Annotated in this window: 111 protein-coding genes, 1 tRNA gene and 4 pseudogenes (1 of these 116 cut by a window edge); 77 read left to right on the top strand and 39 right to left on the bottom strand. The window is 59.8% G+C overall.

Translation table 11 applies throughout. From position 1 onward, the window contains the following. Positions 1-59 precede the first annotated feature (59 nt). Positions 60-1238, bottom strand: a complete 1179-nt coding sequence (locus tag BFN10_RS07700; RefSeq protein WP_071489180.1) for a glycosyltransferase family 4 protein — start codon at positions 1236-1238, stop codon at positions 60-62. A gap of 54 nt (positions 1239-1292) precedes the next feature. Next, on the bottom strand, positions 1293-2060 hold the full coding sequence (cysZ, locus tag BFN10_RS07705) for a sulfate transporter CysZ (protein ID WP_071489181.1): 768 nt from the start codon (positions 2058-2060) through the stop codon (positions 1293-1295). A gap of 283 nt (positions 2061-2343) precedes the next feature. Between cysZ and trxB the strand changes: the two genes are divergently transcribed. Further along, the gene (gene trxB / locus BFN10_RS07710) at positions 2344-3306 is read left to right on the top strand and encodes a thioredoxin-disulfide reductase (protein WP_071489182.1); all 963 of its coding nucleotides are present in this window, start codon (positions 2344-2346) and stop codon (positions 3304-3306) included. Between the two features lie 63 nt (positions 3307-3369). Here the strand turns inward: trxB and BFN10_RS07715 are convergent, their stop codons facing one another. From BFN10_RS07715 to BFN10_RS07740, 6 genes are read right to left on the bottom strand one after another with little or no spacing between them, the layout of a single operon-like run. Then, positions 3370-3711 carry a HopJ type III effector protein gene (locus BFN10_RS07715; RefSeq protein WP_071489183.1) on the bottom strand — a complete coding sequence of 114 codons (342 nt, stop codon included), beginning with the start codon at positions 3709-3711 and terminating at the stop codon, positions 3370-3372. Next, a complete protein-coding gene (locus tag BFN10_RS07720) occupies positions 3704-4000 on the bottom strand; it encodes a DUF1244 domain-containing protein (RefSeq protein WP_071489184.1) in 297 nt (98 codons plus the stop codon). The genes BFN10_RS07715 and BFN10_RS07720 overlap by 8 nt, the downstream gene beginning before the upstream one ends. 23 nt (positions 4001-4023) lie before the next feature. Beyond that, positions 4024-4395, bottom strand: coding sequence for a dihydroneopterin triphosphate 2'-epimerase (gene folX, locus BFN10_RS07725; RefSeq protein WP_003194073.1), 372 nt, complete (start codon positions 4393-4395; stop codon positions 4024-4026). A gap of 2 nt (positions 4396-4397) precedes the next feature. Further along, a complete protein-coding gene (gene folE, locus BFN10_RS07730; protein ID WP_024077360.1) occupies positions 4398-4958 on the bottom strand; it encodes a GTP cyclohydrolase I FolE in 561 nt (186 codons plus the stop codon). A gap of 20 nt (positions 4959-4978) precedes the next feature. Beyond that, positions 4979-5689, bottom strand: coding sequence for a dihydromonapterin reductase (gene folM, locus BFN10_RS07735; protein ID WP_071489185.1), 711 nt, complete (start codon positions 5687-5689; stop codon positions 4979-4981). A 57-nt stretch (positions 5690-5746) separates the two neighbouring features. After that, the gene (locus BFN10_RS07740; protein ID WP_071489186.1) at positions 5747-6307 is read right to left on the bottom strand and encodes an antibiotic biosynthesis monooxygenase; all 561 of its coding nucleotides are present in this window, start codon (positions 6305-6307) and stop codon (positions 5747-5749) included. 217 nt (positions 6308-6524) lie between these two features. Between BFN10_RS07740 and BFN10_RS07745 the strand changes: the two genes are divergently transcribed. After that, on the top strand, positions 6525-7475 hold the full coding sequence (locus BFN10_RS07745) for a MerR family transcriptional regulator (RefSeq protein ID WP_071489187.1): 951 nt from the start codon (positions 6525-6527) through the stop codon (positions 7473-7475). A 4-nt stretch (positions 7476-7479) separates the two neighbouring features. Here the strand turns inward: BFN10_RS07745 and BFN10_RS07750 are convergent, their stop codons facing one another. Together BFN10_RS07750 and BFN10_RS07755 are read right to left on the bottom strand one after the other, a co-directional pair. Continuing rightward, positions 7480-8085 (bottom strand): hypothetical protein, encoded by a 606-nt coding sequence (locus tag BFN10_RS07750; protein ID WP_071489188.1) that lies wholly within the window; start codon positions 8083-8085, stop codon positions 7480-7482. Positions 8086-8148: 63 nt separating this feature from the next. After that, positions 8149-8616 (bottom strand): PAS domain-containing protein, encoded by a 468-nt coding sequence (locus tag BFN10_RS07755; protein ID WP_071489189.1) that lies wholly within the window; start codon positions 8614-8616, stop codon positions 8149-8151. Between the two features lie 133 nt (positions 8617-8749). On the opposite strand from BFN10_RS07755, the gene BFN10_RS07760 reads away from it, so the two are divergent. Next, entirely contained in the window at positions 8750-9205 is a 456-nt protein-coding gene (locus BFN10_RS07760) for a flavodoxin (protein WP_071489190.1), read from the top strand. On the opposite strand, the gene BFN10_RS07765 is transcribed toward BFN10_RS07760, so the two are convergent. Beyond that, positions 9186-10082, bottom strand: coding sequence for a LysR family transcriptional regulator (locus BFN10_RS07765; RefSeq protein ID WP_071489191.1), 897 nt, complete (start codon positions 10080-10082; stop codon positions 9186-9188). The genes BFN10_RS07760 and BFN10_RS07765 overlap by 20 nt on opposite strands. A 98-nt stretch (positions 10083-10180) precedes the next feature. Here BFN10_RS07765 and BFN10_RS07770 point away from each other — a divergent pair, with 98 nt between their 5' ends. The 8 genes from BFN10_RS07770 (at position 10181) to BFN10_RS07805 (ending at position 20405) form a co-directional block, all read left to right on the top strand. Further along, positions 10181-10552: a CidA/LrgA family protein gene (locus BFN10_RS07770; RefSeq protein ID WP_071489192.1), complete on the top strand. Its 372-nt coding sequence runs from the start codon at positions 10181-10183 to the stop codon at positions 10550-10552. Continuing rightward, positions 10542-11228, top strand: a complete 687-nt coding sequence (locus BFN10_RS07775) for an LrgB family protein (protein WP_071489193.1) — start codon at positions 10542-10544, stop codon at positions 11226-11228. The genes BFN10_RS07770 and BFN10_RS07775 overlap by 11 nt, the downstream gene beginning before the upstream one ends. 149 nt (positions 11229-11377) lie before the next feature. Further along, positions 11378-12160, top strand: a complete 783-nt coding sequence (locus BFN10_RS07780; RefSeq protein ID WP_071489194.1) for a class II aldolase/adducin family protein — start codon at positions 11378-11380, stop codon at positions 12158-12160. Beyond that, entirely contained in the window at positions 12160-13062 is a 903-nt protein-coding gene (locus tag BFN10_RS07785; protein ID WP_071489195.1) for an alpha/beta fold hydrolase, read from the top strand. Before BFN10_RS07780 ends, BFN10_RS07785 begins: the two co-directional genes overlap by 1 nt. A 117-nt stretch (positions 13063-13179) precedes the next feature. Next, positions 13180-14091 (top strand): SDR family oxidoreductase, encoded by a 912-nt coding sequence (locus BFN10_RS07790; RefSeq protein WP_071489196.1) that lies wholly within the window; start codon positions 13180-13182, stop codon positions 14089-14091. 482 nt (positions 14092-14573) lie between these two features. Next, positions 14574-16364 (top strand): DUF1302 domain-containing protein, encoded by a 1791-nt coding sequence (locus BFN10_RS07795; protein ID WP_058426769.1) that lies wholly within the window; start codon positions 14574-14576, stop codon positions 16362-16364. A 26-nt stretch (positions 16365-16390) separates the two neighbouring features. Then, complete coding sequence (locus tag BFN10_RS07800; RefSeq protein WP_071489197.1) at positions 16391-17749, top strand: DUF1329 domain-containing protein; 1359 nt, start codon at positions 16391-16393, stop codon at positions 17747-17749. A 160-nt stretch (positions 17750-17909) separates the two neighbouring features. Continuing rightward, positions 17910-20405: a LuxR C-terminal-related transcriptional regulator gene (locus BFN10_RS07805; protein WP_071489198.1), complete on the top strand. Its 2496-nt coding sequence runs from the start codon at positions 17910-17912 to the stop codon at positions 20403-20405. Here BFN10_RS07805 and BFN10_RS07810 read toward each other — a convergent pair. After that, positions 20402-21277, bottom strand: coding sequence for a helix-turn-helix domain-containing protein (locus BFN10_RS07810; protein ID WP_071489199.1), 876 nt, complete (start codon positions 21275-21277; stop codon positions 20402-20404). The two genes, BFN10_RS07805 and BFN10_RS07810, sit on opposite strands and share 4 nt — an antisense overlap. A gap of 138 nt (positions 21278-21415) precedes the next feature. On the opposite strand from BFN10_RS07810, the gene BFN10_RS07815 reads away from it, so the two are divergent. After that, entirely contained in the window at positions 21416-22318 is a 903-nt protein-coding gene (locus BFN10_RS07815) for a DMT family transporter (protein WP_071489200.1), read from the top strand. Between the two features lie 20 nt (positions 22319-22338). Here BFN10_RS07815 and norR read toward each other — a convergent pair whose 3' ends face one another. Then, positions 22339-23862: a nitric oxide reductase transcriptional regulator NorR gene (gene norR / locus BFN10_RS07820; protein ID WP_071489201.1), complete on the bottom strand. Its 1524-nt coding sequence runs from the start codon at positions 23860-23862 to the stop codon at positions 22339-22341. 147 nt (positions 23863-24009) lie between these two features. On the opposite strand from norR, the gene hmpA reads away from it, so the two are divergent. The 8 genes from hmpA to ptaA all read left to right on the top strand — a co-directional run bounded on the left by hmpA (position 24010) and on the right by ptaA (position 32763). Continuing rightward, positions 24010-25191 (top strand): NO-inducible flavohemoprotein, encoded by a 1182-nt coding sequence (gene hmpA, locus BFN10_RS07825; RefSeq protein WP_071489202.1) that lies wholly within the window; start codon positions 24010-24012, stop codon positions 25189-25191. Between the two features lie 213 nt (positions 25192-25404). After that, positions 25405-25911 carry a disulfide bond formation protein B gene (locus BFN10_RS07830; RefSeq protein ID WP_058426762.1) on the top strand — a complete coding sequence of 169 codons (507 nt, stop codon included), beginning with the start codon at positions 25405-25407 and terminating at the stop codon, positions 25909-25911. Positions 25912-26702: 791 nt separating this feature from the next. Continuing rightward, positions 26703-27644 carry a ubiquinol oxidase subunit II gene (gene cyoA / locus BFN10_RS07835; RefSeq protein ID WP_071489203.1) on the top strand — a complete coding sequence of 314 codons (942 nt, stop codon included), beginning with the start codon at positions 26703-26705 and terminating at the stop codon, positions 27642-27644. A 3-nt stretch (positions 27645-27647) separates the two neighbouring features. Further along, positions 27648-29666: a cytochrome o ubiquinol oxidase subunit I gene (cyoB, locus tag BFN10_RS07840; protein WP_071489204.1), complete on the top strand. Its 2019-nt coding sequence runs from the start codon at positions 27648-27650 to the stop codon at positions 29664-29666. Between the two features lie 3 nt (positions 29667-29669). Then, the gene (locus tag BFN10_RS07845; protein ID WP_058426759.1) at positions 29670-30296 is read left to right on the top strand and encodes a cytochrome o ubiquinol oxidase subunit III; all 627 of its coding nucleotides are present in this window, start codon (positions 29670-29672) and stop codon (positions 30294-30296) included. Then, positions 30296-30637 carry a cytochrome o ubiquinol oxidase subunit IV gene (gene cyoD, locus BFN10_RS07850; protein WP_016979640.1) on the top strand — a complete coding sequence of 114 codons (342 nt, stop codon included), beginning with the start codon at positions 30296-30298 and terminating at the stop codon, positions 30635-30637. The genes BFN10_RS07845 and cyoD overlap by 1 nt, the downstream gene beginning before the upstream one ends. A gap of 11 nt (positions 30638-30648) precedes the next feature. Beyond that, positions 30649-31536 (top strand): heme o synthase, encoded by an 888-nt coding sequence (gene cyoE, locus BFN10_RS07855; RefSeq protein ID WP_003194050.1) that lies wholly within the window; start codon positions 30649-30651, stop codon positions 31534-31536. 144 nt (positions 31537-31680) lie between these two features. Then, positions 31681-32763, top strand: a complete 1083-nt coding sequence (gene ptaA, locus BFN10_RS07860) for a pyoverdine biosynthesis transaminase PtaA (RefSeq protein ID WP_071489205.1) — start codon at positions 31681-31683, stop codon at positions 32761-32763. An 87-nt stretch (positions 32764-32850) separates the two neighbouring features. On the opposite strand, the gene BFN10_RS07865 is transcribed toward ptaA, so the two are convergent. The 3 genes from BFN10_RS07865 to BFN10_RS07875 all read right to left on the bottom strand — a co-directional run bounded on the left by BFN10_RS07865 (position 32851) and on the right by BFN10_RS07875 (position 36134). After that, positions 32851-33570, bottom strand: a complete 720-nt coding sequence (locus BFN10_RS07865; protein ID WP_071489206.1) for a hypothetical protein — start codon at positions 33568-33570, stop codon at positions 32851-32853. A 333-nt stretch (positions 33571-33903) separates the two neighbouring features. After that, on the bottom strand, positions 33904-35151 hold the full coding sequence (locus tag BFN10_RS07870) for a 2-aminoadipate transaminase (protein ID WP_071489207.1): 1248 nt from the start codon (positions 35149-35151) through the stop codon (positions 33904-33906). A gap of 83 nt (positions 35152-35234) precedes the next feature. Then, positions 35235-36134, bottom strand: a complete 900-nt coding sequence (locus tag BFN10_RS07875) for a LysR substrate-binding domain-containing protein (protein WP_071489208.1) — start codon at positions 36132-36134, stop codon at positions 35235-35237. 144 nt (positions 36135-36278) lie between these two features. Here BFN10_RS07875 and BFN10_RS07880 point away from each other — a divergent pair, with 144 nt between their 5' ends. Next, entirely contained in the window at positions 36279-37307 is a 1029-nt protein-coding gene (locus tag BFN10_RS07880) for an amino acid ABC transporter substrate-binding protein (RefSeq protein ID WP_071489209.1), read from the top strand. An 11-nt stretch (positions 37308-37318) separates the two neighbouring features. Here BFN10_RS07880 and BFN10_RS07885 read toward each other — a convergent pair whose 3' ends face one another. Both BFN10_RS07885 and BFN10_RS07890 read right to left on the bottom strand, forming a co-directional pair. Beyond that, entirely contained in the window at positions 37319-38332 is a 1014-nt protein-coding gene (locus tag BFN10_RS07885) for a diguanylate cyclase domain-containing protein (protein ID WP_071489210.1), read from the bottom strand. A 136-nt stretch (positions 38333-38468) separates the two neighbouring features. After that, a complete protein-coding gene (locus BFN10_RS07890; protein WP_071489211.1) occupies positions 38469-40361 on the bottom strand; it encodes an alkaline phosphatase D family protein in 1893 nt (630 codons plus the stop codon). A 596-nt stretch (positions 40362-40957) separates the two neighbouring features. On the opposite strand from BFN10_RS07890, the pseudogene BFN10_RS07900 reads away from it, so the two are divergent. Next, positions 40958-41398, top strand: a pseudogene (locus BFN10_RS07900) (sensor histidine kinase); the annotation flags it as partial. Positions 41399-41460: 62 nt separating this feature from the next. Here the strand turns inward: BFN10_RS07900 and BFN10_RS07905 are convergent. The 3 genes from BFN10_RS07905 to BFN10_RS07915 all read right to left on the bottom strand — a co-directional run bounded on the left by BFN10_RS07905 (position 41461) and on the right by BFN10_RS07915 (position 44890). Continuing rightward, entirely contained in the window at positions 41461-43704 is a 2244-nt protein-coding gene (locus BFN10_RS07905) for an ATP-binding protein (RefSeq protein ID WP_071489214.1), read from the bottom strand. Beyond that, the gene (locus BFN10_RS07910) at positions 43701-44315 is read right to left on the bottom strand and encodes a biliverdin-producing heme oxygenase (protein ID WP_071489215.1); all 615 of its coding nucleotides are present in this window, start codon (positions 44313-44315) and stop codon (positions 43701-43703) included. The genes BFN10_RS07905 and BFN10_RS07910 overlap by 4 nt, the downstream gene beginning before the upstream one ends. Before the next feature lie 194 nt (positions 44316-44509). Then, positions 44510-44890, bottom strand: coding sequence for a response regulator (locus tag BFN10_RS07915; RefSeq protein WP_071489216.1), 381 nt, complete (start codon positions 44888-44890; stop codon positions 44510-44512). 183 nt (positions 44891-45073) lie between these two features. Here BFN10_RS07915 and BFN10_RS07920 point away from each other — a divergent pair, with 183 nt between their 5' ends. The 3 genes from BFN10_RS07920 to BFN10_RS07930 all read left to right on the top strand — a co-directional run bounded on the left by BFN10_RS07920 (position 45074) and on the right by BFN10_RS07930 (position 48184). Then, the gene (locus BFN10_RS07920; RefSeq protein ID WP_071489217.1) at positions 45074-45448 is read left to right on the top strand and encodes a c-type cytochrome; all 375 of its coding nucleotides are present in this window, start codon (positions 45074-45076) and stop codon (positions 45446-45448) included. A gap of 53 nt (positions 45449-45501) precedes the next feature. Beyond that, complete coding sequence (locus BFN10_RS07925) at positions 45502-47550, top strand: hypothetical protein (RefSeq protein ID WP_071489218.1); 2049 nt, start codon at positions 45502-45504, stop codon at positions 47548-47550. Positions 47551-47617: 67 nt separating this feature from the next. Beyond that, positions 47618-48184 (top strand): hypothetical protein, encoded by a 567-nt coding sequence (locus BFN10_RS07930; protein WP_071489219.1) that lies wholly within the window; start codon positions 47618-47620, stop codon positions 48182-48184. A gap of 3 nt (positions 48185-48187) precedes the next feature. On the opposite strand, the gene BFN10_RS07935 is transcribed toward BFN10_RS07930, so the two are convergent. The 3 genes from BFN10_RS07935 to BFN10_RS07940 all read right to left on the bottom strand — a co-directional run bounded on the left by BFN10_RS07935 (position 48188) and on the right by BFN10_RS07940 (position 50140). Next, on the bottom strand, positions 48188-48529 hold the full coding sequence (locus tag BFN10_RS07935; protein ID WP_331715032.1) for a hypothetical protein: 342 nt from the start codon (positions 48527-48529) through the stop codon (positions 48188-48190). A gap of 145 nt (positions 48530-48674) precedes the next feature. Beyond that, complete coding sequence (locus BFN10_RS28680) at positions 48675-48956, bottom strand: colicin E3-like toxin immunity protein (RefSeq protein ID WP_083351506.1); 282 nt, start codon at positions 48954-48956, stop codon at positions 48675-48677. Between the two features lie 20 nt (positions 48957-48976). Then, positions 48977-50140, bottom strand: a complete 1164-nt coding sequence (locus BFN10_RS07940; RefSeq protein WP_071489221.1) for an S-type pyocin domain-containing protein — start codon at positions 50138-50140, stop codon at positions 48977-48979. A 432-nt stretch (positions 50141-50572) separates the two neighbouring features. Here BFN10_RS07940 and BFN10_RS07945 point away from each other — a divergent pair, with 432 nt between their 5' ends. Beyond that, complete coding sequence (locus BFN10_RS07945; RefSeq protein WP_071489222.1) at positions 50573-52327, top strand: hypothetical protein; 1755 nt, start codon at positions 50573-50575, stop codon at positions 52325-52327. A gap of 88 nt (positions 52328-52415) precedes the next feature. On the opposite strand, the gene BFN10_RS07950 is transcribed toward BFN10_RS07945, so the two are convergent. Further along, complete coding sequence (locus BFN10_RS07950) at positions 52416-52784, bottom strand: PH domain-containing protein (protein ID WP_071489223.1); 369 nt, start codon at positions 52782-52784, stop codon at positions 52416-52418. A 139-nt stretch (positions 52785-52923) separates the two neighbouring features. Here BFN10_RS07950 and BFN10_RS07955 point away from each other — a divergent pair, with 139 nt between their 5' ends. Continuing rightward, positions 52924-53559: a LysE family translocator gene (locus BFN10_RS07955; protein WP_071489224.1), complete on the top strand. Its 636-nt coding sequence runs from the start codon at positions 52924-52926 to the stop codon at positions 53557-53559. An 8-nt stretch (positions 53560-53567) separates the two neighbouring features. Here the strand turns inward: BFN10_RS07955 and BFN10_RS07960 are convergent, their stop codons facing one another. After that, complete coding sequence (locus tag BFN10_RS07960; RefSeq protein WP_071489225.1) at positions 53568-53897, bottom strand: hypothetical protein; 330 nt, start codon at positions 53895-53897, stop codon at positions 53568-53570. Between the two features lie 218 nt (positions 53898-54115). On the opposite strand from BFN10_RS07960, the gene BFN10_RS07965 reads away from it, so the two are divergent. The 15 genes from BFN10_RS07965 to tnpC all read left to right on the top strand — a co-directional run bounded on the left by BFN10_RS07965 (position 54116) and on the right by tnpC (position 67379). Next, positions 54116-55012 (top strand): hypothetical protein, encoded by an 897-nt coding sequence (locus tag BFN10_RS07965; RefSeq protein WP_071489226.1) that lies wholly within the window; start codon positions 54116-54118, stop codon positions 55010-55012. A 27-nt stretch (positions 55013-55039) separates the two neighbouring features. Continuing rightward, the gene (locus tag BFN10_RS07970) at positions 55040-55327 is read left to right on the top strand and encodes a hypothetical protein (protein WP_071489227.1); all 288 of its coding nucleotides are present in this window, start codon (positions 55040-55042) and stop codon (positions 55325-55327) included. Positions 55328-55803: 476 nt separating this feature from the next. Further along, the gene (locus tag BFN10_RS07975) at positions 55804-56715 is read left to right on the top strand and encodes a methyl-accepting chemotaxis protein (RefSeq protein WP_371914395.1); all 912 of its coding nucleotides are present in this window, start codon (positions 55804-55806) and stop codon (positions 56713-56715) included. Positions 56716-56724: 9 nt separating this feature from the next. Then, positions 56725-57093 carry a response regulator gene (locus BFN10_RS07980; protein ID WP_058423391.1) on the top strand — a complete coding sequence of 123 codons (369 nt, stop codon included), beginning with the start codon at positions 56725-56727 and terminating at the stop codon, positions 57091-57093. A 23-nt stretch (positions 57094-57116) separates the two neighbouring features. Beyond that, positions 57117-57404, top strand: coding sequence for an STAS domain-containing protein (locus BFN10_RS07985; RefSeq protein WP_071489229.1), 288 nt, complete (start codon positions 57117-57119; stop codon positions 57402-57404). Positions 57405-57444: 40 nt separating this feature from the next. Then, positions 57445-59484 carry a chemotaxis protein CheA gene (locus BFN10_RS07990; protein WP_071489230.1) on the top strand — a complete coding sequence of 680 codons (2040 nt, stop codon included), beginning with the start codon at positions 57445-57447 and terminating at the stop codon, positions 59482-59484. A gap of 29 nt (positions 59485-59513) precedes the next feature. Beyond that, positions 59514-61172, top strand: a complete 1659-nt coding sequence (locus BFN10_RS07995) for a methyl-accepting chemotaxis protein (RefSeq protein WP_071489231.1) — start codon at positions 59514-59516, stop codon at positions 61170-61172. Between the two features lie 39 nt (positions 61173-61211). Then, positions 61212-61751 carry a chemotaxis protein CheW gene (locus BFN10_RS08000; RefSeq protein ID WP_058423387.1) on the top strand — a complete coding sequence of 180 codons (540 nt, stop codon included), beginning with the start codon at positions 61212-61214 and terminating at the stop codon, positions 61749-61751. A 9-nt stretch (positions 61752-61760) separates the two neighbouring features. Next, positions 61761-62570: a CheR family methyltransferase gene (locus BFN10_RS08005; protein WP_071489232.1), complete on the top strand. Its 810-nt coding sequence runs from the start codon at positions 61761-61763 to the stop codon at positions 62568-62570. Continuing rightward, positions 62567-63100, top strand: a complete 534-nt coding sequence (cheD, locus tag BFN10_RS08010) for a chemoreceptor glutamine deamidase CheD (RefSeq protein WP_071489233.1) — start codon at positions 62567-62569, stop codon at positions 63098-63100. The genes BFN10_RS08005 and cheD overlap by 4 nt, the downstream gene beginning before the upstream one ends. Then, entirely contained in the window at positions 63063-64139 is a 1077-nt protein-coding gene (locus BFN10_RS08015; protein WP_071489234.1) for a protein-glutamate methylesterase/protein-glutamine glutaminase, read from the top strand. Before cheD ends, BFN10_RS08015 begins: the two co-directional genes overlap by 38 nt. A 254-nt stretch (positions 64140-64393) precedes the next feature. Then, on the top strand, positions 64394-65155 hold the full coding sequence (locus tag BFN10_RS29425) for a hypothetical protein (RefSeq protein WP_130898128.1): 762 nt from the start codon (positions 64394-64396) through the stop codon (positions 65153-65155). Further along, complete coding sequence (gene tnpA, locus BFN10_RS30040; RefSeq protein ID WP_083351505.1) at positions 65073-65390, top strand: IS66-like element accessory protein TnpA; 318 nt, start codon at positions 65073-65075, stop codon at positions 65388-65390. Before BFN10_RS29425 ends, tnpA begins: the two co-directional genes overlap by 83 nt. Further along, positions 65387-65722, top strand: coding sequence for an IS66 family insertion sequence element accessory protein TnpB (gene tnpB, locus BFN10_RS29690; RefSeq protein ID WP_071489235.1), 336 nt, complete (start codon positions 65387-65389; stop codon positions 65720-65722). Before tnpA ends, tnpB begins: the two co-directional genes overlap by 4 nt. A gap of 61 nt (positions 65723-65783) precedes the next feature. Further along, positions 65784-67379 carry an IS66 family transposase gene (gene tnpC / locus BFN10_RS08025; RefSeq protein WP_071489236.1) on the top strand — a complete coding sequence of 532 codons (1596 nt, stop codon included), beginning with the start codon at positions 65784-65786 and terminating at the stop codon, positions 67377-67379. A gap of 16 nt (positions 67380-67395) precedes the next feature. Here the strand turns inward: tnpC and BFN10_RS08030 are convergent, their stop codons facing one another. Further along, positions 67396-67845, bottom strand: coding sequence for a GNAT family N-acetyltransferase (locus tag BFN10_RS08030; RefSeq protein ID WP_071489237.1), 450 nt, complete (start codon positions 67843-67845; stop codon positions 67396-67398). A 171-nt stretch (positions 67846-68016) separates the two neighbouring features. On the opposite strand from BFN10_RS08030, the gene BFN10_RS08035 reads away from it, so the two are divergent. Continuing rightward, positions 68017-68316, top strand: coding sequence for a hypothetical protein (locus BFN10_RS08035; protein WP_130898127.1), 300 nt, complete (start codon positions 68017-68019; stop codon positions 68314-68316). A gap of 443 nt (positions 68317-68759) precedes the next feature. Here the strand turns inward: BFN10_RS08035 and BFN10_RS08040 are convergent, their stop codons facing one another. From BFN10_RS08040 to BFN10_RS08045, 3 genes and pseudogenes are all read right to left on the bottom strand, one after another. Further along, positions 68760-69365, bottom strand: a complete 606-nt coding sequence (locus tag BFN10_RS08040; RefSeq protein ID WP_071489239.1) for a hypothetical protein — start codon at positions 69363-69365, stop codon at positions 68760-68762. A gap of 56 nt (positions 69366-69421) precedes the next feature. Continuing rightward, positions 69422-69523 (bottom strand): annotated as a pseudogene (locus tag BFN10_RS30045) (transposase domain-containing protein); the annotation flags it as partial. 144 nt (positions 69524-69667) lie between these two features. Further along, a pseudogene (locus BFN10_RS08045) lies at positions 69668-70396 on the bottom strand (DUF927 domain-containing protein); the annotation flags it as partial. 384 nt (positions 70397-70780) lie between these two features. Between BFN10_RS08045 and BFN10_RS08050 the strand changes: the two are divergent. Further along, positions 70781-71089: a DUF3077 domain-containing protein gene (locus BFN10_RS08050; protein ID WP_071489240.1), complete on the top strand. Its 309-nt coding sequence runs from the start codon at positions 70781-70783 to the stop codon at positions 71087-71089. A gap of 165 nt (positions 71090-71254) precedes the next feature. On the opposite strand, the gene BFN10_RS08055 is transcribed toward BFN10_RS08050, so the two are convergent. Beyond that, positions 71255-71339: transfer RNA gene (locus BFN10_RS08055), tRNA-Leu, on the bottom strand. 108 nt (positions 71340-71447) lie between these two features. On the opposite strand from BFN10_RS08055, the gene queA reads away from it, so the two are divergent. The 6 genes from queA to BFN10_RS08085 all read left to right on the top strand — a co-directional run bounded on the left by queA (position 71448) and on the right by BFN10_RS08085 (position 77524). Further along, a complete protein-coding gene (gene queA / locus BFN10_RS08060) occupies positions 71448-72497 on the top strand; it encodes a tRNA preQ1(34) S-adenosylmethionine ribosyltransferase-isomerase QueA (protein WP_071489241.1) in 1050 nt (349 codons plus the stop codon). A 5-nt stretch (positions 72498-72502) separates the two neighbouring features. Then, the gene (gene tgt, locus BFN10_RS08065) at positions 72503-73618 is read left to right on the top strand and encodes a tRNA guanosine(34) transglycosylase Tgt (RefSeq protein ID WP_162276409.1); all 1116 of its coding nucleotides are present in this window, start codon (positions 72503-72505) and stop codon (positions 73616-73618) included. A 43-nt stretch (positions 73619-73661) separates the two neighbouring features. Further along, positions 73662-74000: a preprotein translocase subunit YajC gene (gene yajC, locus BFN10_RS08070; protein WP_003175975.1), complete on the top strand. Its 339-nt coding sequence runs from the start codon at positions 73662-73664 to the stop codon at positions 73998-74000. A gap of 62 nt (positions 74001-74062) precedes the next feature. Continuing rightward, a complete protein-coding gene (secD, locus tag BFN10_RS08075; RefSeq protein WP_071489243.1) occupies positions 74063-75934 on the top strand; it encodes a protein translocase subunit SecD in 1872 nt (623 codons plus the stop codon). A gap of 9 nt (positions 75935-75943) precedes the next feature. Next, positions 75944-76858 (top strand): protein translocase subunit SecF, encoded by a 915-nt coding sequence (secF, locus tag BFN10_RS08080; protein ID WP_071489244.1) that lies wholly within the window; start codon positions 75944-75946, stop codon positions 76856-76858. 123 nt (positions 76859-76981) lie between these two features. Beyond that, positions 76982-77524, top strand: a complete 543-nt coding sequence (locus tag BFN10_RS08085) for a glycine zipper 2TM domain-containing protein (protein WP_015885750.1) — start codon at positions 76982-76984, stop codon at positions 77522-77524. Between the two features lie 223 nt (positions 77525-77747). Here the strand turns inward: BFN10_RS08085 and suhB are convergent, their stop codons facing one another. Next, positions 77748-78563 (bottom strand): type III secretion system regulator SuhB, encoded by an 816-nt coding sequence (gene suhB / locus BFN10_RS08090; RefSeq protein WP_003175971.1) that lies wholly within the window; start codon positions 78561-78563, stop codon positions 77748-77750. A 145-nt stretch (positions 78564-78708) separates the two neighbouring features. On the opposite strand from suhB, the gene trmJ reads away from it, so the two are divergent. The 21 genes from trmJ (at position 78709) to BFN10_RS08195 (ending at position 97497) form a co-directional block, all read left to right on the top strand. Beyond that, positions 78709-79479 (top strand): tRNA (cytosine(32)/uridine(32)-2'-O)-methyltransferase TrmJ, encoded by a 771-nt coding sequence (gene trmJ, locus BFN10_RS08095; RefSeq protein WP_071489245.1) that lies wholly within the window; start codon positions 78709-78711, stop codon positions 79477-79479. 2 nt (positions 79480-79481) lie between these two features. Beyond that, entirely contained in the window at positions 79482-80264 is a 783-nt protein-coding gene (gene cysE, locus BFN10_RS08100) for a serine O-acetyltransferase (protein WP_058423379.1), read from the top strand. 285 nt (positions 80265-80549) lie between these two features. Beyond that, a complete protein-coding gene (gene iscR / locus BFN10_RS08105; RefSeq protein WP_003194020.1) occupies positions 80550-81041 on the top strand; it encodes a Fe-S cluster assembly transcriptional regulator IscR in 492 nt (163 codons plus the stop codon). 50 nt (positions 81042-81091) lie between these two features. Continuing rightward, complete coding sequence (locus BFN10_RS08110; protein WP_058423378.1) at positions 81092-82306, top strand: IscS subfamily cysteine desulfurase; 1215 nt, start codon at positions 81092-81094, stop codon at positions 82304-82306. Positions 82307-82405: 99 nt separating this feature from the next. Beyond that, positions 82406-82792 carry a Fe-S cluster assembly scaffold IscU gene (iscU, locus tag BFN10_RS08115; RefSeq protein ID WP_028617851.1) on the top strand — a complete coding sequence of 129 codons (387 nt, stop codon included), beginning with the start codon at positions 82406-82408 and terminating at the stop codon, positions 82790-82792. Positions 82793-82820: 28 nt separating this feature from the next. Next, on the top strand, positions 82821-83144 hold the full coding sequence (iscA, locus tag BFN10_RS08120) for an iron-sulfur cluster assembly protein IscA (RefSeq protein ID WP_003175963.1): 324 nt from the start codon (positions 82821-82823) through the stop codon (positions 83142-83144). 8 nt (positions 83145-83152) lie between these two features. Continuing rightward, the gene (hscB, locus tag BFN10_RS08125) at positions 83153-83674 is read left to right on the top strand and encodes a co-chaperone HscB (RefSeq protein WP_028617850.1); all 522 of its coding nucleotides are present in this window, start codon (positions 83153-83155) and stop codon (positions 83672-83674) included. 53 nt (positions 83675-83727) lie between these two features. After that, entirely contained in the window at positions 83728-85590 is a 1863-nt protein-coding gene (gene hscA, locus BFN10_RS08130) for a Fe-S protein assembly chaperone HscA (RefSeq protein ID WP_071489246.1), read from the top strand. Between the two features lie 3 nt (positions 85591-85593). Further along, a complete protein-coding gene (fdx, locus tag BFN10_RS08135; protein WP_003175958.1) occupies positions 85594-85935 on the top strand; it encodes an ISC system 2Fe-2S type ferredoxin in 342 nt (113 codons plus the stop codon). A gap of 14 nt (positions 85936-85949) precedes the next feature. Next, positions 85950-86150: a Fe-S cluster assembly protein IscX gene (gene iscX / locus BFN10_RS08140; RefSeq protein WP_016977667.1), complete on the top strand. Its 201-nt coding sequence runs from the start codon at positions 85950-85952 to the stop codon at positions 86148-86150. Between the two features lie 91 nt (positions 86151-86241). Next, positions 86242-86667: a nucleoside-diphosphate kinase gene (gene ndk, locus BFN10_RS08145; RefSeq protein ID WP_003175956.1), complete on the top strand. Its 426-nt coding sequence runs from the start codon at positions 86242-86244 to the stop codon at positions 86665-86667. Between the two features lie 29 nt (positions 86668-86696). Further along, the gene (gene rlmN, locus BFN10_RS08150; RefSeq protein ID WP_071489247.1) at positions 86697-87845 is read left to right on the top strand and encodes a dual-specificity RNA methyltransferase RlmN; all 1149 of its coding nucleotides are present in this window, start codon (positions 86697-86699) and stop codon (positions 87843-87845) included. Between the two features lie 12 nt (positions 87846-87857). Continuing rightward, positions 87858-88616 (top strand): type IV pilus biogenesis/stability protein PilW, encoded by a 759-nt coding sequence (gene pilW / locus BFN10_RS08155; RefSeq protein ID WP_071489248.1) that lies wholly within the window; start codon positions 87858-87860, stop codon positions 88614-88616. Next, entirely contained in the window at positions 88616-89587 is a 972-nt protein-coding gene (locus tag BFN10_RS08160) for a RodZ domain-containing protein (RefSeq protein ID WP_071489249.1), read from the top strand. The genes pilW and BFN10_RS08160 overlap by 1 nt, the downstream gene beginning before the upstream one ends. A 2-nt stretch (positions 89588-89589) precedes the next feature. Next, complete coding sequence (gene ispG, locus BFN10_RS08165; RefSeq protein WP_071489250.1) at positions 89590-90699, top strand: flavodoxin-dependent (E)-4-hydroxy-3-methylbut-2-enyl-diphosphate synthase; 1110 nt, start codon at positions 89590-89592, stop codon at positions 90697-90699. A gap of 21 nt (positions 90700-90720) precedes the next feature. Continuing rightward, positions 90721-92010 (top strand): histidine--tRNA ligase, encoded by a 1290-nt coding sequence (hisS, locus tag BFN10_RS08170; RefSeq protein WP_071489251.1) that lies wholly within the window; start codon positions 90721-90723, stop codon positions 92008-92010. Between the two features lie 41 nt (positions 92011-92051). Continuing rightward, on the top strand, positions 92052-92693 hold the full coding sequence (locus BFN10_RS08175) for a YfgM family protein (RefSeq protein ID WP_032890712.1): 642 nt from the start codon (positions 92052-92054) through the stop codon (positions 92691-92693). Further along, the gene (gene bamB / locus BFN10_RS08180) at positions 92686-93837 is read left to right on the top strand and encodes an outer membrane protein assembly factor BamB (RefSeq protein ID WP_071489252.1); all 1152 of its coding nucleotides are present in this window, start codon (positions 92686-92688) and stop codon (positions 93835-93837) included. The genes BFN10_RS08175 and bamB overlap by 8 nt, the downstream gene beginning before the upstream one ends. A gap of 134 nt (positions 93838-93971) precedes the next feature. Continuing rightward, positions 93972-95441, top strand: a complete 1470-nt coding sequence (der, locus tag BFN10_RS08185; RefSeq protein ID WP_058423368.1) for a ribosome biogenesis GTPase Der — start codon at positions 93972-93974, stop codon at positions 95439-95441. 128 nt (positions 95442-95569) lie between these two features. Next, positions 95570-96718: a pyridoxal phosphate-dependent aminotransferase gene (locus BFN10_RS08190; RefSeq protein WP_071489253.1), complete on the top strand. Its 1149-nt coding sequence runs from the start codon at positions 95570-95572 to the stop codon at positions 96716-96718. Continuing rightward, on the top strand, positions 96706-97497 hold the full coding sequence (locus tag BFN10_RS08195) for an amidohydrolase (protein ID WP_071489517.1): 792 nt from the start codon (positions 96706-96708) through the stop codon (positions 97495-97497). Before BFN10_RS08190 ends, BFN10_RS08195 begins: the two co-directional genes overlap by 13 nt. Positions 97498-97661: 164 nt before the next feature. On the opposite strand, the gene leuA is transcribed toward BFN10_RS08195, so the two are convergent. The 4 genes from leuA to BFN10_RS08215 all read right to left on the bottom strand — a co-directional run bounded on the left by leuA (position 97662) and on the right by BFN10_RS08215 (position 102771). Then, a complete protein-coding gene (leuA, locus tag BFN10_RS08200; protein ID WP_071489254.1) occupies positions 97662-99341 on the bottom strand; it encodes a 2-isopropylmalate synthase in 1680 nt (559 codons plus the stop codon). Positions 99342-99665: 324 nt separating this feature from the next. Further along, the gene (locus BFN10_RS08205; protein WP_071489255.1) at positions 99666-100487 is read right to left on the bottom strand and encodes a M23 family metallopeptidase; all 822 of its coding nucleotides are present in this window, start codon (positions 100485-100487) and stop codon (positions 99666-99668) included. Positions 100488-100490: 3 nt separating this feature from the next. Continuing rightward, the gene (gene xseA, locus BFN10_RS08210) at positions 100491-101870 is read right to left on the bottom strand and encodes an exodeoxyribonuclease VII large subunit (protein ID WP_071489256.1); all 1380 of its coding nucleotides are present in this window, start codon (positions 101868-101870) and stop codon (positions 100491-100493) included. 10 nt (positions 101871-101880) lie between these two features. Then, the gene (locus BFN10_RS08215) at positions 101881-102771 is read right to left on the bottom strand and encodes a LysR family transcriptional regulator (protein WP_071489257.1); all 891 of its coding nucleotides are present in this window, start codon (positions 102769-102771) and stop codon (positions 101881-101883) included. Between the two features lie 99 nt (positions 102772-102870). Here BFN10_RS08215 and BFN10_RS08220 point away from each other — a divergent pair, with 99 nt between their 5' ends. The 4 genes from BFN10_RS08220 (at position 102871) to guaA (ending at position 107471) form a co-directional block, all read left to right on the top strand. Continuing rightward, positions 102871-103638, top strand: a complete 768-nt coding sequence (locus tag BFN10_RS08220; RefSeq protein WP_071489258.1) for a sulfite exporter TauE/SafE family protein — start codon at positions 102871-102873, stop codon at positions 103636-103638. A gap of 125 nt (positions 103639-103763) precedes the next feature. Further along, positions 103764-104282, top strand: coding sequence for a sugar ABC transporter ATPase (locus tag BFN10_RS08225; protein WP_071489259.1), 519 nt, complete (start codon positions 103764-103766; stop codon positions 104280-104282). 61 nt (positions 104283-104343) lie between these two features. Continuing rightward, positions 104344-105813 carry an IMP dehydrogenase gene (gene guaB / locus BFN10_RS08230; RefSeq protein ID WP_010207937.1) on the top strand — a complete coding sequence of 490 codons (1470 nt, stop codon included), beginning with the start codon at positions 104344-104346 and terminating at the stop codon, positions 105811-105813. A gap of 80 nt (positions 105814-105893) precedes the next feature. Continuing rightward, positions 105894-107471, top strand: coding sequence for a glutamine-hydrolyzing GMP synthase (gene guaA, locus BFN10_RS08235; protein ID WP_071489260.1), 1578 nt, complete (start codon positions 105894-105896; stop codon positions 107469-107471). 63 nt (positions 107472-107534) lie between these two features. On the opposite strand, the gene BFN10_RS08240 is transcribed toward guaA, so the two are convergent. Next, a complete protein-coding gene (locus BFN10_RS08240) occupies positions 107535-109823 on the bottom strand; it encodes an autotransporter family protein (protein WP_071489261.1) in 2289 nt (762 codons plus the stop codon). Positions 109824-110038: 215 nt separating this feature from the next. Continuing rightward, on the bottom strand, positions 110039-110911 hold the full coding sequence (locus tag BFN10_RS08245; RefSeq protein ID WP_071489262.1) for an alpha/beta hydrolase: 873 nt from the start codon (positions 110909-110911) through the stop codon (positions 110039-110041). 216 nt (positions 110912-111127) lie between these two features. Here BFN10_RS08245 and BFN10_RS08250 point away from each other — a divergent pair, with 216 nt between their 5' ends. Continuing rightward, positions 111128-111382 carry a helix-turn-helix domain-containing protein gene (locus BFN10_RS08250; protein WP_071489263.1) on the top strand — a complete coding sequence of 85 codons (255 nt, stop codon included), beginning with the start codon at positions 111128-111130 and terminating at the stop codon, positions 111380-111382. 25 nt (positions 111383-111407) lie between these two features. After that, positions 111408-112022: pseudogene (locus tag BFN10_RS08255) on the top strand (type II toxin-antitoxin system HipA family toxin); the annotation flags it as partial. 16 nt (positions 112023-112038) lie between these two features. Here the strand turns inward: BFN10_RS08255 and treR are convergent. Continuing rightward, positions 112039-112263, bottom strand: the 3' portion of a protein-coding gene (treR, locus tag BFN10_RS08260) for a trehalose operon repressor (RefSeq protein ID WP_071489264.1). Its footprint extends 480 nt past the window's final position; the window shows 225 of its 705 coding nt (coding positions 481-705); the start codon falls outside the window, past its right edge; its stop codon occupies positions 112039-112041.

The raw sequence follows: 112263 nt of genomic DNA on the forward strand, positions 1-112263 counted from the left end.
ATAATTGGTATGCAGCATTAAGCAGTTCCTGATTTAAATATCAGGAAAGACATATTGATTCATCGCACATAAGGCTGTGTAGGAAGCGCAAGACTTTCATCACATGCACCGCGTAACTGATGCTCAAACTGCTCGATAATCGCCGGCCAGCCCTGGCGGCTCGCATGCTGGCGTGCATTCAGACGCATGCGGCGCAGGCTTTCAGCGTCCTCCAGCAGCCAATTGGCGGCCTCGCAAAACGCGTTCTCGTCTCCGGGCATCGCCAGCACGCCGTTGTAGCCGTGGCGGATATGCTGGCTTGCAGCGGCCTGGTCATAAGCCACCACCCCCAATCCTGATGCCATGGCTTCCAACACCACGTTGCCGAAGGTTTCGGTGAGGCTGGGGAAGAGGAACACATCGCCCGATGCGTAATGCCGCGCCAGTTCCTCTCCGCGCAAGGTGCCGCAGAAAATCGCCTCCGGCAATTCCTTCTCCAGCGTCGCCCGCTGCGGGCCATCACCCACGATGATGAGTTTCATCTGGCGCAGTGGATAGGTGTCCTGCAAGGTCTCAAAGCAGCGCTTGAGCAACCCCAGGTTTTTCTCCTGCGCCAGTCTGCCCACATAGAGCACGGCGGTTTGCTCACTGTTCAACGCCCAACTTTCCCGCAGCGCATTGTCGCGTTTGGCGGGATGGAACAGTTGGCTGTCCACTCCGCGCGACAACATCCCCAGACGCTCGAAATGCCGGCGCTCCAGCTCCAGGCGCTGGCTGGCGCTGGGTACCAGGGTCAGCGTCGAACGGTTGTGGAACCAGCGCAGATAGTGCGTGACCATCCGGCTCAGCATGCTTAAGCCGTACTGGTTCGAGTACTGCTGGAAGTTGGTGTGAAAGCCGCTGACCACACTGATCCCCAGGCGCCGGGCCGCACGCAGGGCAGACAAGCCCAGGGGCCCTTCCGTGGCGATGTAGAGCACGTCCGGACGCTGACGGGTCCAGCGCCGCAGCAACTTGTGCATCGACGACTGCCCCCACTGCAGGCCAGGATATCCCGGCAGCGGCCAGCCACGGCATAGCAATAACGCGTCGTCGCTGGGACGGCTCTGGTCGACGCCCTGGCGCGGTCGCACCAGTTCGACTTGATGGCCACGCGCCCGCAAACCCTCGCACAGGCGACCAAGGGTATTGGCCACCCCGTTGATCTCTGGCGGGAAGGTTTCGGTGATGAGGGTGATGTGAAGCGAAGCTGTCGTCATGACCCACAGTGTCTCTGTGGGCCATGTCGTCATTGTGTCATCGAGATGATGGATTTATGACTGGGTCACTTTTTGCTGCGCCGCCATCGCCTCGGCCCCTTGTTCGCGTACCCAGAACAGCGTCGCCCCGGCTACTGCCGCCGGCATCATCAGCAGGTTGACCACCGGCACCAGCAGCACCAGGTAGACGATGCCGCCGAAGCTCATGCTCTGCCAGCGCTTCTGGCGCAGCCAGGCGAGCATTTCGTTCCAGCCCAGCTTGTGGTTGTCGGCCGGGTAGTCGATGTACTGGATCGCCATCATCCACACGCCAAACAGCAACCACAGCGGTGCGGCGACCAGATTGACCACCGGAATAAACGACAGGATAAACAGGCCGATGGCCCGTGGCAGGAAGTAGCCCAGCTTGCGCATCTCCCGGGCGAGGGTGCGCGGTACCATCGCGATCAGCTCGCCCCAACTGAAGGCTGGGAAGTCATCGGTGCCGCGCACCACCACTTCCACCTTCTCCGAGAGAAAGCCGTTGAAGGGGGCGGCGATGATGTTGGCGAGCATGGTGAAGGTGAAAAACACCATCAACACCACCAGCACCACGAACAATGGCCAGAGCAGGTAGTTCAGGAAGCCCAGCCAGCTCGGCAGCGTCGGCATCAGGTGGTCGACCCACAGGCTGAACTGATGACCGGCAAAATAGATCAAGCCGACGAACAGCACCAGGTTGATCGCCAGTGGCAGCAGCACAAACAGGCGCAGGCCTGGGCTCAACACCAGTTTGAGGCCTTCGCGCAGGTATTGCGGGCCGGAAAGAGCAGGGGCGGGCATGGAGAACTCCGAGCAAAAGGGCGAACGCGCCGACCTTACCGGCTTTACATCGCAGGCGAAAGCCGCGACATCAGCCGTAACAAACCTGTCGATCAGTCGGGCCAACTACATAGTGACCGTCTATGAGCTGGATTGTTATTCCGTATTTCCTTAATCTTGCCCCCCTCGATACGCTGCACCCATTATTTTTCAGGGCCTGCGAGTTCAAGCCTTCCCCAAGTGCTTCGTGGTCCCTTTTTTATTCCAGCCGCCTTGTAGTCCGGGCGGTCGACAGGAGTGAGTCATGTCTGATACCCGTCATTCGCGAGTGATTATTCTCGGTTCCGGCCCTGCCGGTTACAGCGCCGCTGTCTACGCTGCCCGGGCCAACCTCAAGCCGCTGCTGATCACCGGCATGCAGGCGGGCGGTCAATTGACCACCACCACCGAAGTCGACAACTGGCCGGGCGACGTCCACGGCCTGACCGGCCCGGTGCTGATGGAGCGCATGAAAGAACACGCCGAACGCTTTGAAACCGAGATCGTGTTTGATCACATCAACAAGGTCGACTTTTCCAAGAAGCCTTACAGCCTGACCGGCGACAGCGGCGTATACACCTGTGACGCACTGATCATCGCTACTGGCGCCAGCGCTCGTTACCTGGGCCTGCCGTCGGAAGAAGCGTTCATGGGCAAGGGCGTTTCCGCCTGCGCGACCTGCGACGGTTTCTTCTACCGCAACAAACCGGTCGCCGTGGTCGGTGGTGGCAACACCGCCGTGGAAGAGGCGCTGTACCTGGCCAACATCGCCAGCACCGTGACCCTGGTCCACCGCCGCGAGACCTTCCGCGCCGAGAAGATCCTGATCGACAAGCTGCATGCCCGTGTCGCCGAAGGCAAGATCATCCTCAAGCTCAACGCCACCCTGGACGAAGTCCTGGGAGACAACATGGGCGTGACCGGTGCCCGCCTGAAGAACAACGATGGCAGCTTCGACGAGCTGAAAGTCGACGGCGTGTTCATCGCCATCGGCCACACCCCGAACACCTCGCTGTTCGAAGGTAAGCTGGAAGCCAAAGACGGCTACCTGGTGGTGCAGGGCGGCCGTGAAGGCAATGCCACCGCGACCAACATTGAAGGTATTTTCGCCGCCGGTGACGTGGCCGACCACGTCTACCGCCAGGCCATCACCTCGGCCGGCGCCGGTTGCATGGCGGCACTGGATGCCGAGCGTTACCTCGACGGCCTGCAGAACGCTTCGTTCTAACCAACGCCGCAAAACAACTGTGGGAGGGGGCAAGCCCCTCCCACATTTTGTTTCAGGTCTGGCTCAGGATTTTCGAGTCAGAGGTTGGGCGGTGAACTTCACACCGGCCAAGCCGTTTGCGATCAATGCACGGATATTGCCGTGGTCACTGCCCTCAGGCGTCGCCACTACCGAACGGTAATGCTCACCAAACGCCAGCAGCGCTTCCTGCTCGCTCAGCCCTTCCAGCACTGCCAGGCCCAGCGTCTTGCACGACCCTTCGTTCTGCCCGGCGGCATTCTCTACCGCGCCATTGGTGAACGCCTGTGGCTGGTACTCATAACCGGCAGCGACAAACGCCAGGGTATCGGCAAAAACGTGTTCGCCGCTGTTGAGGCTGGCGCGCAGGGTATTCAAATCATTCATGGGGTTTTCCTTGGGCGAACGCCGCCTGTTGATCGGCGCTGGCTTCTTTCTGGTATTGGTTTTTCCACTCGGCGTACGGCATGCCGTAGACCACTTCACGGGCGTCATCCAGGCTCAGCTCGATCTGGCGCGCGTCGGCCTCGGCCTTGTACCACTTCGACAAGCAATTGCGGCAGAAACCGGCGAGGTTCATCAGGTCGATGTTCTGCACATCCTTGCGGCTGTCCAGATGCGCCACCAGCCGGCGGAAGGCGGCGGCTTCGAGTTCGAGGCGTTGTTGGTCGTTCATAAGGTTCACGCAAATCTCAGGGGTTAACGGCTGGCCGCCAGGGTAATCGAAACCGACTCGGCAAAACGCAACGCATGGGGCTTGTCCACTTCCACTTCGGCGTACAGCACCGACTCATTGCTCATCACCAGGTCCAGCAACTCCTGGGTCAGACGCTCCAGCAGGGCAAAACGATTGCCTTCGACATGGGCGATGATCGCCTTGGTGATGGTGCGGTAGTTCAGCGCGTGGTCGATGTCGTTGTCGCGCACGGCTTCCTGGGCGGCATACAGGATGGTCAGGTTGATCAACACATCCTGCTTGTTGAGGATTTCGTCCTCGTTGATGCCGATGAAGGTGCGCAGGCACAGGTCCTTGACCCGGATGCGCGCCATGCCTGGTTGAAGTTGTGGCATTGCTACTTGCTCCGTCCGATCAGTTGCAGGAACTCCATGCGCGTGGTGTTCGACTCGCGGAACGCGCCGAGCATCACCGAGGTGTTCATGGTTGAATTCTGTTTTTCCACACCGCGCATCATCATGCACATGTGCTTGGCTTCGATGACCACGGCCACGCCGGCGGCCTGGGTCACTTCCTGGATGGCGTCGGCGATTTGCCGCGTGAGGTTTTCCTGGATCTGCAGGCGGCGGGCGAACATGTCGACGATGCGCGCCAGCTTCGACAGGCCCAGCACCTTGCCGGTCGGGATATAGGCGACGTGGGCCTTGCCGATAAAGGGCAGCAGGTGGTGCTCGCACAGCGAGTACAACTCGATGTCCTTGAGGATCACCATCTCGTCATTGTCAGAGGCAAACAGCGCGCCGTTGACGATTTCTTCCAGGTTCTGCTCGTAGCCATGACACAGGTATTGCATGGCCTTGGCGGCACGCTTGGGGGTATCGAGCAGGCCTTCGCGCTCGGGGTCTTCGCCCAAGCCCTTGAGGATCTCGCGGTAATGGTGGGGCAGGGATAAGGTCATACAACATCCTCAAAAGCGGCTTACTTGATATGCCGCCCGCCGTTGACGGTCAGGGTGGTACCGGTGACATAAGGGTTATCCAGCAGGTAACGCACGCTCTGGTAGATCACCTCGGGCCCGGGCTCGATGCCCAGTGCGGACTTGGCCAGTACCTTGGCGCGGTAGGCGTCGTCGTCGCCGTCGTTGAACATCACCATCGCCGGGGCGATGCCGTTGACCTTGATCAACGGCGCCAATTGCGCGGCAAACGACAACGTCAGGCTGTCGAGCCCGGCCTTGGTGGCGCAATAGGCGATGTGCTGGCGGCTGCCCTTGCGCACCGCGTCGTCGCTGATGTGCACGATGTCGGCCGGTGTCGAGCGTTGCAGCAAGGGTGAACAATGCAGGTTGATCAGGTACGGCGCAAGCATGTGCACGCTGAACATGTCGGTAAACGCGCGACTTTCGTCGTCGGGGGATTCCGCTATCCAGGCCGAGGCGTTATGGATAATCGCACGCAGGCTCTGGGTATGGGTGTTCAGCTCAGCGATAAACGCCAGGATACCGGCCTCGCTGGAGAAGTCGGCAAACACTGCGATCGCCCCACGCTCGCGCAACGCCTGCACGCCGGGCCGTTCGCTGCGATAGCTGAAAATCACCGGGTGGCCGTCGTCAAGCAAACGCTGGGCGCAATGCAGGCCGACACGCTGGCCGGCGCCGGTGATCAGGATCGGGGCGTTCGTTGCAGTCATGGGAGGCTCGAGTCGCTGGCAGGTTGAAACTATACCAGCGACCGAGCACCCCTGTATTCACGCCGCGGCTTCGGTAGCCTTGCGCGGTGTAGGGGCAGGATGCAGCCAGTTTGCCAACAGGTGGGTCGACAGTGGGATGAACCAGTAGACCATCAGTGGCGTCAGCGCCATGGTACTGACCAGCACGCGCGGTGCCAGGTCCAGTTCGCTCAGCAGTGGGTTCAGGACAAAGTTGAACAACAGCGACACCGGGAAAAACGCCAGCCAGATCGCTACAGCCTGCTTCCAGCGAGGTGGGCGCGCGCCCACGGTGCCGAACCAGCCATCGATGCCACGTACGCGATGCTCCGACGGGTCGGCAAACAAGTCGCTGCCACGGCTCAGCCACGCACTGCGCGACGCGGAAAACTCCCAGGCATGCAGGGTCTTCTCATCGGCAAAGCGGAAAATGATCTGGAATTCATCATCGTTGGGCGGCGGTGCCAGGACGCCTGAGCCCAGGTAGCCGGGAAAGTCCGTGGCCAATTGCTCGCCTTCGCGCAGCCAGGCCATCAGTTCTTCATAGCGACCCTTGGCCACGCGACGTGCAACCATCAGGGTGACGGGAGAGGTAGACATTGTGTATCTCCAAATAGTGGGCGCTCGTGACCGGGTAGGTACGACACCAGGTGCAGCTGCGGGGTGATGCGGCTGCGCCTTGAAAAAGCAGGCAAGGATTATTCCTGTTTTGCTGAAATACGCCAGACACTTCTGTCGGTTCGCCCCGTGGCTTGAATCGTTCAACCGAATAAGCGTTAAATAGGATCCAAATCGACACGGATGTTCTTGACCTCTGATGCCCGAAACTATTGCTCCGCAGCGCGAAACGACCCTTGACCGCGTCGCTGTTTCCGATGATCTATTGCCCATTCGAGAAGTCGCTCGGCTGACGGGCGTCAACCCGGTCACCCTGCGTGCCTGGGAAAGACGCTACGGCCTCATCCAGCCGGTCCGCACCGAAAGTGGGCACCGGTTGTATTCGCGCACCGATATCGACACCGTGCACCGTATTCTCGACTGGATCGAACGTGGCGTCGCCGTGAGCAAAGTGGGTAGGCTGCTTGCGCGCGATGAGCGCATCGGCGAACCCGGCCTGGCTGGCGGGGACAGCGTGGAGCGGGCCCAATGGCACGGGCAACTGCGCAGTGCAATCAGCGCGTTCGATGATCGCCAGTTGGATCGGCTGTACGGGCAGATATTTTCCGCCTACCCGCTCGCCGTGGCGTTCCAGGATATTCTCATGCCGCTCTGGCAGGAGCTGTTGCGTCATCAAGGCCGCTTCGGCGAGGCCAGCGAATGGCTGTTCTTCGATAATTTCCTGCGTTCGCGCACGGCGCAACGTCTGCAGGTGATAGCCGCTTCGCCGCTGCCACGGGTGCTGCTGGCGGCCATAGCCGGAGAATGTCGCGAGCTGGAATTGTTGGTCGCAGGCCTGCTGCTGACGGGGGAGAAATTCGCCGTGAAGCTACTGGGAGTAGGCCAGCCACTCGATGAGTTGACCCTGGTCTGTGAAAAGACCCAACCGCAAGCGCTGGTGCTGTTTTCCAACCGCGCCCCCGGCAGCGAACTGCCACTGCGGCTCAAGCGCCTGGCGCTGACCCTGGATTGCCCGCTGCTGCTGGCCGGTGACGCCGCGGACTTCGCCCAGGAAAGCCTGCAAGGCTCGTCAATCGGCTGCCTGGGCAACGAAGCACGATTGATGCAGCGCCGTTTGCTGCAATTCCTGAGCGGTAGCCTGGATACCTGATGTTTCAGGCGTGCACTTCGGGATGGACCAGGCGGTGCTGGTGCAGGATGAACTGGCGCAGGCGCTCGGTTTCATCGACGTCGTCCTGGCTGAGCCGGTAAGCGAACAGGCCGCGTGCGGTTTCCCGTTCGAACGTTCCGCGCAGCGCAATGCGTTCATAGCCGGAAGGGCTGAACCACAGCGAAAAGGTTTTCGGCGGCTTGAGCCGGCCACGGATCTCCACCAGCACCCCTTTGAACGACACTTCATGCACCCACAACGCGCCCGTGCCGCCCTTGATATTCTCCAGGGCCACCGGCGTTTCGAGCGCCAGGCGCCACGGCCGGATCATCGGCCCATCCTCGAAAATACTCGGCACGCCCAGGCGCAGGTGCACGGCATGAAACTCATCTTCCACCAGGTGCAGCGGGAAGGTGAGTTGCTGATTGTCGAACTGTGCCTGGATGGTGACGTGATCGTGGGCCGCCAGGCGCGTGAGAAGATCGCGAATCTGCGCACCGCCGTTGACTGTCAGGCTCGATGACGCATCCCGCAGGTTCAATTGCGGGTTGTGCTGCATAGTCTGGATAAAATCCAGCTCGTCCTGGGTCAGGAGTGCATCACGTTGCATGGGCTTGCTCAACGAATGTGGGAAGGCATTAAAACGCCATTATCCTCTTAATGACCGTTATTTCTAATCTTTGTTAGATCCACTGGTCGCCTTGAGTGCCGCCAGTTCGGCCTTGAGTTCGGCCACTTGCGCCTCCAGTTGAGCCACGCGCTGCTGGGCTTTGACCTGGACGCTCACATCTTTTTGCACGCCGACGCAATAAGTCTGTTTATCCGCCGGGTTGTAGACCGTCGACAGCGACAGCTCATTCCAGAAATGCGTGCCGTTCTTGCGGTAGTTGCGCAGGACTTCACGGCAGTGGGTGCCCGCGGCGAGGGCTTCGCGAATGGCGATCAGGGCGGGTTGGTCGCGGTCACCGGATTGCAGGAAGCGGCAATCCTGGTAGAGGATTTCATCGCGGGTGTAGCCGGTCAGGCGCTCGAAGGCGGGATTGACGTAGATCAGTGGCAAGTCCTTGCCTTCCCGTTCAGCGATGACGATACCGTCATTCGAGGCGTCGATGACCATTTGCATCAAGTGAGCATTAATCATGCGGGGGATCCATCCATTTGGGTGTTGCAAGTCTAAGGCACCGCGCTCCATTTTCCACCCGGTATGGCGATTTTTGTAGCGGCGTTCAAGCTGTTAATATCCCACGCTTTCGCTCAACTACAGGATCAGATTGATGAAAGTCGCCATCCTTTCCGGCTCGGTCTACGGCACCGCTGAAGAAGTCGCTCGTCACGCTGCCGATATCCTCAATGCGGCCGGTTTAGAGGCCTGGCACAACCCTCGCGCCAGTCTGGCCGACGTGCAGGCGTTTGCGCCGGATGCATTTCTGGCGGTGACGTCCACCACCGGCATGGGCGAATTGCCCGACAATCTCCAACCCCTGTACTCGACGATTCGCGACCAACTGCCCGCCGCCTGGCGCGGGCTGCCCGGCGCGGTGATCGGCCTGGGCGACGCCAGCTATGGCGACACCTTCTGCGGCGGCGGCGAGCAGATGCGCGAGCTGTTTGGCGAACTGGGCGTGCGTGAAGTGCTGCCGATGCTGCGCCTGGATGCCAGCGAAAGTGTGACCCCGGAAGCCGACGCCGAGCCGTGGCTGGCTGAACTGGTCACTGCACTGCGCGCTTGACCGGAAATTCACGCAGCAACGCTAGCCAGGCCTGGGCGGCTTTCGACAGGTAGGCGCCCTCACGCCAGATAAAGGCAATGTCCCAGCGCAGGTAGTCGGGCGCCTTGAGCGTCAGGCGCACCACCCCGGGTCGCACCAGCCCACGCGCGACCACGCTGGGCAGCAGCACCACCCCCTGGCCGGCGGCGACCAATGCGGCGAGGAAGTCCGCTTGGCCGCTGCGACCGATTTCCTTCGGCGTAAAACCCAACTGTTCGCACGCCTGCAGCAGACGGTCGTTGAGCACGAAGCTGCGCTGGTACATCAGGAACGGCGTGTCGGCCAGTTCCTCCAGGCGTACCTGGGCGTTTTCCGCCAGGGGATGATCAATCGGCAACAGCGCGTCCAGGGGCTCATCGCAGAACGCTTGCCAGGCAAACGCCGGGTCGCTGGGTCTGAGGCTGCCCCCCACTTCCAGTTCACCGCTCAGGATGGCTTGCTCGATATTGCGACTGCCGCCCTCCAGCAATTGGATGGTCACGTTCGGGTAACGCCGGCGGTATTCGGCGAACAGTCCGGCAAACAACGTATCCCCGGCCAACAACGGCAGGCCCAGGCGCAGTTCGCCTCGGGTCAACTGGTGCATATCGTCCAACTCGCTGAGCAACTCGTTTTGCAGGCGCAGCATGGCTTCGGCGCGTTGCAGGACGACTCGGCCGGCGGCGGTCAGGCGGATCTGCGAGCCGATTCGGTCGAGCAGTGGCGTGCCCAGGCTCTGCTCCAATTGCGCAACCTGTTTGCTGACGGCGGACTGGCTGATATGCAGGGTTTTGCCGGCCTGGGTAAAGCCACCCCGGTGAACCACTTCGACGAAGCTGCGCAGCTGTTTGAATTCCATGTGCGAAATTCCAGTTTGGAATAGCTGGCAGTCTAACAATTCGCTGTGGGGATGGGGCATGCCTCTTTAAAATGAAGGCCTGCGAGGACCCAAAGCCCATGAAACGTTTCACCCGTCTGTTGATTGAACTGGTCGTGCTACTGGCCATTTACCTGTTCGGCTGCCAACTGGCGATGTGGTTGGCCTGGCCGATTCCCGGTGGTGTGGTGGGCCTGGGCCTGTTGTTGATGGCCTTCGCCAGCGGCCTGGTCAAACCGGCGGCCCTGCAATTGGGTGCCGGCGTGCTGATGGCTGAGATGCTGCTGTTCTTCATTCCGGCGCTGATGAGCCTGCTCGATTACGGCGGCCTGCTGCGCAATGAGGGATGGCGCATCCTGCTGGTCATCGGCTTGAGCACGTTGGCCGTGATGCTGGTGACCGCATTCACCGTGGAACTGGTGTGCCGCTGGAGGCTGCGCCATGAAGCTTGAACTGATGCCGGTGTTCTGGCTCGCCTTGACCTTGGGCACCTATATTTTCAGTCGCTGGATCTACCGTCGCACCGGGCGTTACCTGTTGTCGCCACTGATCCTGGTGCCCGTGCTGTTGCTGGCGGTGGCGGTGCCGATGAACACGGCCTACGCCGAATACTCTGCCGACACCCACTGGCTGATGCTGGTACTCGGCCCCGTCACCGTGGCGTTCGCCGTGCCGATCTGGCAACAGCGGCGGTTGCTGGCGCGTTACTGGTCGGCATTGTTGCTGGGGATGGTGGCCGGCAGCGTGGCGTCCATCGCCACCTCATTCGGCCTGGCCAAAGCGTTGGCCCTGGACAGCTCGGTGACGATGTCCCTGGTGCCACGCTCCATCACCACGCCTTTCGCCATGCCGGTGTCCTCTGACCTGGGTGGCGTGCCGGAATTGACGGCGGTGTTCGTAATGTTCACCGGCGTATTCGGTGCGATGCTCGGCGGCGTGCTGCTCAAGTGGTTGCCCCTGCGTACGCCGCTGGCGCGCGGTGCGCTGTTTGGCGTGGGCGCCCACGGTGCGGGCGTGAGCCGGGCCCATGAAGTGGGCGGCGAAGAGGGCTCGGTGGCAGGCCTGGTGATGGTCCTGACCGGCCTGCTCAACCTGTTTGCCGCGCCTTTATTGGCGGCACTTCTCTGACGTCGGTTGCGCGGATTTAAACTATTCTCAAAGCTGACCCGTACGGTCATCAAGCTGGCTGCCAAGGCAACTACGGCGGCCAGGGCGTCTGACTAGACTGGCCCATCACTCAAAAAATAATAAGAAAGTGCGCCAAGGAGGTCGTTGCCGTGAGCCTAGCCCCCGTTCCATCGCCACAGAATGTCAAAGATCAGGTCAGCGCCGCCGAATGGCAGACCCGCGTCGACCTGGCAGCCTGCTACCGCCTGGTGGCGATGCACGGCTGGGATGACCTGATCTTCACCCATATCTCGGCCAAGGTGCCGGGCACCGATGATTTCCTGATCAACCCCTACGGGCTGATGTTTCACGAGATCACCGCGTCGAGCCTGGTCAAGGTCGACCAGGCCGGCAACAAGCTGATGGACAGCCCCTACGAGATCAACCCGGCGGGCTACACCATCCACAGCGCCATCCATGAAGTGCGCCACGACGTGACGTGCGTCCTGCACACCCACACTGCCGCGGGTGTGGCGGTGTCGGCGCAGAAGCAGGGTGTCTTGCCGATCAGCCAGCAATCGATCTTCGTGCTGTCGAGCCTGGCTTCTCACGCCTACGAAGGCGTGGCGCTGAACCACGAAGAGAAGGCCCGGTTGCAGGCCGATCTTGGCCAAAATAGTTTCCTGATGCTGCACAACCACGGTCTGCTGACCTGCGGCAGCACCATCGCCGATACGTTTCTGATGATGTTTACCTTCCAGCGTGCCTGCGATATCCAGGTGTTGGCGCAAAGTGGCGGCGCGCAATTGATCCCCATCGGGCCACAGATCCTCGCCGGTGCCAAGGCGATGGTGGCAGCTGTCACAAAGAGTGCTCAAGGTATGGGGGGCGCGCTGGCGTGGCCGGCGTTGCTGCGTAAATTGGACAGCCTCGATCCTGGGTATAAAACCTGATGCCTCTCGCCGAGATCCCGCTGAGTGTCTGGCGCAAACGCAGCCAGACGTTCGACTTCAACGGCCGCACTATCCGCTACTGGGTGGCGGGGCAGGGTGAGCCGTTGCTGTTGATCCATGGCTTTCCCACTGCCAGTTGGGACTGGCATTACCTGTGGCAGCCCCTGGCCCAACGCAACCTGGTGATCGCCTGCGACATGCTCGGTTTCGGCGATTCGGCCAAACCCCTCGACCACGGTTATTGCCTGCTGGAACAGGCGGATCTGCAACAGGCGTTGCTCGAGCACCTGCGCGTGGACCAGCCGGTGCACGTGCTCGCCCACGACTACGGCGACAGCGTCGCGCAGGAACTGCTGGCCCGGCACTACGAAGGTCGCTTTCACATGGCCAGCTGTGTGTTTCTCAACGGCGGGTTGTTTCCGGAAACCCACCGTCCGGCGCTGGTGCAAAAGCTGCTGCTCAGCCCGCTGGGCTGGATGATCGGTCGTGCCTTTGGGCGCAATGCCCTGGCGGACAGTTTCAACCAGATCTTCGGGCCCGACACTCGCCCCAGCGAGAGTGCCCTGGATGATTTCTGGAGCCTGATCGACTCTCATGAAGGCACGCGCATCCTGCACAAACTCATTGCCTACGTCCCCCAGCGACGGCGTCTGCGCGATCGCTGGGTCTATGCGATGCAACAGGCTGAAGTGCCGCTGCGGGTGATCGATGGCGAAATCGACCCGATCTCTGGCGCCCACATGGTGGCACGTTACCGCGAGCTGGTGCCCCACGCCGACACAGTGCTGCTGGCCAATATCGGCCATTACCCGCAGATCGAGGCGCCGGTGCAGGTGCTCAAGCATTACCTGGCGTTTCGTGAGCGGATCGGGCGACCGACTTCGCGAATCGCCTATTCCTGAGCTGACGACTATCCCTGCGCCTTATCGAGCACCATTCAGCCCTGGCCGGCTTTATTGTGACCTGCGCCCCCGTGCCTGACACTCGACCCATTCCCATCGTCGCCATTGGAGTTCGGTATGAGTGAGTCAGTGCAGTTCCAGGATAAGGTCGTGATCGTCACCGGCGCCGGCGGCGGATTGGGCCGGGCCCATGCGCTGCTGTTCGCCAGACACGGTGCCAAAGTATTGGTCAACGATCTCGGCGGTTCCACCCAAGGTGAGGGCGCCAATGCGTCGGCGGCCGATCGGGTGGTGGCCGAGATTCGCGAAGCGGGCGGTATCGCCGAGGCCAACCACGACTCTGTCACCGACGGTGACAAGATCGTGCAGAACGCTCTCGATGCGTTCGGGCGTATCGATGTGGTGGTCAACAACGCCGGGATCCTGCGCGACAAGACGTTCCACAAAATGGAGGACAGCGACTGGGACCTGGTTTATCGGGTGCATGTCGAAGGCGCCTACAAAGTCACCCGCGCTGCCTGGCCCCATCTGCGTGAGCAAGGGTATGGCCGGGTGATCTTCACCGCGTCCACCTCGGGTATCTACGGCAACTTCGGCCAGTCCAACTACGGCATGGCCAAGCTCGGCCTGTATGGGCTGACCCGCACCCTGGCGCTGGAAGGGCGCAAGAACAACATCCTGGTCAACGCCATCGCCCCCACCGGCGGCACCCGCATGACCGAAGGCCTGATCCCGCCGCAAGTGTTCGAGCGCCTCAAGCCGGAGTTGGTCAGCCCGCTGGTGGTGTACCTGGGCAGCGAGGCATGCCAGGAAACCTCGGGGTTGTTTGAAGTGGGCGGCGGTTGGATCGGCAAGACCCGCTGGGAACGCAGCCTGGGCGTAGGCTTTGATCCGGAGGCGGGGTTTTCCCCCGAAGACGTGGCTGCGCACTGGCAGCAGATCTGTGACTTCGAAGGCGCCGTTCACCCCAAGGACAACATCGAGGCGTTGAAGGAAATGATGGCCAACTTGCAGAAATACAGCCTGTGATCGTTGCTTGAAAAAGCTTTAATGCTGCGGGGCGCTGATGGCGCCCCGTTTTATTCAGGGCAAAAAAAAGCCGCTGCAAACGCAGCGGCTGAAGTCAGACGTTGGATCAAGGAGCGACAAATCAACGTCAGTGAACACCGGTAACAGATTGAAAGCAGGCCTCAATCCATTTGAATCTGGCTTTTCTTCCGGTCGGGGAAGCGGGCCGTCTGCCCTGAAAGCCCGGTAAGAATAGTCGTTTGTAACAGGATGAGTAATGCCGCTTCGTGACAAGGACTGTTACCAAAACAGCAATAGTTGGGCTGCGCGTCATCCATTCTCCTGATAACCCCTTATCCACCCGCTGCATGCCCGCGCCCATACCCCGGCCAGAGCGCCTTGTCATCCTTTCGAGCGACAACACGAATCCCTCCTTGGTGCGCTTATCGCTCCTGAGACGCGGCAGTAGGGTGGGGCCTTCTGTCACTCACCGGGGAAGACGCATGACAAGAACAACAATGCGCGCCATCTTCAGGCCACAGGCGCTGGCCGCTGCGGTTGCGTTGGGGTGCTGTGCCCAGGCACAGGCTGTTTCGTTCAACATTGGCGAGATCGAAGGGCAATTCGATTCTTCGCTGTCGGTGGGCGCGAGTTGGGGCATGCGCGACGCCGACAAGAAGCTGGTGGGCACCGTCAACGGCGGTACTGGCCAGGCGTCTACCGGCGATGACGGACGCCTGAACTTCAAGAAAGGCGAGACCTTTTCCAAGATCTTCAAGGGTATTCACGACCTGGAGCTCAAGTACGGTGACAGCGGCGTCTTCGTGCGCGGCAAGTATTGGTACGACTTCGAGTTGCAGGACGAGGACCGCGAGTTCAAACAGATCAGCAATCACCATCGTGACGAGGGCGCGCGTTCTTCGGGCTATGAATTGCTCGATGCCTTCGTTTATCACAACTACTCCATCGGCGATCAACCGGGCAACGTGCGCCTCGGCAAGCAAGTGGTCAGCTGGGGTGAGAGCACCTTTATCGGTAACTCTATCAACAGCATCAACCCCATCGACGTTTCGGCTTTCCGCCGCCCTGGTGCAGAGATCAAGGAAGGGCTGATCCCGGTGAACATGTTGTTCGCCTCCCAAAGCCTGACCAACCAACTGACAGTGGAAGGCTTCTACCAGCTCAACTGGGAAAACACCGTGCTGGATAACTGCGGCACCTTCTTTGGTGGGGATGTGGCGGCCCATGGCTGTAATGACAACTACACCGTGGGCAACCCGGCGATTGCGCCGTTGCAGCCCGTCGCCGCCGCGTTCGGGCAAGGCTTTCAAGTGACCCGTGAAGGGGTGATCGTGCAGCGTGCACAGGATCGTGACGCCCGTGACAGTGGCCAATTCGGTACGGCGTTGCGTTGGTTGGGGGATGACACCGAATACGGTCTGTACTTCATGAACTACCACAGCCGCACACCGACCGTGGGCACCATCACCAACAATACGAGCCTGGCCCGGCTCGGTGCGATCGCCGGTGCAGCCAATGGCATCGCGCCCGGCTCCGGCGCAGGCCTGGTCCAGAGCCTGATGCTCGGTCGTGGCCAGTACTACCTGGACTACCCGGAAGATATCCGCCTGTTCGGTGCGAGCTTCTCCACCACCTTGCCCACCGGCACGGCGTGGACCGGCGAGATCAGCTACCGCCCCAATGCCCCGGTGCAACTCAACACCACCGACCTGACCCTGGCCCTGATCAACCCGGTCGCCGGGCAACTGGCCTCGCCGATCCGCAGCAACTTCGGTGACGACAACAAAGGCTACCGGCGCAAGGAAATCACTCAGATCCAAAGCACCATGACCCAGTTCTTCGACCAGGTGCTGGGCGCCGAGCGCCTGACCCTGGTGGGCGAAGCGGCCTACGTGCACGTCGGCGGGCTGGAAGACAAATCCAAGCTGCGTTATGGCCGTGACTCGGTGTACGGCGCCTATGGCTTCCAGGGTGACACCGACGGTTTTGTCACGGCCAACTCCTGGGGTTACCGCGCCCGGGCGATCCTTGACTACAACAACGCCATTGCCGGGGTGAACCTCAAGCCCAACCTGTCCTGGTCCCATGACGTGGCGGGCTACGGCCCCAACGGCTTGTTCAACAAAGGCGCCAAGGCCATCAGCGTCGGCGTGGATGCGGATTACCGCAGCACCTACACCGCCAGCCTCAGCTACACCGACTTCTTCGGCGGCGACTACAACACCCTCACCGACCGCGACTTCATCGCCCTCAGCTTCGGCGCGAACTTCTGATCTGGCTTAAGGAAGGACAAGACTCTATGCGTAAGATAATTGCGGTAATGGCCCTCAGCCTGTTGGCGGCCCACGTCATGGCGGCGGTGTCGCCGGAAGAGGCGGCCAAGCTCGGCACCACCCTGACCCCGGTGGGTGCCGAAAAAGCCGGCAATGCCGATGGCTCGATCCCGGCCTGGACCGGCGGCATCCCGAAAAACGCCGGCGCAGTGGACAGCAAGGGCTTCCTGGCCGATCCGTTCGCCAGTGAAAAACCGTTGTTCGTGATCACCGCAGCCACCGTCGACAAATACAAGGACAAACTTTCCGACGGCCAGGTGGCGATGTTCAAGCGCTACCCCGAGACCTACAAGATCCCGGTGTACCCGACTCACCGCACGGTCAACCTGCCGCCGGAGATCTACGAGTCGATCAAGCGCAGCGCGTTGAACGTCAAGCCGATCAACGACGGCAATGGCCTCGAAGGGTTCACCGGCAACCGCTACTACGCGTTCCCGATTCCGAAGAACGGCGTGGAGGTGTTGTGGAACCACATCACCCGTTACCACGGCGGCAACCTGCGCCGCATCATCACCCAGGCCACCCCGCAGACCAACGGCAGCTACACGCCGATCCGCTTCGAGGAAGAGGTGGCGGTGCCGCAACTGATCCCCGACATGGACCCGGCGAAGGCGGCCAACGTACTGACCTTCTTCAAGCAGTCGGTGACGGCGCCGGCGCGCCTGGCGGGCAACGTACTGCTGGTGCATGAAACCCTCGACCAGGTGAAGGAACCACGCCTGGCGTGGATCTACAACGCCGGCCAGCGTCGCGTGCGCCGGGCGCCGCAAGTGGCGTACGACGGGCCGGGCACCGCCTCCGACGGCCTGCGCACCTCGGACAACTTCGACATGTTCTCCGGCGCGCCGGACCGCTACGACTGGAAGCTGGTGGGCAAGAAGGAGATGTACATCCCCTACAACAGCTACAAGCTGGACCAGCCGACGCTCAAGTACGATGACATTATCAAGGCCGGCCACATCAACCAGGACCTGACCCGTTATGAGCTGCACCGCGTGTGGGAAGTGGTCGGCACGGTCAAGCCGAGTGAGCGGCACATCTACGCCAAGCGCCACATGTACATCGACGAAGACAGCTGGCAGGTGGCGCTGGTGGATCACTACGACGGCCGTGGCCAACTGTGGCGGGTCGCCGAAGGCCATGCGCAGTTCTACTACGACCACCAGACCCCGGCCTACACCGTGGAAACCCTGTACGACATCATCGCCGGGCGCTACATCGCGCTGGGCATGAAGAACGAGGAGAAGAGCAGCTTCGTGTTCGGGTTCAATGCCAAGGCGGCGGATTACACCCCGGCTGCGCTGAGGGCAGAAGGCGTTCGCTGATCCCGATGTGAAATCAAAATGTGGGAGGGGGAAAGTCTCTCCCACATTGGGTTTTATGCATGGCTGGAAATCACGCCGCTGAATACTTCTTCAACAACCACCAACCACAGGACTAGGGTAGGCGTCACGTTGCATAACAATAAGAACGCAGGATGCAGCAATGACCGCCATGACACGCTGCCTGGACCGTCCTGGATTCATGCCTCGGCTGTCCGCCCACCATCTGTTGCGCCCACGCCTGGCCGAGCCTTTGCTCGCGGCGCCGGTCAGGGTCAAGTTGCTGTGCGCCCCCGGCGGCAGTGGCAAGAGTGCGTTGCTGGCCGAATGCGCGTTGCAGGCGCCCGCGGGATGCCAGGTGTACTGGTTGCCGCTCAATGGCGTCGCCCTGAGCCCCCTCGACCTTTGCCGGCGCCTGGCGCAAAACCTCGGCTTGGCGTTCACTGACGAAGCCACGCTGCTGTCGGATCTTGGCCGCTGGTCAACATCGGCCTGGGTGTTCCTCGATGATTTCTGCCGCTTGCCCACCCCCGAAACCGATGCCTTGCTCGACCGCCTGCTCACGGCAAGCAGCCCCTCGTTGACCTGGTGGCTGGGGGCGCGGCGCCGTCCAGCCTGCAACTGGCCGCGCCTGCTGCTCGACGATGAGTTGCTGGAGGGCGGCACTGAGTTGGCGTTCACCCTTGAAGAAATTCAGCAACTGCTCCCGCTGGGGCAGTCACCGGACAGCGTGTTGCAGTTCAGCGCCGGCTGGTGTGCCGGCGTGCGCATTGCGTTGCTGGGGGACGGCCATCCGCAGAAAACCTTGCTCGATTATTTGCAGCACGAACTGTTCAGCACTTTGCCGCCCGAGCTGACGGAAGCCTGGCGCGTGCTGGCACACATGCCACGCTTTAATCCGGGATTGTGCGAGCACTTGTTCGGCTTTGGCGACGGTGACCACTACCTGCGCGAGCTGCAGGCCCTCGGCGCCTTTATCCAGCCTTGGGAAGATACCGAGTGGTTGCAGGTTTTCCCGCCGCTTGCCCGGCTGATACGCGATGACCCCTGGCCGGCCAAGCGCTCCTGGCATCGGCGTGCCTGCCAGTGGTTCACCGCCGAACAGGACTGGCAAGCCGCGTTCGAGCACGCGCTGCTGGCCGAAGAATACGAGGTGGCGGTCAGCCTGCTACAGCACTTCAGTTTCGAAGACCTGTTCCGCCAGCAGAACGCTGTATTGCTGCTGCGCTTGCACGAACAGCATGGCGAAGAGTTGATGCTCGGCTCGGCGCAACTGGTGGGGCTGGTGACGGCGGCGTTGCTGTTCGCCGGGCGCTTCGACCAGGCCGCGCAATGCATCGACCAGTTGGCAAGGTTTGCGCCGCAACCGACGGCGGTGCAACAACGCTACCTGCTGGCGCGCTGGCAGGCGCAGTGGGGTTGGCTGCTGCACTTGGGCGGCGATGCCGAGCGCTCCCGCGAACATTTCCTCGAAGCGCTGCAAGCCTTGCCCGACAGCGCTTGGACGTCGCGGCTGATGTGCCTGTCGGGCCTCACCCAGCAAGCGTTGCTGCGCGGCGAACTGGACGTGGCCCAGGCGCTGAGCCGCGAAGCGTTATGCCTGGCCCGCGCCCATGGATCGTTGCTGCTCGAGGCCTTGCTTGAGCTGGATCACGCGCAGTTGCTGGAGCAGCGCGGCGCCCCGTATCGCGCGCAGAGCCTGCTGGAGAATGTGCAGGCGATGTTGCTCAAGCAACGCCTGAAAGCCGGGCCGCTGGTGGGGCGTATCGCCCTGCGACGCGGGCACCTGGCGCTGCGTCAGGGCCAGGACAGCCTGGCTGCCGAGTGCTTCGAGAGCGGCATGAAGATGTGCCTGCACAGCCAGGACAAGCGCGTGCTCTACGGGTTTCTCGGCCTGGCCCTGCTGGCCGCCAACCGTGGTGACTACGCCGGGGCCTTTGTGCAACTGCGCGAGGCCGAACGCTTGATGCAACAGCGCCAGGTCCCCGACACGGTGTACCGCGCGGTGCTGCTGTTGGTCAGCGGGCATTTCTGGTTGCAGCAGGGGCGCGCCGAGTTGACGGTGGAAGCGATGCGTCGTGTGCTTCGCCACTTTCGTGGTCCCCAGGCCAAACAGGCGCCGCCGGCCACCCTGGAACTGATCCCGCGCCTGGAATACTTGCTGGTGCTGGCGGAAGTGAAGCTGGGCTGCGCCGAGCAACCGGTGGCGCGTATGACGGCTTTGCTGGAGGCGGCCCATCAACGCGGCATGCTCTGCCTGGAAACCGAATTGCACCTGGTACTGGGTGAGGTCGCCTGGCAAGTCGGCGACCCAGGTCAGGCGCGCCGCTCGCTGCAAACCGGGCTTGAGCTGGCGGCGCGCTGCCAGGTGCAGCAGGCGATTCGCGAACTGCGGTTGCGCTCGCCGGGGTTGCTCAGTGAGTTGGGCATGGAGCCCCAGGCCGCCGTGTCGGGCACGGCGGAGAATCCCCTGAGCCAACGCGAGCTGGAAGTGCTGCAGTTGATCGCCCTGGGCAACTCCAACCTGGAAATCGCCGACCGCCTGTTTATCTCCCTGCACACCGTCAAGACCCATGCGCGGCGCATCCACAGCAAGCTGGGGGTGGAACGGCGTACGCAAGCGGTGGCCAAGGCCAAGACCCTGGGGTTGATGACCTAGGCGCTGAAGGCCTGGCGATATTCGCCGGGGGTGGCACCCATGGCCTGGCGGAAGCGATGGGTGAAGTGGCTGGCGCTGGAGAAACCGCAGATCAACGCGACTTCACTCAAGGGCAGGGCGCCGCTGCGCAGCAGCGCCTGGGCGCGGGTCAGGCGGCGCGCCAGCAGGTACTGATGGGGCGGCAGGCCGAAGCTCTGGCGGAACATCCGCGCGAAATGGTATTCCGAGAGTGCGCACAGGCCGGCCAGTTGGCCCAGGCTGATCGGGTCTTCCAGGTGCTGGTCGATGTACTCCACCAACAGCCGCCGCTGGTACGCCGCCAGCCCGCCTTTAAGGCGCAGCCCGTCGCGTGCGCCCACTTGGCTGAGCAGCGTGTGGCTGAGCATTTCATGGGCCAGGCTGCTGGTCAGCAGGCGCTCGGCGGGTTCGTGCCAGTTCAGCGCGATCAACTGGTGAAAGCGTCGCGCCTGGCCGGCGTCTTCCAGAAAGGTGCTTTCGCGCAATTGCAGGGCGCGCGGTTCGCGGTCGAGCAGGGTGACGCAACCGAGGGCGAATTGCTCCGGACTGAAATACACGTGGGCCAGGCGGATCTCGCCGTTGATCACCCAGGCTGACTGGTGTTCGGCGGGCAGGATGCACAGTTTGTCGGGCCCGCCCTTGGTGCCGGGTTGGTCGCGCCGAAACGTGCCGGTGCCGCCGCCGATGTAGCAGGATAACGTGTGATGGCTGGGGGCCTGGTAGTCCTGCGAGTCGTGATGGTTGCTCCACAGCGCCGCAGACAAGCCGTCACCGAGCTCGGCGCAGGCTTCGAGGCGTGCGTTGGGCGAACGGTTAAGCGCTTGGAAGACTTGCAGGGATTCCAGATCTGGCATGGTTCGTACTCTCCGACGCTTTGCATCCTACTCCGCGCGGTTGTTGCTGTGATCCCATTGGCCGACAAAAGCGCAAGATTGTGCAAGAGCGCATCCCAGGTCGGGGGCCACACTGTGGCTCAACCGATGGAGCCCGCTATGAACCTTTCCCTGTATTTACTCACCGTGCTGATCTGGGGCACCACCTGGATCGCCCTCAAATGGCAGTTGGGCGTGGTGGCGATTCCTGTGTCCATCGTCTATCGCTTTGCCCTGGCGGCGCTGGTGCTGTTTGCGCTGTTGCTGGTGAGCCGCAGGTTGCAGGTGATGAACCGACGCGGGCACCTGATCTGTCTGGCCCAGGGGCTGTGCCTGTTTTGCGTGAACTTCATGTGCTTCCTCACGGCCAGCCAATGGATCCCCAGCGGGTTGGTGGCGGTGGTGTTTTCCACGGCCACGCTGTGGAACGCGCTGAACGCCCGGATGTTTTTTGGCCAGCGGGTGGCGCGCAATGTGTTGATGGGCGGCGGCCTGGGCCTGGCGGGGTTGGGCCTGCTGTTCTGGCCGGAGCTGGTGGGGCACACCGCCAGCCCGCAGACTTTGCTTGGCCTGGGCTTGGCGTTGCTGGGGACGATGTGCTTCTCGGCCGGCAATATGCTGTCCAGCCTGCAGCAGAAGGCCGGGCTCAAGCCGCTGACCACCAATGCCTGGGGGATGGCCTATGGATCGGCGATGCTGGCGGCTTACTGCGCGGTGCGCGGGATTCCCTTCGAGATGGACTGGAGTGCGCGCTACATCGGCGCGCTGGGGTACCTGGTGATTCCAGGTTCGGTGATCGGCTTTACCGCGTACCTGACGCTGGTCGGGCGCATGGGGCCGGAGCGTGCGGCCTATTGCACCGTGCTGTTCCCGGTGGTGGCGCTGAATGTGTCGGCGTTTGCCGAGGGGTATCAGTGGACCGCACCGGCGTTGGCGGGGTTGGTGCTGGTGATGCTGGGCAATGTGCTGGTGTTTCGTAAGCCCAAGCCAGCGAGCCCGGCCTTCAAGGCAAAGGCAATCTAAAAATGTGGGAGGTGCCAGGGTTATTTGAGGCCCAGGCGCTTGGCCATCCGCCCGAGGTTGGCACGGTCCAGGCCCAGTTCGCGGGCGGCACTGGCCCAGTTGTGCTGGTGGCGTTCCAGGCAGGCGCTGATGATCTGGCGCTGAAAGTGTTCGGTGGCCTGGCGCAGGTCGCCGGTCACCGGGGCGACCGCCTCGGAGGATTCTTCAACCAGCGGTGCGCTGACATCGGGCAGGTCCAGGTCCTGGGCGTTCAGGCTGAGAATCTTCGGACGCTCGCGACAGTTACCCAGCGCCTTGAGTGCGCTGCGTCCGATCAAGTGTTCCAGCTCCCGCACATTGCCCGGCCAGTTATAGGCCAACAGTGCCGCCTGGGCATCGCTGGTCAGGCGCAGGCTGCCCAGGCCCATGCGCGAGCGGTTCTGCTCCAGGAAGAAACCGGCCAGCAGCAACACATCGCGTCCGCGCTCACGCAGCGCCGGGACCTGCAGCGGGTACACACTGAGGCGGTGGTAGAAGTCGGCGCGGTAGCGACCGTTGCGTACTTCGTCGGCCAGGTCGCGGTTGGTGGCGGCGATCAGGCGCACATCGACCTGGTGTTCCTTGTCCGAGCCCAGGCGTTGCAGCTGGCCGCTTTGCAAAACGCGCAGCAGCTTGGCCTGTACGGTCAGTGACAGTTCGCCCACTTCATCCAGGAACAGCGTGCCGCCGTTGGCCAGTTCGAACTTGCCACGGCGTTCGTTCAACGCGCCGGTAAAGGCGCCGCGTACGTGGCCGAACAACTCGCTCTCCACCAGGGTTTCCGGCAGGGCGGCGCAGTTGAGGCTGATCAGCGGTTTGTCGGCGCGGGTTGAGGCGGCGTGGATGGCCTGGGCCACCAGCTCCTTGCCCACGCCGGTTTCACCGGTGATCAGCACGGTGAGGTCGCTGCCGCCCACCAGCTTGATTTCCTCGACCAGGCGCTTGTGGGGTTTGCTCTGGCCGATCATTTCCTTGTGCTGTTGGCCGCTGGCCTCGCGGTAGATTTCGGCGCGCAGGACCAGGTGTTCGATACGTTCGGCGACGTTCACGGTGGCGGCAGCGAGACTGGCGAACGCCTGCAGGGCGTCCAGCTCCACGCGTTCGAAACGCTCGGTATCGAGGGCGTCCAGCGTCAGCAGGCCCCAGGGCTGGTCGTCGACGAACAGCGGGCAACCCATGCAATCGTGTACTTCCAGGTGCCCGTGCAAACCATCGACCAGACCGTCGTAGGGGTCGGGTAATTCGCTGTCGCTGTCAAAGCGCGTGGGGCCGGGGCTGCTGAGCAGCACGGCAAAGCGCGGGTGCTCGCTGACCTTGAAGCGCCGACCCAGGGTGTCGGCGCTGAGCCCGTCCACCGCCAGCGGCACCAGCCACTCGCCGTCCAGGCGCAACAGCGCGGCGGCGTCGCAGGGCAACAGGGCGCGCATGGCTTGCAGCAGGCGGCGGTAACGTTCGCCCTCGGGCAGTTCGCGGGACAGGTCGGCGACCAGGGGCAGCAGGGTGGTGAGCAGCGATTGCGCAGTCATAATGACTCCTTGTAGTCCTAATGACTATAAGCTGTAGGAGGTCATACTGACTACATGTTAATTAAGTCGTTGAAAATAAACGGATTATTGGTTGGCACGAATACTGAGTAGATAAAGACAATCAGTAAAGAAGCCCAGGAGGCTCCCATGCTTAGTGCCCAAGACCGTGCCATCGTCAAATCCACCGTGCCCCTGCTGGAAAGCGGCGGTGAAGCGTTGATCACCCATTTCTACCGCATGATGCTGTCCGAGTACCCGGAAGTCCGCCCGCTGTTCAACCAGGCTCACCAGGCCAGCGGCGACCAGCCCCGTGCCTTGGCCAATGGCGTGTTGATGTACGCGCGACATATCGACCAACTCGACCAATTGGGCGACCTGGTGGCCAAGATCATCAACAAGCACGTGGCCCTGCAGATCCTGCCGGAGCATTACCCGATCGTCGGTGCCTGCCTGCTGCGTGCGATTTGCGAAGTGCTGGGCAGCGAGATTGCCACCCCTGAAGTCATGAGTGCCTGGGGCGCGGCCTACGGCCAACTGGCGGATATCCTGATCGGCGCCGAAGCTGCGATCTACGCCGAAAAAGCCCAGGCACCCGGTGGCTGGCGGGGGGCGCGGCCGTTTATCGTGGTCAAGCGCGTGGTCGAGAGCGACGAGATCATCTCCTTCTACTTTGCCCCTGTGGACAATGGCCCGATCCTCGCGGCCGCGCCGGGCCAGTACATCGGCATGAAGCTGGTGCTCGACGGTGAAGAAGTGCGCCGCAACTACTCCCTGTCGGCGTTGACCGATAGCGGGATGTATCGCATCAGCGTCAAGCGCGAAGCGGGTGGCCGGGTGTCCAACTACCTGCACGACCAAGTGCATGTCGGTGCGACCATCGACCTGTTCACGCCGTCGGGCGAGTTCACCCTGGCGGCCAGCGATAAGCCGCTGGTACTGATCAGCGGCGGGGTAGGGATCACACCCACCCTGCCGATGCTCGAAGCCGCCCTGGCTACCGAGCGCCCGGTGCACTTTATCCACTGTGCACGTAACGGCGGCGTACATGCGTTTCGTGACTGGGTGGACGCCCTGGCGGCGAAGCATCCGCAACTCAAGCGCTTCTACTGCTACACCGAAGACGATGGGGTGAGCCCTGCGGCGGACAAGGTGGGTTTGCTCAGCCAGGAACAACTGGCCGCCTGGCTGCCCGAGCAGCGCGACCTGGACGCCTACTTCCTCGGGCCTAAAGGCTTCATGGCTGCGATCAAGCGCCACCTCAAGGCCCTGGGCGTGCCTGAGCAGCAAAGCCGCTACGAATTCTTTGGCCCGGCTGCGGCGCTGGAATAGGGTTTAGCCGATACACCGGGTCGGCATCATCGTGGGCAAGCCCGGCTCCCACAGGGGATCGCATTTCTCTGTGGGAGCCGGGCTTGCCCGCGATGGCGTCCGCCCCGTCACAACATTTCTCTGGATTAATCCGCTGTTAACCCCCCTCTGTTTAAACGGTGGCCTGTGTGTAAACTTGCGCCCATTGGCACAACCAAACAAAGGGATACGGGGATGAGTGACGAATTGCGTTTAGGCAGGGAGCGGCGCTTTCTGGTGTTGCTGGGCATCATCTGCCTGGCGTTGATCGGCGGTGCGTTGTACATGCAGGTGGTACTCGGCGAGGCGCCATGCCCGCTGTGCATCCTGCAACGCTATGCCTTGCTGTTGATCGCGATCTTCGCGTTCATCGGCGCGGCCATGCGTAAAAAAGGTGCGATCACGCTGTTCGAAGGCCTGGTAGTGCTCAGCGCCCTTGGCGGTGTCGCCGCCGCCGGTCATCACGTGTACACCCAGTTCTTCCCCCAGGTCAGTTGCGGCATCGATGTGCTGCAACCGATCGTCGATGACCTGCCGCTGGCCAAGGTGTTCCCCCTGGGCTTCCAGGTCGATGGCTTCTGCAGCACACCGTACCCACCCGTACTGGGGCTTTCCCTGGCGCAATGGGCATTGGTGGCCTTCGTGCTGACCGTGATCCTGGTACCGCTGGGCATCTATCGCAATCGCCAGCGAAAAGCCTGAATCATTCACTCAAACGCCCCGGCGCTTCTTCATGAAGGCCGGGGCGTTTTTGTGTGTGGGAATTTGTGAACGCAACGTGACGCCGGACAATTTTGGGTGCGCGCAGTGTGCGACATGTTGTCACACGGAAGCCGCCGCAGGACGATTCTGACCCGCCGAACACCCGCTTAAATTTGCATAAAACCGCCAAGATGTGCTGTCAGTTCGTGGTGCTGGGAAGGCCGCGCACCTCGCGCCGCGCCAGGGATTCGGTGATGTCCGAATGCCTTGTTTTATGGGGGGTTTCATCGGTTTGGCAGCCCCTTACACACGGTAAGGGGGGCGGCACGCTGCCCTATAACACGGCAATTTTTGTGGTTTTTGTTGAGAATCGAACACGATAAGATCGCGAACCGTTGCAATAATGGTGAAGGATTATTGCTGTAATCGATAAAAATTATTTCTTTATAAGACATGGTTTATACATCGCTAGCTAACTACAATCGCCCGCACTGAATGTCCGGTGCTGTTCAATATTTGAGCACTGGAGCGGTCGAAGGGCAGATGGACGGCTCTGTGCGACCCCAAGGTTCCGGCAGCCTTTCAACTATCCGCACCAAATGGAATTGGTCTGTAACAAGGCCTTTAACCACGAAATCGAATAAGAACTCACCGCAGGTCCGTGAAACGTTCCCTTATGACGTGATGGGCAGGCTCTTATTCAATCGAAGAGAAATGCCAACCCTTGGCAGGGTGAAGTGTTGGCGATCAAAACCCAACTGCATTGCGCAAGCTGCTTTAGAGGTCGTGAGATGAGTAAAAACAGGTACCCCCGATTACTAGGCTTTTTGCCGCTGCTTGGCATGATGTTAATGCTGGGAGGCTGCAAGTGGACCTTGATGGACCCGAAAGGACAGATCGGTCTGGATCAACGAAACCTGATCATCACCGCCACCCTGCTGATGCTGCTGGTCGTGGTTCCTGTGATCATCATGACCTTCGCCTTCGCCTGGAAATACCGCGCGTCGAACACCAGCGCGACCTACGCGCCGAAGTGGTCGCACTCCACCAAGATCGAAATCGCGGTGTGGCTGGTCCCGATCCTCATCATCATCGCCCTGGGTTACATCACCTATAAGTCGACCCACGAGCTGGACCCGTACCGTCCGCTGGAGTCCGACGTCAAGCCGATCAACATCGAAGTGGTCGCGCTGGACTGGAAGTGGCTGTTCATCTACCCGGACCTGGGTATCGCCACGGTCAACGAGATCAAGTTCCCCGAGCACACCCCGCTCAACTTCCGGATCACCTCCGACGCCGTGATGAACTCGTTCTTCATCCCTGCCCTGGGTGGCCAGATCTACGCGATGGCAGGCATGCAGACCCGCCTGCACCTGATCGCCAACGAAAAAGCTGAAATGGAAGGCATCTCCGCGAACTACAGCGGCGCTGGCTTCACCGGCATGAAATTCAAAGCGATCTCGACGAGCCAGGAAGATTTCAACGCCTGGGTAGCCGAAGTCAAGGCCGCACCTAAACAGCTTGATCAAGCTGAATACGATGCCCTGACCAAACCGAGCCAGAACAACCCAGTCGCCCTGTACTCCGCGTATGAGCCGAACCTGTTTCAGAAAATCGTCGACAAGTACGAAGGTATGAAGCCAGGCAAGCCGGTCAAGCACGAGAAGAAAGAAGTGGCCGTGGTTGAAGGTTCTGACACGGGCTCGCATTCAACTGCTGGGGCAGAGGAGTAAACGATGTTTGGTAAATTAAGTTGGGATGCGGTCCCGTTCCACGAGCCGATCGTGATGGTGACCATCGCCATGATCGCGCTGGGTGGTCTGGCACTGTTTGCAGCAATCACTTATTTCAAGAAGTGGACCTACCTGTGGACCGAGTGGCTGACGTCCGTCGACCACAAGAAAATCGGCGTCATGTACGTCATCGTTGCCATGGTCATGCTGCTGCGTGGTTTTGCCGACGCCATCATGATGCGTACCCAGTTGGCCATGGCCACCGAGGGTTCGCCTGGCTACCTGCCACCTGAACACTATGACCAGATCTTCACCGCCCACGGTGTGATCATGATCATCTTCATGGCGATGCCATTCTTCACCGGCCTGATGAACCTTGCCTTGCCGCTGCAGATCGGTGCCCGTGACGTTGCCTACCCGTTCCTGAACTCCCTGAGCTTCTGGCTGCTGGTTTCCGGTGTTGTGCTGATCAACGTGTCCCTGGGCGTCGGCGAATTCGCCAAGACCGGTTGGGTTGCGTATCCGCCATTGTCGGGGATCCAGTACAGCCCGGGCGTGGGTGTGGACTACTACATCTGGGCGCTACAGTTATCAGGGCTCGGGACGACATTGACGGGGGTCAATTTCCTGGCCACCGTCCTGAAAATGCGCGCCCCTGGCATGAAACTGATGGACATGCCGATCTTCACCTGGACCTGCACCTGGGCCAACGTCCTGATCGTGGCTTCGTTCCCGATCCTGGCCGCTACCATGGCGCTGCTGTCGCTTGACCGTTACCTGGATTTCCACATTTTCACCAACGAACTTGGTGGCAATCCAATGATGTACGTGAACCTGTTCTGGGCATGGGGTCACCCTGAGGTGTACATCCTGATCCTGCCAGCGTTCGGTATCTTCTCCGAAGTGATCTCGACCTTTACCGGCAAGCGCCTGTTCGGTCACCACTCGATGGTCTACGCATCGGGCGCGATCTCCGTACTGGGCTTCATGGTGTGGCTGCACCACTTCTTCACCATGGGTTCGGGCGCCAGCGTCAACGCCTTCTTCGGCCTGGCGACGATGCTGATTTCCATCCCGACGGGGGTGAAGCTATTCAACTGGCTGTTCACCATCTACCACGGCCGTCTGCGTATCACCAGCCAGGTTCTGTGGACCCTGGGCTTCATGGTGACTTTCGCCATCGGCGGCATGACCGGCGTACTGCTGGCCATCCCGGGTGCTGACTTCGTCCTGCACAACAGCCTGTTCGTGATCGCTCACTTCCACAACGTGATCATCGGCGGTGCGGTATTCGGTTACATCGCTGGTTTCAGCTTCTACTTCCCGAAAGCGTTCGGCTTCAAGCTGCACGAAGGTTGGGGCAAGGCTGCATTCTGGTTCTGGATCTCGGGCTTCTTCGTCGCGTTCATGCCGCTCTACGCCTTGGGCTTCATGGGCATGACCCGTCGTCTGAACGCCACTACCAACCCTGAGTGGGTGCCGTACCTGTACGTCGCCATGTTCGGTGCGGTGATGATCGCCGTGGGTATCGCCTGCCAGCTGATCCAGCTGTACGTGAGTATCCGTGACCGTAAGCAGAACGCTTGCGAATCCGGCGACCCATGGAATGGCCACACCCTGGAATGGTCGACTTCGTCGCCACCGCCGTTCTACAACTTCGCCGTGATCCCTACCGCGAACACCATTGATGCGTTCACCGAAGCCAAGGAAGACGGTACTGCGTACCAGCGTCCGAAGCACTACGAACCTATCCACATGCCAAACAACACCGCCACTGGTGTGGTGATGGGCGCGCTCTTGACTGTGTTCGGTTTCGCGATGATCTGGCACATCTGGTGGCTGGCAATCGTGAGCCTGGTGGGCACTATCGGTTACTTCATCATTCACGCTGCCCGTGATGATCAAGGCTACATGGTGCCGGTCGAGACGATCGAGCGCATCGAAGCCGAGCAGCACGCTCGCCTGGTAGCCGAGAAGAAGATCCCGGCCAACCGTGTTGAAACCTCGTTGGAACAGGCTTAAACCATGTCGAACTTAGTGACCAATGCTGGACACGCCCATGTCGATGACCATGGGCACGATGACCATCACCACGACTCGGGGCCGATGACCGTTTTCGGTTTCTGGCTCTACCTGATGACCGACTGCATCTTGTTTGCGTCGATCTTCGCGGTGTACGCGGTACTGGTAAACAACGTAGCGGGTGGCCCGTCGGGCCACGACATCTTCGAACTGCCTTACGTGCTCGGCGAAACCGCCTTGCTGTTGTTCAGTTCGATCACCTACGGCTTCGCCATGTTGGCCTTCTACAAGGGCAACAAGAAAGGCGTACTGAGCTGGTTGGCCCTGACCTTCCTGTTCGGCCTGGGCTTCATCGGCATGGAGATCAACGAGTTCCACCTGCTGATCTCCGAAGGCTACGGCCCGCACCGTTCCGGCTTCCTGTCCGCGTTCTTCACGCTGGTAGGCACCCACGGTCTGCACGTGTCTGCCGGCCTGCTGTGGATGGCGGTGATGATGTATCAGGTCAATAAGCACGGCCTGACCAACACCAACAAGACTCGCCTGACCTGCCTGAGCCTGTTCTGGCACTTCCTGGACGTGGTCTGGATCTGCGTCTTCACCGTTGTTTACCTGATGGGGACTCTGTAATGGCTAATGCACACTCCCATGACCATGACAGCCATGATGCAAGCCACGGCAGCGTCAAGTCGTACGCCATCGGCTTCATCCTGTCGGTAATCCTGACGCTCATCCCGTTCGGTCTGGTGATGTACCCGACCCTGCCGAAGTCGATCACCTTGATGATCGTGCTGGCATTCGCGGTGATTCAGGTTCTGGTGCACCTGGTGTACTTCCTGCACCTGGACCGTTCCAAGGAGCAGCGCGACAACGTGGTTGCGTTCGTGTTCGCAGGGATCGTAATCGTACTGCTGGTTGGCCTGTCGATATGGATCATGTTCAGCATCCATACGTTCATGATGGCGAAGTGAGGTAAGACCCGATGTCGCTTAAGCACTTTATCCAAATCACCAAACCGGGGATCATTTTCGGTAACGTGCTTTCTGTGGCGGGCGGTTTCTTCCTGGCCTCCAAGGGACATGTCGATCTGGCCATCTTCCTGGCTGCAATGATCGGTACGTCCCTGGTGGTAGCTTCCGGATGTGTGTTCAACAACTGCATCGACCGTGACATCGATATCAAGATGGAGCGCACCAAGAATCGTGTGCTGGTCCAGGGCCTCATCTCCCTGAAACTGGCACTGATCTACGCGACCGTCCTGGGTGTTGCCGGTGTGGCGTTGTTGTACAAGGTGGCCAACCCGCTGGCGGCGCTGTTTGCCGTGATCGGTTTTGTCATCTACGTCGGCCTCTACAGCCTGTACCTCAAGCGCAAGTCGGTTCACGGCACGCTGGTGGGCAGTCTGTCGGGGGCGATGCCGCCGGTGATTGGTTATGTGGCTGTGACCAATAGCTTCGACATGGCCGCGCTGACGCTACTGGTGATGTTCAGCCTGTGGCAGATGCCGCATTCCTACGCCATCGCGATTTTCCGCTTCAACGACTACCTGGCTGCTTCGATTCCGGTATTGCCGGTAAAACGGGGTATCCAGGTCGCCAAGAAACACATCCTGCTGTACATCCTGGCCTTCCTCGTGGCGACCTTGATGTTGACCTTCAGTGGCTACGCCGGCATGAGCTACCTTGCCGTTGCCGCCGCCATGGGCATGTACTGGTTGTACATGGCCTGGACCGGCTACAAGGCGGTGGATGACACCGTCTGGGCGCGCAAGCTGTTCGTGTTCTCGATCTTCACCATCACCGCGCTGAGCGTGATGATGTCCCTGGATTTCCAAGTGCCGAAAGAGCTGTTGTTGACCTACGCTCACTGAGTGGTCCCGCAGTGAAAAAGCCCCGCCTTCGAGAGAAGCGCGGGGCTTTTTCTTGGACGGGGTTTAAATCCCCGGCTGCGTTTATCGTCATACCCCTCAGTACGTGCTGTGCGAATCCATCACCCGCCTACAAGGAGTAGCCCTATGGTCAGCGTAAGTCGTCGGTCCCTTCTCGCCCTGGGCGCCGCCCTGCCTCTGCTGGGGCGCCTCGATTGGGCGGTTGCCAGCCCGCCGACCAAGATTGACAAGGTGCTGCTCAACTACAACGAAAGCCCCTATGGGCCCTCTCAGGTCGCCCGCGAAGCCATGCAGAAGGGAATCGCCACAGCCGGGCGTTATCCCTACAAACACATGTACGCCCTGGCCGGGCTGTTTGCCCAGCAGCAGGGGATTGCCGAAGAACAGGTGGCGGTATTTGCCGGCTCCATGGCTGCACTGCGCTATGCCGTTCTGGCATTCACCAGCGAGACCCGCGGTCTGGTGATGGCTACGCCATCCTACGAAGTGCCACGTCAGGCGGCGCAGGCGAACAAGGCCTCGGTCAAGGAAGTCAGCCTCAACGCCGACCACGCCCACGACATCCCGGCCATGCTCGCTGCCGACCCCCAGGCCGGCATGCTCTACCTGTGCAACCCCAACAACCCGACCGGCACCGTGACGCCCACCGACGCCATCCGCCAGGCCTTGGCACACAAACCCGAAGGCAGCGTGTTGGTGGTGGATGAGGCCTATATCGACTTCGCCAATACGCCCAGCGTGGTCAGTTGGGTCAAGGACCACGATGACCTGCTGGTGCTGCGCACCTTCTCGAAAATCTACGGCATGGCCGGTGCCCGCCTGGGCCTGGCGGTCGGTCATCCGGCGCTGCTGGAACGCCTGGCCGTGTTTGGAGGTGACAACGTCCCGGCGGGCAGCACGTTGCTGGGCGGCCTCGCCAGCCTGGAGGACGTGAAGCTGTTGCCGCAACGCAAAGCCCTCAACAATCAACTGCGTGATGAGACCGTGGCGTGGTTGAAAGGCCGGGGTTTCACCTGCACCGCGTCACAGGCCAACTGCTTCATGATCGACGTGAAGCAACCGGCGGAGCAGGTGATCGAAAAGCTGGCGGCGCAAGGTGTGATGATCGGCCGGGTGTTTAAAAGCTGGCCGCAGTGGGTACGGGTGACGGTGGGGGACAAGCAGGATATGGCGCGGTTTCGCGAGGTGTTTGCGCAGCAGGTCAGTTGACGCGACGCCGAACACATGTGAGAGCGGGCGTGCTCGCTCCCACATGGTACCCAGCAGTGTTGCGGATTAAAGGGTTGGGATTAAGGGTTACTGCTGCGCGATGCTGTACCCATCAAACGCCGTCTGCTGCTGCAACGCGGTAATCACGCTCTTGCGGTTCAAAGGCTGTTCGGCACCGGCGTTATCCACAAAGCTCTCGACTTCCAGCTCCGCTTCATCGCCTTCACCCACAAAGCTGAAGCCCAGGAACTCGAACGCCTCACGGTCAACGTTCAGTTTCGAGCGCGGCGTGCGCAGCGGCAGGGTGACGCTGATGCCATCCTTGCTGATCACAAACACTTCGGCTTCTTTCTTCGGGCGGGATGCCTTGCTCTTGCCGGCGCTCGGGTTGCTGATGGCCTGGTGGCTCTGGTTCAGCACTTTCAACGCCAGGCCGTAGACCAGCTCCTGGAACTCGGGGTCGTCCTTGAAGCAGGACAGGATGCGGCTGATGGAGAACTGGCTGCTCAAGTTTTCCAGGGCAGCGTTGTCGGCGGCCTCGGCGTCCTTGAGCTGTTTGAGCTGACCCATCAGGTCGTAGGCCTTGTCGTCGTCGAAGGCATCGTGGGCCTGACGGATGGCCACGCGCAGTTCGCGGATCTGGTCGCTTTCCTTGGAGGTGTGGAACGCGTCCAGCACCATCTCGCTGATGATCTTGGCGGCGGGCAGATGCTGTGAAAGATTGATGGCGTTTTCGTATTCGGCTTTGGCGTGCAAGGCGACGACGGATTCTTCGGTGGCAGATTGTTCGGTGTAAGAATCGGACATTGAAATTTCACTACTTCAGTAAACGAGGACAAAAAAGCGTCGGGCATTTTCAGGGGGGAGGGAGGTCAGGTCAAGGCAGCACACTGCCTTTGAGGTTCCGCTGATCCATATCAAGTGGCTGCTTGGGGAATTTCGCGACAACAAGCCTGGGGCTTGGCTGGCCCTGGTGATCTGCCTGATCACGCATAAAAACAATTGCAGACCTGAACCGAGGAGACCACTCCAGGTCAGGTTTTAAAGGAGTATTGCGATGTTCTCGGGACAACCGCGCCCGGACTTCCCCGACAAGGTCAAGGACTAGCCGAACGGCGGCAGGCCCGTGGATGCGCGCTACTAGTCCAACTGCTTGAGGCAGGCCTCGAGGATATCCAGGCCTTCTTCCAGCACTACGGGTTCAATGGTCAGCGGCGCAAGCAAACGGATAATGTGCCGCGACTTGCCGCTGGGCATCAGCAACAACCCGGCGCCCCGCGCCAGGCCCAATAGTTGAGCGAGCTGTTGCGGTGCAGGGGTGCCGTCGGCGTTGGCCAGCTCGATGCCGCGCATGGCGCCGACGCCGGTCAGGCGGCCCAGGTACGGCAGGCCTTGCGCCCGCCAGCTTTCATAGCGGCTGACGATGGCGTGTTGCTGCTGTGCGCCCCAGGCGTGCAGGTGTTCGTCAGTCATCGCATCCAGCGTGGCCAAGGCCGCCGCACACGCGATGGGGTTGCCGGAATAGGTCCCGCCCAAACCGCCTTTGGGCAGGTTATCCATCAGCGCCTTGCGCCCGACCACGGCGCCCAGCGGCACTCCACCGGCGATGCTTTTGCCGAGCAGGATCAAGTCCGGTTCGATACCCAGCCGCGAGAACGCAAAGCGCTGGCCGGTACGACCAAAGCCCGACTGGATTTCATCGGCAATCAGCAGGATGTCGTGTTCATCGCAAAAGCGTCGCAGCGCCTGGGCGAATTCGCTATCCAGTGCGAGAAACCCGCCTTCGCCCTGCACCGGCTCGATGATGAAACAGGCCACATCGTTGACATCGATTTCCACGCTGAACAGGCGCTCCATGGCCTTCAACGCTTCGGCGCAGGTCACGCCATTGTCGGCACTCGGATAGGGCAGGTGATACACCGGGCCCGGCAGCACACCGACTTTCTGTTTGTAGGGGGCCACCTTGCCGTTGAGGTTGAGGGTGGCCAGGGTACGACCGTGGAAGGCACCGTCAAAGGCGATCACTGCCGTGCGGCCAGTGGCGCCGCGCACGATCTTCAGGGCGTTTTCCGCCGCTTCCGCGCCGCTGTTGGTGAGCATGCCGCTGACCGGGTAGGTCACCGGGATAAATGCCGTCAGCCGCCCCATCAGTTCGATGTAGGGCGCGTGCGGCACCGCGTTGAACGCGTAATGGGTCAGCTGGGTGGCTTGGTCACGAATCGCCTCGACCACGCCCGCGTGGCAATGACCGAGGTTGAGCACACCGATTCCGCCGACAAAATCAATATAGCGTTTGCCCGTGGTGTCCCAGACCTCGGCATTTTTTCCGTGGCTGAGGCTGATGGGGTGCACGATGGAAATCGACTGGCTGATGGTTTCGTGGCTCATGAATCGCAGACTCGGCAGTGACGGGCGTCTTTTTATCTAAGCCGGGCACCCACCCTTGTCGCAAACGAAATAAAGTCGCCGGGTCATGACTGAAAATCGCGATGTGCGCCTACATAGTCGACCATCCAGCTCAGGAAAGCCTTCACCTTGGGAATCTCGCCGGCATGTTCGGCATGGGCGATAAAGTGCGCGCCGCTGCTGGGCATCGCATAGTCCCAGGGGATCATCAGGCTGCCCTGGGCCAGCTCCTCGGCCACCAGATACTGCGGCACCAACGCGACGCCATAGCCCGACTGCGCCGCGCGAATGCACATGTAGAACGTGTCGAAGCGCGGCCCGTGATAGCTGTTCTGCGAGTGCAGGCCCTGCTCCAGGAACCACTCATGCCAGGCCTCCGGGCGCGAGGTGCATTGCAGCAGGGTGTGACGTGACGAAGCATCACTGCCTTCGGCGACAAAACCCGGCGCACACACCGGCACCACTGCCTCACGGAACAGCTCGATGCAAGTTGCTCCCGGCCATGAACCCTGGCCGAAGAAAAACGCGATATCCGCCTTGGCCTGCAACACATCGAACGGCTCCAGCTCGTTGCGCACATCCAGGTGGATGTTCGGATGCTTCGCTGCAAAATCCTTGAGCTTGGGCACCAGCCAGCGGTCGCCGAAGGTCGGCTGGGTGGCGATGCGCAGCACTTCGGTCTCGCCGCCGTAGGTGAGGATGTAGCGGCTGGAGATGTCCACCTGTGTGAGGATTTTGTGCACTTCGGCCAGGTACAGCGACCCGGCCGGCGACAGGTACAAACGCTGGCGCACCCGGTCGAACAGGTTGTGGCAGAGCATCTCTTCCAACTGCGCGACCTGTTTGCTCACCGCACTCTGGGTCAGGTGCAGTTCTTCGGCGGCACGGGTAAAGCTCAAGTGGCGGGCGGCTGCCTCGAAGCATTGCAGGGCGGTCATCGAAGGGGTCAAGCGTTTTGAAATCATGCACTTCATTCCAAATCGGAAGGAGCCTTTGCCTAAAGGTCGTTTGTGGCAGCGGCGCAAAGCCGTTGATACTGCCCGGCAGCACTATAAACCGGCGCGGGCTGCACGACGCCGAATAATAAGGAATGACAGGGAGAGCCTTGCATGAACCCATTCAAAACCACCTTGGCCATGATCGGCGCCACCGCTGCATTGGGCCTGGCGAGCAGCGCGCAGGCGGGCGTGACCCTGGACGCCATCCAGAAGAAAGGCTTCATCCAGTGCGGTGTCAGCGACGGCCTGCCGGGTTTTGGCGTACCGGATAGCACGGGCAAGATGACCGGCATCGATGTGGACGTGTGCCACGCGGTGGCGGCGGCGGTCTTCGGCGACGCATCGAAAGTGAAGTTCACCCAGTTGACCGCCAAGGAGCGCTTCACCGCACTGCAATCCGGTGAAATCGACCTGATCTCGCGCAACACCACCTGGACCAGCTCCCGCGATTCGGGCATGGGACTGGTGTTCACCGGCGTGACCTACTACGACGGCATCGGCTTTCTGGTGAACAACAAACTGGGCGTTACCGGCGCCAGGCAGCTGGACGGCGCGACCGTGTGTATCCAGGCCGGCACCACCACCGAGCTGAACGTCTCGGATTACTTCCGCACCCACGGCATGAAGTACACGCCGATCACCTTCGACACCGCCGACGAAAGCGCCAAGGGCCTGGAGGCCGGGCGCTGCGACGTGCTGACCACCGACCAGTCGGGCTTGTACGCCCAGCGCATCAAGATGGCCCACCCGGACGAGTTCGTGGTGTTGCCGGAAGTGATCTCCAAGGAACCTTTGGGGCCGCTGGTGCGTAAAGGCGATGATGAGTGGTTCAGCATCGTCAAGTGGACCTTGTTCGCCATGCTCAATGCCGAGGAAATGGGCATCACCTCGCAGAACGTCGAGGAGCAGGCCAAGAGCAGCAAGAACCCGGATGTTGCCCGGTTGCTGGGAGCTGATGGCGAATACGGCAAGGACCTCAAGCTGCGCAAGGATTGGGTGGTGCAGATCGTCAAGCAGGTGGGTAATTACGGCGAGGTGTTCGAGCGCAACATCGGCCAGGGCAGCGTGCTGAAGATCAAGCGCGGGCTCAATGCGCTATGGAACAACGGCGGCATCCAGTACGCACCGCCGGTTCGATAGCACGGGGGCTGTTATTCAGACACTCCATCTTTTCCCGCCGCTTTGGCGCGGTACAACGCCTGGTCGGCACGCGCCATCAGCGCGGCGGGGGACTCATCCCGTTCGCGCTCGGCTACACCCAGGCTCAAGGTGACTCTGAAGTCGCCGCCTTGCGAGCTGTTTTTCAATTGCTGGCGGATGCTCTTTGCCAGTGCCTTCGCACTGTCCAGCGAGGTCTTGGGCAGGACCAGCACAAATTCGTCGCCGCCCCATCGGGCCAACAGATCCCCACGGCGAATACAGCGTTGCAGGCATTCCACTACCTGCACCAGCGTCTGATCGCCCACGCCATGACCGAAACGGTCATTGATCGGCTTGAAGTCATCGATATCCATCGCGATCAGCGTCAGCGGCAGGCGAAAGCGTTGGGCGCGGTCGCATTCTTCCAGCAGCACTTTCTCCAGGCGGTAGCGGTTGGCGACCAGGGTCAGGGCATCCCGTTCGGCCAGCGAGCGGTTTTCATCCAGCTGTAGCTGCAACTGCTGGTTGACCCGCGACAGCTCGCGTGTGCGCTCGGCCACCAGCGCCTCAAGGGATTGATTGCGTCTTTCCAACTGTTCGACGGAGCATTTTCGCAGATGAATGTTGCGATGGGCGCCTACCATCCTTGCGACCGAGCCGTCGGCGTTACGCGCAATCACGTAGCCACGGTCTTCGATCCACAAGTAGCTGCCGTCTTTTTTGCGGCAGCGGTACTCGGCCTGGTAGTGAGGGGCACGCCGGTGGATGTAATCGTCAAACAACTTCATTACTTGGGCATAGTCGTCCGGGTGAATCACGCTTTCCCAGGTGAATACACTGTTCTCCAGCGCGTGGCGGGGATAACCCAGCATTTCGTACCAGCCTGGGTTGCGGTAGACGAACCCTGTATTGGCGTTCCAGTCCCAGATCCCGTCGCTGACCAACTCCAGCACGGTGTGCAGCATGTCGGCGTTGAAGTGAGAGAAGTCCTGTTCCAACGGGTTGTTGTCGGAGTTATCGACCATGTGCGCATTCCTTGCCTGAGCAGGCCTCAAGGCCTGCCGTTGTTGACGCCGATACTCCGTGGCTGGCGCTACTGTACAACGGGGCCTGGGTGCTTTGAATAGGGCAGATGTACGGCTAAAGGTTGATGGCTAATGGCTATTTACCAGGTGCCATCATCTCCGTCCGCCCCTTCCCATCCGCGTTGTGCTGGTAGATCGCCTCAGGCTGGCCTTGCTCGTTGAAAAACACCTGGCCGATCCCCGCCGAATTCCACAACCGCTCGCCGGCTTCGGCATGCTCGGGAATATGCGGCACCACCTGCATACTGCGACGGCGCGTGAGCCCGTTGAGGGGCGAGCGGGGTGAGTAGAGCCAACGGTTGAGCCGGTCAAACCATTCCAGCAGACGTGGAGGGAATTCATTCTTGATGCCACTGCTGGTGATCTGCCAGATCCTGGGGCCAGCGTTGCGATGGCGGATCAGCACTTCGTAGACGAATGAATAGTGAACGTCACCTGAAAGGATCACGTAGTTACCCGGTGTACGCGAGTGGCGAAAGATATTGAGGATCACCTGGGCAGCGCCACGGTGGGCCATCCAGTTTTCCGCATCCACCAGCAACGGGTGGCCGCACCAGCTGAAAATCTTCTGGACCGTCTCGATCAACTTCACGCCAAAGATTGGGGCGGGGGAAACAATGATGGCCGAAGGATGGTCGAGCAGTTCCTGTTGCAGCTCACTTAACGCCTCCCAGTCCAGCAGGCCGGACGGTTGCTTGAGGGTGAACTCGCTGCGCCAACGGCGCGTTCGGGTGTCGAGCACCACCAGGGCCGGGGTAGTGGGTAGCACGTAGTGCCATTGCTGGAAGTTGAGCAGCGCTTGGATCAAATCATCCTGGGCGGCGGCTTGCAGGTGGTTGGCCTGGGGCTGGCAGGTGAGCGCCTGGGTTTGGCTGACCAGTTCGTTGAACGCCTCCGGCTGGTTGCCCCAGCCCTGGCAGAGCAGGTACGCCAGCAGAGCGTTACCGATGATGCGTTTGGAGAACGGGTGGCCGTAGGCGGTGGCTTCCCATTGGGCGCTGAGGTTCCAGTCGTCGGTGATGTCGTGATCGTCAAAGATCATCAAGGTGGACAGGTGCGCGAACACCCGGGCGACGGCTGGCAGGCCCTTGCGGAATCGGTCGAGCTGCATTTGTTCGCGGGTGTAGCGCTGCAGTTCTTCTGTACCCAGCTGAGGCGCTTCGGGCGCGATCAGTTCCCAGGACGTTGGCGACCATACCAGCAAGTACATCGCGATGACTTCAGCGAAGGTCACGAGGTGATTATCAGCAGTGCTGCTGGTGAAGATCGGTTTTTTCACACCGCCAAAGAAGCGTTCACGCAGGGTTTCGTTGCTGTCCAGTGCCGGCAGCAGGTCGGCGCGATGGTAGTAGCTGGCACGATGCCCGTAGAGGCTGGCGCTGTCATCGATCACGGCGCCCTCCAGGTATTCATCGAACAGGCCCAGGCGTGCGATCAATGCATGTATGGCGCGCAACATCGGCCCGGCCACATCGTCGGCGTACACCTGGTCACCGCTCATCATCAGCAGGGCCGGGCGCTCGGCGGCAGTGGTGGCATCGGCCAGCAGGCGGTCGACACACAGCAGGCCTTCATCGGCGCTGTGATGGGGTTTGCGGCATGAGCCGTGTACCAACTGGTGGATACGGCTGTGCAAAACGAAGCTTGGGTATTGGGCGTTGGCGTACAGCAGGTGTGGCGCCCAGTCGGCGATGCCGGTGTTGTCGAACAATAGGTCGTAACGGATCGTTATGTCCTGGGGCAGGGCATCGTCCAGCGGTACATCGATCAAGTGGATAAAAGCATGGTGCCCCACCGGAACGACCTGGCAATGATCCAGGTTGATCTCCAGGATTTGGGCGGGCAGATGCAACTGCAGGGTCAGTTGCAGGGCTCGACTGCCCACCAGCCACAACACCAGGCGCCGGGATTCGAGGCGGCGCAGCAGTGGGCCGGCCAATACGGCGGGCAGTGTATCGAGGTGCGGCATGCAGGTAATGGTTCCACGCTGGGCTTGACCGGCAAGGTTAACTCAGTAAGTGTCATGGTTTTGTTAAACAAGGATACGAAGGGCCGTGCACTGCCCTTCGTAATAGGACGGGTTAGAGCAATCTGCCTTGACCAATAGAGTCTAGCCCACCTCCCCTTTTGCGGCGGTCGTTGGCTGCCGTGCTCTCAAGATCGTCGTAGTTAAGTTGCGAGTGTGTGACGTCAATGCTGCGCTTCCTGCGCTGGGGCTCTGCATCATCCTGCTGCAGTGGCGAGTAAAAGCTGCCCAGTGTGTGATTGATAGCGCTTAGCATGGATGTTTCCTTCTATTGAGTAGAGGATTACTTCGCCAGTTGCAGCGAAGTGAGGCCAAACTTATAGGGAGCGAAATGAGTCAGCTATAAACACGTTGCTGCAAGTTATGACACGGCTGGCCAACGCTTTCAGGCGTCATTCGAGGTGCTGTTCGCGCAACTGTCCAGCCCGAGCGATGTCGCGCCTTCCTGGCCCTTGCCCATAAAAGCCGCCCGATTTTCCGCTACCACAGTACGCAACGCAGTAATCTGGCAGTTGCTGCAGGCGCAATTACGCCACTTCATCCAAGACCGCACCCAACTGGACCTGGCGGCGTTGCTGCAAACCCTGATCGACGACTACCACGACCTGGCGACCGACATCACCTTTCGCGGCCCGCCACCTCTGGTGGGCTTCGGCCGGCCCCTGGGCCTCAAGCGGGTGATCACCAACCTCGTGGACAACGCGATCCACTATGGCATCGCGCCGGAGATCGAATTGCAGCACACACAGAACGAGGTCGTGATTCGCGTGCTGGATCGCGGGCCGGGCATTGCGGCCGAATATCGGGAGGAGGTGTGCCTGCCGTTCTATCGCCTGGAAAGCTCACGCAACAAAAGCACGGGCGGTGTCGGCTTGGGACTCTCGACCGCTCGGGCGATTGTGCTGGAACATGGCGGCACCCTGACCCTGGCTGAGCGCCAGGGCGGAGGGCTGGAAGCGGTGGTGGTGTTGCCCGTTTAAACATGGCTTGTGGCAAGCCCGCTCACCACAAAAGTCTCGACCTTCACAGTCGGGACGTTCAGTCAGGTATGCGAGTCGTCGATCACCTTCGGCACCGTAAACCGGAACTCACTCCCCCGACCCACTTCACTCTCGGCAACGATCTTGCCGCCGTGGGCCTGGACGATACCTTGGGTGATGTACAGCCCCAACCCGCTGCCGGTCGGGTTGTTTTCCGTCTGGGTCCAGTAGCGATCGAACACGTACGGCAGTTGTTCCGGCGCAATGCCTTCGCCGGAGTCGCGCACAGAGAACACGATCTCTTCGCCATTGCTCATGGCGCTGATGCCGATGTTGCCCTGGCGCGGAGTGAACTTGATCGCGTTGCCGATCAGGTTCGACAGCACCTGGAACAGACGCTCCGGGTCGGCATTGATCTGCAGGCCCGGCTCGGCGTTGAAAGACAGGTCGATGCCCTTATCCATCGCCAGTGGTGCCAGCAGGGAATAGGCTTCCTCGAAGATCTGGGTCACGTCGAGTGCCACCGGCTTGACCACATACCGCCCGGCCTCGATTTTCGAGGTGTCGAGCAAGTCTTCCAGCAGTACGTTCATGCGCCCGGCCGCCTGTTGCATGGTGTCGATGGCCGAGGAAATCCGTCGCGAGGTGTGTGGGCCATCGGAGCTGAAGGCCTTTTGCATCATGCCGCACAGCATCGAGATCACTGTCATTGGGTTACGCAGGTCGTGGGACACCACCGCCACCAGTTCATCACGCGCACGCACCGCTTGTTGCTCACGCAGCACCTGGCGCGCCAGGTCGTTTTCCAGGGCCGAGCGGCGCAGGTCGTTGGCGGCAAAGTGGTCGCCATGGCTCCACTTGGTGGAGATACCGGCCATCTCCACTTTCCAGATTTCAAACGAGGTACGTGGGCGAAGGCGCAGGCCAGCGTCGGAGTTTTCCAGGTCCAGCGGTTTTTTCGGGTCGCCACTCCAATTGATGTTCTCTTTCACTTCCGGACGGAACCACAGCACAGCGTTATCCACCGGCTTGGGCAGGCTCATGGCCAACACACCACTGGCCACCTGCTGGAACTCGGCGGCCGGCGGGTACACCGACACCAGGTTATGGCTGGAAAACACCGGCTCGCTGCGCTCTTGCAGCCACTTGTGCAAGGCGCGGATCTGCGCCGGCTCCGGGCAGTTGCCGTAGCGGTGCAACTGCTTGTCTTCGATGATCGCCACGCCGCCGGACAGGGTCAGGTCCATCAGTACCTGCGGTTGCTGGGCCAGGCCGTCGAATACGTTATCTTCCGAGCGTTTCATCGCCTGGTCGAGCAATGCCAGGGCCTCGACTTTTTCCTCGCGCTGACGGCTCAGGTCCAGGGCCTCCATGGCGCTGATCTGCAACGACAGCACCTGGCCGATGGTCTGGCAGGTGGTGCGCAGCTCGTTCGGCACCAGCAGCGGCTCGCGGTTGCCGCAACTGATCAGCCCCCAGAGTTTGTCGCCCTTCATCAGCGAAATGCTCATGGACGACAACACGCCCATGTTCTGCATGTACTGGCAGTGAATCGGCGACACGCTGCGCAGGGTGGCAAAGCTCAGGTCCAGCGGCTGGCCGGTGTCCGGGCGCAGCTTGGGCAACAGTGGAACCGGCTCGTAGGCCGCGTTCGGGATGATGCGTAGCCAGTTGGTGCGATACAGCTCGCGGGCTTGCTCCGGGATGTCGGACGCGGGGAAGAACAATCCGTTGAACAGCTCCATGGACGGCGCCGACGCTTCGGCGATCACCTGGCCATGGCCTTCCTCTTCGAAGCGGTAGATCAGCACGCGGTCGTAGCCGGTCATGGCCTGGATTTCAGTCACGCTGATTTCGTACAGCGCTTGCAGGGTTTTCGCCGCCTGCAAACGTTGCAGCATCTTGCCCAGGTCACTGATGCGCCCGTTCAGTGCCCGTGGGCGGAAGTCTTTGAGACGTGGCTCGAATTCCAGCACCAGCACATTCTGATGGCGGTGCAGCAGGCCTTCGAACTCTGCGCCGTTAAAGGAAACGTGCAGCGGTGGCGCGTCAAAAAACGTGTTGTTTTCGGCCATGGCGGCAACCGCCTGGGCGTGCTCGGCGCCCATCAGCGTGTGCAGTGGCTGGCCCAGCAGCGCCTCGGGCGCATGGCCGAACAGGCTGCCAACGTTGGCACTGACCTGGATGATAGTCAGCTCGGGCTCGGACAATGTCAGCAGCACGCCATGGGGCTGGATCGCCCCCGGGAAGCGAATCGGCTCGTCGGCACAGTTGGCAAGCAGCTCTTCAAAATCTTCGGGTTTCATAGCAGTACCTCCTGGCTGTCGAGCCATTGCTCAAAGCAGCGGAATGTCGAACGGGCTGCCTCTACTGCGCGCTGTTTGGCGGGGGCATCCAGCGGCAGGCGGCCCAGGTAATCGAGAAAGTCTTTCCAGCGTCGACCGGTCTCGGCGCCGTATACATTGAGAAACGCCCCACCGTTGTCGGCATTGACGTCCAGGCGCTGGGCCATTTCCCGGCGCAGCACTTGGCCGCCGAGGGTCGCGCCTTCCAGCACGTACAGGGCTCCGAGGCAGGCGGCGGAGGTGTCGAGGGTCGGAAGTTCGGCGCAGCGGGGCAGGGCGCCGATCGCCTGTTCATTCAGGCCCAGTGCATCGAGATCGTGCAGTAGCGTCGGCGTTTTCGTACGCGCCCCCTGATCAAAGCCCTCAGGGATCAACTCACATTCGTACAGCGCCGCTTCCATCGGTCCATAAAAACCGTAGTACGCCTCAAGCAAGCGCTGATACCAATCGGCATCCAGATGCTCAGAGAAAAACGGCAGGCGCTTCTCCAGCGCCACATGCAGCAGGGCCGTGCCTGTGCGCAACGTTTCCAGCAAAGAGGGCGCACCAACGTCATGGGCCTGTGAATGCATTCAGTGAGCTCGAACTGTGGGCCTCTCGGCCATGAATGACGCGTTAAACGGGCGACAATTCTACACAACTCATGGCGGGCAGCTGTACGCGCAAGGCGAAAAGGCTGACCAGCGGATCAGAAAAGTCGCTCCTTGCTTTCATAATGACTCTGGACGGCGCCATGAAGTTCGATCTGGATGATATCGTGACGCTATCAGTGCATTGACAAGCCTTGTTGGGTCAGCGCCGTTTGTACGCACTCAATCAAATGCTCAGTGCTCCACGGTTTGGGCAAAAACCGCACCGAGCCGCCCAACTGCGCCGCCAACTTGGTATTCCCCGAGGTCAACACCACCGGCACCTTCGGCCAACGATGGGCCACTACCTTGCTCAGGTCATAGCCATTGAGCAGGCCCGGCATCTGGATATCGCTGACAATCAGGTCGACCGGATCATCGGCCCGCTCAAGATAAATCATCCCCTCATCCGCCGAAGGAAACGACGTCACCAGCGCGCCGAAATCCTCCAGTACATCCACCATTAACGCCCGAATGATTTCGTCGTCTTCCAGCACCAAAATCGATGGCTGAGCCATGATCCTTACTCCACCATCAGGGATTCAGTAAGGTGGAGTGGGATGGGTTGGAATAGGTTCGATTGGATGTGTACCGGGCGATGGATGGTCGTTTCAGAGCGCTTCCCGGGCTGTTACCAGAAGCGGCGGAGTGAAATTGATACAGGCATAATCGGCCTACCGTTGCCGGCTGTGGAGCTTTTGATGAAATACGCCTTTTTCACCCTCGCCCTGATCCTTAACGCAAGCCCCGCTCTGGCGGCCGGCGACGCCGAGGCAGGCGGCAAGCTCTTCACCAAGACCTGCGGCGGCTGCCACAGCATCGGCGAAGGCGCGCGCGGCGGTTTCGGCCCGCAACTCAACGGCATCATCGGCCGGCCCGCCGCGACGACCACGGATTATCAGTATTCCGACGCGATGAAAAACTCCGGTGTGGTCTGGACCCGTGACAAGCTCGCGGCCTATATCGAGGCGCCGAAGAAGGTGGTGAGTGGTACGCGGATGATCTTCTGGGGTATCAGCGACCAGGAGAAAATTGAAAACATCCTGGCGTATCTGGAAACCTTCCAGCCCAAGTGATTGGTGTCGATCGAAGCCTGCGGGCTTCACCTTAAAAAACCAGAGGCACGCTGATGGACCGGCAACTGCTCAAGCTCGCCCGCAACAAACAACTGGCACACCCCGCGATGCTCGACGAGTTCGACATCAACGATTGGATTGTGAAATACCAGGCGCTTTATCCTGGGCACAGTATCGAAAGAGGCTTCCTGGAAGGCGCACGCTGGCTGAACACCCAATTTAAACGGGTGAAGAGCAGCCGTCTGCACTATTCGTTCAGTACAGATGAGCCGCTGACGTATGACGCGCTGATCAGCGCACATATCGGGTCGGCCAATCACTTCTTCTGCGCAATGGCTGCCGAGGCCCTGCACGCTGTCGAGGCCAACCCGACAGCATCCCTTGAAGAGCACCTTTCATTCCGTTCTTCATTGACCAACGGTGAGTCCGGCCTGCCAACGGATCACCTCAACATGCTGCGGCTGGATTCGCTTTGCGGGCCGATCTGGGATCTGTATCAAAACCGCCATGACCTGCGTGTGCTGTTCCCCGACAATTGCCCGCATATGCTCAGCGCTATCAACTTTTTTGCCTATGAAAGCGACCTGGTTCAACTGACCCATAGTTTCAAAAAAATCTGGCAAGAGTTGTTGTACGGCGGCATGGAGTTTTTTGCCGACTCCAAAGGCGTACTGCTCTCCTCTGCGTCGGAGCATCTGGATCTGGTCAAAGTGATTTATGAATACCGCCGTGATCACCACAACGGTACCAACGGTCTGAGAATTTCCAATGACCTTCATCAGGGTCGCCAAACCTATGTGCCCCGGCTCGGGTGGCAGCGCTATATCCAATGCGTCGGCACTGACGTGTTGTCGATCGGTAACTGGTCTGAATTAAGCGACAGCGTCCAGACAGCCGCGCTTTATGCGTATCTGTCGCCGTATTACATGATCGACGAGTACCTGCATCCGTTGTTCGATGCCTCTCCCGACCCGGCTGTAAAAAGTACCGAGTGCCAAAACCTGCTGCATATCTGGCTGCACCTTGCGGTGATCGCGGCGCAACTCAAAGAGCGCTATGGGCAGATGCCTGCGCCTCGGCAGTGGGAAGACCTGCTCAAGCTGTGTCCGCGGTTTTCCCGCAACACTCTTGTCGAACGGCTTGCAGAGTCCACGGGGCTTGCAGTTGAACAGGTAAACGCGGCCATTGATCTGCTCCTTTACGAGGCCAAGAGCCTGCAGCACGACCTGTGGTCGCGACCGTTGGTGAAGGTGGATGAAGACGTACTGATTCCGATCAGTGCGCCGTTGACGGCCAGCATCTCCAGGAATTTTGATATCTGGCTCAGCATCATCGACCCCAAAGGGAAGCAACGCGGACGACTGTTTGAACGTTACCTGCTCGCGGTGTTGGAAGATTGTCGCAAAACCAACCCGATCATGGCGGGCTTGACATGGTTGGGGGCGGTGAAGTTCAGAGGACCGTCCAAGGTTGTCGAGGAGATCGACCTTGTGTTCTCGTTTGGCAGTCTGCTGGTGGTGTGTGAACTGCGCAGTCGTCGAGCACCGATAACTCCGCTGGATTACCACAACGATTTTTCCGACAACAATGGCATCATCCATAAAGCCCGCCAGGCGCGGCGAAAAGCCCAACATATTCAGCAAGGGCTGGGGGCATTTTGCAGCCAGTATTTTCCTCACCTCAGCGACGCGTCCGAAGTCACCGTGCTGCCGTTGGTGATCGTCAGTGGTCCTTATCACGCCGGTTTTGCATATGACGACGTGCCCATTCTGGATCCTCACTTGCTCAGGCATTTTCTCAAGGATGGCGAAGTCCGGTTTGGAGGACGCGCGGACTCCGATACCGCTCACGACTACGGCTATGCCTTATATAGCGATGTGGAAAGTGCGCAGCGTGAGTTCGCAGGTTATGCCGCGAACCCGGCTCTGATCAGGGTCTACCGAACCATGGCCCAGCCCCGGCTGCACAGGTATCCCCTGCGGGGCGAACAGGCTCAGCCAGTGCGGAGTCTGTTCTACGAGCTTTCGGGTTTCAGCTTCGAGGAACAATTGGCCGTGGCACAGTCGGTTTCAGGCGGCAAACTGCGCAAAATTGACAGGTGACGAGGTTTGGAACATTCCCTGTGAGCCCTAGTCTCTTCATCACCCTCATTCGATAAGGATATCCCCCGTGAAGCGAATCGCATTGCTCTCCCTCGCTCTGGCCCTGGGCGCCTGCCAATCCAACCAACGCGACTCATCATCCAGCCTGTTCAAGGACGGCATTCAGTTTCGCCAGAAAACCGTGGCTGTGGATGCGGAACACGCCAAAGTCATTATGAAGTCCAGTGGCGGCACCCCCGCCGTCGACTTCTCGATCAGTCGCGAAGGCGACCCTGACTCACGCATGGAAACCCTCGGCACGGTGATGGACACCGGCGAAGGCAAGGTCTTCAACTGGATCGCCAAGCTCAACCAGACCGTGGCCAGTGCGGGCTTCAAGCGTTTCCCACAACTGGAAATCCAGGCCGACCCCGGCAAGAAACTCACTGTATCGGGTTACGCGAACGACACCCGTACTGGTTACTACTACACCTGCGGGCCGGAGATGAATACGTTTAGCCCGGAGAAGGCAAAAGTGTATCTGGTGGAATTCCAATTCAAGGGTTCGGGGTGTGAGCAGCATGTGTATGACGTGACGGACCCGGCAAATCGGGTACCGGTGGCTGAGGCGGGGAGTGGGGGTAAGTCGGGTTGAGGGTTAGCCGTGGTGTGGTAGACCCTGCGGGAATACCACACCGTTGAAGGTGTGGGTGCAGCAGTTGCAGAAGGGTTTCATCTGCTCGGGCGTCAGCTGTGGGTTGACCTTTTGCAGCAGGCGGCCTTCGTCGACCCACAAGCCGCTGTAGTAGCTGTTCTCATCCGTTCTCACGTAATCCTGCTTGTCGCTTTCATGTTGCGCGACCATCCAGAACATCGGCTCCGGACGATCCAGGCGGGCGTTGGCTTCGCTGAACACCTGATCCCATGGGTGACCGACTTTGGAAAGTAGAAAGCGGAATAGCGGGGTGTAATCAAAGCCATGCCGTTGATGGCTATGCATCGAACCGCGGTTTGATTGTTTGTCTTTTTCGCTTTTGGTGTGCCGCTCATACCGGTAGGCGCGACAACTGCCGTGGCGCACGCCATGGGTTCGGGTGTTGACTGAGCGGTAGAGGAGGGGCTTTTGCGATGTGGGTTTCATTGCATCACGACGCCTTTTTGGATTGTTTTGGAGGCGGTGGCCAGGCGCCTTGGTAGCGGAAGGAGATTTGGTAGTCGAAAAGGCCAGGCTCTATAACGTGTCGGAAATGTGGCTGGAGAATCGCTACCCAACTTGGGAGAACATCGAATCCTCCGGCATAAATTTGAGGCTCGTCATGGAGGTCCAGTGCTTTGAGAATGCCATCATCCTCGTTGAGGTTTTCTGAGTATTCGTCCGCCTCTAAGTTTTCGGTTTGTTTGTCAAACCATTCCAGTCTTATCTTCATCACCTTGATTGACTCTCCGTTTATTTTGTAATTCGCCGTTCATCTTTCGCCGGGCCCCGCCGCTCACCGGTATAAGGGTCAAATGAACCTAGGTGTTTCACATCGCTGTATCGGTAGACTTCCAGCTCACCTTGTTCCGAATCCCATTCAAAAAGTCTCTTTCCTTTCGCGTCCTTCCAACGTTCCCGAAGACCGCCGCCGTTACGTTTTCGCGTCTTTCTCTTCTGTTCTATCAAACCAGGGAAACCAGTAATTTCCTTGGTCTTGGGGGCCGGGTGGTAGCCATAATCTGGGTTTTTCAAGCCCTTCCGAGGCTCATTCACTACCACATACAGCGGCCGTACCCCCGACTCCACCGGGAACACCAGAATAAAATCCCGATACTCCGGCGGATAAACCGGGTTCACCAGAATCTGCGCCGCTTTCTCCGTCGGCGGATAAATCCAGATCATCGGCGCTTGCGGCGCAGCCTCCAATGGCGGAATCCCCAGCGTGTCGCTGGGATCAACGGCGGGTGTCCAGATCAACTCCACACCCTCACCCAAATCCGCTACAAACTGATCGCTATGGTTTTGGAATTGCACCACATCAATCATCTGCCAATCGGCATGGTTGCCCGTGTAGAACCCATACCCCTTGAGCGTGCCGTCCTCGCGTTGCTCGATATGCAACCGCATCTGCGACCGCGCCCGTTGCATCGAACGCAACTGCTCCTCGCTGTAGAGCGCGCTATCACCCAGCTCTGACGGCCAGGCCAGCGCCACCAAGCCCGTCAGCAGGCCCCCGGCGACCGATCCAACGGCAGTTGCCGCCGACTCCCAAACGGCCGACCGCAACGCCAACTGGCCCAAACCTGCAGGCAATGTGCTGCCGCCGATCTTGCGCAAGGCAACCGCGCCCCTGTTGTCCACCTCACGCCCACCCAGCAGGCTTAAGTGGCCGTACTCCCTGATCAGTTCCAACGGCACATACCCTGCCGGGTTGAAGTAATGAGTGATGCCGTCAGGCAATTGGCAAGGCTTCATGAAGACGCAGCCGGGAGGTTTGGCTCGCGTAGGGGCTGGGGCAGGGGATGGCTCGAAAAAATCAACCGATGGCGAATACGGCGCACGCGATGGCTGTGGCGTCAGGATGCGTCGTTTGCGTAACTCTTCTTCGGTGGGTGGGTAAAAGCGTTCTGGCATGACGGGCTCACGTCCTTGTGCGAGGAGGTGAGCCTACGAGAGCGCGAGCAGAAGCTTATGTCGGCTTAATTCGATTGTACGTGTGGGAAAAGTGGACTGAGATCTGGTTGGAAAGGCACGTTTCGATTATCTCGTTTTCTGTTTTTTTCGTTTAGCATTGGACTCAATCAGGTTGCGTAATACCGGAGTTGTATCTCTCAAACGATCCGTCCGTGAGAAAAGGAGGTAAAAGTTGCCGCGCAACGCCAGCCGAAATGGGAACCTTGGTTGCGGAGCCAATTGAAAACTGACATTTATATCTTTGATAAAGAAGATAAAACTGCGCCCGCATATAGACATCCTTCGCATCGCGCCTGCGGTTTGATAGCCTCGGAAACTGGCCGTATGAAACGCCGGGGGTAAAGGTAATAAAGAGCGAACAGGAAACTATTTATGATTTATGACAACGTTGATCCAGCGCTGCTTGCCTTTTTGCATAATCCTATGGCGGTAATGACCACGGAGCCTCCAGTAGGGGAACGTCTCAAGTGGCACACTCGAGTGCTTTACCGTATCCCGTTACTGCGTAGCCTGATTCGCTCCGAGCAGATCCAATCGTTACTCTGGGAAAAGCTTAGCGTTAACTTGCGGCATGCCCGCGACACCCTGCCTGATTATTTATTTGAAGACTACACACCCCTTAATCAGGAAACCATGCATCGTTTTACTGATCAGTTAAGTCTGTATTTCAAGGTTGGAGTTTTATTGTCGGGAGAGGACATTAAGTCAGCGTCTCGACGCGAAATGATCGCTGGGTTTAATGCGTCTTATACGTGGGCAGCGCTCGAATATACTTGTAATAGGGTTGCCGAAAGCTTGAAGCTGCGTGCAGTTCATAATTTGGCCATCCTCATGAATGCTAATTTATGGACGAGTTACTACCTAAGTGAAGTTTATTTTCTGATGGCGCAAGGTCTGCTGACGGCTAGGCTGGCGGGAGACACTCTTCATATTACGCCTACTGTGAAGCTACAACGACGGGTTAAGGGTTTTTGGCTAGCGGAAATTACCGAGGCTAATTCAAAGATCAGTGACTTGATTTCTCGGCATGACGCTATACCTTTACTTCAAAGATATGGGCGGTTGCCAGAGGCGCTCCGAAAACTTTTGGTTGATCAGACCTTGGATAAATGTTTTTCCATACACGCCGACTATTTGTCAGAAGATATGGTCCGGCATCCGAAATATCAGTACCTGCGAGAAATCGTCGATTTTGCAGTTCACCTTGAGCTGCGTGTGATTTCAGGTCAAGTCACGACCGACGAAGCCTACTTGAGAAGTATTGTCAGCTCCGCAACAGTGGATATGATCAACAGTGCGCTGATTGGACGTTCACCCACGTTGGACTCAGCTAGCAGCTTTATTGAATACAAAGGCGGCGTATATATCAGGGGGGCGCTGAACTTTAAGTATGGGTTGAGAAAGTTTGTCAGGTTTTTATTGGGTGAGGCAAAAGGAAGTGAGAAAGGCCAAAATTTTGGTCATTTGCTAGGGGTGGGGTTCGAAAAAAATTATATCCTCAACTACATTCGGGATCTTAATGATCCGCGCTTCAAGGTCTATGATGAGTTTAAGCCGAGCAATAATTCGAAGGTTAAGGGGTATGATATAGATTTTATTCTTCAGGATGTAGAGGATGATATTTATTACTTTGTTCAGGTTAAGTATCAGTTGTCGGACATGCCGACCTACCTCGCGGAACAATGTCAGTTGTTTCTTAATGATAATTTCCGCGCCGGTTTTGTTCGCCAGTTAGCAGTGCTTAGAGATAGTCTGAGTGATGAGAGTATCCGCAAAAAGTTAAGTCGGCATGGTGTGGGCGGGGCTCATGAGCATAATAGTTATTTCGTGTTGTTGCACAATATCCCATTTTTGAATTTTTATGAGTTGGACGGGTTTTTCTTTTATGAGTGGAATTTGCTCCGTAATCTACTGCGAGACGGGCGCGTGCAGGTTCGCAAAAAACGAGACCTTACGGAGGAGCGAGTTCTGAATAAACCACGGTTGCACCGACCACAGGAGATGGTCGATGCTTACTTCAATCATACCCAGAGCGGCAGGCAGATGGCTGAGCACTATGATGTCTATTGTCGAGCTAACGCGCACTTTCTTTTTGATGACTTGAAGGTCATCTGCAAGCTGCTGTGAAATCACGCTCGCCGGTCACAGTGAGAAAACTGCATCGATCGTTTAAGCGGTGCAGGCTTTCACACTGTAGACTTTTCAAGGCCAGGAGTCAGAGCAGATGTTTGGAAATCAACCGCGAGATTTCAACAATTGAAGTCTTGCCGGTAAATTCGAATTTCACTTTGCCCAGCGACGAAAAATAAATCTCCAACTCCGAATCCAGGTCAAACGTCCCGGACGTCTCCACCGAATACGCCACGATGTTTTTATACGGCAGCGACGTGAAGTCCTTCTTGCTGCCGGTAATCCCCTGCACGTTCACCGCGATGATGCGCTTGGTGGTGAACACCACGCCGTCGCGCATGGCTTTGTAGGCGTCGACCACTTCTTCGCCGTCCAGCAGCAGGGCGGCGACGCGTTCGGCGTATTCGTTGTTTTGCTTGAGCTTGAAGAAGCCTTTGTTGTTGAAGTCGATCATGTCCTGCCTCTTGGGTGTATGCCGTTTTACTCGCGGATCTGTATCTAACGCGCGCATTTTGAACGCCCTACCATGGCGGCCAAGCTGACAACCTTGGCCAAATGTTTCGCCGACAACCTAACACCCCAGGAGCCCAACAATGCCCGAACTGTCCAGTTGGCTGGCCTATGCGCTGATTTCACTCGGCATGGTGCTCACGCCCGGTCCGAACATGATTTACCTTATCTCCCGTTCGATTTGCCAAGGCCGCACGGCCGGGTTGATTTCCCTCGGCGGCGTGGCGTTGGGGTTTCTGGTTTATATGGTGTGCGCGGCTTTGGGGATCACGGCCCTGGTCATGGCGGTGCCGTTTGCCTATGACGCGCTGCGTTTCGGCGGCGCGCTGTACCTGGCGTACATGGCCTGGCAGGCGATCCGGCCGGGTGGGCGTTCGCCGTTCCAGGTGCGGGATCTGCCCAAGGACAGCCCGCGCAAGCTGTTCACCATGGGCCTGGTGACCAACCTGCTCAACCCCAAGGTGGCAGTGATGTATTTGTCGTTGCTGCCGCAGTTCATCGAACCGAACGGCCATGGCAGCGTGCTGACGCAATCGTTGGTGCTGGGCTTTACGCAGATTTTTATCAGCGTGAGTGTCAACGCGGTGATCGCCACAATGGCGGGGTCCATCGCGGTGTTTTTCGTTACCCGGCCGGGTTGGCAGGTGGTGCAGCGCTGGTTGATGGGCTCGGTATTGATGGGGCTGGCGGTGCGGATGGCGGTGGAGGGGCGGCGCTGAACCGTGCGTTACAGGATGGCTTTCAGGTAATCCTTGAGTGCGTTGAGCGGGTCATTGAGTTCATCCAGTGTCGACGCCTGGCGCACGCCCAGCGCCAAGCGCTGCAACTCGCGCCCCATCACCGTATCGGCCCCGCCCAGTGCTTCAAGCGCTTGATCCACAGATTCCGCGACTTTGGATTGAATGGCCGCCAAGTCTCCCTGCCGCACCAGCAGCCCGAATACCTCCCGCTCATACCCATCCATCACCGGATCGTCCCGCAAGACCGGGCTGCCGCCATCCGTCTCGTGCACCAGCTTCAGTGCAAAAAGCGCAACAGCTTCCAGCGTCAACTCCATGGTCTTGGTTCCTAGGGCTTGGGGGAGGGCGATGATCACTGTTCCAGGCAGGAAAAAAAAGACCCCAATACCGCGAACTGCCAGGCTCACCCTCCTGTGAAGTCATCTTCCCAAGGAACGATATTAATTAGCCATGTTCCAACTCGCCGTGCCAAATGCACCCGGCCACCAGACTGACAGTGTGCAAGGCTTAACCCATTACAAGGACGCAAACACTTATGCAGTCATCCCCTACCCAAGCACCTTCGGCCACCGGCGAGCTGATCGCGAGTTTCCGCCACGGCAAAGGCTTCCTGATTTTCAGTTTGATATTCGGGGTTGCGTTATTGGCCCTCGCCGGTTTTGTGCTGTACCTGGGCACGATACTGCCACCGGGCAACGATGGCCCAGTCAACCTCCAGACATCACGTGGCATGGCCTTGAACTTTGCCAACCCACATACCCTGATCTACGCCACCAGCGCCTTGCTGGTCGTTCTTGCCGTGGGCGTGTTTGCAGCCTACGCCTGGCACAAAAAACTGCGCGCGCCACGCTACAACGTGTTTGAGTTCGGCATCGAACGCATCATCAACGAGCAACGCGAGTACACGGCGTTTGCCGATATCGAAGACCTGTACTTGTTCGGCTCCGGGCAAACCGTGATGACCGGCATGATCACCAACCTGGCCTATCGACGAAACGCGTCCGAGCCGTTTCATCGGGTGATTGAAAGCCTCAAAGGCTTTTACGAATTCCAGCAACTGGTGCGTGAATTGCACGTTCGCGCACGCATGCCGGCAGTGATCGCGACGCTGGAGATGGGCGGGGCTGTGACGTTCAACTGCATCAGCTCGGGGCAGGTCTGGGGCAAACGCGTGAGTGGCAACTTCCTGAAAATCACCACCTCGCCAATCGTCGTCAGCCGCGCATCCCTCGAGTATCAGGGCCACAAAGTGCCGATGTCGTCGCTGCGCAGCGTCGACCTCAACGCCTGGACCGAAAAAGTGGTGATCAAGGACGAGAGCGGCAAACCCGTGTTGTCGACCATCTCTACCGGCATTCTGAGTCACGACCTGTTCCTCAATACCCTCGATGCCGTGTTTGCGGCGCAACAACAAACACGCGAGCGGGCTTGAGCCAGCAGCGTCACAGCTGAGGATTAAATGATGATCTATCGCGGCGCAGGCTGGCTGACGTTGTTTACACCGGTGGCGATGGTGCTGCTATTGACGGGGCTGTGGCCCGACCCCAGCGTCAAACCCGGCAACACATCGCTGATGCAGGTGTTGCTCGGCTTCGGGGTGGGGTCAGCGATCAACACCCTGCTGGGCTTTGTGCTGAACCGACAACCGCACGCCGATGGCGTGCGCCACCACTTCTTTTTCATGCCGATGCAATGGCCGGCGTTGGCGATCACGGTGGTCTGCGCGCTGATTGCCTTGTTGAAATAACCCTACCGGCCGCCCGGCAAGGGCGGCCTCAAGGAATGCCTGCCTCAGGTCCACGGGTCATTAACATATCGGTCATAAACCAGACGGAAGGCACTCAACAGACCTAAAGTTGAGGCGCTAGGGGCGGATAAACACTATGTCGTTTATATCCGCAACACTGTTCAAGGACCGAACTCATGCCCCAGCGCCCATCCAGCCGCATGCCCCTTCCCGTTTATCCTCGTTTCCGTTGGTTCGCCTTGATCCCGGTCGTGCCGGCCGTTTTGTGGATACTCGTGCAATCAACCTCGCCGGCCAATCTGGTGGCCTGCGCAGTACTGGTGGTGGTCGGCCTCGGTGCCTGTGCCTGGAGCGCGGCTTCACAGCGCAACGCACTGCAGCGAGCGATTGCGCAGGCGCAGGCGGACCAATCGAGTGCGCATGCACATGACGGCTTGGCCTCGCGTGCACAGCTCGATGAGGTATTGCTGGGTGCCATGCCCATCTGGGCCAAGCAGGTGGAAAGCTCGCGCCATCAGACCGAGGAAGCGATCGTGAGCCTGGTGAACCGTTTCACCGGGATCGCCACTCGCTTGGAGGAAACGGTACAAGCGTCGCAGCACGCGGCCGGCGAGCTGGACGGGCAGGCCGCTGACGGCGCGCTTGAGGTGCTGGCGCGCAGTGACAGCGAGTTGAGCCAGGTGATCAATTCGCTCAAGGCCACTCAAACCAGCCGTGACCAGACCCTGGCGCAGGTGCGCAGCCTGACCGCCTACACGGGCGAGCTGCGTACCATGGCCGCTGATGTGGCAGCGATTGCTGCACAAACCAACCTGCTGGCCCTCAACGCGGCCATCGAAGCGGCGCGCGCCGGTGAGGCCGGTCGCGGCTTCGCGGTGGTGGCCGATGCGGTGCGCAGCCTGTCGAGCAAATCCAGTGAAACGGGCCAGCAGATGTCGGCCAAGGTCGACATCATCAACAACGCCATTACTCAATTGGTGCAGGCCGCGTCCAGCAGTGCCGACCAGGACAGCCATTCGGTGGCCGAGTCCGAAAACAGTATTCAAATGGTGCTCACACGCTTCCAGAACATCACTGGGCGCCTGGCCGAATCCGCCGACCTGCTCAAGCAGGAAAGCTACGGCATCCGCGATGAGATGACCGAGGTGTTGGTCAACCTGCAATTCCAGGACCGGGTCAGCCAGATCCTCAGTCACGTGCGCGACAACATGCACGCGCTGCATGACCATCTGCAACAGGCCAACCAGACCCCGGACCAGCCGCTGGCCATCGACGCCCGCCAATGGCTGGCGCGCATGGAAACCACCTATGCCACTGACGAGCAACGACGCCTCCATCGCGGCGAGGCGGCTGTGCAGTCGAATTCCCAAGACATCACTTTCTTTTAGGAGCACATCATGGCGAAGAATGTATTAGTGGTCGACGATTCCAGCAGCGTGCGCCAAGTGGTCGGCATCGCCTTGAAAAGCGCGGGTTACGACGTGATCGAGGCCAGCGACGGCAAGGACGCCCTGAACAAGCTGACCGGGCAAAAAGTGCACCTGATCATCAGCGACGTGAACATGCCCAACATGGATGGCATTACCTTCGTCAAGGAGGTGAAGAAGCTGGCCAACTACAAGTTCACACCGATCATCATGCTGACCACCGAGTCTCAGGAATCGAAGAAGGCCGAAGGCCAGGCCGCGGGCGCCAAGGCGTGGGTGGTCAAGCCGTTCCAGCCGGCGCAGATGCTGGCGGCGGTCTCCAAATTGATCCTGCCCTGACACCCGGCGCCAGGGAGGCCACCATGCCGATCACTCACGAAACAATCGACGACACCGCCCATGTGGGCATCGACGGCGAACTCACGATCTACACCGTCGCTGAACTGGCGGGCGCGTTGTTGTCGCAGATGGGCGCGGCCCCGCGCCTGGAACTGGACCTGTCCCAGGTGACGGAAATGGACGGTGCCGGCCTGCAGTTGCTGGCCGTCATCCAGCGTGAAGCCGGCGTTGCCGGCACCGCCTTGAGTGTGACCGGCCAGAGCCAGGCAGTCATGCAGGCGCTCCAACTGTGTCGCAGCGCCGCGCTTTAAGCGGCACTGTCCCGTTCATTGATCGACAAGGAAAGTCCAGGTGAGCATCAATCTCGATCAGGCACTGCAGACCTTCATCGTCGAGGCGCGCGAGCTGCTGCAGGCCATGGAGCAATCCCTGCTGCAGTTGGAAAGCGACCCCGGTGACCAGGATGCCATCGGCGCGATTTTCCGCGCCGCGCACACTATCAAGGGTTCCGCCGGGCTGTTCGGCCTTGCGTCGATCGTGGGGTTCACGCATATCGTCGAAGACGTTCTCGACCGCCTGCGCGATGGCAGTGTGGCGGTGGACGCGGCGTTGATCGCGCTGCTGCTCAAGTGCGGCGACCACATGCTTGAACTGATCGACGTGGTCGCCAGTCGCGGTGAGACGCCGACCCCGGCCACGCTGGAGCGCGGTGAGACCTTGCGCGAGGCGCTGAGCGACTACCAGCCGCTGCGCACCGCCACCGCCGACGTCGTACCCGCTGCGGTGCACGACGACACGGGGGCCGACGTGCTTTGGCATATTTCTCTGCGTTTCGGCGTGGACGTGTTCCGTAATGGCATGGACCCGCTGTCGTTCCTGCGCTACCTCGATACGCTGGGGCAAATGGTGCAGGTCACCACCCTGACCGACAGCATCCCCGCCCTGGAGCACTGGGACCCGGAAAGCTGCTACCTGGGCTTCGAGATCGACCTGCGTTCGACGGCCAGCCATGCCACGCTCAACGAAGTGTTCGACTTCGTGCGCGACGACTGTGACGTGCGCATCCGCGCGGTCGACGAAACGCCCGAAAGCAGCGTCGCCATCGGCAGTGACCTGATCGCGCAAGTCGAGCCAGGCCTGGCCCCCGCGTCGCCCCAGCGCCAGCCAGCGAACAGCGAGGCGAAAACCCGCGACGGCAGTTATGTTCGGGTCAACGCCGACAAGCTCGACGAGTTGATCAACCTGGTCGGCGAATTGGTGATCGCCAGCGCCGGCGCCAGCCTGTTGGCGCGCTCCTGTAACAACGACCCGCTGCAAGAGGCCACCTCGACGGTGTCGGGGCTGGTGGAAGAGATTCTCGATGGTGCCCTGCACCTGCGCATGATCCCCATCGGCGACACGTTCAACCGCTTCCGTCGCGTGGTGCGCGATGTCAGCCAGGAACTGGGCAAGGACATCGAGCTGATCATCAGTGGCGCGGAGACCGAGCTGGACAAGACCGTGGTCGAGAAGATCGGCGACCCGCTGATGCACCTGCTGCGCAACGCCATGGACCACGGTATCGAAAGTGCCGATGCGCGACGTGCGGCGGGCAAGTCGAGCAAGGGCCATCTGAGCCTGAATGCCTACCACGACTCTGGAAGCATCGTCATCGAAATCGCCGACGACGGCGCCGGGCTCAACCGCGACCGCATTCTGGAAAAAGCCCAGGAACGCGGGCTGGTGGCCAGCGGCGCGGTGCTCACCGACCAGGAGGTCTACAACCTGATCTTCGAAGCGGGCTTCTCCACCGCCGAGGCCGTCACCAACCTCTCCGGGCGGGGCGTCGGCATGGACGTGGTCAAGCGCAATATCACGCTGTTGCGCGGCACCGTGGACCTCGACAGCCGCCCAGGCCAGGGCACGGTGGTGCGCATTCGCTTGCCGCTGACCCTGGCGATCATCAATGGCTTCCTGGTCGGCATCGACCAATCCACCTACGTGATTCCGCTGGACATGGTCCAGGAATGCGTCGAGCTGGATGAACGCCAGCGCCAGTCCAGCCGCGATCAGGGCTATCTGGACCTGCGTGGCGAGGTGCTGCCCCTGGTGGACCTGCGCGACCACTTCAGCCACGAAGGCCCGGCCGCGCGCCGTCAGAACGTGGTGGTGGTGCGCTATGCCGAGCACAAGGCCGGGCTGGTGGTCGATGACCTGCACGGCGAGTTCCAGACCGTGATCAAGCCCCTGGGCAAGCTGTTCGGGGCACTGCGCGGTATCAGTGGCTCAACCATTCTGGGCAGCGGCGCGGTGGCCTTGATCCTGGATGTACCGGCGCTACTCAATCAAATCGTACAACTGGAAGCCCGCACGGCCCAGGCGCCTCAGTCGCCACCGCTCGTCGCCCGCTGACGTCTTTGCAATTCCATGGAGGTTCCCCGATGAAATGGTTCTACGATCTTAAAATTTCCACCAAGCTGATCAGCTCGTTCCTGGTGGTCCTGGCCCTCACCGGGGCCATGGGCGCCTTCGCTATCCTTCAGCTCGGTGCCGTCAACCAGGCCGCCCAGGACATCAAGGGCAACTGGATGCCCTCCATGCGTGCAGCCGCAGGCATGCGTTTTTTTGCCGCCAACTATCGCTTGAAAGAAAACCGCCACATCGGTACCGAGATTCCCGAAGAAAAGGCCCAGGCCGAACGCGAAGCCGCCGAGGCGCGCCAGCAGTTCGAAACCCGCATGCAGACCTACGAGCAATTGCTGTCGAACGATGAAGATCGTCAACTCCTGCTTAGCGTGAAAAGCGCATGGGACGCCTACATTGCGAGCAGCAAGCAGGTCCTGGAGTTTTCCCGTCAGAACCAGGAAGCCCAGGCGCGCAGTTTGCTCCGGGGTGAATCCAAAGGGCATTTCGATGAGGTGACCAACCGCCTGCAGAAAATGGTCGAGCTCAATGACGCCGGCGCCACTGCCGCGGGTGACAAGGGCTCGGCGCTGTATGAAAGCTCACGCGTGTCGATCATCGCGGTACTGGCCGCATCCCTGCTGATCGGTCTGGGCCTGGCGATATTCATCGCGCGGATCATTTCCCGGCCGTTGCGCCAGGCGGCGAGCGCCGCCGAGCAATTGGCCGAAGGCAACCTTAATGCGCACATCGAGCCAGGTGGCAAAGATGAAACCGGCATGGTGCTCAACGCCATGCGCAACATGGTCGGCAAGCTGGCCCATATCATCGGCGAAGTGCGTAACGCCTCCGATAACCTTGCCAGCGCCTCCGAACAAGTCAGCGCCACCGCGCAATCGATGAGTCAGGCCACCAGTGAACAGGCCGCCAGTGTCGAGGAAACCAGTGCGTCGGTCGAACAGATGAGCGCCAGCATCAACCAGAACACCGAAAACGCCAAGGTCACGGATGGCATGGCCAGCAAAGCGGCCAAGGAAGCCACCGAGGGCGGCGAATCGGTACAGCAGACGGTGGTGGCGATGAAGAAAATCGCCCAGCGCATCAGCATCATCGATGACATCGCTTACCAGACCAATCTGCTCGCGCTCAATGCCGCCATCGAGGCCGCCCGGGCCGGCGAGCACGGCAAGGGCTTCGCCGTGGTGGCCGCCGAAGTGCGCAAGCTGGCCGAACGCAGCCAGGTCGCCGCCCAGGAAATCGGCGAACTGTCTTCCAGCAGCGTGGAGATGGCCGAGAAAGCCGGCAAGTTGCTCGACGAAATGGTGCCTTCCATCAACAAGACGTCCGACCTGGTGCAGGAAATCAGCGCGGCGTCCGAAGAACAGGCCGCCGGTGTCGCGCAGATCAACACGGCGATGACCCAGCTCAACCAAGTGACCCAGCAAAACGCCTCGAGCAGTGAGGAACTGGCGGCCACGGCCGAAGAAATGAGCAGCCAGGCCGAGCAACTGCAACAGGCCATGAGTTTCTTCGTGCTGGATTCAGCGTCCAAGGCTGCGGTGCAAAGCACCGGCGTGGACAGCCCCGGCAGCACGCCCAACCGTCAACCGCCGCGCACCAAACCAACGCCGCCGCGCAAGGCGTTCGCCTACACCATGGCCAGTGCCCCGGACGAATCGGATTTCACCCGCTTCTGATCGCACGATCGATGCGGGCCTACAAGGGAGAGTAGTGACATGGGCGCAGTAATGACGACTCGGCAGACCGCGGTGGCGGTCGATGAGGATGCGCAGTACCTGACCTTCATGCTGGGCGGCGAAATGTTCGCCATCGGCATCCTGGGGATCAAGGAAATTATCGAATACGGCAGCCTGACCGTGGTGCCGATGATGCCCGCTTTCGTGCGCGGGGTGATCAACCTGCGCGGCGCAGTGGTGCCGGTGGTGGACTTGTCGGCGCGCTTTGGGCGGGCCAACTCGGCGATCACCCGGCGTTCCTGCGTGATCATCATCGAGGCGAGTACCGAGGACGGTCAGCCACAGGACATCGGGCTGCTGGTCGATACGGTATCTGCCGTGCAGGAGATCCCGGCCACGCAGATCGAACCGCCACCGAGCTTCGGTGCGCGCATTCGCGCCGATTTCATCAGTGGCATGGCCAAGGTCGAGGGCAAATTCGTGATCGTGCTGGAAGTGGACAAGGTGCTGTCTATCGACGAGATGTCCAGCCTGGCCGAGGCTGGCCAGGCGCCGGCCCCTGACCTCGACCTGCGTTGAGGCTCGATCATGTCAGATACCGTCTCCATCGACGATCATGAATTCGGTCAGTTCCAGACCTGGCTGTACCGGGCGGCCGGCATCAACCTGTCGCCCGCCAAGAAAGCTCTGGTGGCCGGGCGCCTGTTCAAGCGCCTCAAGCACTATGAGCTGCAGAGCTATGGTGAGTATTTCAAGCTGATCATGAATGACCAGCGCAAGGGCGAACTGCAAGTTGCGCTGGATTTGCTGACCACCAACGAAACCTATTTTTTTCGCGAGCCCAAGCACTTCGACTTCCTGCGTCAGCACGTGCTGCCCCAGGCCGCGCCGGGCCGGATGTTTCGCGTGTGGAGCGCGGCCAGTTCCACCGGCGAAGAGCCCTACAGCCTGGCGATGACCCTGGCCGAAAGCCTCGGTACCACGCCCTGGGAAGTGATCGGCTCGGACATCAGCTCCCAGGTACTGGCCAAGGCGCGCACGGGGCATTACTCAATGGAACGCATCGAGACATTGCCCCAGCCGCTGCTGGTCAAGTACTGCCTCAAGGGCATGGGGCGTCAGGAGGGCACCGTCCTGATCGACAAGGCCTTGCGCAACCGCGTCAATTTTATCCAGGTCAACCTTAACGAAGCGCTGCCGGCGCTGGGGGAGTTCGAGGTGATTTTCCTGCGCAACGTGATGATTTATTTCGATCAGCAGACCAAGAGCCAGGTGGTCGCGCGTCTGTTGCCGCTGCTTAAACGCGGTGGTTATTTGATCATCAGTCACTCCGAAAGCCTCCACGGCGTCAATGACACCTTGAAGCTGGTGGCGCCGTCGATTTACCGCAAGCCATGAAAAAGCCTGTGGGTACGACCGAAGTGGTATTGGCGCCTGGCCAAGTCAGTTTTGCAACGCGGCCGACGCGCCTGCGGACCTTGCTCGGCTCCTGTGTGGCGATTACCTTTTGGCATCCGCAGCGGCTGATCGGCGGCATGTGTCACTTCATGCTGCCGGGGCGCCTGCGCAACCATCAGCCCCTCGATGGCCGGTATGCCGACGAAGCCCTGGAACTGCTGCTGCGTCACGCGCAAATCAATGGCACGCATGCACGGGATTACCAGGTCAAGTTGTTCGGCGGCGGCGAGATGTTTCCGGATCTGCAACGTCGTCTGCCGACGCAGGACGTCGCCAGCCTGAATATTCGCGCGGCGCTGGCCCTGGCCGAGCGTCATCACCTGCACCTGGCCGCCCAGGACATGGGCAGTACCGGTTACCGCACGATCATGTTCGACCTGTGGAACGGCAACGTCTGGGTTCGGCACCAACCAATGGGAATACTTCAAGAAGATGCCTACCAAAAAAATCAGTGTGCTGCTGGTCGATGATTCGGCCGTGGTGCGCCAGGTACTGCTGGCGATTCTCAGCGATACGCCGGATATCCACGTCATGGGGGCGGCTTCCGACCCGATTTTCGCCATGGACAAACTGGCGCGGGAATGGCCGGACGTGATCGTGCTGGATGTCGAAATGCCGCGCATGGACGGCATCACGTTTCTCAAGAAAATCATGAGCGAGCGGCCGACGCCGGTGGTGATCTGCTCCTCGCTGACCCAGAAAGGCGCGGAAACCTCCCTGCAGGCGCTGTCGGCGGGCGCTGTGGAAATCATCACCAAGCCCTCAACCGGTTTGAAGAGTTTCCTGATTGAATCGGCGGCCGAGTTGGTGGCCGCGATCCGGGCCGCCGCAAACTCCAATGTCAGGAACCTGGGAAAACGCAGCGTCAGCCCGCCCTTGGTTCCAGCCAGCAAGCTCAGTGCCGATGCGATCCTGCCCGCCGCCAATGGGCATGCCATGGCCCAGACTACCGAGCGCATCGTCGCCATCGGCACCTCCACCGGCGGCACCCAAGCGCTGGAAGCCGTGCTGACGGCACTGCCGCGCGTATGCCCGGGTATGGTGATCGTGCAGCACATGCCCGAGAAGTTCACCGCTTCGTTCGCCGAGCGCCTCAACAGCGTGTGCGAAATCGAAGTGCGCGAAGCGCGCAACAACGACCGTATCCTGCCTGGCCTGGCCCTGATCGCACCCGGCGGCAAGCACCTGATGGTCAACCGCAGCGGCGCCTATTACCACGCTCAGGTGATCGATGGACCGCTGGTCAACCGCCATCGACCCTCCGTGGATGTGCTATTTCGCTCGGTGGCCAGGTTCGCCGGCAGGAATGCCACCGGCATCATCATGACGGGCATGGGCGACGATGGCGCACGCGGGCTCAAGGAAATGCTCGAGGCCGGGGCCGCGACAGTCGCCCAGGATGAAGCCAGTTGCGTGGTGTTCGGCATGCCCAAGGAAGCCATCAAGCTCAACGCCGCTCAGCGCATCATGGCGCTGGAGGATATTTATCGGGCGATCCTGCATAAGTGAGGGGGAAGGGGCGGGTGAATAGTTAGTGCGTCGACGAGCCACTTTTCTGTAGGCGAAAAAAAGACCTTGAATTTCAAGGTCTTTTTTTAAGAGGGGCCGAGGGAGACTCGAGTGTTCTATATATCCTAAGGCTTCCAGGCTGATTCTGGATCTCGGGATACAAGCAGGGATACACGCTGCTTTCTGTTGGGGCATTTTCTTAATCAGGTGCTGCTACGATCAAAGCTCGCGGAGGCTATCAAAAAAGGGAAACCATGCGCGCAGCTTTCGAAGCTGACCTGCTGACGTTCGTCGAATCTGAACTGAAAAAACTGAATGTCGTAGCTCCCAACAGAGATGTGACCGGCTGCGCGTTGCTTCTTTTCAAGCTCCAAAGAAGATGTCCAGTTGCAACGCCACGACGGACAGAGTGCGCAGCGTCTTTCTCTGTCCCTGCTGATCTAAAAAGCGGCTTCGATGGGCTTTGCCTTGCAATCCACCAAGGCCAGCCTCTGTTACCGTATTTGAGCAGATCCACGTTCAGCATAGATAAAGCTGATGGGCTTCTTGATGACTGGGGGATTCTGCATTTTCATCTCGGCACTGAACGCTTACTCAATGGACTGATCAAGGGTACTAAGACCGTCGCATTCGGTTTGGTACAGACAGACTGCATCTATTTTCTTGACGCTCTTCCCCACGGTCCCGGTCATGGTGATGTCTGGGTTCGCGAGAAGCTGATCCACACCATCGAGGAGAATTGGCCGTCTTTGCTACCTTCAAATTCTCGCTCCTTGACCCCGGATACCCTGACGGCTGAGGAGCGAGCAAACTGCAGGAAAAAGTCCTTAAACGTAAGCGTCTGGCCAAGTCACCTACCGAACTCCAGCATTAAGGACGATGGTGTCCGCGTATTTTTAAGCGGACGCGATTGCCCTTATCGCCAGGATTTCCATGCGCCAACGAAGCTCTTATCCCAAACCATTCAAAGCCCAGGTCGTCCAGGAATGCCTGCAACCTGGGGCGATAATTTCTAGCGTAGCCATCCATCACGGCATCAACGCCAACGTGATCCGCAAGTGGCTACCGACTTACCGAGATCAATCGCCTGCAACTTTGCCGGCTTTCGTTCCGGTTAAAGCAGTACCAAGGCGAGCAACAGAAGAGATTGTGATCATCTCGCTGCCTTTGGGTGATAAATCCATCACCGTAAAGTGGCCAGCCTCGGATCCGGACGGCTGCGCGTGTTTCGTTCGTGGCCTGGCCCAATGATTCGCGTCGATGCCATCTGGCTCGCCACCGAGCCTATGGACATGCGCGCAGGCACTGAGACTGCTTTGGCTCGAGTGGTCGCGGTGTTCGGTGCGGCGAAGCCGCACTGTGCTTATCTATTCGCCAACCGCCGCGCCAATCGCATGAAAGTGCTGGTGCATGACGGCTTCGGAGTATGGCTGGCGGCGCGCCGGTTGAACCAAGGCAAGTTCCACTGGCCTGGCATTCACCATGGCTCTGAGATGGAACTGGATACCGAGCAACTTCAGGCATTGGTGCTGGGTCTGCCATGGCAACGCGCAGGTTCTGGAGGCTCGATCACACTGCTTTAACGGCTGCCATTAGCCTATCGGTATATCGCCGCGAATTGCCCGCTCTGGCAAAATCGGCCCCATGACTCCGCTACCCAATCTCGATCACCTGACCCCTGAACAACTGCGCGCCTTGGCGGCGCAGTTAATGCAGCGTGTCGAGACGCTAGATCACCAGGTCGACACGCTGGGCAAGACGGTCGAAACGATGGGTAAAACCGTTGAAACGATGGGCAAGAAGATCAACAGTGATCAAACAGTCATAGAGAAACTGACCTTCGAGATCGCACAGCTCAAGCGCTTGAAATTTGCCAAGCGCAGCGAGCAGATGAATCCTGAGCAGGCCAGTTTGCTTGATGACCTGATCGATACCGATATCGCAGCGATTGAAGCAGAGCTTCAGGCTTTGCAAACAGTGGCAGCGGCAACCGAGAAAAAGCAGAAGCCCAAGCGCACTGCATTACCGGCTGAGTTTCCACGCACACTGATCCATCACGAACCGGACAACACTCACTGCCCATGCGGCTGCGCTCTCAAGCGCATCGGCGAGGACGTCAGCGAGAAGCTGGACTACACGCCCGGCGCATTTACCGTTGAACGCCATGTGCGTGGCAAATGGGTCTGCGATGACTGCGAAACGCTGATCCAGGCACCTGTTCCGGCGCAGGTTATTGATAAGGGCATCCCGACTGCGGGCCTGCTGGCCCACGTAATGATTGCCAAGTTTTCCGACCACCTGCCGCTTTACCGTCAGGAATCGATCTTCGGTCGAGCGGGCCTGGCGATTCCACGCTCCACCTTGGCTCAATGGGTTGGCGTGACCGGGGTTCAGTTGCAGCCGCTGGTTGATGCGCTGCGCGACGTGGTACTCGGGCAGCAGGTTATTCATGCCGATGAAACACCGGTGCAGATGCTCATGCCGGGAACGAAGAAAACCCACCGTTCCTATGTTTGGGCCTATGCCACCACCCAGTTCTCAGATGTGGCAGCGGTGGTTTACGACTTCAGCCCCAGCCGCGCCGGAGAGCATGCTCGCAACTTCCTGCAAGACTGGAGGGGCAAGCTGGTCTGCGACGATTTTGGCGGCTACAAGGCCAGCTTTGAACTCGGCGTGACCGAGATCGGCTGCATGGCTCATGCACGGCGCAAGTTCTTCGAACTGCACGCTACGAATAAAAGCACGCTCGCCGAGCAAGCCCTGCGCTATATCCAGTTGCTGTATGAAATCGAAAATGAAGTCCGCGACTTGGAGCCGGATTTAAGGCGCAGAATACGGCAAGAAAAAGCTGTACCTGTGATGAACATGCTGCACGCCTGGATGATCGCCCAGCGTGACCTCGTGCCCGAAGGCTCAGCCATCAGCAGAGCACTCGATTACAGCCTGAAACGCTGGGCAGCGCTGTCGCGCTACCTTGATGACGGGGCCGTACCCATAGACAACAACTGGGCAGAGAACCAGATCCGGCCTTGGGCGCTTGGACGCAAGAACTGGCTCTTCGCAGGGTCGTTGCGCAGCGGTCAGCGTGCGGCGGCGCTAATGAGCCTGATCCAGTCGGCCAAACTCAACGGACATGATCCGTATGCGTATCTGAAAGATGTACTGACTCGCCTGCCGACGCAGCGAGCAAGTGGAATTACCGATTTGCTCCCTTTTCGCTGGGTCAAGCAGGGAAGCTAATCGTTGCAGATATCCATCATGCGGGGAGATAGCGATATACCTTTGTTTCTCGAAGAGAAAATCCTGCCCCCTCGTATAAACCATGAGCGGATTCTCGATTTGGGTTAGACGTAAGATCCAGTGTTTTTGCGCCCAGGGCATGACTTCTTTCTACAGCTGCCTGAATGAGCGCTTTGCCGACTCCCTGCCCCCGGGCACCAGCATCCACAACGACATCCTCGATCCAAGCACGAACACCTGTCGGAATACGGAAATGAATGAGGGTTAGCGCCCCCAAGATATTTTCTCCACCTGCCCCCCTCACTACGAATAGATCAGAGCATTCTGCATCTACGATCAGCTGCAACTCTTGCATTGTCATTGCCTTCGCATTCATGGAAAGCTGGGGGAGTAGGTCATTCAAAGACTTGAGTAATACCGGATTTGTCTCTCGAACCAACTCGATCAAATTGGATTGATTTGTCATGAGAAATCCTCGGATAGGGAGCAGTGGCGAACGTCAAAAGTTTATTAAGACAAGGCATCAGGCCTTACACCTGCGATCAGACAAACAATATAGTACAGGCTACACATGACCCGCTGGCTAACGTTGGACGTCTCGCTGTTTTGAACAGCCACAGCCAAAAAACCAGACGGGATGACCAGACGCTTACCCTTAAACGTCACCGTGACGAAGCTTTCTGGTGAAGTGATCTTTCCACCAGGCGGTGGTGTCATGTGCGATGGCACTGCCATCAATAACTTCATGCAGCTGCAAAAAATCTACGCCCAGTTCGATTGGGCTCGCAAAACGTGCGAATTAAACGAGCAATCAATACGTGATGCGTTAGAGGTCGGTGATAAAGACTTCCGTTTGCATATTGGGTTTGCTGACAGGCAGCTGTATTTGTACGAAGGCAGCACGGGTGTCCGCATTGAGTTCGCTGGGCTCGCATAGCCACATTTTCTCTCGTCCTTTAGCTAGCCGATTCCCAAAACCTGCCGGGGCCCCTGAGAGATTCCTTACAGCACGGGGTCGGAAACCCGCGACATCGTGGTAGCGACAGATTCCCCTGCTTACTGAAATTTCAACGTTGAAATTGAAAGGATCTTGAAGAAAAAGGGACATCGTTACCGTGTTGGTAAAGATGCCCCTTTGTTTTGCTGATAACGCACGCATGGCGTTCGTCAACCGAGTCAACTCCGTCAACCTGTCAACCAACTTCAAAAATCCAGCCGCTAACACGAACGCGCGGGTTCTCTGCCCCGTGTCAGTTTGGAGTGCTCAGGGTCCCTGGCACCTATCTCGTAAGCAGCTGGCTAATACGCCTATACATTGCTTTCACGTCAATTCACGTTCTCTGTATCAGCCTCTCAAATCCCTGTCGGCAAGAGGGCTGATTATTTTCTGGAGAGCGATGCGATCATTTGATCAAAGGCCGTTAGCGAATATCTTCCATCAAGGTTTTCTACGGTGGGCATTTTTGAAGGAAACCCGAATCGCACTCTGCCAGGAAGCACTTCATCCATAGCTGAGTACCAGGTCAGCAGAGCTTGTTGGAGGCGCACGTGTAGCTCGAATCTACTCCGTCGGCGGGTGGTGTCTGCTTTGGCTCGTTCGCGCGCGAGCTGAGGATCTATGCGGCCAACAATGTAACAGTCAGCAAAGCCAATACGTCCTTGTGCGATCGTTTCTCTTGTGGCATCCAATTCTATTCGCCAGTCGTGTTCGCTCGCCTCGCCGATCTGCCAAAGGCTCCAAATGTAGTGGAGCTTGAGAGGGTCACTGTCACACAAAACCCACGAAGAAATGTCTTCCATGGCCAGCGTCGTTTGCCAGCGATCCACGTTTCGCTCTGCCCAAAAAGTTGCTGCTCCGACTGGATCCTTTATCCGATCCGGCTCGTTTTCAAAACGGCCGTTTTCAGGAATGACATGTTGCCCTCCATGCTTAGAGCACCAAGTGGTTTTCCCGCTGGCGCTGATACCCTCAACAACCAAAATCATCGTTACGACTACTCCGTTAATTGCGCCATCCTTGTAAGTCCCAAAGCATCGGGGGATTACGTGGTTTCTGCCGCCACCCACTGATGCGGCAGCAGTTGCCTGATCTCACGCGCTCGCTGTGTCGGCAGCCGCATCAGCACATCTGTAAGATAGGCATACCCTATCTCTAAATCTTGGGCAAATGCACAGGTGAACCGCAGTTCACCATGTTCACCTGTTCACTAAGCTGGGCATCTTTCCGCTAACAAGATCGGGCGGATTTCCGACCCCGTGTCTCAATGAAAACCTCAGGGGCCCCCGGCAGTGTGCAGGGCATCGCCCATGCCGTGTTCCATCGTCTTGCGAAAGCCCAGCCGATCAATCGTGCGTGGGCCGTGCTCATCGATCTTGGCGGCGGCAGATTCCCAACGGGTGAATCGGCTTTCTCCTAAGCGCTCGATGACCTGGCGCAGCCGCGCCAAGATCGCATCACCCTCGAAGTTACCGGCGCCGCCACGTTCGGCCAGCCACGCATGCAGACACACCCGTGCGGCGGTTGTGGCTGTGCCATCGGGCCAGCGAGTAACGCCGTAGGCGGTGGCTAACTCCCCGGCCGCTGCTGCGAGGCCAAAGCGAAGGGAGGCACGTTGCGCCTGACCACTGGCCGAGGCGGGTAGGTTTTGGGTGATGGACTGTTCCACAGTGCGGCGCACGATCACTGTCCACCTGAGCATTTCCCCAGGCGCACACAGTGCGGGCAGGAAAGCGGTGAGGGGCGTGCCGTAATATTTGGCTACGCGGGCCTTGAGCGCATCGGAGAGGGCGGCAGCGTCCTCAAAACCATTCAGCACATCGAACATGCCCAGGCCTTTGCTGGCATCCGCAGGTACGGCAAGCATGCGCACCTCCATACCGGCTTTCAGCTCCTTGTTGGCATCTGCCATGTGCTACGCCAACGTCTTCTCGTCCGTAGAGAGAAACAGCAAGCGCCACGCCTGCACGTAACCGGGGTTAGTGCACGACTTTCCTCTTCCTAACGCCCGCAACCCTCCAGACTGGCCGCCGGAAATCTCTCGCCACAGATACCAACTTTCATCTCCAGCCGCTCCTGAGCTACTTTTCCTCCGTCGCTTCCAACCCAGCGACCGGACTTGAGAATCCGAGAAACAATAGGCGCATAGGCGCCACCATCCATTAGACTGTTGGCGCTTTTTTGTGCCCGCATGCCTGTGTCATGGTGGCTATGCGTGGGAGACCTTCGGGTCTGCCGGGTTCCTATTGTCCCGGTTTCTCAGCCCGCGCATAGCTGCCACCCATTCGCATGAGAAACGAACGTGGTAGCTCTCTACATTAGGAGCTTGAGCAATGAACGTTTCTGATAAATCGTACACGCGCAATGCTGCAATCGACGCCGCCGCTCAGATCGGAGGTGCCGAATGATCAACCCACCCCTCAACAAAACCCTCGGCGTCATCACCTTTTCCACTTGCGGCAAGCAGCCCAACCTCCACCGTCTATTCCGCGTCAATTCTGGCGTGCCCATCCGTGATGCCCTGGAGCATGTCTCCGAGTTGTTGCACTGTTCCAAGTTGCTGGCGTTGGATGCGGCCATGGATTCCAGTGCCGATCGCTATGCCTGGGCGGCGCATTATTTGGGGGAGATGGCGAAGGCGGTGGTGGATGATTTGGCGAATGGGATGTTATCGAATGGGGTGGTGGAGGAGGGGGAGTCAGTGGAGGCGTAAGGCAGATAGCTTGAGGATGTTTGGGCTGGCGTCTTCGCAGGCAAGCCAGCGCCCACAGGCGGCTGTGTTTTAAGATAGAGCAGGCGGCGATCGGTCATTCTGCTGATCACCCGCTTTTCTACAGGCGAAAAAAAAGACCTTGAATTTCAAGGTCTTTTTTTAAGATGGTGCCCCGAGGGAGACTCGAACTCCCACTCCTTTCGAAAACGGATTTTGAATCCGCCGCGTCTACCAATTCCGCCATCAGGGCTCAATGGCGGCGAAGTATAGAGAGGTGATTACCGTTGGTCAATCACGTTTCATGGTCAATTTTGACTATTTCCGCTAGACTTCCCGGCCCTGCTAGACGAACCCCATCATGCGCGTTGCTGACTTTACTTTTGAGCTCCCTGATTCGCTGATCGCTCGCCACCCTTTGGCCGAGCGTCGCGCCAGTCGACTGCTGACCCTGGACGGGGTGAGCGGTGCCCTCGCACACCGTCAATTCACTGATTTGCTTGAGCATTTGCGCCCAGGCGACTTGATGGTGTTCAACAATACCCGGGTGATTCCGGCGCGGCTGTTTGGCCAGAAAGCCTCTGGCGGCAAGCTGGAAATCCTGGTGGAGCGGGTGCTGGACAGCCATCGCGTGCTGGCCCATGTGCGCTCCAGCAAGTCGCCGAAACCGGGCTCTTCCATCCTCATTGATGGCGGTGGCGAAGCCGAGATGGTGGCGCGCCATGATGCGCTGTTCGAGCTCAAGTTCGCCGAAGAGGTGTTGCCGCTGCTGGAGCGTGTCGGCCATATGCCGTTGCCTCCTTATATAGACCGCCCCGACGAAGACTCGGACCGCGAGCGCTATCAGACGGTGTACTCCCAACGCCTGGGCGCCGTTGCCGCGCCGACGGCCGGGTTGCATTTCGACCAGCCGCTGCTGGATGCGATTGCGGCCAAGGGCGTCGAGACCGCCTATGTGACCCTGCACGTGGGGGCCGGGACGTTTCAGCCGGTGCGTGTGGATAACATCGAAGACCACCATATGCACAGCGAATGGCTGGAAGTCAGCCAGGACGTCGTGGATGCCGTGGCTGCGTGCAAAGCGCGTGGCGGGCGGGTGATCGCGGTGGGCACCACCAGCGTGCGCTCCCTGGAGAGTGCGGCGCGTGATGGCGTGCTCAAGCCGTTCAGCGGCGATACCGATATCTTTATCTACCCAGGTCGGCCGTTCCATGTGGTCGATTGCCTGGTCACCAACTTCCATTTGCCGGAATCCACGCTGTTGATGCTGGTGTCGGCATTTGCCGGTTACCCCGAGACCATGGCCGCTTATCAAGCCGCCATCGACAATGGGTACCGTTTTTTCAGCTACGGTGATGCGATGTTTATCACCCGTAACCCGGCGCCACGCGGCCCAGAGGAACAACTATGAGTCGTATGTCGTTTGAATTGCTCGCCACCGACGGTAAAGCCCGTCGTGGTCGCCTGACTTTCCCGCGCGGCACCGTCGAGACCCCGGCCTTCATGCCCGTGGGCACTTACGGCACCGTAAAAGGCATGCTGCCGCGTGACATCGTCGCCACCGGCGCCGAAATCATCCTCGGCAACACTTTCCACCTGTGGCTGCGCCCGGGCACGGAAGTGATCAAGAAGCACGGCGACCTGCATGACTTCATGAAGTGGCAGGGCCCGATCCTGACCGACTCGGGTGGTTTCCAGGTGTTCAGCCTGGGCGCCATGCGCAAGATCAAGGAAGAGGGCGTGACCTTCGCCTCGCCGGTGGACGGTTCCAAAGTGTTCATGGGCCCGGAAGAGTCGATGCAGGTGCAGCGCGACCTGGGTTCCGACATCGTGATGATTTTCGACGAGTGCACGCCGTACCCGGCAGACGAAGACGTCGCGCGGATTTCCATGGAGTTGTCGCTGCGTTGGGCCCAGCGCTCGAAGAACGCCCATGGCGACAATACGGCGGCGCTGTTCGGGATCGTCCAGGGCGGCATGCATGAAAGCCTGCGCAAGCGCTCGCTGGAAGGCCTCGACAAGATCGGCTTTGACGGCCTGGCCATCGGCGGTCTGTCGGTGGGCGAGCCCAAGCACGAGATGATCAAGGTGCTGGATTACCTGCCGAGCCTGATGCCCGCTGACAAACCTCGTTACCTTATGGGCGTTGGCAAACCGGAAGATCTCGTAGAGGGTGTGCGCCGCGGTGTGGACATGTTCGATTGCGTGATGCCAACCCGTAATGCCCGCAATGGGCATCTGTTCATCGATACAGGCGTGCTGAAGATCCGTAACGCGTTCCATCGCCATGATGATTCGCCGCTGGATCCCACCTGTGACTGCTACACCTGCCTGAACTTCTCCCGTGCTTATCTGCACCATCTGGACAAGTGCGGGGAAATGCTGGGTAGCATGTTGAATACCATCCACAATTTGCGTCACTACCAAGTCCTGATGGCTGGTTTGCGCGAGGCTATTCAACAGGGTACATTGGCCGCCTTCGTCGATGCCTTCTATGCCAAGCGCGGGCTCCCTGTGCCGCCCTTGGACTGAGTTTTCCGACCCTAAGATTCACTATTTGCAACTGGAGTGCTAAATGAGCTTTTTTATCTCTAACGCCATGGCTGATGCCGCTGCGCCTGCCGCTGCCGGTCCTATGGGCGGTGGTTTCGAGTGGATTTTCCTGGTCGGCTTCCTGGTCATCTTCTATCTGATGATCTGGCGTCCACAGGCCAAGCGCGCCAAAGAGCAGAAAAACCTGCTCGGCAGCCTGCAAAAAGGCGACGAAGTGGTGACCACTGGCGGCATCGCCGGCAAGATCACCAAGGTTTCCGATGCTTTCGTGGTCCTGGAAGTTTCCGACACCGTAGAAATGAAGTTCCAGAAGGGCGCCATCGCCGCCACGCTGCCAAAAGGCACGCTCAAAGCGATCTGAGTAACAACCTTTACCAATCGACGGGGCGCGCAAGGCGCCCCGCGTTATAAGCGGGCGGCGTGATGCTGAACAAATACCCTCTGTGGAAATACGTACTGATCCTGGCGGTGCTGGCGATCGGTTTTATTTATTCCGCTCCCAATCTCTATCCTGATGACCCGGCGATCCAGATCACTGGCGCCAGCACTTCGCTGCAGGTCAATCAGGCTGATCTGGAACGCGCGAGCAAAGCGCTCAACGACGCGGGTATCCAGGTCAAGGCGGCAACGTTGGCAGCTGGTGCGAAAGGCGGTTTGCTGCGCCTGACCAAGGCAGAAGACCAATTGCCGGCCAAGGATGTCGTGCGCAAGGCCATGGGTGACGACTATGTGGTCGCGCTCAACCTGGCACAGACCACGCCACAATGGCTGCGCAGCATTGGCGCGCACCCGATGAAGCTGGGCCTGGACTTGTCCGGTGGCGTGCACTTCCTGCTGGAAGTCGATATGGACAAAGCCCTCGACGCGCGCCTGAAAGTCTACGAAGGCGATGTGAAGAGCCTGCTGCGCAAAGAGAAGTTGCGTTATCGCAGCCTGCCGCAGATCAACGGCGCCATCCAGCTGGGCTTCTCTGACGAAGCATCCCGCGAACAGGCCCGTGCGCTGGTGCGCAAGAACTTCAACGATTTCGATATCGTACCGGCCGACCTCAATGGTCAACCTGTACTGCGCCTGGCGATGACGCCAGCCAAGATCGCGGAAATCCGTGAGTACTCCATCAAGCAGAACTTGACCACGGTGCGTAACCGGGTCAACGAACTGGGTGTGGCCGAGCCGATCGTTCAGCGCCAGGGCGCCAACCGCATCGTGGTTGAGCTGCCAGGTGTACAGGACACGGCTGAAGCCAAGCGTATCCTGGGCAAGACCGCCAACCTGGAATTCCGTCTGGCGGCTGAGCCGGGTGCTACCCGCGCCACGGCCGAAGAGTTCGAATTCCGCGAAGGCAACCGTCCTCCTGCATTGATCGAGCGTGGCTTGATCATCACCGGTGACCAGGTCACCGACGCCAAGGCCGGTTTCGATTCGCAGCACGGTACGCCTGAAGTGAACATCCGTCTGGATGGCCATGGCGGCGACCTGATGAGCCGCGCCACGCGCAGCAACGTCGGTCGCAGCATGGCGGTGATCTTCATCGAGCAGCGGCCGGTCACCACTTACACCAAGCAAATGGTCGACGGCGTCGAGAAAGACGTACCGGTCCAGACCTTCAAGGAAGAGAAGAAGATCATCAGCCTGGCGACCATCCAGTCGCCACTGGGTGCTCAATTCCGTATCACCGGCCTGAACGGCCAGGGTGAATCGTCTGAGCTGGCCCTGTTGCTGCGTGCCGGTGGCTTGGCGGCGCCGATGTACTTCGCTGAAGAGCGTACCATCGGCCCGAGCCTGGGTGCCGACAACATCACCAAGGGTATCGATGCAGCCTTGTGGGGCATGTTGTTCGTGTCGCTGTTCATCATCGCCATCTATCGCTTCTTCGGCATCATCGCCACCGTGGCCCTGGCGGGCAACATGGTGATGCTGCTGGCCCTGATGTCGCTGCTGGGCGCTACACTGACCCTGCCAGGTATCGCCGGTATCGTACTCACCATGGGTATGGCGGTAGACGCCAACGTACTGATCTTCTCGCGGATCCGTGAAGAGATCGCGGCAGGCATGACCGTACAGCGTGCAATCAACGAAGGCTTCGGCCGGGCATTTACCGCGATTCTCGACTCCAACCTGACCACCTTACTGGTCGGCGGGATTCTCTTTGCCATGGGCACCGGCCCGGTCAAAGGTTTTGCGGTGACCATGTCCCTCGGTATCTTTACCTCGATGTTCACGGCCATCATGGTGACCCGCGCAATGGTCAACCTGATCTTTGGCGGGCGTGACTTCAAGAAGTTGTGGATTTAAGGGGCTGCCATGTTACGTACAATCAACTTCATGGGCGTTCGCAACGTTGCGTTCGGCGTCACCGTGCTCCTTACCGTTCTGGCGTTGTTCAGCTGGTTCCATAAGGGCCTGAACTACGGTCTGGACTTTACCGGCGGTACGCTCATCGAGCTGACCTACGAGAAGCCTGCCGACGTTACCCTGGTGCGCAACGAGCTGGTCAAGGCCGGCTATCACGAAGCCGTCGTGCAGAGCTTCGGTGCGACCACGGATCTGCTGGTGCGCATGCCGGGCGAAGACCCGCAACTGGGTCACCAGGTGGCGGAGGCCTTGCAGAAGGTCGGCGGCGACAACCCGGCATCGGTCAAGCGCGTCGAGTTCGTCGGCCCGCAAGTCGGTGAAGAACTGCGCGACCAGGGCGGCCTCGGCATGCTGATGGCGCTGGTCGGCATCATGATCTACCTGGCGTTCCGCTTTCAGTGGAAGTTCGGTGTCGGCGCGATTGTGTCGCTGATCCACGACGTGATCGTGACCGTGGGTATCCTGGCGTACTTCCAGGTGACCTTCGACCTGACCGTACTGGCGGCTGTGCTGGCGATCATCGGTTACTCGCTCAACGACACCATCGTGGTATTCGACCGGGTTCGTGAGAACTTCCGCGTACTGCGCAAGGCGTCGCTGATCGAGAACATCAACGTCTCCACCACCCAGACCCTGCTGCGCACCATGGCGACGTCGATCTCCACGCTGCTGGCGATTGCGGCGCTGATGATCTTCGGTGGCGACAACCTGTGGGGCTTCTCCCTGGCGCTGTTCATCGGCGTACTGGCGGGTACCTATTCCTCGATCTACATCGCCAACGTGGTGCTGATCTGGCTGAACCTCAACAGCGAAGACCTGATCCCTCCGGCCAGCACTGGCAAGGAGGTCGACGACCGTCCTTGATGGGCGCTTGTTGATCTGCTGTTACAAAGAAGGCACGAGTATTGAACTCGTGCCTTTTTTTTTGCTCCAAGGCTGGGTATAGCGCGGATCTTTCGATCCGTTTGTGATGGTCAGGAGGTTCACGTGAACAAGTCGTTACTGGTTGGTGCGGTATTGGGTGCTGTCGGTGTGACTGCCGGGGGTGCTGTTGCCACCTACAGCCTGGTAAAAAGCGGCCCTGAGTATGCGCAAGTGCTGGCAGTGCAGCCGGTGAAAACCCAGATCAAAACCCCGCGCGAGGTCTGCAAGGACGTCGCCGTGACCCGGCAGAAGCCGGTGCAGGATCAGCATCAGATCGTCGGCACTGTGGTAGGTGCACTGGCCGGTGGCCTGCTCGGCAACCAGGTCGGTGGCGGTAATGGCAAGAAGCTGGCTACGGTAGCCGGTGCGGTGGGTGGCGGTTACGCCGGTAACAAGGTTCAGGAAGGTATGCAGAACCGCGATACCTACACCACCACGCAAACCCGCTGTAACACCGTCAACGACATCAGCGACAAGGTTGTCGGTTATGACGTGCGTTACACCTTGGATGGCAAGGAAGGCTCGGTGCGTATGGACCGTGATCCAGGCGGCCAGATTCCGGTCGACAAGGAAGGCCGCTTGGTGCTGGGCCAGAACCAGCAGTAATCTCAAGCCTGGTATAGATGCAAAAAATTATGTGAGTTCAAAATGTGGGAGGGGGCTTGCCCCCGATAGCGGTGGATCAGTCAGCTTGTTAGGTGCTGACCCACTGCAATCGGGGGCAAGCCCCCTCCCACAATTGATTTGTGTTGTTGCTGGAGTCGCGGCAAACCTCAAATCCCAGGCATAAAAAAAGCACCCCTCGGGGTGCTTTTTTGTGCTCGCTCGCTTAGCGCTTCAGCGAAGCCGGCAGGTGCGGCTGGATCGCCGTCAGTACTGCCTTGAAGCATTTGGTGTTGCCGGCAACCACATGGCCTTTCTCGAGGAAGTCGTGGCCACCGGTGAAGTCGCTCACCAGGCCGCCTGCTTCCTGGATCAGCAGAGCGCCTGCCGCCATGTCCCACTCGGACAGGCCCGACTCCCAGAACGCATCAAAACGACCGGCGGCCACATAAGCCAGGTCCAGGCTTGCTGCGCCAGCGCGACGGATGCCGGCAGTCTGGCCAACCAGGGCGCGGAACATGCCCAGGTAGTTTTCCAGGTTGTCCATCTGGTCGTCACGGAACGGGAAGCCGGTACCCAGCAGGGCGCCGTCCAGGCTGGTGCGGCCGCTGACGCGCAGACGACGACCGTTCAACTGGGCGCCACGGCCACGGCTGGCGGTGAATTCTTCCTGGCGGACTGGGTCGAGTACAACGGCGTGTTCCAGGCGGCCACGGTATTTGCACGCGATGCTCACGGCAAAGTGTGGGATGCCGCGCAGGAAGTTGGTGGTGCCATCCAGTGGGTCGATGATCCACAGGTAGTCTTCGCCTTCACCGCTGCCTTTGTGCAGGCCGGTTTCTTCACCGAGGATGCCGTGGGTAGGGTAGGCCTTGCGCAGGGCGTCGATGATTTTCTGTTCGGCGGCGCGATCAACCTCGGATACGTAATCCTTGGCGTCTTTTTCGTCGACCTTGATGGTATCCAGGCGCTCGATGGAGCGGAAGATCAATTCACTGGCGCTGCGGGCGGCGCGCAGCGCGATATTCAGCATGGGCTGCATGGATGTGTCACCTAAGGTTGTTAAAGAAAGCCGAGCATTCTAGCAGAAACTTTCTTCAGGTGAAGGACGACGTTAGCTTTCATGGCATAACCTTAGGCTGTTCTGTAAGATTTGCTCCCCTTTCCCGTGTCCGAGAGCGCCTCCCTTGCTGCAAAACATTCGTGTCGTCCTGGTCAATACCAGTCATCCCGGCAACATCGGCGGGGTGGCGCGAGCCATGAAAAACATGGGGCTGACGCGCCTGGTGCTGGTCGACCCGCGCGTGTTCCCGCATCACGAGGCCGATGCCCGTGCATCCGGCGCCAATGACCTGCTTGAAAAAGCCCAGGTCGTCGCCACCTTGGAAGACGCCTTGGTCGGCTGCAATCTGGTGCTTGGCACCAGCGCCCGTGACCGTCGCATCCCCTGGCCACTGCTGGATCCGCGTGAGTGCGGCACCAAGGTGGTGGAAGAGGCCGCTGGTGGTGCTGAAATCGCCTTGGTGTTTGGTCGTGAAGACTCCGGTCTGACCAATGAAGAGCTGCAGCGATGTCATTACCACGTGCACATCCCATCAGACCCCGAGTTCAGCTCGCTGAACCTCGGGGCTGCGGTGCAGGTGTTGACGTACGAAGTGCGCATGGCCTGGCTGGCCGCTGCTGGCCGGCCGAGCAAGGTAGAGAAGGACGAGGTTGCCTCGACCAAAAGTGGCGAACTGGCCACCATGGACGAGCTGGAACGGTTTTATGAGCACCTGGAGCAAACCCTGGTGGCCATCGAATTCCTCGATCCGGAAAAACCACGGCACTTGATGGCGCGCCTGCGTCGCCTTTACGGACGCAGCTCGGTCAGCCGGGCAGAAATGAATATATTGCGTGGCATCCTCACGGAAACCCAGAAAGCGGCCCGTGGCGAGCTTCTTAAGCGGAAGGATTAAAAATGTTCGAGCGTTTGCGAGAAGATATCCAGAGTGTTTTCCACCGTGACCCGGCGGCGCGCAACGCCTTTGAAGTGCTGACCTGCTACCCGGGGATGCACGCCATCTGGATTCACCGCTTGTCCGGTGCCCTGTGGGGCATGGGCTGGAAATGGCTGGCGCGGCTGGTGTCGAACTTCGGTCGTTGGTTGACCGGGATCGAGATTCACCCGGGCGCCAAAGTCGGGCGCCGTTTCTTTATCGACCATGGCATGGGCATCGTGATTGGCGAGACCGCCGAAATTGGTGATGACGTCACCCTTTATCAGGGCGTGACCCTGGGCGGCACCAGTTGGAACAAAGGCAAGCGCCACCCCACGCTAGGTGATGGCGTGGTGGTAGGGGCGGGCGCCAAGGTCCTCGGCCCTTTCACCGTCGGTGCGGGTGCCAAGGTCGGTTCCAATGCTGTCGTGACCAAGGCTGTGCCTCCGGGCGCGACCGTAGTCGGTATTCCAGGCCGGATCATCGTCAAGCCGGAAGCCGGCGACGAGCAGGAGGCCAAGCGCAAGGCCATGGCCGAGAAGATCGGTTTCGATGCTTATGGTGTCAGCGAGGACATGCCCGACCCGGTGGCACGCGCCATCGGCCAGTTGCTGGATCACCTGCAAGCGGTGGACGGCAAGCTGGAGGGAATGTGCGGTGCGTTGAAGGATCTGGGTAGCCCCTATTGCGCCAAGGATCTGCCTGAGTTGCGCGAAGAAGACTTCGCCGAGATCAAGGACGAGGCTGCGTCCAAGGCCGGCTGAGGCCGTTCTGTGGGAGGGGGGCTTGGCCCCGTAGCAATGTGTCAGTCACCACTTTCGTGGCTGGTACACCGCTATCGGGAGCAAGCTCCCTCCCACATTTTGGTCTCCGTTGATCCAGCGATCTCCATCCGCCCCTGTTCTCGCTGTTCGTCGTCGCCCCATCCTGCTATGATTCGCGCGCCCTTTTTACGGGTAATCCTGACTAAAGTACTAGGTCTTATAGTTGACTTAAATACTCGGGAATCGCATACTTGCTCCCATTCTGAAACACCTTGGTACTTGTCCATGAGACTGACTACAAAAGGCCGATACGCGGTGACCGCCATGCTCGACTTGGCTTTGCACGCGCAAACTGGGCCGGTGTCCCTGGCCGATATCTCTGAGCGCCAAGGCATTTCCCTGTCCTACCTAGAGCAACTGTTCGCCAAATTGCGTCGCAGCAACCTGGTTTCCAGTGTGCGTGGGCCGGGTGGTGGCTATCAGTTGTCCCGCGACATGCAGGGCATTCAGGTGGCCCAGGTGATCGACGCGGTCAACGAATCCGTCGACGCCACCAAATGCCAGGGGCTGGGTGATTGCCATGCCGGCGACACCTGCCTCACGCACCACTTGTGGTGTGACTTGAGCCTGCAGATCCATGAGTTTTTGAGTGGTATCAGCTTGGCTGATCTTGTGACTCGCCGTGAGGTGCAAGAAGTAGCCCAGCGTCAGGACCAGCGCCGTTGCAACACCAAGGCGCCGCGTCTGGACAAGATCGAAGCGTCCGCCGTCGAGTGACAGCCGAAGAGCTAACGGCGCGCCAGCCAGCCTGATTTAGGAGAAAGTCCATGAAATTGCCGATTTACCTTGATTACTCAGCGACCACCCCGGTTGATCCGCGTGTCGCGCAAAAGATGAGCGAATGCCTGCTGGTTGACGGAAACTTCGGCAACCCGGCCTCCCGTTCCCACGTGTTCGGCTGGAAGGCCGAGGAAGCGGTCGAGAACGCTCGTCGCCAGGTGGCTGACCTGGTGGGTGCAGACCCGCGTGAAATCGTCTGGACCTCCGGTGCCACCGAGTCCGACAACCTGGCTATCAAGGGCGCGGCGCATTTCTACGCGACCAAAGGCAAGCACCTGATCACCACCAAGATTGAGCACAAGGCTGTCCTCGACACCATGCGCCAACTGGAGCGTGAAGGTTTCGAGGTCACCTACCTCGAGCCGACTACCGACGGTATCGTCACCCCGGCCATGATCGAAGCCGCGCTGCGTGAAGACACCATCCTGGTTTCCGTGATTCACGTGAACAACGAAATCGGCACCATCAACGACATCGCGGCCATCGGCGAGCTGACCCGTTCCAAGGGCATCCTGCTGCATGTCGACGCTGCCCAGTCCACCGGCAAGGTCGACATCGACCTGTCGAAACTGAAAGTCGACCTGATGTCGTTCTCGGCCCACAAGACCTACGGCCCCAAAGGCATCGGCGCCCTGTACGTGAGCCGCAAGCCACGTGTGCGCATCGAAGCCACCATGCACGGCGGCGGTCACGAGCGCGGCATGCGTTCAGGCACCCTGGCGACCCACCAGATCGTGGGCATGGGCGAAGCCTTCCGCGTGGCCAAGGAAGACATGGCTGCCGAAAACGTGCGCATCAAAGCGCTGAGCGACCGCTTCTACAAGCAGGTCGAAGGACTTGAAGAGCTGTACATCAACGGCAGCATGACCGCCCGCGTACCGCACAACCTGAATTTGAGCTTCAACTACGTCGAAGGCGAGTCGCTGATCATGGCGCTCAAGGACCTGGCGGTTTCGTCCGGTTCGGCCTGCACCTCGGCGTCCCTTGAGCCTTCGTACGTACTGCGCGCCCTGGGCCGCAACGACGAACTGGCACACAGCTCGATCCGCTTTACGTTCGGCCGTTTCACCACCGAAGAGCAAGTCGACTACGCCGCGCAGAAAGTCTGCGAAGCCGTCAACAAGCTGCGCGTCCTGTCGCCGCTGTGGGACATGTACAAAGACGGTGTCGATATTTCCAAGATCGAGTGGGCGGCACACTAACTATAGAAGCCGCCACCCCAGCTCTGTAGGAACGTGGCGGAAAACGCAGGCGTTTCTACAGGGTTCCAGAGCGGCCCTGATGAGTGAGGATTCAGTACCATGGCTTACAGCGAAAAGGTCATCGACCACTACGAAAACCCGCGCAACGTCGGCAAGATGGACGCGGAAGATCCTGATGTCGGCACCGGCATGGTCGGCGCTCCGGCGTGCGGCGATGTGATGCGCCTGCAGATCAAGGTCAACGACGCTGGCGTTATCGAAGACGCCAAGTTCAAGACCTACGGTTGCGGTTCGGCTATCGCCTCCAGCTCCCTGGCGACCGAATGGATGAAAGGCAAGACCCTGGATGAGGCTGTCACTATCAGCAACACCCAGCTGGCCGAAGAACTGGCCCTGCCGCCCGTGAAAATCCACTGCTCGGTACTCGCAGAAGACGCCATCAAGGCGGCCGTTCGCGACTACAAGCAGAAGAAAGGCTTGATCTAAGCATTTGGCGACGAGTAAGGAGTCAACGATGGCTATCAGCATGACAGAAGCGGCTGCGCAGCACATTCGCCGCTCCCTGAATGGGCGCGGTAAAGGTGAGGGGATTCGTCTGGGTGTTCGCACCACGGGCTGTTCCGGCCTTGCCTACGTGCTGGAGTTTGTCGATGAGGTGGTTGCGGAAGACCAGGTGTTCGAAAGTCACGGCGAGAAAGTGATTATCGACCCCAAGAGCCTGACCTACCTGGACGGCACCGAACTCGATTTCGTCAAGGAAGGGTTGAACGAAGGCTTCAAGTTCAACAACCCCAACGTACGCGGTGAATGTGGCTGCGGCGAAAGCTTCAACATCTGAGGCTATTCGTGGGTACTCCTTGTCATTTCGCTTTATTCGAGCTGCAGCCGAGCTTTCGGCTGGACCTTGAGCAGCTTGCCACGCGCTACCGAGAACTGGCGCGTGGCGTGCACCCGGACCGCTTCGCTGACGCTTCCGAGCGTGAGCAACGCCTGGCGCTGGAGCAATCGGCCAGCCTCAACGAAGCCTATCAGACGCTCAAAAGCCCCCCGAAACGCGCGCGCTACCTGCTCGCGATGAACGGTGGCGAGTTGCCGCTGGAAGTGACCGTGCATGATCCGGACTTCCTGATGCAGCAGATGCAGTGGCGCGAAGAACTCGAAGACTTGCAGGACGAGGCCGATCTGGCCGGTGTTGCAGTCTTCAAGCGTCGTCTGAAAACCGCCCAGGATGAGCTCAACGAAAGCTTCGCAGCCTGTTGGGATGATGCAGCGCAACGTGAGCAGGCCGAACGCCTGATGCGGCGCATGCAGTTCCTCGACAAGCTCACCTACGAAGTGCGCCAGCTAGAAGAGCGCCTCGACGATTAACCCCGTGTGCTGCCCGTGATGCACGCCTGATAGACAGATAAGACCTGATTACCATGGCCCTACTGCAAATCGCCGAACCCGGCCAAAGCCCTCAACCGCACCAGCGTCGCCTGGCGGTCGGGATTGACCTGGGCACCACCAATTCCCTGGTTGCTGCCTTGCGCAGTGGCCTGTCCGAGCCGTTGCCCGACGCTGATGGCCAGGTGATCCTGCCCTCTGCCGTGCGCTATCACGTTGATCGTACCGAAGTGGGTGAGTCGGCCAAGCTGGCGGCGTCTTCCGACCCTTTGAATACCGTGCTGTCGGTCAAGCGCTTGATGGGTCGTGGTCTGTCCGACGTCAAGCAATTGGGCGACCAGTTGCCGTACCGCTTTGTCGGTGGCGAATCCCATATGCCGTTCATCGACACCGTCCAAGGCCCGAAAAGCCCTGTGGAAGTGTCGGCCGATATCCTCAAGGTACTGCGTCAGCGCGCGGAAAAGACCCTGGGCGGCGAACTGGTCGGCGCGGTGATCACCGTTCCGGCTTATTTCGATGATGCCCAGCGCCAAGCTACCAAGGATGCGGCCAAACTTGCTGGCCTGAACGTGCTGCGCCTGCTCAATGAGCCGACCGCTGCAGCCGTGGCCTATGGCCTGGACCAGCATGCCGAAGGCCTGGTTGCCATTTACGACCTGGGCGGTGGCACCTTTGATATATCGATTTTGCGCCTGACCGGGGGCGTCTTCGAAGTGCTGGCCACTGGTGGCGACAGCGCCCTGGGCGGCGACGACTTCGACCACGCCATTGCGGGTTGGATCATCGCCAGCGCCGGCTTGTCTGCCGACCTGGACCCGGGCGCGCAGCGCAACCTGCTGCAAACCGCTTGCGCCGCCAAAGAAGCGCTGACGGACTCCGCGTCTGTTGAAGTTTCCTACGGTAACTGGTCGGCCCAACTGACCCGCGAAGCCTTCGATGCGCTGATCGAGCCTATGGTCGCCCGCAGCCTGAAAGCCTGCCGCCGTGCCGTACGTGATTCCGGTATCGAACTGGAGGACGTGGGTGCAGTGGTCATGGTCGGTGGTTCCACCCGCGTACCACGCGTGCGTGAAGCCGTCGCCGAAGCCTTTGGCCGCCAGCCGCTGACTGAAATCGATCCGGACCAGGTGGTCGCCATCGGCGCCGCGATCCAGGCAGACACCCTGGCCGGTAACAAGCGCGATGGTGGCGAACTGCTGCTGCTCGACGTGATCCCGCTGTCCCTGGGGCTGGAAACCATGGGGGGGCTGATGGAGAAGGTGATACCACGCAACACCACCATCCCCGTCGCCCGTGCCCAGGATTTCACCACTTACAAAGATGGCCAGACGGCCATGATGATCCATGTGCTGCAAGGCGAGCGCGAGCTGATCAGTGACTGCCGCTCCCTGGCGCGCTTCGAATTGCGCGGCATTCCGGCGATGGTGGCTGGCGCGGCAAAGATTCGCGTGACCTTCCAGGTCGACGCCGACGGCCTGCTCAACGTCGCTGCGCGTGAGTTGGGTTCGGGTGTTGAAGCCAGCATCCAGGTCAAGCCGTCCTACGGCCTGACCGACGGCGAAATCGCCAAGATGCTCAAGGACTCGTTCCAGTATGCCGGTGACGACAAGGTCGCTCGCGTGCTGCGCGAGCAACAAGTGGATGCCCAGCGCCTGCTCGAAGCGGTGCAGGGTGCCCTTGATGCCGACGGCGAGCGCCTGCTGGATGCCGAAGAGCGCATGGTCATTGACCTGCAGATGCAGGAACTGGCCGAGCTGATGAAAGGCAACGATGGCTACGCTATCGAGCAACAGACCAAGCGCCTGTCGCAAGTGACAGATGCCTTTGCCGCCCGCCGCATGGATCAGACGGTGAAAGCCGCACTGGCCGGGCGCAACCTGAATGAAATCGAGGAATAATCAATGCCGCAGGTCATTTTTCTGCCACACGCCGAGCATTGCCCGGACGGTATGGTCGTGGAGGCTGAGACCGGCAAGTCCATCCTCGAAGTTGCCCATGACAACCACATCGAGATCGAAAGTGCCTGCGGCGGTGTCTGCGCCTGCACCACCTGTCACTGCATTATCCGCGAGGGTTTCAATTCCCTGGAAGAAGCAGACGAGCTGGAAGAAGACTTTCTTGACCGTGCCTGGGGCCTGGAAGCGACTTCTCGCCTAAGCTGTCAGGCAAAGGTCGGCACGGAAGACATCACCGTCGAAATCCCGAAATATTCCCTCAACCATGCAGCCGAAGCGCCGCATTGATTCAAGGAAGTGTCATGAGTCTTAAATGGGTTGATGTGCAAGAGATCGCTATCCTGTTGGCCGATGCCAACCCGGATCTGGATCCTTACTCCCTGAACTTTGTAGCTTTGCGTGACATGGTCATGGCGCTGCCAGGGTTCGAAGATGAGCGTGATCGCGGTGGTGAGAAGGTCCTGGAGGCTATCCAGACTGCCTGGAAAGAAGAACAGGACTGACGCCTCCCTTACGCAGTTAGGCAATACCCAATAACCCGCGTATAATTCGCGGGTTTAATTTTTCGTAAATTACCGTTTCTGGAGTTACACCATGGCTGTTCAACGTACTTTCTCCATCATCAAGCCTGACGCTGTTGCAAAAAACGTCATCGGCGAGATCACCACTCGTTTCGAAAAAGCCGGCCTGAAGGTTGTAGCTTCGAAACTCAAGCAACTGTCCAAGGCTGAAGCTGAAGGCTTCTACGCTGAGCACAGCGCTCGTGGCTTCTTCGGCGACCTGGTTGCCTTCATGATCTCCGGTCCTGTTGTTGTTCAGGTTCTGGAAGGCGAAAACGCTATCGCTCTGAACCGTGAGCTGATGGGTGCTACCAACCCTAAAGAAGCCGCTGCCGGCACCATCCGTGCTGACTTCGCCGAGTCCATCGACGCCAACGCTGTACACGGTTCGGACTCCGAAGCCGCTGCTGCTCGCGAAATCTCGTACTTCTTCGCCGCTACTGAAGTAACCGCTCGCTAAGCATCGGCTTAAAGAGTGAGGGTGAATCCATGACGACATCGACTGTAAAAACCAACCTGCTGGGGCTGACCCAGCCGGAAATGGAGAAATTCTTCGACTCAATCGGGGAGAAGCGTTTCCGTGCCGGTCAGGTAATGAAATGGATTCACCACTTTGGCGTCGATGATTTCGACGCCATGACGAACGTCAGCAAGGCCCTGCGCGACAAGCTCAAGGCCATTGCCGAGGTACGTGGTCCGGAAGTGGTCAGCGAGGACATCTCCAGCGACGGCACCCGTAAATGGGTGGTGCGCGTTGCGTCCGGCAGCTGTGTCGAGACCGTGTACATTCCCCAGGGCAAACGCGGCACCTTGTGCGTTTCGTCCCAGGCAGGCTGTGCCCTGGACTGCAGTTTCTGCTCCACCGGCAAGCAAGGCTTCAATAGCAACCTCACCGCCGCCGAAGTGATCGGCCAGGTGTGGATTGCCAACAAATCCTTTGGCAGCGTCCCGGCGACCGTCGACCGTGCCATCACCAACGTGGTGATGATGGGCATGGGTGAGCCGCTGCTGAACTTCGACAACGTGGTTTCGGCCATGCACCTGATGATGGACGACCTGGGCTACGGCATCTCCAAGCGCCGTGTAACCCTGTCCACCTCCGGCGTGGTGCCGATGATCGATGAGCTGTCCAAGCACATCGACGTCTCCCTGGCGTTGTCGCTGCACGCACCCAATGACGCATTGCGTAACCAATTGGTGCCAATCAACAAGAAGTATCCGCTTAAGATGCTGCTCGAATCTTGCCAGCGTTATATGTCGTCCCTGGGCGAAAAGCGCGTGCTGACCATCGAGTACACCTTGCTCAAGGACATCAATGACAAGGTTGAGCACGCGGTCGAGATGATCGAGTTGCTCAAGGACACCCCGTGCAAGATCAACCTGATTCCGTTCAACCCGTTTCCACATTCCGGCTACGAGCGGCCGAGCAACAACGCCATCCGTCGTTTCCAGGATCAACTGCACCAGGCCGGCTACAACGTCACCGTCCGCACCACCCGTGGTGAAGACATCGACGCCGCCTGTGGCCAATTGGTCGGGCAGGTGATGGACCGCACCCGCCGCAGCGAGCGCTATATCGCCGGACGCGAAGTGAACGCCGCCGACGATTTGCCGCTGATCGCTGTGAATCGAATCTGAGAGAGGATCTCTATGCCCTTGCGCCTTGCGCTGCTTTTGCTTTTTACCGGTCTTTCGGCCGGTTGTGTTTCATCGGGCCATGAAGGCCCTTTGCAAACCGGTAAAGGCCGTGATGAGGCGCGAGTTGCCTATGTGCAACTGGGCTTGGGTTACCTGCAACAAGGCATGAGCGAGCAGGCCAAGGTGCCGTTGAAGAAGGCCCTTGAGCTGGACAGCGACGACGCCGATGCCAATGCCGCACTGGCCCTGGTGTTCCAGGCCCAGGCCGAGCCTGAACTGGCTGACCGCTATTTCCACAAGGCCCTGGCCGTACGCCCTGCCGATCCGCGGCTGCTGAACAACTACGGCAGTTTCCTGTTTGCGCAGGAACGTTATGACCAGGCCGCCCTTTATTTCCAGCAAGCCAGCGCCGATACCCTCTATCCTGAGCGTTCGCGGGTGTTCGAGAACCTTGGGGTCACCTCGATCCGCCTCGGCCAGCGCGACAATGCTCGCCGGCAACTGGAAAAAGCCCTGCATTTGAACGGTCGTCAGCCTCGGGCATTGCTCGAAATGGCTGAGATATCCTTTGATGACAGGCATTATGTGCCGGCACGTGACTATTACGAGCGTTTTAGCCTGCTCAGCGGGCAAAATGCACGTAGTCTATTGCTCGGTGTGCGGCTGGCGACGGTTCATGAAGAACGCGACAAGGCCGCACGTTTTGGCCAACAACTTGAACGACTCTATCCCGGTACGCCGGAATATCAGCAATACCTGTCGGAGCAATGATGAAAGCGGCGCACCCGGAAGTTGTAGCAGCTAATCGCGTAAACCCAGGCGACACCTTGCGTCAGGCCCGCGAAAGCAATGGTTGGTCGCTGGCGGAAGTGGCCCTCAAGCTCAATTTGACCACTACATCCCTGGGCAACCTGGAAGCTGGCGCGTTCGATAAGCTGCCTGGGCATACCTTCGCCCGCGGCTATATCCGTGCCTACGCCAAGCTGCTGGGGATCGACCAGGCAGTTTTGGTCCAGGAATTCGACCAGTTCACCGGCACCGACTCCCAGGGCAGCAATGTGCATGGCTTGGGTCGCATCGAAGAACCGGTGCGGGTTTCCCACACTATTTTGCGAATTGTCAGCCTGCTGCTGCTGATCGCTGTCATTGGTGGCGGTTTTGTCTGGTGGCAAGACCAGACCTCCCAGCGCACCAAGGACCTGACCAGCAACGCCATGGAGCACGTCGAAGTCGAAAGCGCCGACGGCACCACGCAGATTCATCCGCTGGACGAGCCGGAAGACCAGGCTGTAGCAGAAGGCCAGGCCGCGCCTGAAGCGCCGCTTGCCACTGAGCAGCCTGCACCGGAAACCCCGCCTGCCGCGACCGCTGTCGCACCGGCTCCCGCAACGCCTGCAGCTCCGGCCCACACCCCGGCCGCTCCTGTACAGGCGCCAGCGACTCAGGCCCAGACTGCCCCGGCAGCGATTTCGCCACCTACCACCCCAGCGTTGATCGCCGGTGATGGCCGCGTACAGATTACCTTCGTCGCCGACTGCTGGACGCAAGTCACCGACGGCAATGGCAAAGTGCTGTTTAGCGGTCTGAAGCGTAAGGGAGATACGCTCGACCAGGGCGGCAAACCTCCTTTGACGCTGCGTCTGGGCTTTGCCCGTGGCGCGCAAGTGGCCTACAACGGCCAGCCTGTGGACGTAGCGCCGTTCACCACCGGCGAGACCGCTCGCCTGAAGTTGGGACAATAGTCATGCACGGCGAATCTCCAATCAAACGTCGCGTATCGCGCAAAATCTGGGTCGGCTCGGTGCCGGTGGGTGGCGACGCCCCCATCGCCGTACAGAGCATGACCAACAGCGACACCAATGACGTGGCCGCCACCGTTGCCCAGATCAACCGCCTGGAAGCCGCTGGCGTGGACATCGTGCGCGTTTCCGTGCCGGACATGGACGCTGCCGAGGCCTTCGGTCGCATCAAGCAACAGGTCAAGGTGCCGTTGGTTGCCGACATTCACTTCGACCACAAGATCGCCTTGCGCGTGGCCGAGCTGGGCGTGGACTGCCTGCGCATCAACCCGGGCAACATCGGCAGCGAAGCCCGTGTGCGTGCGGTGGTGGATGCTGCTCGCGATCGCGGCATTCCGATCCGCATCGGCGTCAACGCCGGCTCCCTGGAAAAAGACCTGCAAAAGAAATACGGCGAGCCGACCCCGGCGGCGCTGGTTGAATCTGCGCTGCGCCACGTTGAACACCTTGAGCGCCTGAATTTCCAGGACTACAAGGTCAGCGTAAAGGCCTCCGACGTGTTCATGGCGGTAGAAGCCTACCGCCTGCTGGCCAAGGAGATCGTGCAGCCGTTGCACCTGGGTATCACTGAAGCCGGCGGTTTACGCTCAGGCACAGTGAAATCTGCGGTGGGTCTCGGTATGCTGCTCGCCGAAGGGATTGGCGATACTATCCGCATCTCCCTGGCGGCAGACCCCGTAGAGGAAGTGAAGGTCGGTTACGACATTCTCAAATCCCTGCGTTTGCGTTCCCGAGGCATCAACTTCATTGCCTGCCCGAGCTGCTCGCGGCAGAACTTCGACGTGGTGAAAACCATGAACGAACTGGAAGGACGCCTCGAAGACCTGCTGGTGCCGCTGGATGTTGCGGTGATCGGATGCGTGGTCAACGGTCCGGGTGAAGCCAAAGAGGCGCACATCGGCCTGACCGGCGGCTCACCGAACCTGATCTACATCGACGGCAAACCGTCGCATAAGTTGACGAATGACAATCTGGTGGATGATCTCGAAAGACTGATCCGCGAGAAAGCGGCCGAAAAGGTCGCGGCTGATGCAGCGCTGATCGCGCGCGGCTAAGAACGAATTTAAGGATTTGATGTGAGCAAGTCTCTGCAAGCCATTCGTGGCATGAACGACATCCTTCCGGAGCAGACGCCGCTGTGGCGCTACTTCGAGGGCACTGTTGCGCGCCTGCTGGATAACTACGGTTACAAGCAGATCCGCATGCCGATCGTCGAGTTCACCGAGCTGTTCAAGCGCTCCATCGGTGAAGTGACCGACATCGTCGAAAAAGAGATGTACACCTTTGAGGACCGCAACGGCGACTCCCTGACCCTGCGTCCGGAAGGCACTGCCGCGTGCGTGCGCGCCGTACTCGAACATGGCCTCACCGGTGGCGGCCAGCCACAGAAGCTATGGTACATCGGCCCGATGTTCCGCCACGAGCGCCCGCAGAAAGGTCGCTATCGCCAGTTCCATCAGATCGGCCTGGAGGTGTTCAACCTCGACGGTCCGGACATCGACGCCGAGCTGATCGTGCTGACCTGGCGCCTGTGGGGCCTGCTGGGCATCCGCGACGCGGTCAAGCTTGAACTCAACAGCCTGGGCACCAGCGAGTCCCGGGGCCGCTATCGGGTGGCCCTGGTCGAGTACCTGTCCGCCCACCTGGACGAGTTGGACGAAGACAGCCAGCGCCGTCTGAAAACCAACCCGTTGCGCGTCCTCGATACCAAGAACGCCGACACCCAGGCCGTGCTGGTCAACGCGCCGAAAATGGCCGATTACCTGGACGACGAATCCCGCATTCACTTCGAGGGCCTCAAGGCTCGCCTGGAGGCAGCCGGTATTCCTTACGTCATCAATCCAAAGTTGGTGCGTGGCCTCGATTACTACAGCAAGACGGTCTTCGAGTGGGTCACCGACAAGCTTGGCGCCCAGGGCACCGTGTGTGCCGGTGGCCGCTACGACGGCCTGGTCGAGCAGATGGGCGGCAAGCCGACCACCGGCGTGGGTTTTGCCATGGGCATCGAGCGGCTGATCCTGCTGCTGGAAACCCTGGAGCAGGTCCCGGAAGAGATCTCCCGCCAGGTGGATGTGTACCTGTGCGCCTTTGGCGAGGCCGCTGAACTGGCGGCCCTGGCCCTGAGCGAACAAGTACGCGATCAACTGCCGAACCTGCGCCTGCAGGTCAACGCCGGCGCCGGCAGCTTCAAGAGCCAGTTCAAGAAGGCCGACAAGAGCGGTGCGCTGTATGCACTGATCCTCGGCGAAGACGAACTGGCCCAGCAAGTGATAGGTTTCAAACCCCTGCGTGGCCAGGGTGAGCAACAGAACATTGCCTTTGATGCGCTCGCTGCGCACTTGGCCACCTGCGTCGTGCAGGGTTGAAGCTGTCGAACAGCCGAATTTAGCGATTAAGGAGTATTGGGGTGTCGAGTACTGATGATGAGCAACTGGCCGAGTTCAAGGACTGGTGGCAGCGCAACGGCAAGCCCTTGGTTACTGGCGGTCTGCTGGCTTTAGTGGTGGTGTTCGGCTGGCAGGCCTGGACCAAGTATCAGGCCAACCAGTCCCAAGGCGCCTCGATCCTCTATCAGCAATTGCTGGAAACCACCCTGACGCCGGACGGCAAGCCCGATCCTGCGCAGGTTGCAGACCTGGCCGGTAAGCTGAAGAACGAATTCGGCGGTAGCACCTACGCCCAATACGGCAGCCTGTTCGTCGCGAAGGTCGCGGTCGACACCGGCAAGCTGGACGACGCCGCCGCTGAGTTGAAGGCCATCGCCGACAAGCCGACCAACCCGACCCTGGGTGAAATCGCACGTCAGCGCCTGGCCCAGGTACTGGCGGCACAGAACAAGGCTGACGAAGCACTCAAACTGCTCGACGGCGATGCTGACAAGGCATTTGTAGCCACTCGCGAAGAGCTCAAGGGCGACCTCTTGGTCCAATTGGGTCGTACCGACGAAGCCAATGCTGCGTACAAGAAAGCCAAGGCGGCGCTGTCTGATGAAGCGGCGGTCGGTGGCTTACAAATCAAGCTGGACGACTTGGCCAAAGGGGATGCGTGACGTGATCCGTTGGAAACATGCAGCATTGCTGGCTCTGGCCATTCTGGCCGCGGGTTGCAGCAGCAACAGTAAAAAAGAACTGCCGCCTGCGGAGCTGACCAGCTTCAAGGAAGAAGTGGTCCTGCAAAAGCAGTGGAGCCGCTCCATCGGTGACGGCCAGGGTGAAACCTACAACATGCTGGTACCGGCTATCGACGGTGAAAATATCGTCGCCGCCGACGTGACCGGCGTCGTCATTTCCATGGATCGCATGAACGGCGACGTGAAGTGGAAGAAAGACCTCGAAATTCCGGTATCCGGCGCCGTAGGCGTAGGTTACGGCATGGTCTTGCTCGGCACGCTCAAGGGCGAAGTCGTGGCGTTGGATTCCAGCACCGGTGAAGAGAAATGGCGCGCTCGCGTGACCAGTGAAGTGCTCGCACCGCCTGCCACCAACGGCGATATCGTCGTAGTGCAAACCCAGGACGACCGTGTGATCGGCCTCGACGCCAGCACCGGCGAACAGCGTTGGTTGTACGACAGCACCCCGGCGGTGCTGACGTTGCGTGGTACCAGCGGTCCGATTGTGACCAACAATCTGGCCGTTGCAGGCCTGTCGACCGGTAAAGTGGTCGCCCTGGATACCCAGAACGGCGTGCCGGCCTGGGAAACCCGTGTGGCCATCCCGCAAGGTCGTTCCGAACTGGACCGCGTGGTGGACATCGATGGCGGCCTGCTGCTGTCGGGTGAAACCCTCTACGTCGCCACTTACCAGGGCCGTGTTGCGGCACTGGACCTGCAGAGCGGCCGCGTCAACTGGCAGCGTGATGCTTCCAGCTACGCCGGTGTCGCCCAAGGGTTTGGCAGCGTCTACGTCAGCCTGGCGTCCGGCACCGTTGAAAGTGTCGACGAGCGTTCCACCACGGCACTGTGGAGCAACGATTCCCTGGCGCGCCGCCAGTTGTCGGCACCGGAAGTGTTCTCCAGTTATGTCGCGGTCGGCGACTTCGAAGGCTACCTGCACCTGTTGAGCCAGGTGGACGGTCGTTTCGTCGGTCGCGAGCGTATCGACAGCGACGGCCTGCGTGCGCGTCCGCTGGTGGTGGGTAACATGCTTTATGTGTATGGCAACAGCGGCAAGCTGGAAGCCCTGACCATCAAGTAAGAACTATGCTTGGGGTAATACCCAGGCGGCCCCGCTCAGGCGGGGCATGCGGCATTTGATTATGCTGCCCCGAGCACCAGCCGCTGCCCTGCAGCGGCTTTTGTATTTTCTGAAATAACGAAGTGGAGAGCCGCATGGTTCCCGTAATCGCCCTGGTGGGCCGACCTAACGTCGGCAAGTCCACCTTGTTCAACCGCCTGACCAGGACTCGCGACGCCATCGTCGGCGACTTGTCCGGTCTGACCCGTGATCGCCAATACGGTGAGGCAAAGTGGCAAGGGCGCTCCTACATTATCGTCGACACCGGTGGTATCTCCGGTGACGAGCATGGCATGGACGAAAAGATGGCCGAGCAGTCGCTGCTGGCCATTGAAGAAGCCGATGTCGTGTTGTTCCTGGTGGACGCCCGTGCGGGCTACACCGCTGCCGACCAGATGATTGGCGAGCACCTGCGCAAGCGCAACAAGCGTTCCTATCTGGTCGCGAACAAGATCGACAACATCGATCCTGAAGCTGCCCGTGCCGAATTCAGCCCGATGGGCCTGGGCGATGCGATCCCGGTCGCAGGTGCCCACGGTCGTGGTATCACCCAGATGCTGGAAATTGCCCTGCGCGATTTCCCCAAGGATGACGTCGAGGAGGAAGAGGGCGAAGAGGAAATCGTTGCCGAAGGTGAGGAAGCCAAGCGCATTCCTGGCCCGAGCGAAAAAGACGGTATCAAGATCGCTATCATCGGTCGTCCCAACGTCGGCAAGTCGACCCTGGTCAACCGCATGCTCGGTGAAGACCGGGTCATCGTCTATGACCAGCCCGGCACCACCCGCGACAGCATCTACATCCCGTTCGAACGTAACGAGGAAAAGTACACGCTGATCGATACCGCCGGTGTGCGCAAGCGCGGCAAGATCCACGAGGAAGTCGAAAAGTTCTCGGTGGTCAAAACCCTGCAGGCGATCAAAGACGCCAACGTGGTGATCTTCGTGATGGACGCCCGCGAGGGTGTGGTGGACCACGACCTCAACCTGCTGGGCTTTGCCCTGGAGGCCGGTCGTGCCCTGGTGATCGCGATCAACAAGTGGGACGGCATGACGCCGAGCGAGCGCGACTTCGTCAAGGTCGAGCTGCAACGTCGTCTGTTCTTCGTCGAGTTCGCCGACATCCACTTCATCTCGGCACTGCACGGCACCGGCGTGGGCAACCTGTACGCTTCCGTGCAGAACTCGTTCAAGTCTGCAGTGACCCGCTGGCCGACCAACCGCCTCACCCAGATCCTGGAAGATGCGGTTGGCGAGCACGCGCCGCCGATGGTTAACAACCGCCGGATCAAATTGCGTTACGCCCACTTGGGTGGTGCCAACCCGCCGATTATCGTGATTCACGGTAACCAGATCGAGAAGGTGCCGAAGTCCTATGTGCGTTACCTGGAAAACACCTACCGCCGTGTCTTGAAACTGGTCGGTACGCCGATCCGTATCGAGTTCAAGGGTGGCGAGAACCCATACGAAGGCAACAAGAACACACTGACTGATCGTCAGGTGAACAAGAAGCGTCGTTTGATGACTCACCACAAGAAGGCCGACAAGAAGCGCCGCGATAAGAAGTAACGACAGCTTCAAGTTGTTAGCTGCAAGAGAGGGCTCCTTTGGAGCCCTTTTTTGTGCCTGGTGGTTTGCCCCTTGACCTGCTTGCGGCTTGCAGCTTAAAACTTGTAGCTCACCCGAAGGGGGCTCCCATGATCACCAGCAAGCTGCCGAATGTCGGCACGACCATTTTCACCACCATGTCGCAACTCGCTGCCGAAACCGGTGCGCTGAACTTGTCCCAGGGCTTTCCGGACTTCAATGGCCCCCAGGGTCTGCTCGATGCGGTGGGCAAGCATATCGCTCTCGGGCACAACCAATACGCGCCCATGACCGGCTTGCCGGTGCTGCGCCAGCAGGTAGCCGCCAAGATCGCCCGTAGCTATGGCGCCACGGTCAATGCGGACACTGAAGTGACCATCACTCCAGGCGCCACCGAGGCGATCTTCTGCGCGATCCAGGCGGTGATTCGTCAGGGCGATGAAGTCATCGTGTTCGACCCCAGCTACGACAGCTACGAGCCCTCGGTGGAGCTGGCCGGCGGCCGTTGCGTGCATGTGCAACTGAGCCTGGGTGGCTTCGCGCTGGACTTCGAGAAGATCGAGGCGGCGCTGTCACCGCGTACGCGCATGATCGTCCTCAATTCCCCACACAACCCGACCGGCGCGCTGATCAGCCGCGCCGAACTGGACCAGTTGGCCGAACTGATCCGCGACCGTGACATCTACCTGGTCAGCGATGAAGTCTACGAGCACCTGGTATTTGACGGTGTGCCCCACGTCAGTGTGCTGGCCCACGATGAGCTGTATCAGCGTGCGTTCGTGGTCAGTTCCTTCGGCAAGACTTACCACGTCACCGGTTGGAAAACCGGCTACGTCGTCGCGCCGCCGGCCCTCACCGCGGAACTGCGCAAGGTGCATCAATACGTCAATTTCTGTGGTGTAACCCCGCTGCAGTACGCATTGGCCGATTTCATGGCGGAACACCCGGAGCATGTCGACGAGTTGCCAGCGTTCTATCAGGCCAAGCGCGATCTGTTCTGCGACCTGCTGGCGCCATCGCGCTTCAGCTTTACCCCAGTGACCGGCACCTACTTCCAACTGGTGGATTACTCACAGATCCGCCCGGACCTGGATGACGTCGCCATGTCACTGTGGATGACCCGCGAGCATGGCGTGGCGACGATTCCGGTCTCGGTGTTCTACCAGACCCCACCCCAAGGCCAGCGCCTGGTGCGCCTGTGCTTTGCCAAACGCGAGGAAACGCTGCAACAAGCGGCTGAAAAACTATGCGTGATCTGAGTGCACTGCCGAACCTGAACATCGCCCTGGTCCAGACCAGCCTGGCCTGGCACGACCGCCAAGCGAACCTTGAGCACTTCGAGTTATTGTTGGAACAGGCGCAAGGTGCCGACCTGATCGTATTACCGGAGATGTTCACCACCGGTTTCTCCATGGAATCCGCGACCCTCGCCGAACCCGAGAACGGCCCGACCCACCGTTGGCTACAGGCCCAGGCCGCGAAGTACAACGCCGTCATCACCGGTAGCGTGATCATCCAGGCTGCCGACGGCAGCCACCGCAACCGCCTGCTGTGGGCACGGCCGGATGGCGAGGTGTTGCATTACGACAAGCGCCACCTGTTCCGCATGGCCGGCGAGCACAACCACTACACCCCCGGTGAGCGCCAGGTGCAGTTCGAAGTGAAAGGTTGGCGTATTCGCCCGTTGATTTGCTACGACCTGCGTTTCCCGGTGTGGAGCCGTGATGCCCAGGACACCGACCTGCTGCTGTACACCGCCAACTGGCCGGGGGCGCGGCGCTCGCACTGGAACCGACTGCTGCCGGCGCGGGCGATTGAAAACCTGTGCTATGTGGCGGCGGTGAATCGGGTGGGCACGGATGGGAAGGGCTTTGCCTACACCGGGGACAGCCAGGTGTTGGACTTCCAGGGCGAGACCCTGCTGAGTGCGGGGGAGGCGGATGGGGTGTTCCAGGTCAATCTGGATGCAGCAGAGCTGGCGGCGTACCGCACGCGGTTTCCGGCGAACCTGGATGCCGATACTTTCCAGTTTGTCTGACAGACCGCTATCGGGGGCAAGCCCCCTCCCACATTTTGAATGTATTCACAAATTAAAGTGTGGGAGGGGGCTTGCCCCCGATGAGGCCCTCACAGACCACAAAAAACCAAAAAAAAGGCCCCAGGACTCATATCCAGGGGCCTTTCACATTTTAAGCAGACGGCTTATGCCGCCTTCGCTGCCAACTGGCTCAACGAACGGTTCAGCGCGCTGAACAGCGCCTTGAAACTGGCCGTGGTGATGTTTTCATCAATGCCCACGCCATGTACCGGACGCTCACCGTTCACACGCAGTTCGATGTAGGCCGCCGCCTTGGCGTTGGTGCCCGCACCGATCGCATGTTCGTTGTAGTCCATGATCTCCACGCCAATCGGCAAGCCGGCCACCAACGCTTCCAGGGCGCCGTTGCCTTTGCCTTTCCAGTGCAGGTTGGTTTCGCCCTGGCCCTTGCCCGAGACTTCCACCTCGACAAAGCTGTTGCCGTTTTCTTCCTGCAGGCGATGGCTGACCAGCGCATACGGGGTGTTGGCTTGCAGGTATTCGCGCTGCAGCAAGGCGTAGATCTGCGGTGCAGTCATCTCAAGGCCCACGCGGTCGGTTTCGGCCTGTACCACTTGGCTGAATTCGATCTGCATGCGACGTGGCAAGCTGATGTCGTATTCCTGTTCCAGCAGGTAGGCGATGCCGCCTTTGCCCGACTGGCTGTTCACGCGAATCACAGCCTCGTAGCTGCGACCGATGTCGGCCGGGTCGATCGGCAGGTACGGCACTTCCCACAGCGCATCGTCTTTCTGCTGGGCGAAGCCCTTGCGGATCGCGTCCTGGTGAGAGCCGGAGAACGCGGTGTGCACCAGGTCGCCGACGTACGGGTGACGTGGGTGAACCTGAATCTGGTTGCACTCTTCGACGACTTTGCGCACGCCGTCGATGTCGGAGAAGTCCAGCTGCGGGTCGAGGCCCTGGGTGTACATGTTCAGTGCTACGGTGACCAGGTCGACGTTGCCGGTACGCTCGCCGTTGCCGAACAGGCAGCCTTCGACACGGTCGGCGCCGGCCATCAGGCCCAACTCGGTAGCCGCTACGCCGGTGCCACGGTCGTTGTGGGTGTGCAGGCTGATGATCACGCTGTCCCGACGGTTGATATGGCGACCGAACCACTCGATCTGGTCGGCATAGATGTTCGGCGTGGCGCACTCCACGGTGGCCGGCAGGTTGAGGATCATTTTGTGCTCAGGCGTCGGGTTCCACACCTCGATCACCGCGTCACAGACTTCCTTGGCGAATTCCAGCTCGGTGGCACTGAAAGTCTCCGGGGAGTATTCGAAGGTCCACTGGGTTTCCGGCTGCTGGGCGGCGTATTTGACGAACAGCTTGGCCGCGTTGACCGCGATGGCCTTGATGCCTTCCTTGTCCTGGTTGAACACGATGCGGCGGAAGGACGGCGACGTGGCGTTGTACAGGTGCACGATGGCCTTCTTGGCACCGCGCAGGGATTCGAAGGTACGTGCGATCAAGTCTTCACGGCCCTGGGTCAGCACCTGAATGGTGGTGTCCTCGGGGATGTGGCCGTCTTCGATCAGGGTGCGCACGAAGTCGAAGTCGGTTTGCGAGGCAGCGGGGAACGAGGCTTCGATTTCTTTCACGCCGACGGCGACCAGGGTCTTCCAGAAACGCAGCTTTTTCACTGCGTCCATCGGCTCGATCAGCGACTGATTGCCATCACGCAGGTCGGAGCTGCACCAGATCGGCGCTTCGGTGATGGTCTTCGATGGCCAGGTGCGGTCCGGGATATCGATGGTCGGGAACGCGCGGTACTTCGAAGACGGGTCTTTGAGCATGCTCATCGGGAAATCCTTTGTTGTAGGGGCCGAGAAAAGGCGGCCTGCCGTAGAACTGTTTTTAGGGATAAAACGTAAAGACGAGGCAGATCGATTCAGCCTGGCAGTCGTGCGCTGACGAGGCACAGGCTGCGGTGCTGGCGGAGCTGAATGAGGGTGTGAGAGGTTTTCATAGGCTCAACCCTAACTGCCGGGGTGAAAGATGGCAAGCAGTCGCTAAAAATTGAGAGAACTTCTGTTATTGACCTGTAAAACGATATTTTTTGCCTGAAGATGGTCTGGCGGCTGGATTTAATTGCGCGCCCGTTATCGAGTGCGCAATCGAGCCTTTCAGGGTTGGAACGCGCCGATAAAGATCGCCGGATCAACCCGCGCATCATTCAGGCTGACGTTCCAATGCATGTGCGGCCCGGTCGCCCGACCAGTCGAGCCGACCTTGCCCACCACTGCGCCGCGTGTGAGCTGATCGCCCACTTTCACGTCGATCTTCGACATGTGGCAGAACATGCTGATAAAGCCCTGGCCATGGTCGACGAACACGGTGTTGCCGTTGAAGAAGTAGTTGCCCACCAGAATCACTTTGCCATTGGCCGGCGTTTTGATCGGCGTACCGGCCGGCACGGCAAAGTCCAGACCCGAATGGGGATTGCGCTCTTCACCGTTGAAGAACCGCCGCACGCCAAACTTGCTCGACAGCGGCCCGTTCACCGGTTTGTCCAGCACCAGGTTGCTCGGCAGGTTAGGGCTGAAACTGCGGTAGGCCTTGAGCTGCACTGCCAATTCGCCTTCGATGCGCTTGAGCTGCGCCGGGTCAGGGTTTACCTGGCTTTTGTTTTTCAGGGTGATGCGCTGTTCCGGGTACTTTTTGTAGCCGACGATAAACGGCAGGTTGCGCCCGCCGCTGCTGATGCGCTCATTGCCAGGCTTGACCGTCAACGGAATACCGACAATCGCCAGCCAGGTGTCCGCTTCTTTCACCACCAGTACCGGCTTGCCCTGGTACGTGGCTTTGGGCGCGGCAGCGGAAGGACCGAGTTCGACCACGGCAACCCCGCCAGGCACTGGCTTGTTGAGGGTGCGGGAAATGTAGCTGTCGGCCTGCGCGTTAAAGGCAAGGCACAGCAGCATCAACACACTGAAGAGACGTGGCATCGATCAATCCAATAACGAAAGGGTGACGGGTGTCAGGTGGTTGTCTTCCACCCGCACCTGCAATTGGCCCTCACCGAGGCGCGCGGTCAGGCGCTGGCCGGTGTGGGTCTGCGCGGCATTGCGAATGGCCTGGCCGCGCTCATCCAGGAGGATGCTGTAGCCACGACCCAGTGTCGCCAACGGGCTGACCACATGCAGCGTCTGCATCTGGCTTTGCAGTTGCAGGCGCCGCGCCTTGAGGCCTTCGCGCATGGCGCGGGGCAGGCGTTCGGCGAGGCTGTCCAGGCGCTGGCGCAGCAGTGCCAGTTGGCGACCCGGGTGTTGGCCGGCAAGGCGCGTTTCCAGGCGGATCAGGCGTTCACGGCGGGTATTGAGGTTGCGCTCGAAGGCGCGGCGCAGGCGCATGTCAAGGTCGTCCAGGCGCTGGGCTTGCTGGCGCAGGCGTTCGCCGGGGTGACGCAGGCGCCGGGCCATGCCTTCCAGGCGCAGGCGGTCGTGGCTCAGGCGATTGCGCATCAGCAGCACCAGGCGGCGGTGCAGGTTTTCGACCTGGCGCACCAGGTGGCTGGCGTCTGGCGCGAGCAGTTCGGCTGCGGCGGAGGGCGTAGGAGCGCGCACGTCTGCCACGAAGTCGCTGATCGACACATCGGTCTCATGCCCGACGGCGCTGACGATCGGTGTGACGCAGGCGTCCACTGCACGGGCCACGGCTTCCTCGTTGAAGCACCAGAGGTCTTCCAGCGAGCCGCCGCCACGGGCCAGGATCAGCGCATCGAAGCCACGGGCATCCGCGAGTTTCAACGCGCGCACAATCTGCGGGATCGCTTCGCGGCCTTGCACGGCGGTGGGGATCAGGGTCAGTTCAATATTGGGCGCACGGCGACGGAACACACTGATGATGTCGCGGATCACCGCGCCGGTCGGCGAGCTGATAATGCCGATGCGTCGAGGGTGCGCCGGCAGCGGCACCTTGCGTTCGGCACTGAACAGGCCTTCGGCGCTGAGCTTTTCCTTCAGCGCATCGAACGCCAGGCGCAACGCCCCATCACCGGCCGGCTCCACGGTATCGAGGATCAGTTGGTAATCGCCCCGTCCCTCGAACAGCGACACCTTGCCGCGCACTTTCACCGCCAGGCCATCCTTCAGCGCCTGGCGCACCCGCGCAGCGTTGTTGCGAAACAACGCGCAACGCACCTGGGCGCCGCTGTCCTTGAGGGTGAAATACACATGACCGGAAGCCGGACGGGCGAGGTTGGAGATCTCGCCTTCGACCCAGATATTGGTGAACACGTCTTCCAGCAACACCCGCGCACGGCCGTTGAGCTGGCTGACAGTCAGGACTTCGCGGTCCAGGCCCAGACGGGTAAAAGGATCTTTAATCATGGGCGGCAGTTTATAGGCATTCGTGCAAGGTTTGGCAGAATTGCTCCACCAGCGCGTTCGGCGCCTGTGCGCAGGCCAACGCCACGGTGCTGAGGCAGTCCGGGTCGGCCAGGGGCAAAAAGTGCACGTTGGCGGGGGCGATGTCCTGCATGGATTTTGGTAACAAGGCAATACCGAAGCCCGCCTGGATCAGTTGCAGCTGGGTGGTCTTGCGCGACATCACTCGCGCGGCCTTGGGGAAAAATCCGGCACGCATGCACAACTCGGCTGACAGATAGCTCAAGCCGCCGCGCTGGGGATGGGGTATTGAAATAAACGCTTCGTCCTTCAATTGCCCTAGCTCGATGGGCGCCTGACTACGCGCTAACGCATGGTTGGGCGGTACGGCCAGCAACAGTTGCTCGTTATACAAAGGTAGCACCCGAACCCCCTCGCGCTGGCGCAGTACCGGCAAGCGCAGCACGCCCACCTCAAGGTGACCGTCGGCGATTTCTTCCAGCTGCGCTTCGGAGGACAGTTTGACGATATCCATCGACACCCCAGGGCAGCGTTCCAGCCAAGCGCTGATGCCCTGCAGCAAAGGGCCGCTCATCGGCACAGTGCTCGAATGGCTCAGTCGCAGCGTGCCCAGTTCGCCATTGCCCACTTGGGTCGCCAGTTCGCTGGCCTTGAGTAGTTCACTCAGCAGGTTGCGGGCACGCGGATAGAAGGCCTCACCCGCGGCCGTAAGCCGCGGTTGACGTGCGGTGCGTTCGAACAACGGGGTTTTCAGCTGGGTCTCCAGTTCCTTGATCTGTCGGCTCAAGGCTGACTGCGCCACAAACAGGCGCTCGGCGGCGGCACTGAAGCTGCCGCTGTCGGCGATTTCGACGAAGTACCGCAGTTGGCGGGTGGATATCACGCGTCATGCCTTTTCGAGATAGGTAGAGGGTTTCGAAGATATTAGTCGCATCCCTCACCGATGGCTAAAGTGATGGCCATCTCTTGCAAGGAATACCCCATGAGCCCGGTTGAGCTGATGAGTCAGTGGTCGTTTGGCGGGATGGATTGGCTGGTGATCGGCCTGGGCATCGTCGTGGCCTATATCGTGTTCGGTATCGCGGGATTTGGCACCGCGTTGGTGGCGGGGCCGCTGCTGATCCTGTTCATGCCGTTGTCGAAGATCATCCCTCTGTTGGTGCTGCTGGATTTTGTCGCGGCGTTTGGCAACCTGCTGCAGTCGCGGCGCGATGTGAACAAGCCGGAGCTGCTGCGCTTGCTGCCGTGCATGGCGATTGGCTGCACACTTGGCGTGGTGTTTTTGCTCAACCTGCATTCGGACCTGTTGCTGTTGTTGATGGGCCTGTTTATCAGTGCCTATGCGATCTATAGCCTGGCGGTGAAGGCGCGGCCGACGCAGCTCGCTGCCGGGTGGTCAATACCCATGGGCACGGTGGGCGGATTGTTTGGTGCGTTGTTTGGCAGTGGCGGCTTTCTCTATGCGATCTATCTGAATAGCCGTCTCCCCAAAGACGCGGCGCGCGCCACCCAGAGTGCGTTGATCAGTTGCAGCACGGTGGTGCGCTTGAGCCTGTTCCTGATTGCCGGGGTGTACGCGGACCTGCCGCTGCTGATGTTGGCGCTGTGCCTGTTGCCGGCGATGGCCATGGGGCTGTGGTGTGGGCGCCGGTTGACGATGCGCATGTCGCGTGAGGCGTTTGTGCGGTTGGTGACGTGGTTGGTGCTGGCCAGCGGTATCGCATTGATCGGGCGGTATTTGAGTACTTGACCTGTTTTTTTCAGGGATTAAGCTGCCTGCCTTCACGGCCTCTTCGGGGGCAAGCCCTCACCCGCCCCAAAATGTGAGAGGGGGCTTGCCCCCGATGACGCCAGACGCCACACCGCAGGACTCCCATGAATTCCCAAAGCATCCTTGTCCCGAAAATCTCCACCTTGCCCGTCCACGAGCCCCGCGCCCGGGCGATCGTGCGCTGGCTGGTGCGCAAGAACATCATCAAGGAAGAGCTGACCACCTGTGGCCGCACCGGCAACCGCATGGGCTACGCCCTGGCCGATGGCGCCCGCGCCGTGGTGCTTTACCCGCAGGCACTGCCGTTCAACGAGCCGATCAATGGCCTGGAGATCATCTACAAGCGCTGCATCTACACGCCGGCCAAGGGCTTTCTCGAAGAAGCCGGTTGCCCGCAATGCCGCAAGGAAGTCGGCGAAGCGCTGTTCGAAAGCCTGGAAGACTGGATGCCCGGCCACACTGACAACTTCACCTGCCCGCTGTGTGGGCATGAAGACGACATCAACGGGTTCCTGTTCCTGCAGGAGTGCGGGTTTTCCAACCTGGGATTTATCTTCAACAACTGGGCGGAGGCAGGGTACCCTTCTATCAGTATTCCCAAGTTTGTCAGAGTTTTACATTGAGCCCGACAGGGTGCATGTATATAATGGCGCGCTTCCATTTTCCCGCTCGGGAGCCCCCGCGATGCTGCGTATCAGCCAAGAAGCTCTGACATTCGACGACATTCTCCTAGTGCCCGGTTATTCCGAGGTGCTTCCTAACGAAGTCAGTCTCAAGACCCGCCTAACCCGTGGCATCGAGCTGAATATTCCCCTGGTTTCCGCTGCCATGGACACCGTCACCGAAGCCCGTCTGGCCATCGCCATGGCTCAGGAAGGCGGCATCGGCATCATCCACAAGAACATGACCATCGAGCAGCAGGCTGCCGAAGTGCGCAAGGTCAAGCGTTACGAAGCCGGCGTGGTGAAAGATCCGATCACCATCGAAGCCGACGCCACCGTGCGCGACCTGTTCGACCTGACCCGCCTGCACAACATCTCCGGCGTTCCGGTACTGCACGATGGCGACCTGGTCGGCATCGTCACTTCCCGTGACGTACGTTTCGAGAACCGTCTTGAAGTCACCGTCCGTGAAGTGATGACGCCCAAAGAGCGTCTGGTCACTGTCAAGGAAGGCGCCGACAAGAACGATGTGCGCGAGCTGCTGCACAAGCACCGCATCGAGCGCGTGCTGATCGTCGACGACAAATTCGCCCTCAAAGGCATGATGACCGTCAACGACATCGAAAAAGCCAAGGCTTACCCGCTGGCCAGCAAGGACGATCAAGGTCGTCTGCGCGTTGGCGCGGCGGTCGGCACCGGTAAAGACACCGGCGACCGTGTTTCGGCCCTGGTCGCTGCCGGCGTTGACGTGGTGGTGGTCGACACCGCCCACGGCCACTCCAAAGGCGTGATCGACCGCGTGCGTTGGGTCAAGCAGAACTTCCCTGAAGTTCAGGTGATCGGCGGCAACATCGCCACCGGCGCAGCCGCCAAGGCCCTGGCCGAAGCGGGCGCCGATGCGGTCAAGGTCGGTATCGGCCCTGGCTCGATCTGCACCACCCGTATCGTCGCCGGTGTCGGCGTGCCGCAAATCAGCGCCATCGCCAACGTCGCCGCAGCCCTTGAAGGCACCGGCGTTCCGTTGATCGCCGACGGCGGCATCCGTTTCTCCGGTGACCTGTCCAAGGCCATCGTAGCCGGTGCGTCCTGCGTGATGATGGGCTCGATGTTCGCCGGTACCGAAGAAGCGCCAGGCGAGATCGAACTGTTCCAGGGCCGTTCGTACAAGGCTTACCGTGGCATGGGTTCGCTGGGCGCCATGTCCCAGGCGCAAGGTTCTTCCGACCGTTACTTCCAGGACTCCTCGGCAGGCGCCGAGAAGCTCGTTCCGGAAGGCATCGAAGGCCGTGTGCCGTACAAGGGCACCCTGAGCGCGATCATCCATCAACTGATGGGCGGCCTGCGTTCCTCGATGGGCTACACCGGCAGCGCCGACATCGAAGAAATGCGCACCAAGCCAGAGTTCGTACGGATCACCGGCGCCGGCATGGCTGAATCCCATGTCCACGACGTGCAGATCACCAAGGAAGCGCCAAACTACCGCGTAGGTTGAGGCTTCCAGCAAAATGTTAAGTAACCGGGGCTGTTCTTCAGCCCCGAGTTGTTTCTGATTCATTAGACGAGACTGACTTCATGGCCCTCGACATTCACGCCCACCGCATCCTGATCCTCGACTTCGGTTCCCAGTACACCCAGCTGATCGCCCGCCGCGTGCGCGAAATCGGCGTGTACTGCGAACTGCATCCGTTCGACATGGATGACGAAGCGATCCGCGAATTCGCACCGAAAGGCGTCATCCTCGCCGGTGGCCCAGAGTCCGTGCACGAAGCCAACAGCCCGCGTTGCCCGCAAGCGGTATTCGACCTGGGCGTACCGGTCTTCGGTATCTGCTACGGCATGCAGACCATGGCCGAGCAACTGGGCGGCAAGGTTGAAGGTTCCGAGCTGCGTGAATTCGGTTATGCCCGTGTCGACGTGGTCGGCAAGAGCCGCCTGCTGGACGGCATCGAAGACCACGTCGACGCCGACGGCCTGTTCGGCCTCGACGTATGGATGAGCCATGGTGACAAGGTCACCAAAATGCCGCAGGACTTCCACATCCTGGCCAGCACCCCGAGCTGCCCGATCGCAGGCATGTTCAGCGACGAGCGCCGCTACTACGGCGTGCAGTTCCACCCGGAAGTGACCCACACCAAGCAAGGCGGGCGCATCCTGTCGCGCTTCATCCTCGACATCTGCGAGTGTGAGGCCCTGTGGACCCCGTCCAAGATTGCTGAAGATGCCATCGCCCAGGTTCGCGCCCAGGTCGGCACCGATAACGTCTTGCTCGGCCTGTCCGGCGGTGTTGACTCCTCCGTGGTCGCAGCCCTGCTGCACAAAGCCATCGGCGACCAGCTGACTTGCGTATTCGTCGACAACGGCCTGCTGCGCCTGCACGAAGGCGAGCAGGTGATGGCCATGTTCGCCGAGAACATGGGTGTCAAGGTGATCCGCGCCAACGCTGAAGAACAGTTCTTGAATAACCTGGCCGGCGAGTCCGACCCGGAGAAGAAGCGCAAGATCATCGGCCGCACCTTCATCGACGTGTTCGATGCCCAGTCCAGCAAATTGGACAACATCAAGTACCTCGCCCAGGGCACCATCTACCCCGACGTGATCGAGTCGGCCGGCGCCAAGAGCGGCAAGGCCCACGTGATCAAGTCCCACCACAACGTGGGTGGCCTGCCGGAGGAAATGAACCTCAAGCTGGTCGAACCGCTGCGCGAACTGTTCAAGGACGAAGTCCGCCGCTTGGGCCTGGAACTGGGCCTGCCGTACGACATGGTCTACCGCCACCCATTCCCGGGCCCGGGCCTGGGCGTGCGGATCCTCGGTGAAGTGAAGAAGGAATACGCCGACCTGCTGCGTCGCGCCGACCACATCTTCATCGAAGAACTGCGCAAGGCCGACTGGTACCACAAAGTCAGCCAGGCGTTCGTGGTGTTCCAGCCGGTGAAATCGGTTGGCGTGGTCGGTGACGGCCGTCGTTACGCATGGGTCGTGGCCCTGCGTGCGGTGGAAACCATCGACTTCATGACCGCCCGCTGGGCACACCTGCCGTACGAACTGCTGGAGACTGTCAGCGGCCGTATCATCAATGAGATCGAAGGCATCTCGCGCGTGACGTATGACGTGTCGAGCAAGCCGCCGGCGACGATTGAGTGGGAATGATCCCGCAGCGCTGCATGAAAAAACCGGCTTAGGCCGGTTTTTTCATTTCAGGCGAAGACGTTGTCAGAAGTCGTAACGCACGTTCGCAGTGAAGGTGTCGGCGTCGAAACCGCTGCTGGTCAGGTAGTTGTACGTCCCGCCCACGCTCCACGCGCCCACGCGGTAGTTGGCGCCCAGTCCCAGCTCGTAGCTGTCGCGCGCCGGTGTTGCGCCTGTGGTGGTGAACGGGGTGCCGCCGAGCACAAAGGTGGAGGTGGTGCCGGCCTTGTCGCCGATGAAATCGTGCCAGGCCATCAGCTTGGCTTCCGGTTCAAAGCTGCCCACGCCTACGTCAAAAGCGGCCGCCAGGCGAGCGCCCAGGCCCATTTCGCCGATTTCATAGCGCTGGCTGCCGACGTTCAGGGCGGCTGAGCTGCCTTTTTCACGGTACGAATCAATCGATACGTTGGCATAGCGCGCACCGACTTGTGGTTCCAGTAGCCACTGTTTGTCGAGTTGGAACGTGTAGCCTGCCAGCGCGTTGACGCCGAAGATCTCACTGTCGTAGTCGGCCTTGGCGCGGGTGCCAGCGATGTAGCGCTTGGATTCGTTGTCGTTCCAGCCGTACATCAGCGAGGTGTCGACAAAGAAGTTGTCACGGGCCCAGTTGCCGTACAGGGTCAGTGCATGGCCGCTGACGTCGGTTTTGTTGCCCCGGTCGGTTTTCACGTCGCTGGTCAGGTAGCTGTAAGCCAGGCCCACGGTGGTATCGGCATTGAGCTTGCCGTCGGCACCTACGGCGATGCCGTTGGTGTTGGCGTCATAGCCGTCGATACCGTGGCGGCTGTCCTGGTTGGCATCGCTGGACAGCGCTTGCAGCCATACGCCTTGTTCGGCCAGCACGTCACCGGAGGACAGGCCGCTACGCGCTTTGCTGGCGCGGCGGTTGATAGTACTTGCAACCAGGTTCTGGCTGCTGGTGGCTGCGTTGATCGCTCCACGGCTGACGTCGGGGGTCAGGCTTTCGGCCAGTTTGGCCAGTTCTTCGCTGGAGGAGGCGTTGGCGAATTGCTGGAATACCGGGTCGCTTTCGTCCAGTTGGCCCATGAGCGTGTTCTTGAATGGCTTGATGGCGCTCACCGCGTTGCGCGAACCACGGGCGCTCATCAGGTCTTGCGTGATCACCTCATCACTGCGGGTGGCAACCAGTGCTTTCACGTCCTGGCCTTCGATGCCGAAGCTCTTCACTTCAAGCAGCGCCGAGGACGACACCACGGACAGGTTCTGCGGGTCTTCCCAGGTGCCAGAGTTGATCAGGGTGTAGCGCGTGCCCTGGGCCGACGTGCGGAAATCATCGGAGCGCGCCTGCAGTTCGATCTGGCTGCCTGCAGAGAAGAAGGTATTACCGGTGACTTTCAGGATCGGCGTGTTGGGCTGCGTGTTGTTGTCCAGCAGCAGGCGCAGGCGCGCGGTGGCGCTGTCCAGGTCGAGGTCGCCCACAATCGTGGTCTGCGGGCGAAGCAGCGTCAGGCGGCCATCGCCGATATCGACGTAACTGGCGCGGATGGTCGAGCCATCGAACAGCGCGTCCCCTCGCACCAGCACACCACTCAGGCCCAGCAGGTCACCCTTGACCTGACCACCCTCCCAGTAGAAATACGAGCGTGGGGCATTGTCGTCCGCCAGAATGGCTGCGGTGCCCCCTTCGATCAGGCCACCTGTCTGCCTGATGGAGAGGGTGTCTGAACCGCCGGAGGTATCGAGACTGCGAAAGCGGATACCGATCCCGTCAGCGGAGATAGTCCCGCTGTTGTAGATGCCACTCGTCATCTGACCCGTGAAGCGTGCTTTCTCGATGTCGATACCCACAGAGTCGATGCCACGTGCGGTGATAGTGCCCGAGTTATTGATGCGCGCCTGGGATGAGGTGATCAGCATGCCTTCGGCATTGGCGCCTGTCACAGTGATGTTGCCGTCGTTGTTCACACCGCCAGCGATCTTTGCCAGATACAGGTCCAGCCCGACGCCGGCGTTGCCGCTCACCGTGATATCGCCATTATTTACCAAGTCGCCACCGACGTTGGAATTGAGGGTCATGGCGATACCGGACGGGAAGTCGGTGGGGGTCGCAGCCGTCAGGTTGATTTTGCCCTGGTTGACCAGGTTGCCCGTCAGGGTCACGTTGGTCAGCTCTACACCTGCGTTTTGCGATGTCCCGGTGAAGGTGGCGTTATTGAATACGTCACCGGAGCTGCTGTATGCCCCTGTGCTCAGATCGTGGTTCAAGTTGGGGGCGGGTACGGCATATGCTGTCGCGGTAGCCGTCGCGACGGACAGCGCCAACAACGAGCGGCGCAGGTGGGAAATATTCAAGGCAGTATCCTTACAGGGCAGAAACTGACAGGGAACAACCCACGCGTCAGCGTCTGTTTTAGGCATCCCTGCCAGCTTGTCAGTGAATTGCTGATTCAAGCGCGTGGGAATTTACACGATGCGTGTAGGACAATTCATTACAAAAAGGATCGGTGAAGAAAAAAAGCATAAAAAATGCGACGTCGACGTGATTTTTTGTAGTTGTACGGGGAGGTTCAGCGGGCCTGTTTACCCTCAATCTCAGGATCTCCATGGGTTAATGGCGTTTTAACCCAGTGGCTCCAGGTCGCTTCCCACCCCTTATCATGGCTTGCTCCCCGTACATGGATGTATTCGCAGAGGGGCGAATCAAGCGCCTGTTGGTACCTATCAGCCAACCCACTTGGAATAATCAGGTCCGCTTCGCCGATGAGATGACGCTGGGGTAACAAGGCGAGTCGGCTACGATAGTCCAGCGGATCCAGTGAACCATCGAGTGGTGACAGGCCTTTCATCGTCGCCCACAGGCGTGGACTGAGATTGCCTGCAAGGGTTTGCACCTGGGTCACATCATTGCGCTGCGCCGCTAACAATAGGGCGAGAGCGGCGCCACCTGAGTACCCGACTAGTTCGAACTCACTGTTGCCGTAGCGCTGTTTTAATTGATCCAGCGCCTGGCTGAGGCTTGTGACCACTTCCTGAGAGAATCGTCGATGGGTCCAGAGTGCCGATTGACAGGCAGCGACCATGACGAACTGGCAGGGGCGTGCCAGGTACGCATTTGGTGTCGGATCATTGATCGCCAGCCGTGGTACCAACAGATTGTGCGGGCTCGGATCCAGGCTGGGTTGAGTGGCCGTCGCCCATGAATGGCCATCGCCTTCCAGGTACACACGCAGGCGAGTCATCTTTTCTGCAGTGTGCGGAGCAACTATGAAGAGAGGGAAGTGCTGTCCCGGCAGGACCTCCCATTGTCGATGGTGCTCCTCAGCCAGTTGTTGCAGAGCCTCGCGCGGCGATTGGCAGGCGATGAGAAGAGCGCTGAGCATCACCACCCAGGCTTTGTATAAGCCGGCCAATGCCCGACGACAGGGAAAGTATCTACTCATCATGTTTCATAACGCGTCATTGGCAATGGAGTCGTCGGCATTGGCGGCGTAGTTCCAGGCTGAGTCAAGGCAGCTCTGGCCGCAGGTTTGTATTTCTGGTGCGCGAGCGCCCAACCAGCCGCGCACGGATAAAGCACCATTCAAAATTCAGCGCATCGTATAGGATGCATTAATGCAGTATTACGCAATTTTGCATTGCATTGGATGCGTGTCGACATGAACGATTTAGGACTATTGATTAGGCAGCTCCGCAAAGCCGCAGGCCTTTCACAAAGCCAGCTCGCACAACGGCATGGCATGAGTCGCGCCACCATCTCGGGGATTGAGAACAATACCATCCCGGAAGTGGGGATTCGCAAGGTCGCAGCCATTCTTGAGGGCTTGGGATATGAGTTGACGGCCATCCCCAAGCGTCGGCGCAAGACCCTTGATGAGCTGAAATCGGAGAATATCCATGACCAGTCAACGTGAGCGGCTATATATCGGCGCAAGCGGCGTGCCTGAGGTCCAGCTCAGCCAACACGGGAAATTCCTGGTGGTGAAACGGTTCGACATCAGTGAAAGCGCCTACCTCGAATTTGAGGATATGTGCGTTCTATCGGGATGGGGAACCGCGAAGAAATATGACGGAAGCTACCAGGGATGCGCGAAGCTGATCAGGTCATTTGTCACGCCCAGCCGTGTCACCAGAACGCTGGAAGACTTCTTCTTGATGGTGGCACTTTCTGCTGGCATCCAGAACGGTGACGCTCACCTGAAAAACTTCGGCTTGCTGTATGAGAATTGCGCACAGGATGCTGACGTTTGGCTGGCACCAGCTTACGACCTGGTGACCACAACCGTGTACAACTGCAACGACATCATGGGTTTGTTGCTCGGTGGTTCGAAGGCCTGGCCCAAGCGCAAGATGCTGGTCCAGTTCGGGCGCAGTTCGTGCGGCTTGTCCGAGGCACGTTGCAACGAACTGCTGGCCAGAGTGCAAGACGGAATGGCTCAGGCGATGGCAGAGCTTTCCGAGTATCAAAGCACTCACCCAGAGTTTGCGGCGGTAGGAGAGAAGATGGCCGCTGCCTGGGCAGCAGGCCTGGCAAAAAGCATCGCAGTGCAATGATCTTCCCGACTCATGCTCAACGCCGCGCAATATCCGAAAAGTAAAACTTATCCAACGTATGCCGCGACTCGGTGTACTCGAACTGCCGCCCGTCCTGCAAAAACGTCTGGTTGCTCACCACGATCACATGGCTCTGACCCTCAAGGTCCAGGTGCGTCTGGTCGTTCTTGCTGCGCGGCAGGGCTTCGATGGTGCGTTGGGCGTAGGCGATTTGCAGTTGCAGGGTCTGTTCGATAAACGC

The sequence above is a fragment of the Pseudomonas extremorientalis genome, assembly GCF_001870465.1.
In the GTDB taxonomy this organism is placed as follows: Bacteria; Pseudomonadota; Gammaproteobacteria; order Pseudomonadales; family Pseudomonadaceae; genus Aquipseudomonas; species Aquipseudomonas extremorientalis.

What these genes read in the sequence shown, in the direction of transcription:
- cyoD (WP_016979640.1), top strand. Translation starts at nt 30,296, where the DNA reads ATGGCTAATGCACACTCCCATGACCATGACAGCCATGATGCAAGCCAC.
- BFN10_RS28680 (WP_083351506.1), bottom strand. Translation starts at nt 48,956, where the DNA reads ATGAAGATAAGACTGGAATGGTTTGACAAACAAACCGAAAACTTAGAG.
- rlmN (WP_071489247.1), top strand. Translation starts at nt 86,697, where the DNA reads ATGACGACATCGACTGTAAAAACCAACCTGCTGGGGCTGACCCAGCCG.
- ndk (WP_003175956.1), top strand. Translation starts at nt 86,242, where the DNA reads ATGGCTGTTCAACGTACTTTCTCCATCATCAAGCCTGACGCTGTTGCA.
- guaB (WP_010207937.1), top strand. Translation starts at nt 104,344, where the DNA reads ATGCTGCGTATCAGCCAAGAAGCTCTGACATTCGACGACATTCTCCTA.
- BFN10_RS07960 (WP_071489225.1), bottom strand. Translation starts at nt 53,897, where the DNA reads ATGGAGTTGACGCTGGAAGCTGTTGCGCTTTTTGCACTGAAGCTGGTG.
- secF (WP_071489244.1), top strand. Translation starts at nt 75,944, where the DNA reads ATGTTACGTACAATCAACTTCATGGGCGTTCGCAACGTTGCGTTCGGC.
- BFN10_RS07925 (WP_071489218.1), top strand. Translation starts at nt 45,502, where the DNA reads ATGGACCGGCAACTGCTCAAGCTCGCCCGCAACAAACAACTGGCACAC.
- BFN10_RS08040 (WP_071489239.1), bottom strand. Translation starts at nt 69,365, where the DNA reads ATGATTTTGGTTGTTGAGGGTATCAGCGCCAGCGGGAAAACCACTTGG.
- BFN10_RS07955 (WP_071489224.1), top strand. Translation starts at nt 52,924, where the DNA reads ATGCCCGAACTGTCCAGTTGGCTGGCCTATGCGCTGATTTCACTCGGC.
- BFN10_RS07785 (WP_071489195.1), top strand. Translation starts at nt 12,160, where the DNA reads ATGCCTCTCGCCGAGATCCCGCTGAGTGTCTGGCGCAAACGCAGCCAG.
- guaA (WP_071489260.1), top strand. Translation starts at nt 105,894, where the DNA reads ATGGCCCTCGACATTCACGCCCACCGCATCCTGATCCTCGACTTCGGT.
- BFN10_RS07805 (WP_071489198.1), top strand. Translation starts at nt 17,910, where the DNA reads ATGACCGCCATGACACGCTGCCTGGACCGTCCTGGATTCATGCCTCGG.
- BFN10_RS07765 (WP_071489191.1), bottom strand. Translation starts at nt 10,082, where the DNA reads ATGGAATTCAAACAGCTGCGCAGCTTCGTCGAAGTGGTTCACCGGGGT.
- BFN10_RS07980 (WP_058423391.1), top strand. Translation starts at nt 56,725, where the DNA reads ATGGCGAAGAATGTATTAGTGGTCGACGATTCCAGCAGCGTGCGCCAA.
- BFN10_RS08030 (WP_071489237.1), bottom strand. Translation starts at nt 67,845, where the DNA reads ATGACAAATCAATCCAATTTGATCGAGTTGGTTCGAGAGACAAATCCG.
- BFN10_RS08205 (WP_071489255.1), bottom strand. Translation starts at nt 100,487, where the DNA reads ATGCCACGTCTCTTCAGTGTGTTGATGCTGCTGTGCCTTGCCTTTAAC.
- BFN10_RS08015 (WP_071489234.1), top strand. Translation starts at nt 63,063, where the DNA reads ATGCCTACCAAAAAAATCAGTGTGCTGCTGGTCGATGATTCGGCCGTG.
- bamB (WP_071489252.1), top strand. Translation starts at nt 92,686, where the DNA reads ATGCGTGACGTGATCCGTTGGAAACATGCAGCATTGCTGGCTCTGGCC.
- cyoA (WP_071489203.1), top strand. Translation starts at nt 26,703, where the DNA reads ATGAGTAAAAACAGGTACCCCCGATTACTAGGCTTTTTGCCGCTGCTT.
- BFN10_RS07890 (WP_071489211.1), bottom strand. Translation starts at nt 40,361, where the DNA reads ATGCCGCACCTCGATACACTGCCCGCCGTATTGGCCGGCCCACTGCTG.
- cyoE (WP_003194050.1), top strand. Translation starts at nt 30,649, where the DNA reads ATGTCGCTTAAGCACTTTATCCAAATCACCAAACCGGGGATCATTTTC.
- BFN10_RS07880 (WP_071489209.1), top strand. Translation starts at nt 36,279, where the DNA reads ATGAACCCATTCAAAACCACCTTGGCCATGATCGGCGCCACCGCTGCA.
- BFN10_RS07865 (WP_071489206.1), bottom strand. Translation starts at nt 33,570, where the DNA reads ATGTCCGATTCTTACACCGAACAATCTGCCACCGAAGAATCCGTCGTC.
- BFN10_RS08035 (WP_130898127.1), top strand. Translation starts at nt 68,017, where the DNA reads ATGACCAGACGCTTACCCTTAAACGTCACCGTGACGAAGCTTTCTGGT.
- BFN10_RS08050 (WP_071489240.1), top strand. Translation starts at nt 70,781, where the DNA reads ATGATCAACCCACCCCTCAACAAAACCCTCGGCGTCATCACCTTTTCC.
- BFN10_RS08225 (WP_071489259.1), top strand. Translation starts at nt 103,764, where the DNA reads ATGAATTCCCAAAGCATCCTTGTCCCGAAAATCTCCACCTTGCCCGTC.
- BFN10_RS07965 (WP_071489226.1), top strand. Translation starts at nt 54,116, where the DNA reads ATGCAGTCATCCCCTACCCAAGCACCTTCGGCCACCGGCGAGCTGATC.
- secD (WP_071489243.1), top strand. Translation starts at nt 74,063, where the DNA reads ATGCTGAACAAATACCCTCTGTGGAAATACGTACTGATCCTGGCGGTG.
- BFN10_RS07740 (WP_071489186.1), bottom strand. Translation starts at nt 6,307, where the DNA reads ATGTCTACCTCTCCCGTCACCCTGATGGTTGCACGTCGCGTGGCCAAG.
- cysE (WP_058423379.1), top strand. Translation starts at nt 79,482, where the DNA reads ATGTTCGAGCGTTTGCGAGAAGATATCCAGAGTGTTTTCCACCGTGAC.
- folE (WP_024077360.1), bottom strand. Translation starts at nt 4,958, where the DNA reads ATGACCTTATCCCTGCCCCACCATTACCGCGAGATCCTCAAGGGCTTG.
- BFN10_RS07790 (WP_071489196.1), top strand. Translation starts at nt 13,180, where the DNA reads ATGAGTGAGTCAGTGCAGTTCCAGGATAAGGTCGTGATCGTCACCGGC.
- BFN10_RS07975 (WP_371914395.1), top strand. Translation starts at nt 55,804, where the DNA reads ATGCCCATCTGGGCCAAGCAGGTGGAAAGCTCGCGCCATCAGACCGAG.
- tnpB (WP_071489235.1), top strand. Translation starts at nt 65,387, where the DNA reads ATGATTCGCGTCGATGCCATCTGGCTCGCCACCGAGCCTATGGACATG.
- BFN10_RS07815 (WP_071489200.1), top strand. Translation starts at nt 21,416, where the DNA reads ATGAACCTTTCCCTGTATTTACTCACCGTGCTGATCTGGGGCACCACC.
- BFN10_RS07770 (WP_071489192.1), top strand. Translation starts at nt 10,181, where the DNA reads ATGAAACGTTTCACCCGTCTGTTGATTGAACTGGTCGTGCTACTGGCC.
- cheD (WP_071489233.1), top strand. Translation starts at nt 62,567, where the DNA reads ATGAAAAAGCCTGTGGGTACGACCGAAGTGGTATTGGCGCCTGGCCAA.
- BFN10_RS07810 (WP_071489199.1), bottom strand. Translation starts at nt 21,277, where the DNA reads ATGCCAGATCTGGAATCCCTGCAAGTCTTCCAAGCGCTTAACCGTTCG.
- BFN10_RS07940 (WP_071489221.1), bottom strand. Translation starts at nt 50,140, where the DNA reads ATGCCAGAACGCTTTTACCCACCCACCGAAGAAGAGTTACGCAAACGA.
- BFN10_RS07795 (WP_058426769.1), top strand. Translation starts at nt 14,574, where the DNA reads ATGACAAGAACAACAATGCGCGCCATCTTCAGGCCACAGGCGCTGGCC.
- trxB (WP_071489182.1), top strand. Translation starts at nt 2,344, where the DNA reads ATGTCTGATACCCGTCATTCGCGAGTGATTATTCTCGGTTCCGGCCCT.
- BFN10_RS07885 (WP_071489210.1), bottom strand. Translation starts at nt 38,332, where the DNA reads ATGGTCGATAACTCCGACAACAACCCGTTGGAACAGGACTTCTCTCAC.
- BFN10_RS07760 (WP_071489190.1), top strand. Translation starts at nt 8,750, where the DNA reads ATGAAAGTCGCCATCCTTTCCGGCTCGGTCTACGGCACCGCTGAAGAA.
- BFN10_RS08000 (WP_058423387.1), top strand. Translation starts at nt 61,212, where the DNA reads ATGGGCGCAGTAATGACGACTCGGCAGACCGCGGTGGCGGTCGATGAG.
- BFN10_RS07870 (WP_071489207.1), bottom strand. Translation starts at nt 35,151, where the DNA reads ATGAGCCACGAAACCATCAGCCAGTCGATTTCCATCGTGCACCCCATC.
- BFN10_RS08160 (WP_071489249.1), top strand. Translation starts at nt 88,616, where the DNA reads ATGAAAGCGGCGCACCCGGAAGTTGTAGCAGCTAATCGCGTAAACCCA.
- iscX (WP_016977667.1), top strand. Translation starts at nt 85,950, where the DNA reads ATGAGTCTTAAATGGGTTGATGTGCAAGAGATCGCTATCCTGTTGGCC.
- tgt (WP_162276409.1), top strand. Translation starts at nt 72,503, where the DNA reads ATGTCGTTTGAATTGCTCGCCACCGACGGTAAAGCCCGTCGTGGTCGC.
- yajC (WP_003175975.1), top strand. Translation starts at nt 73,662, where the DNA reads ATGAGCTTTTTTATCTCTAACGCCATGGCTGATGCCGCTGCGCCTGCC.
- BFN10_RS08195 (WP_071489517.1), top strand. Translation starts at nt 96,706, where the DNA reads ATGCGTGATCTGAGTGCACTGCCGAACCTGAACATCGCCCTGGTCCAG.
- BFN10_RS07970 (WP_071489227.1), top strand. Translation starts at nt 55,040, where the DNA reads ATGATGATCTATCGCGGCGCAGGCTGGCTGACGTTGTTTACACCGGTG.
- BFN10_RS08190 (WP_071489253.1), top strand. Translation starts at nt 95,570, where the DNA reads ATGATCACCAGCAAGCTGCCGAATGTCGGCACGACCATTTTCACCACC.
- BFN10_RS29425 (WP_130898128.1), top strand. Translation starts at nt 64,394, where the DNA reads ATGCGCGCAGCTTTCGAAGCTGACCTGCTGACGTTCGTCGAATCTGAA.
- cyoB (WP_071489204.1), top strand. Translation starts at nt 27,648, where the DNA reads ATGTTTGGTAAATTAAGTTGGGATGCGGTCCCGTTCCACGAGCCGATC.
- hmpA (WP_071489202.1), top strand. Translation starts at nt 24,010, where the DNA reads ATGCTTAGTGCCCAAGACCGTGCCATCGTCAAATCCACCGTGCCCCTG.
- folX (WP_003194073.1), bottom strand. Translation starts at nt 4,395, where the DNA reads ATGCCACAACTTCAACCAGGCATGGCGCGCATCCGGGTCAAGGACCTG.
- BFN10_RS07715 (WP_071489183.1), bottom strand. Translation starts at nt 3,711, where the DNA reads ATGAATGATTTGAATACCCTGCGCGCCAGCCTCAACAGCGGCGAACAC.
- ptaA (WP_071489205.1), top strand. Translation starts at nt 31,681, where the DNA reads ATGGTCAGCGTAAGTCGTCGGTCCCTTCTCGCCCTGGGCGCCGCCCTG.
- suhB (WP_003175971.1), bottom strand. Translation starts at nt 78,563, where the DNA reads ATGCAGCCCATGCTGAATATCGCGCTGCGCGCCGCCCGCAGCGCCAGT.
- tnpA (WP_083351505.1), top strand. Translation starts at nt 65,073, where the DNA reads ATGCGCCAACGAAGCTCTTATCCCAAACCATTCAAAGCCCAGGTCGTC.
- BFN10_RS07950 (WP_071489223.1), bottom strand. Translation starts at nt 52,784, where the DNA reads ATGATCGACTTCAACAACAAAGGCTTCTTCAAGCTCAAGCAAAACAAC.
- BFN10_RS07720 (WP_071489184.1), bottom strand. Translation starts at nt 4,000, where the DNA reads ATGAACGACCAACAACGCCTCGAACTCGAAGCCGCCGCCTTCCGCCGG.
- BFN10_RS07875 (WP_071489208.1), bottom strand. Translation starts at nt 36,134, where the DNA reads ATGATTTCAAAACGCTTGACCCCTTCGATGACCGCCCTGCAATGCTTC.
- ispG (WP_071489250.1), top strand. Translation starts at nt 89,590, where the DNA reads ATGCACGGCGAATCTCCAATCAAACGTCGCGTATCGCGCAAAATCTGG.
- BFN10_RS07745 (WP_071489187.1), top strand. Translation starts at nt 6,525, where the DNA reads ATGCCCGAAACTATTGCTCCGCAGCGCGAAACGACCCTTGACCGCGTC.
- queA (WP_071489241.1), top strand. Translation starts at nt 71,448, where the DNA reads ATGCGCGTTGCTGACTTTACTTTTGAGCTCCCTGATTCGCTGATCGCT.
- BFN10_RS07995 (WP_071489231.1), top strand. Translation starts at nt 59,514, where the DNA reads ATGAAATGGTTCTACGATCTTAAAATTTCCACCAAGCTGATCAGCTCG.
- BFN10_RS08005 (WP_071489232.1), top strand. Translation starts at nt 61,761, where the DNA reads ATGTCAGATACCGTCTCCATCGACGATCATGAATTCGGTCAGTTCCAG.
- BFN10_RS07910 (WP_071489215.1), bottom strand. Translation starts at nt 44,315, where the DNA reads ATGCATTCACAGGCCCATGACGTTGGTGCGCCCTCTTTGCTGGAAACG.
- der (WP_058423368.1), top strand. Translation starts at nt 93,972, where the DNA reads ATGGTTCCCGTAATCGCCCTGGTGGGCCGACCTAACGTCGGCAAGTCC.
- BFN10_RS07985 (WP_071489229.1), top strand. Translation starts at nt 57,117, where the DNA reads ATGCCGATCACTCACGAAACAATCGACGACACCGCCCATGTGGGCATC.
- cysZ (WP_071489181.1), bottom strand. Translation starts at nt 2,060, where the DNA reads ATGCCCGCCCCTGCTCTTTCCGGCCCGCAATACCTGCGCGAAGGCCTC.
- BFN10_RS07920 (WP_071489217.1), top strand. Translation starts at nt 45,074, where the DNA reads ATGAAATACGCCTTTTTCACCCTCGCCCTGATCCTTAACGCAAGCCCC.
- BFN10_RS07905 (WP_071489214.1), bottom strand. Translation starts at nt 43,704, where the DNA reads ATGAAACCCGAAGATTTTGAAGAGCTGCTTGCCAACTGTGCCGACGAG.
- BFN10_RS07755 (WP_071489189.1), bottom strand. Translation starts at nt 8,616, where the DNA reads ATGATTAATGCTCACTTGATGCAAATGGTCATCGACGCCTCGAATGAC.
- pilW (WP_071489248.1), top strand. Translation starts at nt 87,858, where the DNA reads ATGCCCTTGCGCCTTGCGCTGCTTTTGCTTTTTACCGGTCTTTCGGCC.
- iscR (WP_003194020.1), top strand. Translation starts at nt 80,550, where the DNA reads ATGAGACTGACTACAAAAGGCCGATACGCGGTGACCGCCATGCTCGAC.
- BFN10_RS07775 (WP_071489193.1), top strand. Translation starts at nt 10,542, where the DNA reads ATGAAGCTTGAACTGATGCCGGTGTTCTGGCTCGCCTTGACCTTGGGC.
- iscA (WP_003175963.1), top strand. Translation starts at nt 82,821, where the DNA reads ATGGCTATCAGCATGACAGAAGCGGCTGCGCAGCACATTCGCCGCTCC.
- BFN10_RS07700 (WP_071489180.1), bottom strand. Translation starts at nt 1,238, where the DNA reads ATGACGACAGCTTCGCTTCACATCACCCTCATCACCGAAACCTTCCCG.
- fdx (WP_003175958.1), top strand. Translation starts at nt 85,594, where the DNA reads ATGCCGCAGGTCATTTTTCTGCCACACGCCGAGCATTGCCCGGACGGT.
- BFN10_RS08220 (WP_071489258.1), top strand. Translation starts at nt 102,871, where the DNA reads ATGAGCCCGGTTGAGCTGATGAGTCAGTGGTCGTTTGGCGGGATGGAT.
- xseA (WP_071489256.1), bottom strand. Translation starts at nt 101,870, where the DNA reads ATGATTAAAGATCCTTTTACCCGTCTGGGCCTGGACCGCGAAGTCCTG.
- BFN10_RS08110 (WP_058423378.1), top strand. Translation starts at nt 81,092, where the DNA reads ATGAAATTGCCGATTTACCTTGATTACTCAGCGACCACCCCGGTTGAT.
- folM (WP_071489185.1), bottom strand. Translation starts at nt 5,689, where the DNA reads ATGACTGCAACGAACGCCCCGATCCTGATCACCGGCGCCGGCCAGCGT.
- BFN10_RS07915 (WP_071489216.1), bottom strand. Translation starts at nt 44,890, where the DNA reads ATGGCTCAGCCATCGATTTTGGTGCTGGAAGACGACGAAATCATTCGG.
- hscA (WP_071489246.1), top strand. Translation starts at nt 83,728, where the DNA reads ATGGCCCTACTGCAAATCGCCGAACCCGGCCAAAGCCCTCAACCGCAC.
- BFN10_RS07830 (WP_058426762.1), top strand. Translation starts at nt 25,405, where the DNA reads ATGAGTGACGAATTGCGTTTAGGCAGGGAGCGGCGCTTTCTGGTGTTG.
- BFN10_RS08245 (WP_071489262.1), bottom strand. Translation starts at nt 110,911, where the DNA reads ATGAGTAGATACTTTCCCTGTCGTCGGGCATTGGCCGGCTTATACAAA.
- leuA (WP_071489254.1), bottom strand. Translation starts at nt 99,341, where the DNA reads ATGAGCATGCTCAAAGACCCGTCTTCGAAGTACCGCGCGTTCCCGACC.
- iscU (WP_028617851.1), top strand. Translation starts at nt 82,406, where the DNA reads ATGGCTTACAGCGAAAAGGTCATCGACCACTACGAAAACCCGCGCAAC.
- BFN10_RS07945 (WP_071489222.1), top strand. Translation starts at nt 50,573, where the DNA reads ATGATTTATGACAACGTTGATCCAGCGCTGCTTGCCTTTTTGCATAAT.
- BFN10_RS07935 (WP_331715032.1), bottom strand. Translation starts at nt 48,529, where the DNA reads ATGCATAGCCATCAACGGCATGGCTTTGATTACACCCCGCTATTCCGC.
- BFN10_RS08250 (WP_071489263.1), top strand. Translation starts at nt 111,128, where the DNA reads ATGAACGATTTAGGACTATTGATTAGGCAGCTCCGCAAAGCCGCAGGC.
- BFN10_RS07845 (WP_058426759.1), top strand. Translation starts at nt 29,670, where the DNA reads ATGTCGAACTTAGTGACCAATGCTGGACACGCCCATGTCGATGACCAT.
- norR (WP_071489201.1), bottom strand. Translation starts at nt 23,862, where the DNA reads ATGACTGCGCAATCGCTGCTCACCACCCTGCTGCCCCTGGTCGCCGAC.
- BFN10_RS07800 (WP_071489197.1), top strand. Translation starts at nt 16,391, where the DNA reads ATGCGTAAGATAATTGCGGTAATGGCCCTCAGCCTGTTGGCGGCCCAC.
- BFN10_RS07750 (WP_071489188.1), bottom strand. Translation starts at nt 8,085, where the DNA reads ATGCAACGTGATGCACTCCTGACCCAGGACGAGCTGGATTTTATCCAG.
- tnpC (WP_071489236.1), top strand. Translation starts at nt 65,784, where the DNA reads ATGACTCCGCTACCCAATCTCGATCACCTGACCCCTGAACAACTGCGC.